Raw genomic sequence first — 115,343 nt, forward strand, 5'->3', positions numbered from 1 at the left:
CGCCCTGTCCCATTTCGAACCAGGAAGCTAAGCTCTTCATCGCCGATAATACTCTCCCTTACTGGGATGGAAACGTAGGTCGCCGCCAGTTCCTCGTGATTCCTTTTTACCCCTTATTTCGTCTTCTACAAAGGCGGTCTTTCTTGGAAAAAAATCAATCTAAAGCTTATCTATTCGCGTTATCTGCTATTATCTTATGGTCTACTGTTGCAAGTGCTTTTAAATTATCTCTACGTTATATGAATGCAACACAGCTACTTTTTTACGCTTCATTCTTTTCTTTATTACTATTATTGAGCGTTATAGTATGGCAAAAGAAGCTTTCTCTTTTACAATATTATCCAAAGATAACATATTTAAAATTGGCCGTACTTGGTTTAATTAATCCTTTTGCTTATTATTTGGTTCTTTTTCATGCATACGAGCTTTTACCTGCACAAGAAGCGCAGCCTATTAATTATACATGGGCATTAACTTTGACGTATCTATCTGTTTTTATTTTAAAGCAGAAATTGAGTCGATATGACTTTGCTGCTGGAATAATCTGTTATATTGGTGTATTGATTATCTCTACGCATGGTAAATTTTCAGCTTTTGCTTTTTCTAATTCTTTAGGAGTCTTTTTAGCTCTTTTTTCTACGCTCTTATGGTCACTCTATTGGCTTTACAATACGAAATTACATATTGATCCGCTTATTGGGCTTTTTATTAATTTTTTAGTAGGCGTTCCTGCCATTCTTATTTATATGTTTATAACAAAAACCTCTTTTACATGTAATGTATATGGGATTGCTGGTGCCTTTTATGTCGGACTTTTTGAAATGGGTATCACATTTATTTTATGGCTTCAGGCGATGCGGTACAGCATCAATACGTCCAAAATTGCTAATCTTATTTTTATTTCTCCTTTTTTGTCGCTCCTATTTATATCGTTTCTAGTGGGAGAAAAAATTCTTTTTTCAACATTTCTTGGCTTAATCTTTATTATACTTGGTCTTTTAGTTCAACAAAGAGATAAAAAGAGAGTTGTATCATGAAAATAATATTGATGTGGATGTTTACGGGTGCTTTACTGTTTGCGGTTACTTTTTCAGATGCGATACAAGAAGCAGAAAAAAATCATAAGTTGATTTTAGTTGAAATGGTGATGGAGTTCTGCCCTTATTGCCAACAAATGGATAGATATGTTCTCTCAAAAGAAGATGTTCAGATGGTCATCAATCATAAATATGTTTTTCTGAAACTGGATATTGAAAAAGATGAAATCCCCGCTCTTTTTACATCACGAATGACACCTACTTTTTACTTTGTAAATGCATCAGGTGAAGATATTTTGTATGAAATTAAAGGGGCACCCTCTAAGAGTGAATTTCTACGTATTTTAAAATCTATCAATCAATAAAGAGTTATCCATGAAAAGAATTGTACATATTTTTATCGTGTTGTGTATCTGTATGTTAGGGTTAAAGGCAGAGTTCTTGCCCGAACAACGCGCTCAAGCGTTACATGAAAAAAAACTTATTTTACTGAGTGTTACCAAGGAGAATTGCCCGTATTGTATTCAAATGGAGCATGATGTTTTTGATGTTACACAGTATGTTCAAAAAATCAATCAACATTATGTTCGTGCGGAAGTTAAAAAAGGTGATGCGTCCTTGCCTGAGTTTTTACATGTAAAATACTATCCGACAAATATAATCCTTAATCCACAGGATTTAAAAGTAATTGACGAATTTATAGGCTATACAAAGCCTGATATTTTTATAGAACTTTTAGAAGAGGTTTATGAACAAGAAATTACTTCTTTTTCCAATAACGGACAACACAATAAGAAATAAACGTTGCAAAACTAAGTCGTAATCCGACAATGATCCAAGGATTGGCGCCGAAAATAACGAAAAGCAGCGTATCTTCAATAATGGCATGACAGATCATTAAGTAAGTGCCTATGAAAAGGATTTCGTCTTTTTTTAAGACGCCTTTTTCATATTCAGCAATTAAAAGTCCTGCACCATAAGTAATACCTAAAATGACACCCACTAAAATAGAAAAACCACTGTTTACTTTTTGCGAATGCTTTTCGATCCATGAAAGTGATTTAATGGCATCAAGAAAGAAAATCAGGGATGAAACCAATGCAATAATTTTTAAGGATAAAGAGAAAGCTTCATAGAGTGAATTTTTTATTAAATCAAATGCGGTTGCGTAGTGTGTATGTTCAGGAATCGTCGCTAAGCTATTTTGTGCAGAGCCAAACCAACTTTCTGGAAATAGTGTAACAAATAATCCTACGAGTAATCCTGCACTGAGGCGCAAAAGAATAGAATAGATACGTGCAATCCCTAAACGTTTCATGATTTCTGTCTCAACTAACAATGCATGTGCTATACCTAAAAAAACGGCTAAAACAGTCCAACTTTTTGCACTTAAGCCTAATGGCGCAGCAAAAGCGATTGCTGCATAGAGATTGAGAAAAAGTCCACTGACGATAGAGAGTGCAGCTTCTTGCGGTAATCCAAGGAGCGAAACCAATGGTTTAAAGATAAATGTAATGTGTGACAAAATATCATAATAAAAAAGAATATCAGCCAAAATGTAGATAGGTACAATCAGCTTTAGAATCGTCCATGAACTTTTCAAGGATGTTTTTAGTGATTTATGGATACTAAATGTCATTTTGGCTCTTTTTTTAATACTCAATTTATATTAGCTAAGCTATAATACCGACCTCAAACAAAAATGTGCGCTCGTAGCTCAGCTGGATAGAGCATCGGTTTGCGGTACCGGAGGTCAGGGATTCGAATTCCTTCGGGCGCACCACTTTCGTTTAAAATGTTTCTTCAAACACTCTGTATTTTGTTTTTTGTAATCCTAACTCTTCATATGCTTTTTGTGTTGCCTTGTCATCTTTATGAACGTAAAGTCTAACTCCACATACATCATAATGCTCTTTTGCAAGTGTTTTGGCTTTTTCAAGAAGTGCATCATGAATCTCTTTTTCGTGTTCATGATCTGTGACGAAAATACTTTGAATACAATAAAAGGCTCCATTATTCCAATCGCTCCATTCACGCGTAATCATGGTTAATCCTACGATAACATTATCCACCATTGCAATGAGATAAAAACCATTATGGAATTTTGAAAAAACCTGATGAACACCTTCTGTTGTGAGTGCCAATGAAATATTTTTATCGACTGTCTCTTTCGCAAATAGTACATTAAATGCTGCAATCTCTTTAGCATCATCTCTGGTGGCAATCCGTACAATAAGATCCTTTAACATAGACTCTCCTTCTTTAATGATTTTGTAGCATTATATCAACAATCTCTTTAGCTCCACCGCGTTGCATAGTCATTTTTAAACGTGAAGAAATTTCAAAAAGATTAGTTTGAAACAGTTGTTCAAGAACTTTTTGAGGATCAACATCTTTTTGCTCTATCATTAAAGCAGCGCCTTGTTCAACCAGTACTTTTGCGTTGAAATACTGATGATTGGCTGCCGCATGTGGAAAAGGGATAAACAGTGAAGGCAGACACGCCGCTGTTAATTCCCAAAGGGTACTCGCTCCTGAACGGCTAATTGCAAAATCGGCAGATGCAAGTTTTTGAGCGATGTCTTTTGAAAAATCAAAGACATCCGCAGGGATAAGCGCCTCTTCATAAAAGTGTTGAAGACTCTCTAAATCTTTTTTCCCTGTTTGGTGAATGATAGCGATGCCTTTATCATGTAAAAACGGAGCAAGCGTACGCGCTAATTGATTGATAAAGGTTGCACCTTGACTTCCTCCTAGGAAGATGACTGTTTGGAGTTTTTCACGGATTCTTTGCGTATCAAAAAAAGCTTCACTAACAGGATAACTGGTCTGAATTGCATTGGGATTATGGTAAGAGCTAAAAAAAGCTTTCGAGAAGGGCTTGAGCATCGTATTTAGTTTGCCTTCAATCGCATTTTGTTCGTGAATATATAAGGGCAAACGCGATAAAAATGCCCCAAAAGAAGCAGGTGCAGCAGAATACCCTCCCACAGAGAATACAGAGTCTACATGATGGTGCTTGAAAAGCTTTTTACATGTAAAAGCAAGACGAAGGATAGTGAGTAACGAAAAAAGCTTTTGAAGTCCTTTTTTATTGACAACTCCTTTGCTTTCTAAAAAATATGTTTGTTCAAATCCTGTATCGTGTTCAAACCACGCTTGATCTTGTCCGGCTGTGGAGCCAATATAAATGGGCTTAATTCCTCGCGCATTCAACTCTTCTTTGATCGCTTTTGCGATGACAAGATGTCCGCCTGTTCCTCCACCAGTAATTGCAATCATAATTTAGCCTTTTTACTAATCATCAATACCATGCCAATGCCGACGGATAATGCCAATATTGAACTACCTCCATAGCTAATAAAGGGAACAGAAATACCTTTAATCGGTGTGATAGACGTAATACCGTATGCGTTCATCAAAAATGAAAAAACAATCAAAAGGCCTATGCCAAGTGAAAAAAGATAATAGACCTTATTGTGGCTTCGGCTGGCTATTTTAAAAATGCGATACACAATTGTAATAATCACAAGTGTCAAAACGGTTACGCCGATTGCGCCAATTTCTTCAGCAATCCCCGCAAGTGCAAAGTCTGTGTGTACTTCACTTAAATAACCTAGTTTAAAAAGACCATTGCCAATGCCTTCACCAAAAAGCCCACCGTGTTTAATGGCATTAAGAGAGTGTGAAATTTGATACGGTTCAGGGGCATCTTCAACACGTAAGACGGAGGCTATTTTTTCAGGGAAGAGAGAAAGCACCATATTTTGAATGGTCGCCCACCAGGTCTTAATTCTTAATATACGGTGTGTTGAGCTAAAAATCGCAATGAGAAAAACAAAGATAGAGCCTAAAATCGCGAGCATAAAGAGTTGAAGACTTGTACCCGCAAAAAATGCCATAACGGCAAAAGTAAGGGCTAAAACAACCACTTGACCCAAGTCATTTTGCATAACCGCAATCAGATAAATGACTAAGATAAACATGGCAATATAAGGCAAAATGAGTAGCATCTCTTCTTTCAGTGATTTTTTTTCATTATTGAGTTTGCGTGCAAAACTCCATGCTAAGAAATAGACAAAGCCCACTTTAAAAAACTCAACGGGAGCCAGTGAAAAACCAGGCAGCCTAATCCATCGTTTCGCTCCACCTGCAGATGTGACGAGGGATTCGGGTAAATAGTGCATTACGCCCATCAGAAAAAGACAACTGAGAAAAATAGTAAAGCCGATATAGATTAAGAATTTATCGGGATCTACTTGTGAGAGTGACCACATAATAAAAATACAGAGCATTCCTACGGCAAATTGTCGAATGAAAAAATGGTACTCTGAATAGTCAAAAAAAAGTGTTGTAAACACTGGCAGAGACAATGAAAAAGTCATGCCTACAAACAGCGTAAACGCACAAAGTGAAAAAAGTATTTTATCTGTTTCCATGGTTTCTTAGTGTATAGTTAGATTTATTGTGATTTTACATTAAAATAGTTTAAACCACGATTGGGGAACTATTTGGAATACTATTTGCTTACATAAAGGCAAGAATAACGAAAGGAATCAAATGGGTTTTGAAATTAGCAAAGCAAACAAGTTGATGGTGGAAGGCTTAAACGCAAGAGCAATGCGCCAAGACCTCATTTCTAGCAATATTGCTAATATTGACACTCCTTTTTACAAAGCACGTGACGTTGATTTTGAGAGTGCGCTGATTCAAGAAACAAAAGAGATATACGGCAGCAACACTACAACAACGCCTAAGCTTGAAATGGCACAAACGAATAGTGCACATTTAGATGGAACGACTGATTTTGACAGTTCAAAATCGACACTTTATCTTCGTGATGGCCATATGGCACGAAATGATGGTAATACCGTGGATTTAGACGTTGAAACATCGGAACTTGGTAAAAATGCCATGATGTTCAATGCTTTAAGCTCTGCATTACAAAAAGATGGTTTGATTTTTAAAAGCGTTATAGAATATTCGGCGAAATTGTAAGGATAAAAAATGGCATATTTAAGTAGCTTTGATATCAGCAGTTATGGACTTTCAGCACAACGTTTTCGTATGGATATTATCAGCTCTAATATTGCGAACGCCAATACGACACGAACAAGCGAAGGTGGTCCATATCAACGTAAAGATGTTGTTTTCAAAGCCATTGATTTTAATAAAACACTCAATAAGCAAATTGCGAGTCAAAATAACTTATTAGACTATGAAAATCCCTTGGATGACCCATTCTTGCAAGAAAATGCCAATCCTGCTATAATGACCGTAGCAGTCGATAAAGTGGTGCGTGATGAGAGCGAATTTCGCTACAAATACGACCCATCTCATCCTGATGCCAATGAAGAAGGGTATGTTGCCTATCCTAATGTCAATCCAGTGATAGAGATGTCAAATTTAATTGAAGCAACAAGAGCCTATCAGGCAAATGTTTCAGCATTTCAAAGTGCAAAATCTATTGCTCAAAGTGCAATAGACATTTTAAAAGGATAATGTAAATGCCTAGTAGCATTGATACCATTTCATCATTAACCAATAAATCAAATTCTACTGTTAATAAAGCTGATTCTACGAATGGCGATTTTTCTAAGATTTTGCAACAATCCATTGAAGAAATTAACGATAGCCAAGTGAAGGGAGATCGTGCAATGGCAGATATAGCAACCGGCGAAGTAAAAGATTTACACCAAGCGGCCATTGCTATTAATAAAGCAGAGACCAGTATGAAAATGATGCTAGAGATTCGTAATAAAGCTTTAAGTGCTTATAAAGAGATCTCTAAAACTCAAATCTAAATTTTTGCCTTTACATGGAACACTCTGATACCAAAAAAATTAAAATCCTCTTTTTATTCGTTGTTGTACTCTTAGGTTTCCTCATTTTCCTTGGAACGCTTTTTTATTGGGCAACCATTGATCGAAGGCTCCCTCGTCTAGAACACAGCGAAGTAAACCATGCGCTTCGCGGTAACATTATCAGTGCCGACGGGTTTAAAATTGCAACCAGCCAAAAACTCTACAAAGCAATTGTCGATACGCGCAATATTGACCCCAATAAATTTGATCTTTTTGTAAAACTCTATACGCTTTACAGTGGGGATGACCCAAAAGCTGTCGCAGCGACACTGAACTCAAATTCAGGCAGTACTGTTTTATCGTATCGTATTGATTCCAAAAGTGCAAAATACCTTCAAGAGCTTTCACGAAAACTCTATAAATTAGGCGTGTTTAAAAGCTATGAAGACCCAAAAACAGGTGTTGCTTTTTTACATGGACTCAGTGTGATTGAAAGTGGTGAAGACAGGCTCTATCCTGCGGTGGATTCTGTGACTCCTATTATTGGGTATGTGCGTAAGGTAGAACAAAAGAACATCACCAAAACCACAGGTGTCAAAGGCATTGAGCGTTATTATGAAGATAAACTCGCTTCGGTTCAAGACTCTTTAGTCATTGGTTCACGCGATATTTCGAATGCTATTATTTTAGATGGCAATAGCGTCTCTTCTCGACGTTTTGATGGGTATGATGTGCATTTAACCATCTCTTTGAAAATGCAAAAAATTATTGAAAACGTTTTGGATAAGCACCAAAAAAACCTTGATTCTAAAGAAATTGTTGTCGGTGTTCTCAATAGCGAAACCAGTGAATTTGTTGCCTTGGCATCGAGCAACCGTTTTAATCCTGATTTGATTGAGAAAAAGGATTATGGCGCATTAAATGTTTCTGCCATTGAATATATTTATGAGCCAGGTTCTGTCATGAAGCCGATCACGTTTGCCTTACTGTTTAAAGCCAATAAAATTAATCCGTATGACCTTGTTAATGTATATGGTGGTAGTTATAAATTGGGTTCAAAAGTGATTAAAGATGAGCATAAAGCCGATAAACTCAGTATGGAAGATGTCATTGTCTATTCAAGCAATATCGGCACGGCGCAAGTAGCGCAAAAGCTGGATGCTGTTGAATTTTATCAAGGATTAAAAGATTTTGGATTTTCAGTACGAAGCGGTGTCGATTTGCCATTTGAAAACCCTGGTATTATTCCCCAAGTCAATCGGTTTAATTCGCCCATCTACAAAGCGACAGTGGGGTATGGATACGGCATGAACGCTACTTTTATGCAAATTTTGCGTGCGTATAATGTCTTTAACAATAATGGACGCATTACCACCCTTTCACTTGTCAAAAAGCTTGTCTCCCCAATAGGTCAAGAGCTTTTCCCTGACAAAAATCCAGACGTTCAAGTTATTCCCGTTTCTGTGGCCAAGCGAATTCAAAAAATTCTCATTAAGGTTGTCCAACAAGGTACGGGTACAGGTACTAAAATGGAAGGTTTAGAAATCGGTGGTAAAACAGGAACCGCACATATTGCAGAAGATGGCGAGTATGTGAGAAGTTATAACAGTTCATTTTTTGGATTTGCCAACGACAAAAAGAACCACTATACTATTGGCGTACTTGTACGTGAAGCAAAGAAAAGATATGCGTATTTTGCGGCACAAAGTGCTGTACCCGTGTTTAAAGAAGTTGTGGAAAAACTAGTAGAAAATGGTTATCTTACGCCTTCGTCGGACATTCAACCCAACCAATAATCGCATTGACAAAATCAGCATCATCATTAGGGCATTTCGCAACGAGATAGTTTTTAAAGTTTAATGTGTGCGCAACCTCTGCATACTCTTGGCTTAGTTCAAACTCTGTTTCAGAATTATCAATTGTAAATGAGATAGGCACAATTAAAGCATTTTTATTCTCAAGCGTATGCAAAGTCTCTTCTAATGAAGGCTCCAGCCATTTAATAGGTCCTAATTTAGATTGATACGCTAAATGTATATTTTTAAAATGCATCTTTTCTGCTTCTAAAAGAGCTTCAATGCGTTTTACATGTAAAATAATTTCCTGTTGATACGGATCACCTTTTTCGATAATCTTTTGAGGCAATGAGTGCGCTGAAAAAATGAGTTCAAACTCTGAAGGATGATGCTCCCCTAATGTCTCTTTAATCCTTTTTACTATCAGATTGTTATACGTTACATCTTCGTAAAAAGGCTCAATAATACTTATTTTACCGTTATATCCGAGTGTTTTTGCCACTTCTTGAAAATCCTCAATGGATGATTTAGTCGTGGTGGTCGAATAGTGAGGATACAGCGGCAATAAAATAACTTCATTAATCCCTTTATCTTGCAACTCTTGAATTAGCGTATCGCAAAAAGGTGGGGTATAACGCATAGCAAAATTTACATGTAAAGAGGGAAGGGCACGTTGAAGTTTATCAACCAAGCGTTTTGTATAACCCACTAAAGGTGATTTCCCTCCCAGTTTTGCATAATTGCTTTGGGCTTGTTTTGTGCGAGAAGTGGTAATCATGAAAGCGATAAAACGACGTAAAAGGTCACTTTTAACCGTGATGATATTTTTATCATTAAACATATTGTGCAAAAAGAGCTTGACTTCTTCAAGGTTATTGGGGCCTCCCATATTGAGAAGCACAAGCGCTTTTTGACTCATTTAGGACTTCCGTGAAGAGATATCTAGCGTAATCATACTGTCTTCAATGGTACTCAATCCGTGGCGTTCACCTGTTTCAATATACGCGGCAAAGGCTTTATGTTCGCGAATCAAAGGCTCTTCTTTTTTGACCATACATTTACGAATGACATAAGAGTTATTGCGTTGGTATTCGGAGTATTCTGTTAAATCTTGCGCCATCAAATCAGCTTCAAAATAACCTTCTTTGGTAGCCACTTCAATGGTTCGTTTACGAAAAGGCGTTAGCCAGTTAGTTGTAATGCTCGCAACAATCTCTCCGCTGAGTCTAAAGGAAAGAATGGCGTTGTCTTCGTGGTGGTTGTGTATTTTTTGAGATTTATAGATAGAGACTTGTTCGATTTCATGCTCTGTGATATAGCGAATCAGGTCAATATCGTGAACCGAAAGGTCCGTTAAAATGCCCACATCTGCAATGCGTGGTGGAAATGGACCTACACGAGTGATGCCGATACTGTAAATCTCTTTACCCTCTAACTCTTTTTTGAGTGCTTCAACGACAGGATTAAAGCGTTCGATGTATCCTACACACACTTTTGCTTGTGCTTTATTCGCGGCTGCTAAAATCTCTTTTGCTTCCTCACAATTGGATGCAACAGGTTTTTCGATGAAAAGATTTTTGCCTTTTGCTAAACATTTAAGCGCAACGCTTTTATGTAAAAAAGTTGGCACAACAATGACAGCTGCTTCAAAATCCGCTTTTTCTAACATTTCGTCAATGTCCGTATAAAAAGGTTCATCGTATTCTCTGGTTTGCTGAATATCGCATAGCGCTGTTAGTTCAAATTCAGGTAAACTTTTTAAAACTCTGTAGTGGTTTTGACCCATAGAGCCAAGACCGATTAGTGCTACTTTTACCATAGTTATGCCTTAATTGTTTTGACGATAAAATCTTGTTGGGTTTCTGTTAAAAATGGGCTCATTGGAAGACTCATGATTTCATTACCTACTTGTTCGCTGAGTGGAAAATCACCTTTTTTATACCCAAGATACGCCATTGCTTCTTGAAGATGTAAAGGAATTGGGTAGTGAACCGCTGTTGGAATACCCGCATCATTTAATTTTTGCATCACGCTTTCACGGTTTTTGACACGAATGGAGTATTGCGCGTACATGGAGTTTCGGTCACTCATGATTTTGGGGGTGATGACGTCCGCTTCTTCTAAAAGCTTTGAGTAACGTGTTCCGACTTCAATGCGTTTTTTACATTCTGCTTCAAAGTGGTTCATCTTTACATTTAATACGGCAGCTTGAATCGCATCTAAACGACCATTAATACCGATGTACTTGTGTTCATAACGTTTGCCTTGTCCATGATTAAGCAGTGATTTAAGTTTTGCAGCGAGGACGTCATCGTTACAAAAAACGGCTCCGCCATCACCGTAGCAACCTAGTGGTTTTGAAGGGAAAAAGCTGGTACAACCGATGGTAGAAAGGTTACATGATTTTTTGCCTTTGTACTCAGCTCCAAAACTTTGGCATGCATCTTCAATGACGACTAAATTATGTTTTTTTGCGATAGCATTGATGGCATCCATGTCTGCTGTTTGACCGTAAAGTGATACGGGCATAATGGCTTTGGTCTTTGGGGTGATTTTAGCTTCAATAAGCTTTGGATCGATGTTATATGTTGCTTCATCAATATCAACAAAAACAGGTTTTGCTTTTAAAAGTGCAATGGTCTCTGCCGTAGCAATAAACGTAAACGGTGTGGTAATGATTTCATCATCCGGTTGAACATCAATCGCCATTAATGCGAGTAACAATGCATCGGTTCCGCTAGAGCATGCATAAGCGTATTTAGCTCCTGTGTATTTTGCGAGGTTTTCTTCAAGTTTAGTGACTTCTGGTCCCATGATAAATTGCGTAGAACTTAAAACATTTAAAACAGCTTGGTTGATCTCTTCTTTGTAAGTTTCATACTGTGATTTGAGGTCGATAAAAGGGATTTGCATCGTGATACCTTTAGATTAAAAATAGCCAATATTTTACTCCAAACATTCTTTTGCGAGGATAAAGTGCCTGTATGCTATTGTTTCACTATCGTCATGGAGGTATGAAATGAGAACGGTTTTAATCACAGGTGTTGCTCAAGGAATTGGAAAAGCACTTGCTGAGAGTTTATCGCATCATTATTCTATTATTGGAATTGACTGTATTGCTCCAAAACATACGTATTGTGAGCGTTTTTATTCGTGCGATTTAAGCCAGCTTACAAAGCTTCAAGAAACAATAGCGCAGATTAAAAAAGAGACGAGTACTTTATATGGGCTTGTCAATAACGCGGCTATTTTTAGTCATATTCCTTTAGCAAAGCAGTCTTTAGAAGCTTGGGAAAAGACATTGGCCGTTAATTTAAGCGCACCGTATCTGCTTTCACAATCTTTTGCTCCTTTATTAAGTGAAAGTCATGGGCATATTATTAACATTGCTTCAACAAGAGCAGGGATGTCAGAAGCGGGAACGGAGCCGTATTCTGCTTCTAAAGGAGGTCTTATTGCTTTAACGCATGCGCTTTGCATCTCTTTATCAGGACAGGTGAGTGTCAATGCGATTAGCCCTGGCTGGATTAACACCGATGAAAACTATACGCCAACAAAAGAAGAAAACGCATGGCATGCGAGCGGCAGGGTCGGAAAACCAAAAGACATTGTTGAAGTGGTGACTTTTTTATTGGAGCGAAGTGATGGGTTTATCACGGGAAGTAATTTTGTCATTGACGGTGGCGTGACGCGAAAAATGGTCTATCCATGAAAAAATATAGCATTATTTTTTTAATGACGGCTTTAGGTTTAATGGCAGATTGTTCAATGCCCTCTCGTACATTGATTGCAAAAGGAAATGAGGTCACTGACACCAAAACAGGGCTAGTATGGAGCCGATGTACGTTGGGACAAGTCTGGAAAAAAGGCAAAGGATGTGTCGGTGAAATAGAATTTCTCAAACGAAAAGAGGCAGAAGCACTGGCACGTTCGTTGGGCAATGGATGGCGGTTACCCCGCATTGATGAATTGCAAACATTGGTCGAAAAAAGATGTAAAAGCCCGATGCTTAATGCTAAGTTCTTTGGCAAAGTCCAAGATGTGACACATGAAGGAGCGAATTATCTTAGTGCTTCTATTTACTTAGAAGGTGATGAGGTGATACCAACACTCTTTTATACGATTGATTTTATGAACGGGAGTGTTGATGCGCATACGAAAGGATTTATAGGAGCCGTACGGTTAGTACGTTAGCTTTTTTTAAGGGCTGAGGGATGGCATAAATGCTTTTCATCTTTAGCAACTCTGGCGCATTTTTCACAAATAAACTTTGGTTTTGAAACAATTTTTATAATTTTTTTGGCACTCTTTTCGATGTCGTCTTTTTTTAAAGCACACAGTTTTTTAATTTTTGACATCATTTTTTCCTTTTTAATACGATGAAATAGTATAACACGATTTTTTACATGTAATCCCTTAAACCCTTTTTCTGTATAATCGCGTATTCTTTTTGGGAGTCAATGTGCATGAAGCATAGTCTTAAACTTGTTCTATTTTACAGTGCGATGTTTGTCGCCTTAGGTGTTTTTTGGTTTTGGATGGCAAAACCTTCGAGTGATTTGATAACATTAGAACCCAATGTTAAACTTCAGTGTCTCTCTTATGCTCCTTTTGGAAAAGATGATTCTCCGTTTGATATTGTCAAAGGATTTCGTCCTTCTCATGAGCGAATGGACCAAGACTTAGCTCTTTTGTCTAACATTACCCATTGTATTCGTACTTATTCAAGTGTAGGGTTAGAAGACTTACCTGCGATTGCCCGAAAACATGGTCTAAAAATGTGGCTTGGCGCATGGGTGAGTAGTGATGCCAAATTAACACAAAAAGAGATTAGTACGGCCATCACATTGGCAAAAGCAAACAAAGATATTGTCGAGACCGTTGTCGTTGGCAATGAAGCACTACTTCGAAGCGATGTGAGTGCAGGGCAACTCAAAGCATACATTGAAGAGGTGAAAACAGCATTGCCCGATATGATTATTACGTATGCAGATGTATGGGAGTTTTGGAATAAAAATCCAGAGATTGCACCATTGGTGGATCGTGTGACGATTCACATCTTGCCATACTGGGAAGATAAGCCTATTAGCGTAGATCAAGCACTTTTACATGTAAAAAATATTCGTGATGAAATGATGCAAAAAATTCCAAATAAAGAGATTGTCATTGGAGAGACGGGTTGGCCAAGTTTTGGACGAATGCGAGAAGGGGCAAATCCGAGTGCAGTCAATCAAGCTATCTTTACACGGGGCTTTGTCAAAATGGCAGAAGAGAATGGTTGGAAATACAATTTTATCGAAGCGTTCGACCAACCATGGAAACGTAACAGTGAAGGTGCAGTTGGCGGGTATTGGGGATTGTTTGATGCCAACAGAGTGGACAAACACATTTTACACGGTTTTGTCTCCAACTATCCTCATGCACAATGGCTGTTTGTTGGCAGTTTTCTTCTAAGTCTTTTTGGATTGATTTGGCTTACACGTGTTCAGAGTTGTGCCTGTAAAAAAGCCCCTTATTGGTTTTTATCACTTTTTGGCGGTTCTGTTGCACTTGCCTGGCAAGCCAATATGTATTGGATGGTGTCGCGCAACGTGTTGGAGTATGGCTGGGCAATTTTGTGTTTGGGCGTAGCGTTTCTTTGGTGGCTTAAATTAATACGTTATCAAGTCGCTGAGGCTGTAAGTTCACCGGGTTCTATGCACAATACCTTAGCCGTTTTTACGCTTCAAGCACCTTTGAAAGCACACTTTTTAGAGGATTTTCTCCATTTAATGACCGTAAGTATTGTTCTGATTATGGCATTGGCATTGGCTTTTGATGGGCGGTATCTTAATTTTGAGATGGGAACCGTTGGTATTATTGCGATTACTTACTTGGTGCTCTTTTTTGCCACTGAACGAAAAGATCAGAATGGCTTGTTGGAAAAGATCAGCGGTCTAGCCCTTTTTATTTCGGCATTTGCAGTGTTATTGCATGAGACAGCTCGCAATGATTTTGCGCTTAATTGGGTTGTTTTAGTCATTATGTTTGCTTCAACGCTGTGGATATCACCGGCTAAACTGTGTGGCATCAGCAAATCGTTTCTAATTCTTATCGTAGCGGCACTTTCAATTTTAGTCATGAAAAATAGCGTGTATGTCAATACCTCATTGATTGATGTGTGTGCGGCAGACCCATTGCTTCCCATCTGTCAATTGCGTGCTATTTTGGGAAAAGTGATTTATATGAATTATGTCGGTTTAAGTGGAATCGTTGTCGCCTTAGTCAGTGTTTTTAGCGGAAGTTATTTTCTTGGAATGGTTGCTATTATTTTAGGACTTTTTTGTCTTTTAACTTTCAATGGCTTTTTAGGTGCGATAATTGTTGTGCTTGGTTGGTGGATTGTTGGGCATCGTTTGAGCGACAAATGTTCGCTTGCATAAGCCTTTTAATAAAAGCCTTTAGATAGTTTCGTTAAAATAAAAGAATTTTTCATAACAGATAGGATAAACGTATGGATGTAAGAGCTGAATTTTTAGCGTTTTTCGAGCGAAAAGGTCACAAGATTATCGAGAGTTCTCCCCTTGTGCCAGATGATGCAACATTGCTATTTACCAATGCAGGTATGGTTCCTTTTAAGAGTGTGTTCACAGGCGAAGTGCCTAGACCTAATCCCCCACGGGCAACAACATGTCAAACATGTATTCGTGCGGGTGGTAAACACAATGACCTTGATAATGTTGGCTATACAGCGCGTCATCACACCTTTTTTGAGATGCTAGGAAACTTCTCTTTTGGTGATTATTTTAAAGAAGATGCTATCTCACATGCTTGGGAATTCGTCACAGAAGTCTTGAAATTACCAAAAGATAAACTTTGGGTAACGGTTCATGAGAGTGATGATGAGGCAGAAGCAATTTGGAAAAAACATATTGATGCCAGTCGTATTATGCGCTTTGGCGACAAAGACAACTTCTGGCAAATGGGCGATACAGGTCCTTGTGGACCGTGCAGTGAAATTTTCATTGACCAAGGTGCGGAAAATTTTAATACATCTGAAGACTATATGGGCGGCGATGGTGATCGTTTCCTTGAAATTTGGAACCTTGTCTTTATGCAATATGAGCGCGATAAAGAGGGTGTATTGCATCCACTTCCAAAACCTTCTATTGACACAGGTATGGGCTTAGAGCGTGTAACGGCAGTCAAAGAGGGTGTGTTTAGTAATTATGACTCTTCGTTATTTATTCCTTTGACCAATAAAGTAGCAGAGCTTTGTGGAAAAGCGTATGTGTATAAAACGGGCGCGAGTTATCGCGTTATTGCTGATCATATTCGTGCCGTTTCCTTTCTGGTAGCACAAGGCACAACGTTTGGACGCGTAGGACGTGGTTATGTCTTAAGACGCATTTTACGCCGAGCGGTAAGACATGGTTATTTGTTGGGTCTTCGTGAGCCTTTTATGTATAAACTGCTGGATACGTTGTGTGAGCTTATGGGCAAACAGTATCCTTACCTTGTGACTAAAAAAGAGATTATTGCCGAGCAGATTAAAAACGAAGAAGAGAGCTTCTTCGCAACCATCGCTTCAGGGCTCGAACTTTTTGAAAAAGAGCTTCCCAATACCAAAGAGATGTTTAGTGGTGAAGTAGCGTTTAAACTCTACGATACCTACGGTTTTCCTCTTGATTTAACCGCAGATATGCTTCGTGAAAAAGGTTTAAGTGTGAATGAAGCGGAGTTTGAGGCTTTGATGGCAGAACAAAAAGCACGTTCAAAAGCTTCATGGAAAGGAAGCGGTGATAAAGCAACGCAAGGCGATTTCAAACCACTTTTGGAAAAATTTGGGCATAACACTTTTGTGGGTTACACACAAAAAGAGTGCCAAACCAAAGTCTTAGCACTGTTAGATGAAAACTTCAAAGAAGTACAAACCTTAGAAGAAAATGGTTGGGTTATGTTTGAACAAACACCATTTTACGCTATGAGCGGCGGTCAAAGCGGTGATGAAGGTAGTATTGAAGGTTATGGTAAAGTTTTGGATACGAAGAAATTTTTTGACCTAAATCTCTCTTTGGTAGAACTTGAAAAACCGTTACATGTTAATGATGCTGTTCATTTAAGTGTTGATGTCTCTCGTTTAGAGATTGAAAAGCATCACAGTGCAACCCATTTACTCCACAGTGCGTTACGTGCCGTTTTAGGTGAACATGTTTCCCAAGCGGGTAGTTTGGTCGAAAAAGACAGACTGCGCTTTGACTTTTCACATCCAAAAGCTCTCAGTGCCGAAGAACTGACTCAAATTGAAGCATTTGTTAATAACGTTATTGCCAGTGGTGTTGATGGTGTGACAAAACTTATGAACGTGGATGAAGCGAAAAAAAGCGGTGCTATGGCACTTTTTGGTGAAAAATATGGCTCTGAAGTCCGCGTGGTCAGCTTTGGTAATGCCAGCGTAGAGCTTTGTGGTGGAACGCATGTCAGCAACGTGGCTAAAATCGGAAGCTTTTTTATTCAAAAAGAGAGTGGCGTAAGTGCAGGTGTACGTCGTATCGAAGCGATATGCGGAGCAGCGGCACTTGTGTATGCTCAAAACCTACGCGCTGAGGTTGAAGCCATTAAAGAGAGCGTGAAACATAAAGAACCACTCATTGGTATTAACCGTCTGAAAGAAGAGATTAAAAGCCTTAAAAGCGAAGTAGAATCTTTAAATGCTAGTGCAGGAAAGGCTGTTGAGTCTTTACATGTCAATGGCGTGGAACTCATTGTCGATGTTTTAGGTGCAGGTGATATTAAAGCACGCATTGATGATCTAAAAAATGAAAAAGATGCTGTTGCTGTTTTACTACTTCAAGTGAAAGATGACAAAGTATTCATTGCTGCAGGTGTTAAAAATGCTAGCATTAAAGCGGGTGCTTGGATTAAAGAGATTGCTCCAATCGTCGGTGGTGGCGGTGGCGGTAGAGATGATTTCGCGCAAGCAGGCGGACGTGACGCAAGTAAAATTGATGAAGCAAAACAAGCAGCACTTGCTTATGCGAAGGCACAACTTCAAGGATAGGAAATGCGAGATTTTATCATAGAGGTGTTTGGAGATTTTAGTAGGATTATTGTTTTTTTACATATTGTCAGTGCGTCTTTACTCATTGGCAGTATGTTTGTGATGCGTTTTATCATTCAACCTGTGGAAGTAGATGTTCCTGATGTGAAAATCAAATTTACCAGTTGTATGAAAATGATGAGCCGATACATTTTCTTCTTAGTTCCTTTAATGTTGATTATTGCAGGTACATCGGTGTTTATGCATATAGGCCTTGGCTTTAGAAGTGGGAATCCTCTAAATTACATTATGGTGCATACAAAAGAAGCACTTTGGACATTTATATCGTTTAACTTTGTTTACATGTATTTAAAATACCTCAAAGCCAAAAAAGGTTTTGAGGAAGAGAATTATATTGAAGTGGAAGAAAATGTGATTTTGATGGTCAGATATTTAATTCCTCTGAACCTATTGCTTGCCATTATCTCTGTTTATTTTGGTGTTATTTTAAGAGGTTTTTAGAATGCAAACCATTGTATTAGGCTCCTCTTCCCTTACCAGAGCGCAGTTACTTGAAAAATTTGGCATTCCTTTTATTCAAAGGGATGCTGGTTTTGATGAAGAGACACTGGCTATTCGTGACCCTGCTCATTTTGTCTATCATGCAACGAAGGGGAAAATGCAAAGTTATCTTGAGCGTTGGGATTTGGAATTGCCTGTTTTATGTGCCGATACTGTAGTAACGGCACAAGGTGAAATTCTTCGCAAAGCCAAGGATAAAGCAGACGCCAGACGTATTTTAGAACTTCAAAGCGGTAATAAAGTCAGCATTATGACGTGTATGATTTATAAATCAAAATCTTATGAACTGATTGATTTGGCATCGACTGACTATCTTTTTGCACCTTTTAGCTCAGATGCATTAGATGCGTATCTGCAAAGTGATGAATGGATGGGAAAAGCTGGAGCGTGCATGGTTGAGGGATTTTGTAAATCCTACATTCAAGACGTTGTTGGACTCGAAAGCACTGCCATGGGGCTCAGTGTTGAGCGATTAATCCCCTTTTTGAGTTAAACGTATGTATCAAAATGAACTTTTAGCACTGAGTAAATCCAATCGCTATCGCCAGCGAAAAATATTTGATGAGAACGTGTGTGACTTTAGCTCTAATGATTATCTAGGGCTTGCAGAGCACAAAAACTTGTTTGAGCGAGCTGTGGCGCAAGTTTCGATGTATAAAAGTCATGCGCCAAAAGCATCCATCTTAGTCAATGGATACCATCCTATACATGAAGAATTTGAAGCGTTATTAATCCGTCAAAACAATTTTGAAGCTGCACTTGTTTGTGGTAGTGGTTTTTTAGCAAATTTTTCATTGATTGAAGCATTACCGCGAAAACGTGATTTGTTGATATTGGACGAGGAGTATCATGCCAGTGGCATGATAGCTTCTAAAACAGTCGATGCCGAAGTGGTTTTGTTTCATCATAATGATGCCAATCATCTTGAAAGCATTATTAACACACACAACCATAACCGCATTATTATCGCGGTTGAGGGTATTTACTCGATGAGTGGCGATTTACTCAATCGAGACATTTTTGATGTCGCTGATAGATACAATGCGCTTTTAATTGTCGATGAAGCCCATAGTGTTGGTGTTGTGGGTGAACATTTACGCGGAGTCTTTGATCTTTTTGGCATTACGCCAGGTCCAAATCATATCAAAATGGGAACGCTTGGAAAAGCACTTGGCAGTTATGGCGCTTATATTTTATGCAGTGCTCATATTGCAGAATTTTTGCAAAATCGTGCTAAAGCCATCATCTATACGACAGCCCCTTCTTTATTCGATATCGCGCTTGGGCATCAGAGTCTCTTGTATATTTTAAAGCATCATCATGAACTTAAAATAGCGATTCAAGAGCGCCAAGCATTGGTTCAAAACTCTTTAGGAATTTTGATGGATGGATTGATTTGTGCTTATACGCTTCATGAAAATTCAGATGCTCTGGACGTGCAAAATACCTTGCTTGAAAAAGGATTTATTGTCGGAGCCATCCGTCCTCCTACGGTTGTTAAGCCCATCTTACGCCTTATTCCTCGTTTGGCTGAACCGTTGGAAAAGCTTGAAATCTTATGCCAAGAGATTCAAAAGGGTCATTTTTGAGTTTTACATGTAAACATCTTGTGATCCAAAATCAATCCAAAACACTGGTTGATATTGCCTTCTCGTTTCAACACTCTTTTGCCTTAATTGGAGAGAGCGGTAGTGGAAAAAGCTTAACCTTGAAAGCTCTTTTAGGAATGCTGCCACAGGAGTTGGATGTTACGCTTGAATATGATGCTTCCTATCAACTCAAACGAGGTGAGTCTATTGCCTTTGTCCCTCAAAATCCTTTTACGGCGCTTTCTCCTTTAACAAAGATAAAGAGGCAATTTATGGCACCAGAAGAGATTGCTCAGAAGTATTTGCAGATGGTTGAATTGGAGAGCGATTTTTTAGAGCGTTTTCCTTCAGAGCTTAGTGGAGGGCAGTTGCAACGGATTATTATTGCTATGGCGTTGGCATTGGAACCTAAATTGCTACTTTTGGATGAACCCACAACGGCTTTGGATGAAGAGAGCAAAGCTAACGTACTGGCGTTAATTCGCACTTTACAACAACAATGTGCATTTGATTTGCTTTTTGTAACGCATGATATTGCTACCATTGAGCATCTTTGCGATGAAGTAGGCATTATCAAACAAGGAACGATTTTAGAAAGTGGTGCCACAGCAGATGTGCTCCACGCCCCTAAAGAGATTTATACACAACATTTATTATCGTCTGGATTTAGACAAAGGAGTTTTAGAGCGTGAAATACATCGTCACAACATTTTTCATGGTTGTTTTTGCAGCCATCATGGCACTTATTTTTCTTTATGCTCAAATTAGATTTGATGCGGATAAAATTATCAATTATAATCCAAAACTTACAACACAAATTTTTGATCGTAACGGCGAGTTGATCGCCAATATATTTGATGAAGAAAATCGATTGTATGTGGATTATAAAAATATACCTGCACGTGTGATTGAAGCATTAATTGCAACAGAAGACACTTCTTTTTTTGAGCACAGCGGTATTAATATTGAAGCGATTTTTAGAGCGCTGGTTAAAGATATTCAAGCCATGAAATTGGTTGAAGGTGCGAGTACCATTACTCAGCAACTTATTAAAAACACCGTTTTAACCAGACAAAAAACACTTTCACGAAAAGTCAATGAAGCTATTCTTGCGTATATGATTGAATCATCTTTAACCAAAGAGCAGATTTTAGAGCGCTATTTTAACCAAGTCTATTTCGGACACGGATATTATGGCATCAAAACGGCGGCGCTAGGTTATTTTAAAAAGCCCTTAGATGGGTTGAGTTTAAAAGAGATAGCCATGCTTATTGGTCTTCCAAAAGCACCAAGTTCGTATGACCCAACGCGTCACATGGACCTCTCTCTTAGTCGTGCCAATCAAGTGGTCAATCGTATGTACACATTAGGCTGGATTAGCGAAGGTGAATATACCAAAGCAACTTTAGAGCATCCTATCGTTTATGATGAAACATTAACCCGCAATCGTGCCCCTTATGTGGTCGATGAAGTGATTAAAAATGTCAGCGCAGAATACGATGACCTAAAACAAGGGGGTTATCAAATTTACACCAGTATTGACATCAAGCTCCAGCATCTTGCAAAAGAGTCACTCAAAGTAGGCTACAACGGTATGCTTGCACGTGCAAAAGATATGAATACTTCTGAACTCAATGGCGCTATGGTTGTTATGGAAAACAATACGGGTAATGTTTTAGCGTTAGTTGGCGGTCTTGATTATGCAAAAAGCAGTTTCAATCGTGCAACCCAAAGCAGACGCCAACCAGGGTCAAGTTTCAAACCGTTCTTATACCAAAAAGCACTGGATTGGGGGTACTCACCTCTTTCTGAAATTCCTGATATTTCCCGAACATATGTAAACAGTGAAACCGATGAAGAGTGGAAACCTAAAAATTATGAAAATGATTTTGAAGGGCTGATTACACTAAAAGAAGCGCTGGTGCATTCGCGCAACCTCGCAACCATTAACTTGCTTTCTACATTAGGACTTGATAGTGTCTATAAAGAGTTGAAAAAAGACGGGTTTAAAAACTTATCAATGGACCTTTCTCTTGCACTAGGTAGCTTTGGAATTTCTCCACTTGAATTTAGTAGTTTTTACTCTATGTTTCCAAATTACGGTGTTAAAGTTGAGCCATTACTTGTTAAAAAAGTGATTAATCGAGCTGGGGTTGAAAAAGTTTATGAAACAAAATCGCAAGTTATTACATCTCCTGCCCAAAGTTTTTTAATGATTGATATTCTTCGTGAAGTTGTAAAACGAGGAACAGGTCGTAATGCACAAGTTCCTAATATTGAAGTGGCTGGAAAAACAGGAACTACCAATAGCAGCGTCGATGCATGGTTCTGTGGTTTTTCTCCTGACATTGAAGTCATTACATGGTTTGGCAATGACAACAACTCCCCTCTGAAAAAAGGTGAAACTGGCGGACGTTCAGCGGCACCTGCTTTTAAATATTTTATGACAAAATACCTTGAGATGCATCCTGAAACGACACGTGAGTTTAAAATCCCTGAAGGGGTTGGGTCTCGTAAGATTAACGGTGTAACCGAATATTTTACCGATACATCGCCATTCCCAAAAGCCAATATTAAACAGCAACAAGACGAAGGTGGATTGATTTTCTAAGCAGAAATGCGAGGGAGAAACAAGCGTGAGAGGAAGCTTTTTAGAAGCTTCCTCTCATCGTACTAGCAAGAGAATACAGTTTTAAATTCGAATGCGGTTGGTCTAGCCTCATCTGGCCAAACTTGTGTTTCAAATTTGTAGTGTTGGTAGGTATCTAAAAAGTCTGCAGTCATAACAGGTTTCAAGTATTCATTGTCACGAATTAACGCTTCAAGAGAACCTCTGAGTGTATGAGGCATTTGATTGATACCTTTTTCTCTAATTTCATCCAATGAAAGTTCAAACAAGTCTTCATCCATTGGTCCAACAGGCTCAGCTTTTGTTTTGATACCATCAATACCAGCAAGTAGCATTGCAGAGAATGCAAGATATGGGCATGAAGTTGAATCTGGGAAACGCATCTCAACACGAACAGATTTTTCACCTGCACCGTAAGGGATACGGCATGAAGCAGAACGGTTTTGCATAGAGTATGTCAAAATTGAAGGAGCTTCAAATCCTGGGATAAGACGTTTATAAGAGTTCGTTGATGGGTTTGTAAACGCAGCAACGCTTCGTGCATGTTTCAAGACACCACCGATGTACCAGCGTGCCATGTCGCTAAGGTTTGCATATTCGCCTTCTTTAAAGAACATGTTTTTACCATTTTTCCAGATAGATTGGTGAACGTGCATACCGTTACCATTGTCACCATAGAGTGGTTTTGGCATAAAAGTTGCTGTTTTACCGTTAAGGTGCGCTACCATTTTAACAACATATTTGTATTTTTGAACGTTATCAGCTGCTTCGATGAGTGAACCAAATTTAACACCAATCTCACCTTGTGCTTGTGCAACTTCGTGGTGAACAACGAAGACTTCGAGGCCTACTTGTTTAAGTGTTTGTACCATTTCAGCACGTAAATCTACCATTGAGTCGATTGGTTGAACTGGAAAATATCCACCTTTTGTGCCTGGGCGGTGACCTGTGTTATAGCCATCGGTATAACTTTTTGCGCTATTCCAAGTACCTTCTTCAGAATCTACTTCATAGTATGAGCAGTTAATTTCATCTCTGATTTTAACATCGTCAAATACGAAGAATTCATTTTCTGGTCCAAAATAAGCAACATCACCAAGACCACTCTCTGAAAGGTATTGAAGAGCTTTTTTCGCAATACTTCTTGGGCATTTTTCGTAAAGTTCGCCTTTATAGATATCAAATACATCACAGAAAACAACGATAGTTGAGTCAGCAGTAAATGGATCTAAAAATGCAGTTTCTGCTTCTGGTTTAAGAAGCATATCTGATTTATTGATTGGTTGCCATGCTTCAATAGATGAACCATCAAAAGGGATACCGTTTTTAAAAGAGTCTGCACTAATAGCTTCAATAGTATATGTAAGGTGATGCCATGTTCCTTTCATATCAGTGAAACGGAAATCGACAAATTCAACTTCATTGTCAGTACAGTATTTGAAAAATTCTTCAACACTGTTTACGAATTTACCCATGTATTACTCCTAAACTTTAAATTTTAGTAATTTTATCAAATTGAACTAAAAAAAATACTGAGAAGCATGCTTAAAAATTAACCAATAATCGCTCTCTGTTTTCAAATGTTGCACATTTTTTATACCCAAAATTTTTTGCCATTGCGCGTAATTCATCTTGGCAAAATCCAATGTGGTCGATGGCATGGGCATCTGAGCCAAATGTAATGGGAATGTCATGCTCTGCTAGTAATTCCATCAATGGATTGCTCGGGTATTGTTCATTTACAGGTTTTCTTAGACCCGCCGCGTTGATTTCAACAGCCATATTGGCTTTTTTGATGGCTTTAATTGCGTTTTGTGCGATGAGCCTGACATCTGTTTTGGGAAGATAATTGAAAACTTTAATTAAATCAATGTGCCCAACGATATCAAATAGATTACTTTTTGCCATCATCTCAATCGCTTCAAAGTAGCGCTTCCAAATTTCATCAATGTCATGGTGCTTGTACTCTCCAATAAATTCTGGATTATCAAACCCCCATGTTCCTAAATAGTGCACAGACCCGATGAAATAATCCACACCTCTGCTGAGCACACTTTCATCAATGTAACCGTTTAAAAAATCAACTTCATAGGCGAGTAAAATTTTGATTTGGTGTTGGTATTTCTCTTTTACATGTAAAACCTCTTCCTCATAGGAAGGCATCTCATGAAAGCGCATACGCCACTCTTCATCAAAATGCATGGGCGCATGGTCTGAAAAACCAAACGTGTCAATTTTTTTAATAATCGCTTGTTGCACATACTCTTCAATACTGCCTTCTGCGTGATTGCATAAGGGCGTGTGGTTATGTAGATCAATGATCATTGTGATGACCTCCATCTCTTAGGGTCTTTAAAGTTAAATTATATAAAAACTTCACTATAATAGACCATAATTTGTCATTTTTAGGAGAAAACTTATGACACAAGAAGAACTTGATGCTTTGATGGCAGGTGATTTGGACGATGCTGAAGATGAAGGCACACCTGCACCATTACACGAAGAAGAATTTGTTGAAGATGAAGTAGAAGAAGAGCCGGCAAGCGATTCTGAAAAATCGCATGAACAAATTATGCATGAGTACAGACCGTCTTCTACAATGTCTTGGCCACCACCACCGCCAACAGACGATCATAAAATGGTACATCAATTGGATGATGTTACTAAAGATTCAGAGATCAAAGCAACTCAAGTATTTGATAAGCTTGAAACGGTTAATAATTTTATGCTCAGTACGGAAGATAATGCCAAAGAGGTGATAAAACTTATCGAATCTAATATTGCATTATTTGACACATTGGTCGCAAAGTTTCCTAAAATTGAGCAATTTCAAAAAGCACTTGATGACAATAAAGGTATGAAAGTTCGTGTAGAAGATTTGTTGATGAATGCACAAATGGCAGAAGATGAAATTATGATGACCATGGACATTATGCAATACCAAGATATTCATCGCCAAAAAATTGAACGCGTCATCAATGTCATGCGCGCCCTTTCAAAATACATGAGTGCTTTATTTGAAGGTGCAAAAGACGATACAAAACGCGTCAGTTCTGCAGTGCATATTCATGGCGATGAAACAACAGAAGATGTTGTGAGTAATGAAGATATCGAAGCATTGATTGCTAGTTTAGGAAAGAAATAGGTGTCAAACGTCGAACTGCTTTCTCCTGCTGGAAATTTTGAAAAATTAAAAATAGCGCTTGCTTATGGCGCAGATGCTGTGTATGCTGGGGTGAGCCATTTCTCCCTGCGCATACGCTCAGGCAAAGAGTTTACGTATGAGAGTTTTGAAGAGGCTATCAATTATACCCATGCTCAAAATAAAGAGCTGTATGTTACTATTAATGGATTTCCATTTAACGCCCAAATCGCACTCTTAGAAAAACATATTGAACGCGTAGCGGCTATGAAACCAGATGCCTTTATCGTTGCGGCTCCTGGTGTTATAAAATTGGCCCAAAAAATTGCGCCACACATTCCCGTTCACCTTTCAACGCAAGCGAATGTTCTGAGCTACCTCGATGCAGAAGTGTATTACGATATGGGTGTGAAACGAATTATTGCTGCTCGTGAAGTGAGTCTTAAAGACTTAGAGCAAATTAAAACCAGATTACCCAATCTTGAATTAGAAGTATTTGTGCACGGTTCTATGTGCTTTGCGTACAGTGGTCGTTGCCTTATTAGCTCGGTTCAAAGCGGGCGTGTGTCCAATCGAGGAAGCTGTGCCAACGATTGTCGCTTCCCTTACACGCTTTATGCGCATAATGAAGAGAGCGGTACGCTTTTTCGCTTAGAAGAGAGCGAGCAGGGTACACACATTATGAACGCGAAAGATTTGAATTTGAGCGCGTATGTCAAAGAAATCCTAGATTCTGGTGTGATTGATTCGCTTAAAATAGAAGGGCGAACCAAAAGCGCTTACTATGTCGGTATTACGACAAAAACATATCGCCAAGCCATTGATGATTATTATGCGGGCTGTTTTGATGCGAGCAAGTACACGAAAGAGTTAGACACTACGAAAAATAGAGGGTTTAGCGATGGCTATTTGGTTAATCGCCCATTTGAAAAAAATGATACACAAAATTTAGCCCATTCTATCAGTGAAGGAACACATCAAGTAGTTGCACAAGTGAGTGAAGATGGCAAAACATGTCTTTGTAAAGATGTGTTGTCTTTACATATAAAGTATGAACTTGTGATGCCTGCGCATACAACCATAGAGAGTATCAGTAATGAATTAGGTGATATCTTTTGTGAAGAGGGTGTGTGGTATGTTCGTTTTAATCAATTACAAAGCGAATCGGGCAAAGTGTTTGATGAAATTCACAGCGGCAATGTTCACGCCATTGTTTTACCTGCTCCATTGGCAGGATACACATTTTTAAGAATAAAAACCAAAGAGGAATAACAATGAAATTTGTTTCTATATTAATGGGAAGTAAGAGTGATTATACGGTTATGGAAGAGTGTGCAAAAACACTTGAAAAATTTGGTGTTATGTATGAAGTCATTGTTTCTTCAGCGCACCGAAGTCCAGACCGAACCCATCAATATGTTAAGAATGCTGAAGCCAAAGGGGCGAAAGTTTTTATAGCAGCTGCTGGTATGGCGGCACATTTAGCAGGTGTTGTTGCATCGCTTACGACCAAACCCGTCATTGGAGTACCGATGAAAGGTGGCGTTATGGAAGGAATGGATGCATTGCTTAGTACCGTTCAGATGCCAGGAGGTATGCCAGTAGGCACTGTGGCAATTGGTTCAGCAGGCGCAGTAAATAGCGCGTACCTTGCCATGCAAATTTTAGCGATTGAAGATGAAGAACTGAGCTCAAAACTCAAAGAAGATCGTATTTTAAAAGCAAAAAAAGTTGAAACGGATTCAATGGGTATTGAAGTTATCTTATAGATAAGGTAGTGTCATGAACAGTTGGTTAGAGATTGAAGAGTTTAGTGCTTTAGTGAATTTAGATGTTTCTGCTATTAAAGCATTAATCGATGAGGGTAAACTCATTGCCAAAGAAGAAAATGGACGTTGTTTTGTTGAAGTGAGCCGAAGTGCACAAGCACTTATCCCTGCAACACAAGGCGTTGTTCTTGAAGAAGGCTTTGGCGGTTCTAATCAAAATCTAACGATGAGTTCCGAGTTTGTTGAAAAAACCGTAGGTGCTATTTTAAGCTTGCATGAAAAAGTCCTTGATGCGAAAGAAGAGACGCTTGATGCACTCAAAAGTGAAAACCACTTTTTAAAAGAGGCGCTATTTTCAATGCAGGAGTTATACGATGAAGATCGTAAAACCATAGAAACACTTACGAAGCAAATAGAGCTTCTCCAAGATGAGCTTGAATTTACCAAACGTAAATATAAAATGATGTGGAACAAAGCTGTTGAAAGTTATACCCCACAAACTAAATAATGTTTTACATGTAAAAGGAAGAAATAGTGTTAACCTTTAGTCAAATGCTTTTAAATCTACAAACTTTTTGGCAAGATCAAGGATGTACGATTGTGCAACCTTATGATATGCCAGCGGGTGCTGGAACATTTCACAATGCAACGTTTTTACGAAGTTTAAGCAGTAAACCGTGGGCAACAGCCTATGTCGCACCAAGCCGTAGACCTACTGATGGCCGTTATGGTGAGAACCCTAATCGTTTAGGAAGTTACTATCAGTTCCAAGTGCTCATTAAACCAAGTCCTGACAATATTCAAGAGCTTTATCTAAAAAGTTTAGAGATGCTCGGACTTGACATCAAAAAACATGACATTCGTTTTGTTGAAGATAACTGGGAATCTCCAACCTTGGGCGCATGGGGTCTGGGTTGGGAAGTGTGGCTAGATGGTATGGAAGTAACACAATTTACCTATTTTCAACAAGTCGGTGGTATTGCGTGTAACCCAGTTTCGGTTGAAATTACTTATGGTGTTGAGCGCCTTGCGATGTATTTACAAGAAAAAGAGTCTGTTTTTGATTTGGTATGGAATGAAAATCAATTTGGTGTAACGACCTATGGTGATGTTCATAAGCAAAGCGAATATGAATTTAGTAAATACAATTTTGAAATCGCCAATGTTGCTATGTTATTTGAACACTTTGAAAATGCACAGGTTGAATGCAAACGCTGTTTGGAAGAGAACTTACCGTTGCCTGCGTATGACTACTGTTTGATGGCATCGCATACATTTAACGTGCTTGATGCACGCAAAGCTATTTCCGTTACACAACGTCAAAATTATATTTTAAAAATTCGCGAGCTTGCTAAAGGGTGTGCTGTGAAATATAAAGAAGTGGTTGGTTAATGCGCTTAGGCGAAATTTACGACTACTTAGATGCCCTCAGTCCTTTTGCCACGCAAGCAAGTTGGGATAACAGTGGATTGCTGATTGGTCGGAGTGAGGATGAGGTAGAACACATCTACCTTAGCCTCGATGTGGACAGTGCTCTTTTACAAGAAGTGCTTCCTTGTTCACTTATTATTGCCCATCATCCGCTTATTTTTAGTGGATTAAAACAGCTAAATTTTGCACAGTATCCCTCTTCTTTGATTCAAACGATGATTCAAAAAAATATCAGTTTGATAGCGATGCATACCAATTTTGATGTGTCGCATTTGAATCGTTACGTTGCGAATAAATTAGGCTTTACTGTCATAGAAAGTAGAGAATTTGTAGCATATTTTGATGCCAATCAATCTTTAGATGCATTACTTTTACATGTAAAAGAGGTTTTAGGGCTTGAACATGTGCATTGTGTCAATGCAAAACAATGGATTGGAAGATGTGCTATTACCACTGGAGCCGGTGGTGATTTGATTTCAAAAATAGATGCCGATTGTTTCTTAAGTGGTGATTTCAAATACCATCAAGCATTAGAAGCAAAGGAAAATAACCTTTCATTAATCGACATAGGTCACTTTGAGTCCGAGCGCTATTTCCCAGAGTGTTTGGCTCAATATTTGAAAAATTTGCCATTAAAGGCTATAATGTCAAATTCTAAAAATCCGTTTGAGTATAAATAGAGGACATAAAAGATATGAATAAGTATTTAGAGCAGTTAATTGAGCTTTCCAAGTTAGACAAAGAGATCGATGATTTTGGTCCACGTATTGCCAAAGTAGAGAAGACATTGAAACTCTCTATGGATAAAGAAAAAGAGTTGAAGCACCAAGCAGAGGCATTTCAATCAGACATCGCAGATGCAAAACTCAAAAAAGGTAAAAACGAAGCACATTTAGCTGAATTGTCTTCCAAATTAAAAGATTTTGCTAAAAAGAGCGCTATTGTTAAAACCGCAAAAGAGATCAAAGCGTTACAACTTGAAGAAGAAATTGCAAAAGAACAATGTGATTTTGCCAATGAAGAGATCGCACGTTTAGAGAAAATCATTGATTTAAAACAAGCAAACATTGCTACATTGCAAGAAAAAATTGCAGAATCAGCCGCAGAAGCTGAGAGTATTAAAGCTTCTATTGATTCACAAATAGCACAAATTGATGAAGAACGTAAAAATGTTTATCAAGCAAAAGATGAACTCATTTCCGCGATGAGCCAAAAAATCTTGACGTTTTATCAAAAAATTAGAAAATGGGCACAAAACTCAACCGTTGTTCCTGTGAAAAAGCAAGCATGCTATGGCTGTTTTATGAGAATTAACGATAAAACATATGCCAGTGTATTAAAACAAGACGATATTATCACATGCCCACATTGTGGCCGTATTTTATATAAAGAGATTGAGGAAGTAGAGGCATAAGCATTGCGCTTTGTCTATTTTACTCTGGCAGTGCTATTGTATATCGTAGCATTGCCTTTTTTAGTGTATCTTCGTTCTAAACCAAAATATCACGATTCGATTCCCGCACGTTTTTTTTTAAAAGATAACCCGCGTTTTGATGTTCAAGGCATATGGTTTCATGCATGCTCTTTGGGCGAAGTACGCTCATTAAGTCCTTTTATCGAGAAATTAGCACATGAGACTGTGTGCATCAGTGTGATTACGCAAACAGGGTTTAAAGAGGCAAAGAAACACGCTTTTGCGCATGTGCGCTATTTGCCGTTTGAGATTTTTTTACCTTTTTGGATGAATAAGCACAAGGTTTTAGTGGTGATGGAAGCAGAACTGTGGCCACTGCTTTTTATAGTTGCAAAAGCAAAAGGCATTAAAACAGTGCTTTTAAATGCGCGAATATCAGATCATTCATACCGTTCGTATGCCAAATGGGGCTGGTTCTATCGTTGGATATTTAAGCATATTGATTTAGTATTAGCACAAAGTGACGAAGATAAAACTCGGTTAATGCAGTTAGGTGCAAAAGAGATTGATGTGTGCGGCAATATCAAACAGTTTCAGCGTTATGAAGTGACAAAGTCTTATCCTAAAAATAGGGCGAAACGACTCATCATTCTTGCAAGTACGCATGAAAAAGAAGAGGCACTTATTCTCGATACTATTGGGTTGAAACCAAATGATCAAGTGGTTGTTGTTCCAAGGCATCCTGAGCGTTTTGAAAAAGTTGATGCATGGCTTCATGATTATGCTAGAACACAGCAGCGAAGTTATACACGATTCTCTGAGTATGGCTCGCTAGAGTCTGATGTGATATTGTGTGATACAATGGGCGAACTCATTAATCTGTATGCCATTGCAGATATCGTGATTTTAGGAGGCTCGTTTGTAGAAGGTGTTGGTGGACATAATCCACTAGAACCTGCATTTTTTGGCGTTAAATTAATCAGTGGAGAGTCTATTTTTAATCAAAAAGTTCTGTTTGCTTCAGTTGAAAACAGTATTACATGTAATAGCAATACATTAGGGCACATTTTTGAAACCATAGAGCAGTATCCTGCCAGTTCAATTAGCCACGGTGGTGATGTCACGCCACTTTTAGAAAAAATTTTAGGATAAAATGATGGAAAAAGCATACAAATTATTAGCCCTTCAAGAGGGCATTTCAAATCGCGCAGCAAAAGATTTAATCGACCGTGGCGTTGTGTATTCTGCCGGCAAAAAAATTAGTGTCGCACGTGGGGAATTAAGCCCGAGTACGAAATTTAAAATTGAAAAAATAGCGCCTATTAAAGTGTTGTTTGAAGATGAATTTATTATGGCAGTCGATAAGCCTGCCTTTATGACATCCGAAGAAGTAGCTGAAATAAAAAAGCTCCCTCTTTTACATCGCCTTGATCGTGAAACCAGTGGAGTCTTACTTTTAACTAAAGATGATGAGTTTAGAAAAAAAGCAGTCAATGCGTTTAAGCGAAGAGAAGTTCAAAAAGAGTATATCGCTATTGTTGAAGGTAAAGTCGTTGAAGCCATGACTATTAATGCACCGATTCTTACCATCAAAAAAGGCAATACCGCTTACAGTAAAATAAGCGATGATGGGAAAGAGGCAATCAGCCATATCGAACCTTTAATGATTGAAGGTAAGCGCTCTAAAATTAAAGTATCTATTGAAACAGGACGAACCCATCAAATTAGGGTACATCTTAAAAGTATCGGTGCTTCCATCTTAGGCGATACCGAGTACGGTGGCCGTCCCTACAAACGCTTGATGCTCCATGCATCAAAAATTATGCTTTTAGGGTATATTTTTCAGACAAAAGAACCTGAAGATTTTCTGAAATTTAGTCTTTGATGAAAAATAATTTCAAAATGAATGAATTCCCTTTGTGTAGGCTTTACAGCTCTTTATATGGCAAAAAAATCGCTATAAAAAGTGTGTTCACTTTAAGGATTTATTTAGTTTAAAGTATTTATTTTGTATTATTACATCCTTTTGCCAACAGCAAAATAGATTTGATTAGATTTTAAGAAGGATAGTTTGTGTTTGAGGTTTTAACCGATTCGTTTCGTTCAGCCATCAATAAAATTCGTTTCAGTGATGATGAAAAATCGTTAAAAAGTGCATTAGAAAATTTAAAAAAAGCACTTTTAAAAGCCGATGTTCACCATAAAATTGTACGCGATCTTGTGCGCCAAGTCGAGCTTGATACGAAAGCTAAAGGCATTGGGCAAGTCAATTTTTTACGTTCTCTTAAAACAAATCTAACGCAAATTTTAACGGTACCTGGGAAGCAAGGATTTGTATTTGCTCCAAAACCGCCAACAACGGTTTTAATGGTAGGATTACAAGGTAGTGGTAAAACAACCACAACCGTTAAATTAGCCAATTATCTTAAATTAAAACAAAAAAAAGTATTAGTTGTTGCATGTGATTTACAACGTTTAGCTGCGGTTGAACAGTTAAAACAACTGTGTTTGGCCAATGAAATCGATCTCTATTTTGAAGAGGCAAGCGCTAATCCTGTCTCCATTGCTAAAAATGCAATGAAAAAGGCTAAAGAGGGTTTATACGATGTCGTATTAATCGACACAGCCGGTCGTTTAGCGATTGATGCTGAATTGATGGATCAGCTTGAAGCCATTAAAAAAGAAGTCACTCCTGATGAAGTTTTCTATGTCGCAGATTCTATGACGGGACAGGATGCTGTTCGCAGTGCGGTGATGTTCCACGAAAAAATTACATTAAGCGGCGTTATTTTAAGTAAATTTGACGGCGATGGAAAAGGTGGTGTCGCACTTGGTATTGCAGAGCAGACCAATGTACCACTTCGTTTTATCGGTGTGGGTGAGAAAGTTGCAGATTTAGAGCACTTCATTCCAGATCGAATCGTAAGTCGTTTGATGGGCGAGGGCGATCTTGAAACCTTGGCTGAAAAAACAAGTTCTATTATCGATGAGAAACAAGCAAAAGCACTGACTAAAAAGATTAAAAAAGGTGAATTTAACTTCAACGACTTTTTAGAGCAAATGGAGCAGATGAAAAAACTAGGAAGCATGAAGTCCTTGATTGGCATGATTCCAGGTCTCTCCTCTATGGCGGGGAAATTGCAAGATGTCGATATGGAAAATTCCGTGGAGATGAAGCGAATCCGTGCGATGATTGGCTCTATGACCAAAAAAGAGCGTGAAGACCCAGAATTACTCAATAACAGTCGAAAAAGAAGAATTGCGGAAGGTTCAGGTCTTTCACAAGTGGAAGTCAATCGCTTTTTAAAACAGTTTGCCAATGCTGCGAAGATGGCAAAAAAGTTTTCAGGCAAAAAGGGAATGCAAGACCTTCAAAACATGCTTGCTCAAAGTAAACACGCACACCTTCGTTAAGGTGTGACGGTTTATATCTACATGTAAGCTTTACATGTAAATCTAAGTCGTTTAAAAACAGACAAGAAAACTTAAGGAGACCATAAAAATGGCAACAGTTGTAAGATTAACACGAATGGGTAGAAATAAAACTCCATTTTACAGAATTGTCGTAACAGACAGCAGAAAAAAACGTGACGGTGGTTCAATCGAGACAATCGGTTACTATAACCCACTTAGCAATCCACAAACTGTAAAGTTTGATGCAGAGAGACTTGCATACTGGAAAAGCGTTGGCGCAAAGCTTAGTGACAGGGTTGCTAAAATCACTGGTAAATAATCATGATTGACAAATTTCTCGAAGAGTTTGCCAAGCTTTTGGTAGACAATCCAGCAGGTGTACGCGTTGAGCGAAGCGATGTTGATGGAACATTTTGCGAAGTTGTCATCTATGCAGATAAAATTGATACTGGTAAGTTGATTGGTAAAGATGGCAAAATGATCAATTCACTCAAGACACTTATCTCTGGATGTAAAGCAAAAGACGGGAAATCTTACAGAGTTACTGTCAAAGCTAACGATGAATAATCAATCTTCTCTCATTGAAGTCGCTCAAATTGGGCGACTCGTGGGCTTAAAAGGTGAGCTAAAACTTCACCTGCAATGTGACTTTCCCGAACAGTTTAAAAAAGGCAAAACGTTTACGACCCAAAAAGGTGAAACGCTGGAAGTCTTTTCGTACAACCCTTCTCGTGAATTGATCTCCTTTGTGGGTTACCAAGACAGAGAAGTGGCGGCAAAACTTGTCAATACACTTCTGTTTACCACGCAAGAAAATTCGATTCAAGAATGCGCTTTAAAAGAGGGTGAATTTTTTTGGTTTGATTTGATTGACGCACGTGTGATAGACGAAGATGGCACACTTTTAGGTGTTGTCGATGAGATCGAGCGTATTGCCGTGAACGATTATTTGGTGATTAAAACCGATGAAGCGTTGGTTAAAAAAGGGCTGGCTAAAACGTTTTATATGCCTTATATTGATCGGTATATCATTACGTTTGATAAAGTAAAAAAAGAGGTGCTTTGTAAAGACGGTTTGGGTATTCTGGAGAATTCCTAAATGCGCTTGACCTATGTGACCCTTTTTGAAGGATTGATCGCTTCGTATTTTGAAGATTCTATTCTCAAACGGGCTATTGCAAAAAATCTCCTGAGCGTTGATTTTCAAAATCCAAGAGAATTTACAAACAATAAGCACGGTAAGGTAGATGACTATCAAGCCAGTGGTGGTGCAGGATTGGTTTTATTCCCACAACCTCTTTTTGATCTATTGCGTCATATTAAAAAAGACTCTCATGATGCGTATATTATTTTTCCGACACCTTCTGGAAAATTGTTTACGCAAAGCGATGCTAAACGGCTAGCTGGCAAGAAACATTTAGTTTTTGTGAGTGGTCGGTATGAAGGAATAGATGAGAGAGTGATTGAAACATTTGCCGATGAAGTGTTTTGCATTGGTGATTATGTTTTGACAGGTGGAGAATTGCCAAGTTTGGTGATGAGTGATGCGATAAGTCGCAATATTGAAGGCGTTTTGGGTAATAGTGATTCGTTAAGTGTTGAAAGTTTTGAACAGCCTCTTTTAGAAGCACCGTGCTTTTCAAAACCGCCGATTTATGAAAATAAATCTTTGCCCTCAGAGTTTTTAAAGGGAAATCACGCTAAAATCACAAGCTTAAAAAATAAAATGTCTGAATCTAAAACAAAATATTTCAGACCAGATCTGTTTTCTCGCTTTAGCGTGAAGCATTAGACATGACATAAAGGATCATAAAATGAGAAATAAATATATCGAAGCTTTTGAAGCAGGACAGATTTCTGCGAAGAATGTTCCTGAATTTAGAGCAGGTGACACATTAAGAGTTGCCGTTAAAATTAAAGAAGGCGACAAACAACGTGTTCAAAATTTTGAAGGTATTTGTATCGCTAGACGCGGAACAGGTACTGGTGAAACATTTATGGTAAGAAAAATTGGCGCTAACGGTATTGGCGTTGAGAGAATCTTCCCAATTTTTTCTGATAGTATTGAAGAGATTGTTGTTTTAAGACGTGGTATTGTAAGACGTTCAAAACTCTTCTATCTTAGAGATAGACGCGGTAAAGCTGCAAAAATTAAAGAACTTAGAAAATAATTTTTATCAGGTGGTAACGGTCTTGGTGTTGCCACCTTCTTCTCTTTCCTCCTTTAAATCTTTAATCTTGAAAGTTTTTTATGCATCTTGACGAGCGCTGTATTCATTGTATTTATGACCAGACAAAACGAGTTTGTGAGCTTTTACATCTCAATGAAACTCAGTCAAAAAAAATTGATTCATTGGCTCATCAACATATAGCCTCTTTTGATATGAATCTTACACCCCCTCACAATGCGGCTCCGCTATACGAAGCGATAGCTGAATCTTTAGGTGTGGAAGATTTATATGCTGCTTTCAAAGCAGAATCTTCTCAAAAAGCAAAAGCCTTTATTCCATTATGCGAAGAGCACCTTTTTTGTAGCAACGATAAATTATTGACCGCTACTAAGACAGCTGTTGCCGGGAATGTCATTGATTTAGCTGCTGTCATGCTTTATGACTTAAGAGAAGAATTAGAAAAAATTTATCATACGCCCTTTGCAATTGATGATGTAAACGCATTAGAAGCACAATTACGTATAACACACACCTTAGTCTATTTGGCCGATAATGCCGGCGAAGAAATTTTTGATAAACTTTATATTAAAACCTTAAAAACGCTTTTCCCACAACTTGATATTTACTATTTTGTACGAGGACGTCCTATCATCAATGATCTTACATGTAAAGATGCTTTGGCTTCAGGAATGAATGAAGTTGCAACGATTGTAGACAGTGGTGTTCCAACCCCTGGTTTAGTGCTAGAATTCATGCATCAAGAGGCTCGTACTCTTTTTGACAAGGCAGAGTGCATTATTGCTAAAGGTATGGGGAACTATGAATGTCTCGGCGAAATGAAAACACATCCCATTTTCTTCTTATTCAAAGTAAAATGTGCGGTTGTTGCCAAGGCTGTTGGTGCTAGCCTTGGCGATATTATTTGTAAAAAAGGGTTTTAGTTACTCCACTTCTTGGTAGGCTTCATATAACTTCTGAACACCACTTTGAATTTGCTCTAGCGTTGAGTTGGTATAGTTGAGTCTGCCAAAAGAGCTGACACGTTTATCCGCAAAGAAGACGCTACCGGGTACAAAAGCGACCCCTTTTTTAATTGCACTATCAAAGAGTTTCATGCTATCTGCACATTTTTTAAAATTGACCCAAATGAACATACCTCCTTCTGGCACAACAAATTCGATGCTGTCTCCAAAATAGTGATGCAAGGCATTAACCATGGCATCTCTTTTGGGACGATAATAATCCACTAAGCGTGTAATATGTGCATTTAATTCACCATTTTTCATCATATACGCACAGATAAATTGAAAAAATTTAGAGTTCTGAAGGTCTGTACTTTCTTTACTAAGTGTTAATGCACTGATAATATCACTCGGTGCTTTTATCCAGCCAATGCGAAAATCAGGGGCTAATGTTTTTGAAAATGTCCCCAAAGCAATTGTCAATTCAGGTAATAAATCAGCAAATGCAGTGGTTTGTTTTCCATCATAACGCAGTGCTTCGTACGGACTATCTTCGAGCAAAATAACCTGATATTTTTTAGCAAGGCGTACCACTTCTTCTCGATTTGCTAGGGTATAGGAATATCCTGTTGGGTTTTGAAAAATAGGAATGGTATAGAAAAATTTTGGTTTATTCTCTTTAAATAGTTTTTCTAAAGCAATGGTATCGACCCCTGTTGAATGTAGTGGAGCCGCTTTAATATCGGCATCATACATATGAAACAGACCTAATGCCGCTAGATAGCTTGGGTCTTCAACCACAATACAATCTTTCGCATCTAAAAATGTTTTACACACTAAATCCAGTCCTTGTTGTGAACCATTAGTGAGCATAATCTCTTTTGACGTTGTATGTTGATATTTTTTAGCAATTTCAACTTTAAGTGCTTCGACACCGGAAGCGTTACTGTATTGAAAAAGACGGTTGTCTTGTGTTGCAAAAAGCTCCTTAGCGTATTTTTCAATATGCTCTCTTGGAAACAAAGCCGCATCAGGAAGTCCACCTGCAAAGGAGATAATGGTATTTTGTGCCGTTAAATCCAAAATGGTACGTGTGAACGACCTTGATGCGGTGGTGATGCGTTGTGCAAATTTGGTTTGCATTGTTAAACCTTTAACGTTAATATGAGTGTGTTATTATAAGTTATAATGAATAGTTGTGCTACCAATAAAAAGAGATTATCTTTGTCCATTTGTGCTATAATTTTTTTATGAAACATAAGCACAGCACAAAAAATGACTATATTGAACGCGTGAACGAAGTTTTATGCTATATTCACGGCGATTTGCAAAAGAACTTTAGCGTCGAAGAATTGGCTTTATTTGTCGCTATGTCGGTCTTTCATTTTAATCGTATTTTCAAAGAAATTGTCGGTGAGAGTGTTCATGCGTATATTAAACGCGTTAAACTAGAATATGCCGCAAATCTCTTGCTCTTTAACCCTGATGCCACGGTTACTCATATTATGCATGAAGTGGGGTTTTGTTCGAATGCCTCTTTTACACAAGCGTTCAAAGAGAATTTTGGCGTAACACCTACAAAGTGGCGTGAAGTGGATAGAGCGAATGAACATCGCGATTTTTCGTTCATCGACAAACCTTTACATGTAAAAATAGCAATGATGCCTAGTTTCGAAGTCGCTTATGTAAGACATAAAGGGTATGACCGTAGTATTAAAATGGCATGGCTAAAATTACAAGAGTGGGCATTGCGCCATCAGGTTCATTTTGACGAACACGTGATGATTGGCTTGCACCATAGCAATCCACGCTTCGTCGAATCTTCAAAATGCCACTATGTTGCCTGTTTAGAGCTACCAAAAGAGCGTAAATTTTATCGCAATGCTGAAGTAGGCGTGATGAAAATTCCCCAAACATTTTGTGCTATTTTTTCATTGCAAGGCGTTTATGGAGATTTGAAAAAATATATGGACGTCATTTACCATGAATGGTTTCCCAAAAGCGACTATGAAAAGGCCTCTTTACCTTCTTTTGCCCTGTATCGACAAAACCATTTTATTGACCCTTCTGAAACATTTGATTTGGATTTTTGTATTCCTGTACGATTTAAATAGATTTTTTTATGATTAATTACTCATCTTAAGCTGTGCGCAAACAAACCAAAGTTACAATCGTCTTAATATCACAAAAATGACACAAGGAGATTGTCCCATGAATACTTTACTACTGATTGTTCCGCTAGGCGTTGTATTTACGGTAGGTGCTTTTCTTATCTTTGAGCACAGAGCTATTAGTGCGAAAAAACGTAAAGAGGCTGAGGGATTGCCGCCACCAAGTGTTGAAGATTTTTATGAGAAATTTAAACGCTATGATACGCTCTCAAATATGATTGGTTTTTTTGTGAGTAGCTACGTGATATCTTTAGCATTAGCAACCGTTCACTATGACCCAAGTTATGGGGTGTTGCATGCGCTCTCTTACATTTTTGCGACAACGTTTATTGGTACATTAATCATTTTTGGAATGAAATTAAAAAGAAGCATTTTAGTGCAAGTGTTTGCTTCATTTTTGTATGGTGCGCCTCACATTTTAGCAGCTGCTCTTGCTTTTTTAACACGTTATCTTATCGCATAATCAAAGGGTGCTTTTTGCACCCTTTTAGTCTTTTTGGGTTATAATTTGTCAAAAAGAGTACTCCATGAAATACCCTCCTATATTTATTACTGCCACGAATACGGATGTCGGTAAGACCTATACAACCCTTAAATTGCTTGAAACACTTTCTAAACAAGGTCTTAAAGTAGGGGTGATGAAGCCAATCGAAACAGGTGTGATCACACAACCTGAAGATGGCACCAAGCTTTTTGAAATGGCAAAACAGTATCATCCCTCTCTTGAAACATTGACTATCAAGGACATCGTTCCTTACCAATTTGAACTTCCTGCTGCACCGTATGTTGCTAAAGGAAGGAAAAAAATAGATTTAAATATCCTTCAAAATGCCTATGAAAAGATAGAAGCGTTGTGTGATATCGTTTTAATAGAAGGCGCAGGAGGGCTCTTAGTGCCGATTGAAGAAGATTTTTACATGTATGATTTTATTAGACTTTTTCAGGCAAAAACATTGCTTGTTGGGCATGACCAATTAGGTTGTATTAACGATATTTTACTGAATTTGCATCTCTTAGATAGTTTAGGCGTTGATGATTATGAGTGGTGTATCAATAGTAAAAGTGAAGCAAGTAAAGAGGCTTTCCAAAAAATTACTCTGCCATTTTTAAAGAAACTATTTGGCAGAGTACTTTTTGTTCAAGAAAATATGAAAACTATCGCTGAGAGCTTAGTAGCTAACCGAAACATTGATTCTGATAAACTCTAAAGGTTTGTCAGAGTATTTCACTATAGTTTGGTTTTTATAGGTGGCAATATTGCGGTACCCCATAAATTTTTCAGAGCTTTTCTCTTCATAACGCGTGGTACAACGTCTCTCGGTTCTATACCCTGGAGGCGGTGTTTCATGTGAGTTTTGTTCTGCTAAATTTTTACCAACCAATGTACCGACGATAGCACCACCGACAGTTGCGGCTGTTTTGCCACTGCCTCCACCGACTTGATGTCCCAAAATACCACCTGCAACACCACCAATAACAGCCCCTACGGTTCCACTGCCGTCATTCGAAGAAGATTGCGGGGCGTAATGTGTTTCAATTTGTTCATCCCAACACTCTTGATACGGCGTTCTGGTTGTGACCATTCGGTATTCTGGTTTGCTACTGATGACGCGCACATCCTCTTGAAAGCTCATTGTCTCCGCATAGAGGAGAGAACCTAAAAGTAGAAGGGAACCAGCAAAGATTTGTTTCATGTTATCTCCTTTTTTGGAAGAATTTTAACACAGAGATATCAACGAAGTGTTAATGAAACTTACAGTCATCTTTTGTTAAAATTTTAATAGAATTATCAAGGAGCATTGCGTGAAGCATTTGATTAATACACGGGACTTTTCACTGGAAGAAGTAGAGCAAATCCTCGCACGAGCAAGTGAGTTTTTAGACGAAAAACCACGAGATATTTTGAAAAATAAAACTGTGATTACGATTTTTTTTGAAAATTCGACCCGAACACGTAGTAGCTTTGAAATCGCGGCAAAACGTCTTGGTGCGATGGTCGTAAGCCTTGATGTTTCTCGTAGTTCTTCCAGCAAAGGTGAGACGCTCTTTGATACTGCTGCCAACCTTGATGCAATGGGCCCTGATGCGATTGTTGTGCGTCATAAAAGTTCAGGCGTTCCGCATATCTTAGCCAATTACGTTAATTGTCCTATCGTCAATGGCGGCGATGGTAGCCATGCCCATCCTACGCAAGCTCTTTTAGATTTATTTACGATGAAGCGACATTTTGGTGATGTCAGAGGCAAAAAAGTTGCTATTGTCGGCGATATCAAAAATTCACGTGTAGCAAATAGCAATATTGAACTGCTCGCACGCATGGGTGTAGAAGTCATCCTTGTGGCACCACCTCATTTCTTGCCGCAGACTACTTTAAGAACGTATCATCGTATTGAAGATGTTATCGATGAGGTCAATGTGATTATGAGCCTTCGTACCCAAACTGAACGCCACGCCAATCAGATTTATGCTTCGTTAAAAGATTATGCCAATGATTTTTGTATTACGTCCAAACTGATGAAAGACCGCGACATCATCGTCTTACATCCAGGTCCCGTACATCGTAATGTTGATGTAGATGACTTTATGATGAAAGATCCTCGCTCAAAAATATTGGAACAAGTTAAAAACGGCGTAGCTGTGAGAATGGCTGTTTTGGAGAAGTTGATTGAACATTGAGTTTGCACAAAAACTCAATCAATTCGGTTGCACAAAAACACCGTTCTTTTTCGTCATTGATTATGCGGCAAAGCATTTTTATGTCAGCGAACTTGATGCTTTAGATGATGATATTTTCTTCTCTTTTGAACGTGATAGCAACGTTCAAGACCCTTTTACATGTAAAAACTTTTCATGGCATAAAACGTATCCTGATTATGCGTTGTATCAACAAAAAATCAATGCCATTCAGCGCGAAATTGAAGCGGGCAATACGTACGTATTAAATTTAACGGCTCAAACACACGTTGTGCCTAACGAGACGATGCTGACTCTTTTTCATGCAGCAAAAGCACCGTTTAAACTCTATTTTAAAGATCAATTCGTCTGTTTTTCGCCCGAGCGGTTTGTCAAAATTGAACAAAATACCATCAGTACGTTTCCTATGAAAGGCACGATTGACGCGAATCTTCCGCATGCAACCAAATGCATTTTAGAGGATGAAAAAGAAAAAGCAGAGCATGTGATGGTGGTTGATCTTTTACGTAATGATTTGTCAATGGTGGCAAAAAACGTTTGTGTGGAGCAGTTTCGCTATATTGATAAAATTCAAGCAGGTGAGAAAGAGTTGTTGCAGGTGAGTTCTAAAATCACAGGAAAATTAGACAGTAATTGGCATGAAAAGGTTGGCGATATTCTTGCGACGTTACTGCCCGCAGGCTCTATCAGTGGTACGCCTAAAAAGAGCAGTGTCGCGATAATCGAAAAGATTGAAGGCTATGAGCGAGGTTTCTTTACGGGCGTCTTTGGTGTCTATGATGGCGTGTGTTTGGACAGTGCTGTGATGATTCGTTTTTTAGAAAAGACAGATGAAGGATTTGTCTTTAAAAGTGGTGGAGGCATTACGGCACTCAGTGATGCGCAAAAAGAGTATGAGGAGTTGTGCGATAAAGTCTATATCCCGTTGCTTTGAGACACTCAAAGCCGTTGATGGCACGGTTCAGTACATGACTTATCATCAAGCTCGTTTTGAAAAAACGAGACATCAGCTTTACCAAGCCCATGATACGCTTGTATTAAGCGAATACCTTCAACCGCCTTCTGTGGGAACCTACAGAGTGCGGGTTGAATACGATACAACGATACAAAAAATTGAATATTTACCGTATATTCCACGTGAAATACAGCATTTTGCGTGTGTGGAGTCTTCTTTCTCGTATGCGTATAAATCGTGTAACCGAGAAGAACTTCATGCGGCGATAGTACCGAATGTGGATGATGTTATTTTTACATGTAAAGGGTTGTTGCAAGACACGTCCATTGCCAATATTGCTTTATGCATTGATGGACACTGGTACACACCCAAAAAGCCACTCTTGGAAGGCACAACGCGGGCTAGATTATTGGAAAATGGTATGTTGAAGGCTGAAAGTTTAGACATGAAAAGCCTTCAAAAAGCGCAGAAATTTGCTATAATGAATGCTCTTATAGGATTTAGAATTATTGAAAATGTATTAATTAAGGAATAAGTTTTGAATTGGGATTTATCAGCACTGTATGAAAATGAAAATGCACTTGAAACCGATTTGCTGGATGCAAAAAACCGCGCAATCAGCTTTGAAAATGTGTGCAAAGGCAAGCTCAAAGAGTTACATGTCAATGAGTTTTTAGAATCGATTCGAGAATATGAGTCGATTAATGAAAAGCTTGGTCGCATTATGACATATGCTTTTTTGAAATTTGCCACCAACAGTGACAACGGTAGTTTCTATGCCAGATACCAACAAGAGCACAGTTCTATTGCTGAACATTTGCTCTTTTTTGAATTGGAATTTAACAAACTTACAAAACCAAAACAAGAAGAGTTGATTGCTTCATCACCGCATTATAAATTTTATTTAGAATCGTTAATGGAAGAAAAACCCTACCAACTGTCACAAAAAGAAGAACGCATTCTTCTCAAAAAAGAGATGACATCAGGTTCTGCCTTTAGCCGTTTATTTGATGAACATTTTAGCCGCCTCACATTCAGCTATGAGGGGAAAAAACTCTCCGAAGAAGAGATACTTAGTAAACTGCAAGATACAAATCGAGAGGTTCGTAAAAATGCTGCCAATGCGTTTACGAAAGGGCTTAAGCCTCACCAACCTCTTTTGGGGTATATCTTCAATATGATTAAAACAGATTTGTCCAACGAGTGTGAGCTTCGAGGCTATAAAAATGCTGAACAACCGCGCCATCTTGACAATAAAATTACCCAAAAAAGCGTTGATGCCCTCATCAAAAGCGCGGAAGACAGTTTTCATTTGGTGCATGAATATTATGCCCTCAAAGCTAAATTGCTAGGGTTTGATACCTTGTATGAGTATGACCGTTATGCGCCACTTGAAGATAAAGCATCTGAATATGATTTTGAAGCTTCAAAGAAAATTGTTTTAGAAGCGTTTAACCAGTTTAATCCTAAATTTTTTGAAATCGCTTCGATGGCATTTGAGCAAGGTTGGATTGATGTGTTTCCCAAAAACAAAAAACGAGGGGGCGCTTTTTCGCATCCTGCCACTCCTTCAACACATCCCTACGTACTTTTGAATCATACCAATACCAGACGCGACCTATTTACATTAGCGCATGAGCTAGGACACGCCATTCACCAATACCTCTCCCGTGATGTGGGTTATCTTGCCAGTGATACCCCTCTGACAACTTCCGAAACGGCTTCTGTATTTGCTGAAATGTTGGCGTTTGATGCTATCAAAGAAAATTTGACGTTGGATGAAAAACGTTCTTTATATGCCAGTAAAATTGAAGATATTTTCTCCACATTATATCGCCAAATCAATTTTACGACATTCGAGCGAAAAGTACATGCACATGAAGGGGAACTAGACCTTCCTACGTTTAATCGTTATTGGATGGAAGAGAGCCAAAAAATGTTTGGTAAGAGTATAGAGCTTAGTTCTAATTATCATTTATGGTGGAGTTATATTCCACATTTTATTCATTCACCTTTTTATTGTTACGCGTACAGTTATGGTCAATTACTTGTTTTAGCCCTTTATGGACTGTATAAGAAGAGCGATAAAACACTGTTTGTTCAAAATTATACAAGTTTCCTAGCTGCGGGCGGTAGCCAAAGCCCTAAAGAGCTGATTAAAAAATTTGGCTTTGACATTGAAGATGAGCAGTTTTGGCAACTGGGTATTGGCGAGATTGAAATTCTCTTACAAGAGTTTAAAGGAATGTGTGATGCTTGAAACATTGTTGGGTAGTGAAGAGTTCCATGGGTTAATGAAACAACATATCAAAGAGGTACTTGAGTTATTACTGAAACGCGGTGTGAATTTTTCTATTTTGACCAATATCTCCGATGTGAACTTTGACCCTATTTTGCCTGTTGAAATTAGTCAAAATTTCAAACCTATTACCATGTTCTTTTTAGCAGGATATACCTTTGAAAGTACGCAAATTTATAATAATACGTTGAGTTTTGAAGCAGGCTTTGGAAATGATAATTTTGGCTCACTCGTTAGTTTCCCATTAGAAGCCATCTTGCAGATTATTGTTGAAGAGATTCCTGTCTTTATTAATCTCAGCACACCACCGCCAAAAGCTGCAGTAAAAGAGCCACAAGAAAATGGACTCAAACGCTCTATGAATGCGTTTTTGTCCAATCCTCATAATCAAAAATTGATGAAAAAGTAGCCTTAAGAAGGTTTAATGTCTTGTTTGCTCATCATGTAGTTAATTACATTATCGATTAGTGCATCGTGTTTGCGATCTTTAATGTAGCAAAGATAGAGCATACGTGTTAATTTCAAGCCTTTCATCTTGGTCGTAAAGAGTTCACCTTTTTCAACTTCATCCGCAACGATGTGTTTGGAAAGAATCGACACGGTAGGGGTTTCTTCAATACTTGCTTTCATCAGTGTATTTTTTACAGCGGTTGAACTTGTGACAATACTTTTGACTTTAAAACTTTTACAATCAATGTCCATTTTTTCAAATGTTTCATGGATGATTTTACGCGTGTTAGACTCTTCTTCTCTGCATATCCAGTTGTACGAGAGTAAATCTTCTTTTTTAACCAATTTTGGAAGCGGCGAACGACTGGTAATGACAAGCTCATCTTCAAGCCACTCACGGTAGATGATGCCCTCTTGGAAAATAGGTGCTTCAATCAACGCTAAATCTACTTTTTTGTCCAGTAGTTTTTCTGTAATTTCTGCGGCATCTTCTACTTTAAGCATGACGTTGTTTTTTATAGCTTCTTGAATGTCATTTAAAAAGTTTGGTAGGATGTAATTGCCAATAACAGGCGACGCTCCTAATACAAAAATGACTTCTTTATTCACAAGACGTAACATTTCTCTCTCAGCAGCTAAAAGATGCTTTTCGAGTTTTACGGCCATTTTAAAAAGCTCTTCCCCCGCGGTTGTGAGCTTAATACCATTTTTTTTACGATCAACAATCTGAATATCCAAATACTCTTCAAGTAATTTGATTTGTTGTGTGACCGCAGGTTGGCTAATGCCTAATTTTTTGGATGCTTTAGAAAAACTTTTTTCTCGCACAACGGTTAAAAAGGTTTCTACTTTAGAGAAATCTTTAAGCATAAAAAATCCTTCAGTATATTATAAATTTCTGTTACAACTTTTACTCATTATAACTAAAAATAATGGCAAAAACAATGACATTTTAGATTAGTTTTAAGTCTACATGTTTAGTGCCTTTTGGGGCACACAGAGTTTGGCTTAAACTTTTTTCGCTATAATAAATAGAATTTATATCATCACAAAGTAGATAAACGATGCAAGATTTAGAGATGCTCAATGAATCACAACAAGATGCCGTCAAATGTGTCGATGGACCTGTTCTTATCTTAGCAGGTGCTGGCAGTGGTAAAACCAAAACGATTACATCAAGACTAGCGTATTTACTTTCACTAGGAATCCCGCCTGCCAATACGCTTACACTGACATTTACCAATAAAGCAGCGAGTGAAATGCGTGAACGTGCGATGGCGATGATTGAAGAGCATACTTATCCTCCCTTACTCTGCACATTCCATAAATTTGGACTCCTTTTTTTAAAATTCCATATTGAAAAAATAGGGCGTAAAAATAGTTTTGTTGTGATTGATACCGATGATAAAAAACGTATTTTAAAGAGTTTTAATACCAGTACGGAACTTCCAACTGGAATGATAGCCAGTGAGATTTCACGCTATAAAACTTCTTTGCTTGATCCTAAAACGGCCTGGGAAAAAGCAGAACAAAAAAGCTATCAAATAATCGCAAAATTGTATGAACAGTATGAAAATTACTTGCAAGAAAACAACCTTGTCGATTTTGATGATTTATTGGTATTGCCTTATAAAATTTTAGAATCCGATGAAGCATTGTGCGAACAAGTGTCTCAAAGGTATCAGTATATTATGGTTGATGAGTACCAAGATACCAACGAACTTCAGTATAAACTCCTTCGAAAATTGTGCCATAACCACAATAATCTATGCGTGGTCGGTGATGATGACCAAAGCATTTACGGGTGGCGTGGTGCGAACATCAAAAATATTTTAGAGTTTCATGAGTCATTTGAAAATGTCAAAATTGTCAAATTGGAAAAAAACTACCGTTCAACATCTCAAATTTTAAAAGCCGCCAATGATTTAATCGAGCATAACAGAGGACGCATCGGAAAAATCTTGGAGAGCACTAAAGGCGATGGCAAAGCGATTGAAGTCATGGACTCACACGACGAAAATCAAGAGGCTTCAACGATTGCGAAACGCATCAAGAAGCTGATTCAAAGTGGTGTAAATCCAAAAGATATTGCTGTGTTATACCGTATCAATGCGCTGAGTCGTTCCCTTGAAGAAGGACTCAATAAAGAGCAAATTCCTTACAATATGGTCGGTGGCGTGAAATTTTACGAAAGGGCTGAGGTGAAAGATGTCATTAGTTATTTAAGAATGATAGCAAATCCTCATGATGATTTTTCTATTAAGCGCATTATAAACCGCCCGAAACGTGGTCTTGGAAAGGTGACGATTGAGCGTATCTTTAAAGCAGCCTACGATAGCAGGCAATCCGTTTACGAGTATATTACATGTAATGAAGCTACGATTGAAAAAGAAGCGACTAAAAAAGCCGCATTAGCGCTTAAAGAGTTTGTCCAAAATATCGCACATATGCAAAGTATTCAACAAAATTCGACCTACGATATGATTGATGCCATTGAAGAAGCATTTGCGATTAAAGAGTACTATAACAACCAGCCAGACTCGATTGAACGTCTTTCGAACATTGATGAGTTTTATGGTCTTTTTAGAGATTATGTCAAACAAAACCCACAAATGGGTGTCGATGATTTTCTCAATGAACTTGCTCTTCAAAGCGACCAAGACCAAATTGACAGTGAAAATATCTCGATTATGAGTATCCATGCGAGTAAAGGTTTGGAATTTGAATATCTCTTTGTTATTGGCTTAGAAGAGGGATTTTTTCCTCTTATTGGCGATGGAAGTGATATTGAAGAGGAGCGCCGTTTAGGGTATGTCGCCATTACGCGTGCGAAGAAAGAATTGACGCTTAGTTTTTCTGGCAGTCGCTTCTACAAAGGACGTAGAACGGAACTGACCAAAAGTCGCTTTTTAAAAGAAGCCGGTGTGTGTGAGGGCAGTCTCATTTTGGAAAAAACCACTTCGTTTAAAAAAGGCGATTTAGTCAAACATAAAATTTTTGGGATAGGGCGTGTCACGGAAGTGAGTAAAGTGGGGCGAGAGTTTAAATTACAGATTAATTTTAGCGGTACACGAAGGGATATCTTGGCTTCATTTGTGGAGAAAATCTAGTGGATAACCGCCTTTTTGTTGCCTATAAGCCAGCAGGCATGGTCTCCAACCACTTTTTAAGCCGTATTAAAAGACGCTATAACATTAAAAAAGCGGGTTTTTCTGGAACACTTGACCCTTTTGCAGAAGGTGTGCTTATCATCGCTTTTGGGCAGTTTACAAAATTGTTTCGATTTTTAAAAAAAGCGCCAAAAACGTATCGTGCGACGCTTTGGATTGGGGCGAAGAGTCCGACACTGGATAGTGAACAAATACAAAGCGTTCAAGAGATGATGCCTTTTCATCCTGATTCGATTCATTTTATTCTCAACAGTTTAGTAGGCGAACTGACCTATCTTCCACCAAAATATTCTGCCAAAAAGATTGAAGGGCAACGTGCGTATGATTTGGCCCGTAAAGAACAAGATTTTGAACTTCATGCAATAACGAGCAGGGTGTATGATTGCCACTTGGTGCATTATGCACACCCTTTTTTAACCTTTGAAATTACTATTTCTGAGGGTGGTTATATCCGAAGTATTGGCGAAATGATTGCCCAAAAATTAGGATTTGACGGTTGCTTAAGTGCGTTAAATCGCCTCAATGAAGGGAAGTTTGTTTACCAAGACGAGCTAGAATTAGACCCATTGGCGTACCTAGATGTTGAAAAAAATGAGTATTTAGGCGATAAAAACGATATATTATTGGGCAGAAAGCTTTTGGTTGAGCATTTTGCAAATCAAACGGAGGGCATCTATCAATTAGTCATTGATGAAATGCTAAGTATTGTGCAAATCAGCGCAAATGGAGTAGAATATTTACTCAATTTACTATCGCTTAAAAAGGCGTCATCATGTTAATACTTACACGAAAAATTGGCGAGGGTGTTGTTTTGAATGAAAACATCACTGTCAAAGTCATTGAAATATCAAAAGGTGTTGTAAAATTGGGCTTTGAGGCACCCAAAGATATGTTGATTTTGCGCGAAGAATTGGCACATGCCATTAAACAAACAAATATTGAAGCTAGTAAAAGCATTAGCTCAGATGCACTATTAAGTTTGAGCCAAAAGTTAAAATAATGCAGTATCAAGCCTTTGCTAAAGTCAATATCTTTCTAAAAGTTATAGGAACCCGTGGTCATTACCATGCGTTAAATTCGCGCTTTATGCGTGTGCATTCATTGTACGATACCTTAGAATTTGTACCTAAACGCACACAAGAGCCTTTTGAGCTGCGTGGAGATTTTAATTGTGCCTTAGAGCACAACACCGTGTATAAGATTTTTTTAGCGTTACAAAAAGCAGGCTTTGCCAAAGAGGTAACCTCTGTCATGCAAGAATACGCTTTACATGTAAAAAAAGTGATTCCAACAGGAGCGGGGCTTGGCGGCGGTAGTAGTGACGCGGCCACCTTTTTAAAGATGCTCAGTGATGTCGGTGGCTTAAAGCTTGGTATTCGCGAAAAAATGGAAATAGGCTCATCCGTAGGAGCCGATGTTGCTTTCTTTGCCTCTGAGTATGTGAGTGCAAATGTACGTGGCGTTGGTGAGATTGTTGAGAAGTTCGATGAAGAAGCATTGCCGATTGAGGTCTTCACACCGCCAATTGCTTGCAATACAGCACATGTTTATCAAACATTTCGGGAATATTTTTTGCAATCTATTCAACCAGAATTAGCTCAAGAGATGATGCATCTTAAGAGTATTGATATATTAAAATCTTATACCAAAGAAGCACTGAACGACCTTTTTGCCGCTTCTTTGAAAGCTTACCCTGCGCTTCAAGCTTTTGCCAAAGATGGTTGGTTTTTCAGCGGTAGCGGAAGCAGTTTTTTTAGAATAGTGGAGAGATAAAGATGGGCGAACCTGTTGCACGCAATAAAAAAGCGTTTCACGATTATGAAATTTTAGAAAAGTTAGAAGCGGGAATGGTTCTTCAAGGCAGCGAAGTCAAAGCCCTCAGGCAAGGTAGGGTAAATCTCAAAGATTCGTTTGTCAAAATTATCAAAGGTGAAGCCTTTTTACTCAATGCGCATATTTCACATTTATCGACGGCAAATCTAAATTATGCACCTAATGAAAGGGCTCCTCGAAAGCTCTTGTTGCATATGAAACAGTTACGTAAGTGGGACATGAAAGTCGCTAAAGACGGTCTAACGATAGTGCCATTAGCCATTTATTTCAATGCCAAAAATCTTGCTAAAATTGAGATTGCTTTGGCTCGAGGAAAGAATGAGCACGACAAACGAGAGAGTCTTAAAGAGAAAGATGCCGCACGCGAAGCTAAAACGGCAATCAAAAATCATCTTTATAAAGAGTAATTTACAAATCATTTATGCAAAACTTGTAAAATTAAGTCTGAAGAAACAGAGGATAGGAACATGAAACAACTCAAAACCATAATAATAGCCTTAATGGCACTTCTTTTTTTAGTCGGATGTGGCTCAGAACCTACTAAAAATGTTACAAATGTTATTGAGACATATAAAGATGGCGATAAAGTAGAGTTAAAAAGCGTTTCAGGAGCAAAAATAACACTTTTGCGTAAAAATGGCGGCTTTGTCATTGAAGATGATGAAGAAAAAATTATCATGTTTGATATTTTTGGTACGTTTTGTGCACCTTGTCAAGAAGAAGCACCTTCTTTGATGGACTTTCAGTTGCAAAATAGTGATGATGTGATGCTGATTGGGCTGAACTTTTTTGAAGAGGTGAGTGATGAGTATGTTGTCGAAAATTTTGCGGCAAAGTATAACGCTTATTATTTTATCAGTAATGCACCGACAAATAAAAAGCTTGTTCAGACGATATTAAGCGATATAAAATACAAAGAGACGCTTCAAGTTCCTTTTAAAGTGATTTTAAAAGATGGGGCATATCAAAAAATAACCGATATCTATAATAACAATCCTGAGAATAAATTTTATCTTGGGAAAGTTGGTTTGGATATCATTCAAAAAGATATTGATAAATTAACAGCAAAATAGAGGTCAATAGATGCCCAAACAGCAAAGCGAGTTTCAAAACGAAGTCATCGAAGAGAGTGAGATAAAAGAGCCTCGTTTGTATAAAGTGTTACTTCTCAACGATGATTATAGCAGTATGGATTTTGTCATTAAAGTGTTAATGCAAATCTTCCATCACAGTTTTGAGAAAGCGACGGAGATTATGCTGAGTGTCCATGAACAAGGCAAGGGGTTGTGCGGGGTCTATGTGCATGAGATAGCTGAAACAAAAGTGGAATGTGTACGTAAAATGGCAAAAGAGGAAAAATTTCCACTTCGTGCCATCATGGAAGAGGAGTAAAAGTACCAAATATGAGGCTAGCGCTTTGGGTGAGCTTTGACAAAAAAGCGTGTAAAAGAAAAATTTTCTGCTTCGGAAGAGGCAAGCTTTAGCGCCACAGCGGTTAGCGCAACCTAGTGGGCTTCGCTCAGAAGGCGTGTAAAAATAAAATCCAAAGGAGTCGATTATGGTTAGCCAAGAACTCAATTTCGTTTTTAACGATGCGATAGCGTTTGTGCGCAAACATCGCTATGAATATATTACCGTTGATCATCTCTTTTTTGCGATGCTAAGTAACGAGCATATCGTAGAACTTTTGATTCGTTGTGGACTTAGTATCACATTCTTGCAACGCTCTATGGAAAAATATTTTATTGCAAATCCGCAGGTCGTTCCTAGCGAAGAGAGCTATGAACCTGTCGAAACAGTCGCTCTTACCCGTGTTATCGAATCCATGATGTTACATGTAAAAAGTGCTGGTAAGACAGAAGCCAATGTGTATGACCTTTTAATCTCCATTATGGATGAAAATAATGCCTTTTGCGTCTCTTTGTTATTGCAACACGGTGTCGATAAGCTTCTGATTATTGAAGAAGTCACGGCTTTAACATCGCCTCAACATAAAGAAGATAGCAATGGCGATGAAAAAGAGAGCGCTTTAGGAAAATACACACTGGATTTAATCGCTCTTTCTAAACAGAACCAAATAGACCCTCTCATTGGTCGAATTGATGAAGTAGGGCGCGTGATGCAAGTCTTGTGTCGCAGAAAGAAAAACAACCCTCTTTTGGTGGGTGAGCCAGGCGTGGGTAAAACAGCCATTGTTGAAGGACTTGCAAAAAAAATCAGCGAAGGCAGTGTGCCTGACATTCTTAAAAATACCGCTGTCTATGCCCTTGATATGGGTGCATTACTTTCAGGGACAAAATACCGAGGAGACTTTGAAAAACGTCTCAAAGAGATTTTAAATGAGTTAGAAAACCTCAAAGGTTCCATCTTATTTATTGATGAAATTCATACGATTGTAGGTGCAGGAGCGACAGGTGGCGGCTCTATGGATTTGTCCAATTTACTTAAACCGGCTCTTGCTTCTGGAAAAATTCGCTGTATCGGAGCGACGACGTATGGTGAATTTAGAAACTTTTTCGATAAAGATAAAGCACTAAGCCGTCGTTTTGCAAAAATAGATGTTTTAGAGCCTAGCATTGAAGATTCATTTTTGATTCTCAAAGGGCTTAAAGGCAGTTATGAAAAACACCATGGTGTTAAATACCCGACTGAAGTCATCAGAGCTTCGGTTGAGTTAGCGAAAAAATATATCCACGATAAATTTTTACCTGATTCTGCCATTGATTTGATTGATGAAGTGGGTGCATCTTTTCATTTGGCGAAAAAACGTAAAAAAGTTGTTGAACTGAGTGATCTTGAAGGGGTGCTCTCTAAAATCGCCAATATCCCAAGTAGAAGCGTGACCAAAGATGAAGGCGAGGTGATGCAGCATTTAGAAGCAAACCTCAAAGCAAAAATCTTTGGACAAGATAAAGCGATTGAAACCCTTGCTAAGGCGATTAAACGAAGCCGTGCAGGTCTTGGCAATCCCACATCACCGATTGGTGCATTTTTATTTGCAGGTCCAACGGGTGTGGGTAAAACGGAAGTGGCTAAACAACTCGCTTTTGAATTAGGTGTTCATTTTGAACGCTACGATATGAGCGAATATATGGAAAAACATACCGTAAGCAGACTTATTGGTGCGCCTCCTGGGTATGTAGGCTACGATGAGGGTGGACAGCTCAGTGAAGCGATTAAAAAACACCCTTATACGGTTTTGTTGTTGGATGAGATTGAAAAAGCGCATCCGGATATGCTCAATATCTTATTGCAGATTTTTGATAGTGCGACTTTGACCGATAACAATGGTACGAAGATTGATTTTCGCAATGTCATTATTATTATGACGTCCAATCTTGGAACAAAAGAAGCGCCAACGCTTGGCTTTACGAAGAGTGAAAGCTCACGCACCGACCATGCCATTAAAGATTTCTTCTCTCCTGAGTTTAGAAACCGCTTGGATGATGTCATTCATTTTGCACCGCTTAGCGAAGAGATTATGATTCATATTGTTGAAAAAATGCTCTATGAACTTACTGAACAGCTTAAGTCAAAACATGTGGAAATTGTAGCGACCTTAGCGGCTAAAAAATACCTCGCCAATGAAGGATATAGTAAAGAGATGGGTGCGCGTGTGATGCGCCGTGTCATTCAAGAGATGATTAAAACACCGCTTTCAGAAGAGGTTCTCTTTGGTAAACTCAAAGAGGGTGGTGTGTGTAAAATTGACTATAAGTCAAAAAAATTGGTTTTCGAATACAGCGGTGGCAAATAAGATTCTGATTCCTCAACTGCACCCGCTTGATTTCACATTTCCAAATCCCTCGGACGCTAGTTCTGAGGGACTTTTGGCATGGGGTGGAGATTTAAAGCCTGAACGACTGCTTCGTGCCTATTCTAAGGGAATTTTTCCTTGGTTTAACGAAGGCGACCCTATTTTGTGGTGGTCTCCTAATCCTAGACTTCTTTTGTATCCCACATCCATTAAAATCTCTAAAAGTCTTATGAAAAGTATGAAACATTTCGAGATACGTTATGACACATGCTTTGAGACGGTGATGCGTCAATGCCTTGAAACGAGACTTGAAAAAGGGCAAAAAAGTTGGATAAGTGAAAGGCTGATTGAGGCATTTTGCTTTTTACATGTAAAAGGGTTTGCCCATTCGGTGGAGACGTTTTTTGAAGGGAAATTAGTCGGTGGACTTTATGGTCTATATCTTGGTGGCATGTTCTGCGGTGAGTCGATGTTCTCTATCAAAAGCGATGCGTCTAAAGCTGCAATGGTAGGGCTGTGTCAAAAAATAGAACAACTCGGTGGTGATTTTATTGACTGCCAACTACCAACGGAGCATTTAAAATCCATGGGCGCAATAGAAATAGCGCGCGAAGATTTTTTAGAACGCATTGAAAAAGTACTTGAAAAAAAACAGATCAATGAGTGGAAATGATAGAACACATCGCACCGATATTTTTATTTGTTGCGCTTGGCTATGCTTTTAAACGCATCAAGCATGATATCTCCGAGTCATTAACTGAATTTGTAATTTATTTTTCTTTACCTGCCTTAGCACTTGCCAAGATTCGTACTTTAACGTTTAATCAAGAGATTATTGAGCTGATTGTAATTGCGTATGTTGCCATGGGAATTTCTTTAGTTTTGTCTTATGGCGCAGGGCGCTACATGAAGCTTTCAAAAAAAGATACGGCAACCTTGATGGTCGTCGCAACTTTTGGAAATACGGCGTTTGTTGGATTTTCATACATTGAGTCGCTCTATTCGTTAGACCATGTTGTGTATGCTTTGGTGTATGATCAGATTGGCAGTTTCATTGCACTTTTAACCGTAGGCGTTCTTATTATTGCATGGGGTGGCGAACACGAACGAAGTGTAAAAGCAATCGCCAAGCACGTTTTTTTCTCCCCACCCTTATTAGCCATCATTGCAGCATTGTATTTTCATGGAACCGTGTTTCCTTCTTTTATTGAGATGATGCTCGATAAATTTCAAGCGACCCTCATCCCTTTGGTCACGACTATTGTGGGTATGAAGCTTGATTTTCGCTCTTTAGGGCTTTATATGAAAGAAAATCTTGTAGCGCTTTTAATTAAAATGGTTTTAACGCCTTTGGTGATATTGGTTCTCCTGAGATTATTTTCAGATATATCGTTGCCTTGGGTTCGCGTAACGTTTTTAGAGACAGCGATGCCACCTATGACCATGGCAGTTGTGTTTGCTGTAAGGGGAGGGCTTAATAAAGATTTGGCTATTAATGCGCTCGCATTAGGTATTTTAGTCTCATTTGTGAGTATTGGGCTTTGGAATAGCATTATCTCTTAGCTTAGGCGCTTTATATAAGGTTGATTTATACAAAAGAGGGTATGATACTCCTTGGAATATATGCGGTGGGTTTGCAAAAACCTTGGTTCAATCTTTTACTTTTATTTTATGTTTCATATCTTCTAGAAACCATAAATGGAAAACAAAAGGATGGAAAACAAGTTTTCAGACTTTATGCTTGAGATGCTTTGCATGAAAGCATAAAATTTTTCAAAAACAAGCGTTTTTGAAAAGTGTGTTTGAAAACAGGAAAACAAAGAAATGGAAAACAAAAATGGAACACACAAAACACTACCTTTTTACTTCAGAAGTCGTTAGTCCAGGTCACCCTGACAAATGTGCGGATATTATCGCAGACAGTATTGTAGATGCATTGTTAATTGCTGATAGCAATTCACGTGTTGCTAGCGAAGTATTCGTCGCAGGCAAACATGTCATTATTGGTGGCGAAGTTGCAACCAAAAGTATTCTTTCGTTTCAAGATTATGAGGCGATTGTTAAAAATGCGTTGGCAAAAATTGGTTACGATGGAAAATCAGCCTTTACAAAAGAGCAATGCCTTCATCCTGATGAATTGAAAGTGCAAGTTCTTCTAAACCAACAAAGCAGCGATATCAATCAAGGTGTCGATCAAGAAAGTGGTGAGATAGGCGCAGGCGATCAAGGCATTATGTTTGGATTTGCCTCTTCTGAAACAGCTGATTTTATGCCAGCCGCCATTTCGTATGCCAGAATGCTATGCGATAAAGTTTATAATTATGCATTGACGCATAACCACAAATTGGGCGTTGATATTAAAACCCAAGTTACGGTTGATTACGGTACAAAACAAAATTTTGAAGAGTGTAAACCTCAAAAAATTCATACCATTGTTGTTTCTGCGCCTTCAAATGAAAATATACCTATAGAAGAGGTGCGTACACTGATTAAAGGGTTAATTGACGATACGGGATTACCACCTGAATTATACGACCCAAATGATACGATTATCCATATTAATCCAACAGGTCGTTATGTCAATCACAGCTCACTTCACGATTCAGGTTTGACAGGCCGTAAACTCATTGTCGATAGTTTTGGCGGATATGCTCCTATTGGCGGTGGTGCACAATCCAGTAAAGATTATACAAAAGTAGATCGTAGCGGACTGTATGCCGGACGTTGGATTGCTAAACATATCGTTGCCGCTGGCCTTGCTAAAAAATGCTCCGTGCAACTCTCTTATGCTATTGGTGTAGCAAAACCTGTTTCGGTCTCGGTGGATACTTTTGGGACATACACCAGTATCAGTGACGATGAACTTTCAAATTTTGTTCTTGAAACATTTAGTCTCACCCCACGTTGGATTACCAATAAATTTAGCCTCGATAAACCAAGTACGGATACCTTCTTATACGCAGACGTTGCGGCACGCGGACAAGTCGGTCAAAGTGATTATCCTTGGGAACAATTAGACGCTTTAGAGCTTTTTAAAGCCCTTAAAAAATAAGAATTTCTTTTTACATGTAAAGAGGGTGAAAACACCTTCTTTACGGTAAAATGACTCCGCTTTTGCCACTGTTGGCACTGTGATAAATCACGGTATTGTATTTTCTTGCATAGTAGCGAAGCAGTAGATGTTGGAGCGTTTGCTCAATGGACGGACTAAACCATGCGTTATTGCTAATCGCAATCATCTGTTTTGGATGCCCCTCATAGAGTTCATCTTTGGTCGCTTCAAAACAGATTGCACTGCGAAATGCCATCCCTTTGAGTTCAAAATCTTGTGGTGCTTTTGCTTTTTGATAATCTTTTGCCCCGTCAAAAAAGAGTTTATTGATAATTTCTACAACAAATGAAGGAAAAGGTACCTCTTCACCAAAAGGGACAAGAATAATTTTATGAGCAATTTGCATTTTACCGTTGTGAAAAAAATATGAAGAGTTAAAAAATCCTTTGTCTTCTTCGTACGTTAAAGCTCCCGTAACAATGCTAATGTGTTTTGAATACGCTTTTAAGTGTTCAATTAAACGAGGTGCTTTGTTAAGGTAAAGAGGAAAAGCACTCTCTGGTAGAACAATAAGCTCTTTGCCTTGCACAATTGCTTGGTCAATAAGTTCAAAATTAAGATCAATAGCGTTTTGTTGATATTTTGCATCCCAGCGTTCAGATTGAGGGATGTGAATTTGGGGTAATGCAACATTGATTTGAGGCACTTCAACATGCGGCGTTGAATAAGAGAGTGAACCAAGCAGTGGAATAAGAGCAACACTTTTAGACCATTTTGGCAATGTTTTTAGCGTTGCGATTGCCACTAAGAAAAGAGCCAATGCCCACCATGTTGGAACCATATAGCTGTCTATGAAGAGAAGCTCTAGCTTAAACCAGTTGAATCCAAAAGGGTCAATAAAACTGATACCAGCGAGTAAGATTGCTTGAAGATAGGTAAATGTAGTGATTCGTGCTATCACCCAAAATAAAAATCCATAACATACGGCAACACCGATAATAATCAAAGGGATTAAAAAAGCAAGGTTATAATAGACAAAGCTAAAGCTAATCCAATAGAACCATAAAAGTCCTGTGAAAAAACCGCTCCAAAACCAAATAACGCGATTTTCCCCTAGAAGCACGTAAAATCCAAGAGCCGCAAAGAGGGAATTTACGATGAGGATACTGAGGTTAAAATAACTAAGATAGATAAATGCTGAGAGACAAAGTGCTATGACAAAGGCTTTTATTATATAAATGCGTGTAAAATAAGTATCTAAAATTTTTTTCACAAAGGATTTCCATGCAAGGTTCTGCAAATTTAGTCTCTTCTTTACTTCCACTCGTCGTTCTTTTCGCGATTTTTTATTTTCTTGTGATTAGGCCTCAACAAAAACAGGTTAAAAAACACAAAGAGATGTTAGATACTCTCAAAAAAGGCGACAAAGTTGTTACCAATGGTGGTTTGATCTGTGAAGTTGTAAAACCTGATGAAGATTCTATCAAAGTTAAGCTTAATGATGAAGGCGTGACTGTCAAGATTGCAAGAGATTATATCGCAAAGAGAATCGATGAGTAGTGGCAAATTTAACTACCGTTTAGTCATTTTTTTAATAGCGGTAATTCTAGGAGTAGGCATGTCAATGCCTACTTTTTTACAGACGCAAAAAGGTGCTAAAGTTTCGCTAGGTCTTGATTTACAAGGCGGCCTTCATATGCTTTTAGGCGTTAAAACCGATGAAGCGATAAAATCTAAAGTAAAATCGATTGCCTCTAGTATTAAATTCTTTTCGCAAAGCAATGACATTATCATTGATGACTTTCGTCTTGATGAAGAGGTGCTCTCGTTTACACTTCTTGACAAAGATGAAGAGAAAAAACTCGATGGTATGCTTAAAACAGTTAGTGGTTTGCAAATCAATAAAGAGGCTTTACACTATACCCTCTCTTTAAGTGACAAAGAGAAAGAATTGATTAAAGAGTATGCCATTACCCAAGCGGTAGAGACGATTCGTAATCGTTTGGACCAATTTGGTTTGGCGGAACCCAATGTCGCTAAACAGGGTACGGATAAAATCTTAGTCGAACTTCCAGGCGTCAAAAATGCTGAAGATGAACAACGTGCACGTGAATTGATTGCTAAGGCCGCTCATTTACAATTGATGGCAGTGGATGAAAAACGTAAAGACCGTGCTAATACCATGAGTCCAACCGAAGCAGCACAATATGGCGATGTCATTTTAGGCGATGCTCGAGGTGATTCTATCCGTCATATCTTAAAAGAGATTCCTATTTTAGATGGTAGTATGCTTACCGACGCTAAAGTTGGTTTCAGCCAAATGCAACAACCTGTTATCAATTTTACCCTGAATTCAGAAGGTGCAAAAATCTTTGGTGATTTCACAGCCAATAACATTGGAAATCGTCTTGCCATTGTTTTGGATAATAAAGTCTATTCAGACCCAGTAATTCGTGAACGTATCGGCGGCGGTAGTGGTCAAATTAGCGGTGGATTTAGCGTTAAAGAAGCACATGACGTGGCGATTGCGCTTCGCAGTGGCGCTCTTTTAGCCCCGGTGACACTATTAGAAAAACGCAGTGTTGGCCCTTCTTTGGGTGCTGATAGTATTAAAGCAAGTCTTCTTGCATTAATCTCTGGTTTTATGTTGGTTTCTATTTTTATGTTATTTTATTACCGTTTGGCAGGTGTTATTGCGAATATTGCGTTAATTGTCAATCTCTTTTTATTGATTGCTATTATGGCTCTTTTTGGCGCAACGCTTACACTTCCTGGTATGGCGGGTATCGTCTTGACCATTGGTATGGCCGTTGATGCCAACGTTATTATTAACGAGCGTATCAGAGAGCTGTTACGGCAGGGTATTCCTATGAAGCAAGCTATTGAACATGGTTATGAAAATGCAATGAGCGCTATTTTGGACAGTAATATTACATCTATCATTACATCTGTTTTATTGTATGTGTACGGCACAGGCCCCATTAAAGGCTTTGCAATCAGTACGGCGATAGGTATTAGTGTGTCAATGCTAACAGCTATTTTAGGCACACATGGAATATACGACTACTTTATGCCGCGTATTGAAAAAAGTAAAAACCTCTCCTTGTGGTTTGGTATGAAGAGGAGTCATTAATGGAGTTTTTTTCACATCATAAAATTTACAATTTTATGAAATTAAGCCGTTTTTTCCTGGTGACAACATTGAGTTTAGCAATCTTGTCTATTGCTGTTTTTTTTACAAAAGGTTTAACCTACGGTATTGATTTTTCTGGTGGTACGATTGTTCAATTAAAATATGAGCATAAAGCCCCCATTGACCAAATTAGAACGGATTTAGCAAAAGATAAAATGTTCTCCGATGCGCTGATTACGGAATTTGGCTCCCCTGAAGAGGTTCAAATTCGTTTTGCAACCACCACAGGTGGAGTTAGTGAAGATGTGGGTGATCATGTCCGAACACTGTTGAAAGAAACTGGAACCTTTGATGTCCGTAAAGTTGATATCGTAGGTCCAAAAGTGGGTGGTGAGCTAAGACAAAAAGGTATTATGGCTGCTGTTTTAAGTATGCTAGGAATCATGGTGTATGTTGCCGTTCGTTTTGAATGGACCTTTGCGGTTGCTTCTATTATTACTTTGGTGCACGATGTCGCTATTACTGTGGGTGTATTAATCCTTTGCCATATTGAAATGAGCTTGGATGTTTTAGCTGCTATTTTGACACTGATTGGTTATTCGATTAATGATACCATTATTATTTATGACCGTATCCGTGAAGAACTTAAAACCACCAAAGAGACGGATTTGATGAATGTCATTAATACCTCCGTTTCTAAAACACTATCACGAACCGTTTTAACTGTATTGACTGTTTTCTTCGTTGTTTTTACCTTGTATGTGTTTGGTGGAAAAATTATCCACGGATTTAGCTTTACGATGTTAATAGGTTTGATTATCGGTAGTTATAGTTCAATTTTTATTTCAGCTCCTTTTATTAGTGTTTTAGGTTTTAGTATTGAAAAATATAAAAATAAACTTGCACTCAAAGAGAAAAATAGAGTTGAAAAAGAGAAAATGCGTTCAATGTATGAAAAAGGTACCGTTTAATTCGGGATGGAGTAGAGATGTTATATAACCCTTTAGAACTTGAAAATAAATGGCAGAAGCGATGGCATGAGACCAATGCGTTTGAGCCACAAAATGATTTTACAAAAAAGAAAAAATATATTTTAAGTATGTTTCCGTACCCAAGCGGACGTATTCATATGGGGCATGTTCGTAACTATACGATTGGTGATGCGATTGCTAGGCATCACCGTAAAAATGGCTTCAATGTGTTGCATCCAATTGGTTGGGACAGCTTTGGTATGCCTGCTGAAAATGCAGCGATTAAGCATGGGGTTCATCCTAAAAAATGGACATATGAAAATATTGATTATATGCGTAAAGAGCTCTCTTCATTAGGTTTGTCTTTTTCAACAACCAGAGAATTTGCCGCAAGCGATACGCTTTATACGAAGCATGAACAACGCATTTTTATTGAAATGTTTCATAAAGGCTTGGTCTATCAAAAAAGTGCGACGCTAAATTGGTGCAATACATGTCAAACGGTTCTTGCAAATGAACAAGTTGAAGAGGGATGTTGTTGGAGATGTGATAACCCTGTAGAACAGCGACTACTTCCTGGTTATTACCTGAAAATTACTCAGTATGCACAAGAGTTGCTGGATGATTGTGAAAAGCTACGAGCGGGTTGGCCAAGTCAAGTTCTTACCATGCAAGAGAATTGGATTGGACGAAGTGAAGGTTTAGAATTTACTTTTTCTTTATCTCCTGAGTCAAAGGCAAAATTAAACGGTCAATTTGAAGGGTATAATGTTTTTACAACGCGCCCTGATACCATTTATGGCGTCAGTTATTCTGCGTTAGCTCCTGAACATCCCATTGTGAATTATCTCATTGAACACAAACTTTTAAGTGAAGCAAAAATTGCACAGATAAAAGAGATGCAACGTGTGGGTGCACGTGAACGTGCGCAAGCTCAAAAAGAGGGTGTGAGTTTAGAGATTGATGTCATTCATCCTTTAACCGGACGCGCCGTGCCTGTTTGGGTAGCAAATTTTGTTTTAATTGAGTATGGCGGAGGCGCTGTTATGGCCGTTCCTGCTCACGACGAACGAGATTTTGAATTTGCCCAAAAATACAATTTGCCGATTATTCAAAGCATTGAAAATGCAACACCATTTGATGGAACCTCTGCAACAATGGAGTATGGTACGCTTGTTAATTCAGGAGAATTTAGCGGCCTTGATTCCAAAAGTGCTCAAAAGAAGATTATTGCTCATTTTGAAGCGCAAAAAAGAGGTACAAAAGTTATCAACTATAAACTTCGTGATTGGGGAATTAGCCGCCAACGCTATTGGGGCGCTCCGATTCCAATGATACATTGTCCTAAATGTGGGTTGGTACCTGAAAAATTTGAAAATTTACCAGTAGCCCTTCCTGATGATGTTGAGATTAAAGGTGAAGGCAATCCTTTAGACAAACACCCTACATGGAAATTTACAAAATGCCCTTGTTGTGGCGAAGATGCAATTCGCGAAACCGATACTATGGACACTTTTTTCCAATCCAGTTGGTACTTCCTTCGCTATACCACTGACCCTTCGTTTTGGAACGATGTCCCTTTTGATCAAGCCAGTGCAAACTACTGGATGAACGTCGATCAATACATCGGCGGTATTGAACATGCGATTTTACACCTGTTATATTCACGTTTTTTTACGAAAGTATTGCGTGATTTGGGGTATGTCAATTGTGATGAACCGTTTGCCAATTTATTGACACAAGGTATGGTGCTTAAAGACGGTTCAAAAATGAGCAAAAGTAAAGGCAATACGGTTGATCCTGATGCGATTATTAAGACCTATGGAGCCGATACGGCACGCCTTTTTATTCTGTTCGCCGCTCCCCCTCAAAAAGAACTTGAGTGGAATGATAGTGCGGTTGAAGGTGCCTTTAGATTCATTAAACGGTTTGTCCAAAAAAGCGAAAATGTTTTTACATGTAAAAGCATTCCAACTATCGTTCATCACAGTCTTTCTAAAGAATCAAAGTACGCACGTAAAAAGGTCTATGAAGCCGTCAAAAAATCCAATGAGATTTTTGAAGGTAGTTATACGTTTAATACATTAATCGCTGCTTGTATGGAAGCGTTAAATGCTTTAAGTGACCAAGAGAGTAAAGAGGTCTGGACGGAAGGGTATTTTATTCTTCTTAATCTTTTAGAGCCAGTCATTCCTCATATTTGTTGGGAAATGAGTGAGTCACTTTTTGGGTGTGCAAACTTTTCGCCTATTGTGATGAAAGAAGAAGTTTTTGTAACAGATAGTATGATTTTGGCTGTAACCGTTAATGGTAAAAAACGTTCAGAAATAGAAGTCCCAACATCTATTGGCAAAGATGAAGCTTTGAAACTCGGAAAAGAGAGTGTTTCAAAATGGCTTGATGGTGCTGAACTTATTAAAGAGATTTATGTTCCTAACAAATTGATTAATCTGGTGGTAAAGTAATATGAAACAGCTTTTTCTTGGATTTTTAATGCTGATACTCATAAGTGGATGTGGCTATAAACCCACTGCTTATTATGCAAAACAAGCACTGGGCTCTAAAATTTATGCCGAAGTTACCATATCGCGCCAAGATCCAAGAAACAGCGTTATTATTAAAGATGCTGTGAATGAAGCTGTCGTAAGCCGTTTTAGTGCAAAACTTGTTTCAAAAGAAGATGCTGATACAATCTTAAAAGTGCGTATTAATAAAACGTCTTTTTCACCGACCATTTATGACTTATACGGATATGTTATTGCCTATAAAGCAACCGTTGAGCTAGCCTTTGAGTATGAAAACACCAATGGTAAAGTTGAAAAATTACGAGCAACTGGTGAATACGATTTTACGATTGATTCTAACAGTGTTATCTCTGATACCAATCGCTTTGAAGCGATTAAGTCCGCTGCAAATGATGCTTTAGACGAGTTTGTTTCTAAAATTGCGATCAAAGGACTCCGCAATGGCAACAACAATCAATGAAATTATCAAAGAGACATTAGAGCTTATTAAAGCGGAGCATCTTAATCTCACACCCGATAATTACGCCAAAATGTTTTGCAAAGTGGCCAAGCAAAAAGGCGTTATTGTCGAAGATTGCCAAAAAGTAGATAAATATACTAAAAAACTGGACGCAAGTATCGTAACCGATATGAAGCGTTTTAATATCAGTTCAGTCGATGAATTGCTCTCCTTTTTAGTTGCAAAATTAAACCGTGCGAATGAGGGCGATACCCTTAAAATGATTAATGCCTTATCGGTTTTAAGTAAAAGGGTCTTGCAAGCGATTACTCTGTTGCACGATGCAAAAGCAACGAATTTGGCAAATGCTTCACTGGAGCGTTTGGATTTTCATCAAAATGTGCAATCCATCGAACTGGTAAAAGAAAAATGGTTTGATTTTATTTCCAATTATGATGACAGTTATCTCAAAAAATTGGATGCTTTTGGGCATGTTAGCAGAGATGATCTTGAAGCAATGGTTCGTGATATTATTAAAATTTTGAGTAAAGACAGCAGTACGGAAATCTATAAAAGCCTTATACCGTTGATTATCGCTTCTCTTTCGCCTTCTATCGCTTCTGGCATGAATGATGAGTTAGCCAACATAAACCATGAATTACGTCAATCTCCTGATGCCCTAGGAACGCCTGCGCTTCAAAAAGAGATTAAACAGCTCATTGTGAAACGAATAGAACTTGATAAATCAGAAGTGCAAAAGAAAGTTTCAACACTGGATAAAATTTTAGATGAAATCAATAAAAAAATTGTCGAACTCATCAAAAGCAGCAACTTAAGTCATGAACAAGTCAAAACGATTCGAGCGGATTTACAACGAATAGATTTTTCACACGATGGTTTTGAAACCGTTCATACAAAACTTCTGCATATCGCATCTTCACTGGAAAACGAGACAAAATCGCTCAGCGAAAAGATGATGAGCAATCAAGAAACCATTACGAAACTTCAAAGTCGTGTTTCTAAATTAGAATCAGCGTTATTAATTGCAAAGCAAGAGGTGAAGGAAGATTATTTAACTCATGTGGCAACAAAACGTGCTCTTTCGCTTGAATTAGGACGTGTTGAAGATGCTTTTATGCGCTATAAAATAGATTATACACTCTGTTTTATCGACATCGATCATTTTAAAAAAGTCAATGATACCTATGGGCATGAAGCGGGCGATGTCATATTATCGACCATTGGAAAGATTTTGCGCAAGTATATTCGACAAGTTGATTTTGTTGGAAGGTATGGTGGTGAGGAGTTTTTGGTTATTTTACCCAGTACGGACCTTGCACATGCCCTGCATTTTGCAGGAAAAATCCGTGCGATTGTTGAGCAATTTAAATTTCTTTATAAGAATGAACGTATTGATGTTACGGTGAGTTGTGGCGTATCTCAACGTTCTCATTATACTTCAAAAGACGAAACCGTCAATGCCGCAGACTCTTTACTTTATAAAGCAAAAGATGCAGGACGCAATCAGGTTATGCCAATATTATAAATGCAATTAGAACATTTTTTAGAACAAAAGCCTCTTTTTTATGATGAAATTGATTATGAACGCATGCCAAAAATTTATGCGAGCATCCAATCTCATTTCACATTACCCAAAATCATTCATGTTATAGGCACCAACGGGAAAGGAACTACAGGACGCTTTTTAGCGCAAATGCTTCACGCTAACGCATTACGTGTCGGGCACTATACTTCTCCGCATATTCTTCGTTTTAACGAGCGCATATGGATCAATGGCGCTGACGTAGATGATGAGGTCTTAGACGTGTATCATCTACGCCTTTTAACATGGCTGGAGCCAAGCATGGCAGATTCATTGTCGTATTTTGAGTACACAACGCTTCTTGCTATGGCTATTTTTTGCGATTATTGCGACTATGTTGTTCTTGAAGCAGGGCTTGGTGGAGAGCATGATGCTACTGCTATCTTCCCAAAAATTCTCTCTGTCGTTACGCCTATCGGTTTGGATCATCAAGCTTTTTTGGGGAATAGCATTGAAGAAATTGCACATACAAAACTCAATAGTTTGACGACACAGTGTGTGTTATCAAAACAGTATAGCGATGCAGTCTATCCTATCGCATTGGAAAAAACAGAAGCATTACATGTAAAGCTTTACCGAGTAGAAAACTATTTTGATGCTTGTTGGAGCGAAAAAATTGACCAATTTGTAGCACAATTTAAATTTTCATCTTTTTTGAAAGAAAATTTTACAACAGCACTTTGCGCATTAAAAGTACTTGGGTATGATATCTCTTTAGAGTTTTTTTCGCCAACTGTTCTACGTGGACGATGCCAAAAAATATTACCCAACGTTACTATGGATGTTGGGCATAATGAGATGGCAGCCGATGCGTTGTGTAAAGCATTTGATGGAAAAAAAGTTGTTTTAATTTATAATAGTTATAAAGATAAAGATTATCCAACTATTTTGAAACGATTAAAACCGATTATTGAAGAGATTTTAGTGATAGCCATCCAAAGCCCGCGTGCTGTTGAAGAAGCTGCCCTTTATAACGTTGCTCATGAGCTTAATCTTCCTATCTCTTCTTTTACAACTCTACAAGACGATAAAGAGTATTTGGTTTTTGGCTCTTTTTCTGTGGTAGAGGCTTTTCTAAAGGTATTAGGTGAAAGATAAATTTACAGTAACCATCTCCGATGTCAATGGTTCAAGGCATTTTTTACTGCATCAGCTGATTAAGAAATTTTTGCTCTATTTTACGCTCTTTGTTGCTCTCGTGATTTTAGTGGGGAGTTTTGTCATCTTATTTTTGGTTAAAGAGGTATCGCATTTAGAGACAAAAAGAGACAGAGCGATTCAAGAGCGAAATGTTTTAGTAACGCAAAATGAAGAATTACAGTCAAAAATATCTGAAAAAGCGCAAGAATATGAGAATATTCGCGATAAAATTAGCTCGATTGAAGAGATGATTGGATTGACGGTTAATGAAGATGAAAAAGATAATCTAGATGTCCGTTTAGACGAACTTGATATTAATATTATGCAACAAAAAACATTTTTCGACAATATTCCAAGTGGTGATGTAATGGCATACAGCGATTATTCTTCTAAGTTTGGTTGGCGCGAAAACCCCATTTTAAAACGTAAAGAATTTCATCCGGGCCTTGATTTAAGGGCATCTCCGGGCACTCCTGTCTTAGCGCCCGCGGATGGTGTTGTCAAATTTGCAAAGTATGGGCAAAATAGCGGGTATGGAAATATTATTTGTCTCAGTCATAATTATGGATTTGAGAGTTATTATGCTCATTTACTAAATAAACCTGTTGTGAAAGAAGGACAATTTGTCAAAAAAGGCGATTTGATTGCATATTCTGGAAACAGTGGAATGTCCACCGGTCCCCATTTGCACTATGAAATCAAATTTATCGGGCGCTTGTTAGACCCTGAGCCATTTGTAAAGTGGCGTGGTTCTAACTTCACGGAAATCTTTAAAAAGGAGAAAAGAGTCTCATGGGAATCTTTAATAAAGTTGATCAATGCTCAGTCCCCGCTTCCGAAACAACCATCATAGCAAGTGGTGCAAAAGTAGAAGGTATTTTTCATTGTCAAACACGGTTACATGTTGATGGTGAAATTATCGGTAAAATTATTTCTGAAAGCATTGTTATTATTGGCAAACAAGGGAAAATTAGCGGTGAAATTCATGCTAGCAGACTCATTATTAATGGCTTATTTGAAGGCAATGCAGAGTGTGATAATGTTGAAGTGCTAGAGGGTGGCAAATTTATCGGTAAAGTGATTTCAAAAGAACTGATTATCGAAGCCAAAGCTATTTTTGAAGGCGAAAGTAAGATTAAAGCGCAAAGCGAGACAACGCCTACATTGTCTTACGAAGGATAAAGGAAGTATTTGTTACAAGCGGCGTGTTATGAGTTCTTACAGACAAAAACAGATGTTCAACTTTTAGGTGTACAAGGTGAAAAAGAGGCATTTTTAGCTTCAGAAGTAGCCCTATACTGTGGTAAAAAAAGCTATGTTTTGCCAGATTTACGTGCAAATCATGGGGATGATTTACTCTCATTTCATGAAGAGATGTTCTCTCTTTTACGAACATTGCATGCTTTTTACCAAGACGCTTCTACGAAAAAGATTTTAATTGTTCCTGTTCGTACCTTGCTGACACCTCTGCCAAAAGCGGAACTTTTTTCCATTTTAAATCTTGAGTTTGGTTCACGAGTACATCTTGAACGCTTCAAAGAGCAGATGTATTATTGGGGCTATCGCAATGTTGATGTAGTCCAAGGTAAAGGTGAAATCTCTGTTCGCGGCGATATTATCGATATTTTCCCACCCGATAGCGAACAAGCCATTCGCATTGGATTATTTGATGATGAGATTGAAAGTATCCGTTTCTTTGATTGCGAGACACAAAAAAGTGCCAAAGACGAGCATGAAAGTATTGCGATTATTCCTGCACTTTTTGCGTTAGAGCAAGATCAATTTGAGGCGATGGAAAAACGTATAGCGCATCTTAAAAGTGATAGCTTTACGAAAGATGTTCACTCCTTAGGACTTTGGGTTCTTATGGAACATGGCGCCAATTACCTTGAGACATTTAAATGCTATTTAACCCCTTCTTTAGATGAAGAAATTACAGAAATTGCCCTCTTTAACGAAGAAGGCGCAAAAGCACTTCTTGCATTACCCACACTACCAGAAGCAAAAGCATTTCGTGAAATCGCACCCAGTAACATCAAAACGTTTTTAGAGTTACACCAAGCTAAAAAAATAACACTTCTTGCGAAGAATGAAATTTTAGTGCGTATGGCTGAGCTTGATCCTTTACATGTAAAATTTAAAGAGAGCGAACGCATCGTGAATATCATGAGTGCGGATGAGGTCATTCTCTCTTTAAATAAACCTTCGACTAAAATTAAACGTAAGCGTGTGAGCATTGTTTTAGATGAACTCAAAGCAGGGGATTATGTCGTCCATGAACATTATGGTATCGGTATTTTTAGGGGACTCACCAATACCACGGTTTTAGGGGCTACCAAAGATTTCGTTCTCATCGAATATCTAGGCGATGATAAGCTTTTATTGCCCGTTGAGAATTTACATGTAATCGACAGATACATTGGTGAAAGTGGTGGTTTAGTCAGTGTGGACCGTCTTGGAAAAGGTAGTTTCCAAAAACTAAAAGCCAAGACAAAAGAGCGTCTTTTAGAGATAGCCAGTGAAATTATTGCTATTGCAGCCAAACGAGAAATGGTGGAGGCACTTGAAATCCATGCAACACCTGATGATTTAGCACTCTTTCAAGCGGACGCAGGGTTTAGTTACACAGAAGATCAAAAGCGCGTTATCAACGAGATTCTTGTTGATTTAAACAGCGGAAAAATGATGGATAGGCTCTTAAGTGGCGATGTTGGATTTGGTAAAACAGAAGTAGCTATGAATGCTATCTTTGCAACGGTCCAAAAAGGCTATCAAGCGCTTTTAATTGCCCCCACCACGCTTTTATGCTCCCAACACTTTAAAAGCCTCTCTTCGCGGTTTGCGAAGTACAACATCAAAGTGGCACAGCTGGATCGCTTTACGACAGCGGCACAAAAACAGGTTATTTTAAAAGAACTCAAAAGTGGTGCTCTACACGTGTGTGTAGGAACACACTCCTTGTTTGACGTAGAATTGTTTAATCCGGCACTGATTGTAGTGGATGAAGAGCATAAATTTGGTGTCAAGCAGAAAGAGAAATTGAAAAATTTTCGAGAAAATGTGCATATCCTCTCTATGAGTGCAACGCCAATTCCTAGAAGCCTCAATATGGCGTTAAGCTCCATTAAACAGTACTCCCAGCTCTTAACCCCTCCAAGTGACCGTGAAGACGTACGTACGTTTGTTAAAGAGTATGATGAGAAAGTGATTAAAGAGGCAATTTTACGAGAACTCAGACGTGGAGGACAAGTCTTTTTTGTTCATAATCGAATTGCGACTATCGAAGATAAACGTAAAGAGTTACAAACGATGATGCCCCATCTTCGTATCTTAACATTACACTCGGAAATCAGCGCTACGGTCACGGAAAAAGAGATGCTTCATTTTGAAGAGAAGGCCTATGATGTACTTTTAAGTACATCGATTATTGAGTCTGGTATTCATATCCCCAATGTCAATACGATTATCATTGATTCAGCGGATCATTTTGGTATGGCAGATTTGCATCAACTTCGTGGTCGCGTGGGGCGAAGTAAACGCCAAGGCTTTTGTTATTTCTTAGTAAAAGAGAAAGACGCTCTCTCTGAGTCTGCAAAAAAACGCCTGATTGCCTTAGAATCCAATTCCTATCTTGGCAGTGGCTCTATCCTTGCGTACCATGACCTTGAAATTCGAGGCGGCGGTAATTTAGTAGGCGAAGCACAAAGCGGGCATCTTAAAAATATTGGGTATGCGTTGTATTTGAAAATGTTAGAAGATGCTATTAATGCACTTTTGGGTAAAACACCTATTGCCACCAAAGAGGTGGATATCAAACTTTCCATCAGTGCTTTTATCAGCGATACTTATATCTTAGAAGACCGTGTGCGTTTGGAGCTTTATCGTAGGCTTAGTCGTGCTAAAGTTCTGCACGATGTGTTGGAAATTGAAGAAGAAATGGTGGACCGTTTTGGAAAGCTTGATGTTCCAACAAAACAGTTTTTACAATTGATTGAGATTAAAATTTTAGCAACTCAAAAAGCCGTGAGTTTGATTTCAAATTATGGACAGAATATTACGATTAAATATGACAATGAGCAAAAAATAACCCTACAATCACGCAGTCGCGATGATGACGATGTTATCGCTACGGTGTTAATGCATTTAAGGAAAGAAGCATGAAAATAGGCTTTATTGGTGATGTGGTAGGAAAGCCAGGGCGAAGTATGCTTGAGATGCATCTTAAAAAGTTACGTCAAGAATTTGCTTTGGATGTTATTGTTGCCAATGGAGAAAATGCAAGTCATGGCTTTGGACTAGGTGCGCAACATGCTAAAGAGCTTTTTTCATATGGTGTGGATGTTTTAACAGGCGGAAACCACTCTTGGGACAAAAAAGAGATTCTCTCTTTGTTTGATGTAATGCCCATCCTTAGACCGCATAATTACCCTTCCAGCGTACCGGGCAGTGGTGTGCGCATTTTACATGTAAACGATGAACGCTTGGCGGTTGTGAATATTATGGGTCATTATACGATGCCAATGGTTGAGAATCCTTTTTTGTGTGCTCAAAAAGTGGTTGAACAGTTACAAGAGGAAGGACTTAAGACAATTTTGGTTGATTTTCATGCCGAAGCGACTTCTGAAAAACGAGCAATGCATCATCTCTTAAAAGGCAAGGTCAGTGCCATTTTAGGAACACATACACATGTAGGAACCGATGACCTTCTGATAGAAGAGGGCACATGTTATGTCAGCGATGTGGGGCTAAGTGGTTGTCGAGATGGGGTGATTGGCATGGATAAAGAGGCACCCCTCAAACGATTTTTGACAGGACTCCCTGCGACACTTGAAATCCCAAAAAAATGTAAAAAGATTCTTCAAATGATTATTCTGGATATCAATGAGGGAAAATGTATCGACGCGCAAAAAATAAGAGTCTTTGATGATCAAGAACGTCTTCTTGCAAGAGCGCTGTATGAATAGTAGTTTTGAGCTTTTGGTTGCTCTTAAAAAAGCGGGCTATCCTAGGCGTGAACGAGATAGGCTATGGTGGCCAAAATCAAAGACGTTTTGGGTCATTGTCGGGGCAATTTTAACCCAACAAACCAAGTGGGAAAACGTCGAAAAAAGTATGGCAAATTTAGAAAGTGCGGGGATTGCTTCGCTTGATGCTTTGGCAAAACTGGACGTGCAGTCTTTAGCTGATTTGATTAAACCCAGTGGTTTTTACAATACGAAAGCGAAAAATTTACATCTCCTTTCACATGCAATTAACAATGTGTTTGGCGATTTTGAATCATTTTGTTTTAATGTTGATAGAGAGTGGCTTCTTTCACAAAAAGGAATAGGCGAAGAGAGCGCAGATTCTATTTTATGTTATGCCTGTGCCAAAGAGGTTCTGGTTGTTGATGCCTATACTTCAAGACTTTTAGAAGCCTTCGGGTATGAGTTTGATTCGTACGGCGCTTTACAAGAGTGGATGATTGGTGGCCTGAGTGAAGCTTCTTCACAGATAGAAACGTTGTATGGAAGAGCAATCAGTATCAATGAACTGTATGCGAGGTTTCATGGAAAAATTGTGGAGTTTTGTAAAGAAAATAGTAGTGGGAAAAAAGTGAATATAGAAAGTTTGGGCTTATAGCCCAAACGATATTTAGATATTTTTCTCTTTTTTATAAGCAACAATCATTGCGTATGCTTCATCTTTGAGTTTTAATTTTTCTTTTTTAAGGCTATCAAGCTCTGCATCACTTATATGTTCTCTGCCTTCATCAGCATCCGTAATTTTCTGATCAAGTTCATTGTGTTTTTCAAAAATTTTTGCAAAGTGTGCATTCTCAATTTTTAATTGTGAGATAACCTCTCTGTATTCGTGTAACATACATTCTCCTTTAGTATTTGTTTTATTTTATCAAAAAGTACATTATTTTGAAATTAGGTACGATAATCCGCATTGATCTTGACGTATTCATGTCCTAAATCACAACCATACGCCGTAAACGAACTCTCGCCGATTCCGAGTTCACAGTGAATGCGAAATGACTCTTTTTTCATAACCGCAGCAGCTTTGTTTTCTGTTTCATTGTCTAAAGAGCGTTGATCTTTTGAGTAAATCAGAACATCATCATAGTGAATCACAAGGCTTTCTTCATTACATGTAATGCCACTAGCGCCAATAGTCGAAGCGATACGTCCCCAGTTTGGGTCTTCTCCAAAAAGAGCTGTTTTGACAAGCAGTGAATTACTAAGTGCCTTAGCCGCTTTTTCTGCTTCTGCCACGCTTTTAGCGCCGCTGACTTCAAACGCAACCACTTTGCTTGAGCCTTCGCCATCACGTACAAGCATCAAACTTAGCTCTTTGGTAATGCGTTTTAACGCTTCCTCAAATGCCTCTTTATCGTATGCATTGCTTTTACGAGATGCAACAAGCATGACGGTATCATTGGTGGATGTATCTCCATCAACGCTAACAGCATTAAAAGAGGATTCGATACTTGGTAATAAAAGAGCATCCATATCCGTTTTTGGAATCGAAGCATCGGTTAAAATGAAACACAACATGGTTGCCATAGCAGGATTAATCATTCCTGCACCTTTGCAAATCGCTGCGATATGAAAAAAGCTGCCATCTTCTAAAATAACTTTTAAGCAAAGTTCTTTTTTAAAGCGGTCTGTTGTCATAATCGCTGATGCTGTTGAATGAGAATCTTTGGCATTAAAATCAAATGTGTCAAAAGCAGATGAAAGTTTCTCAACATTAAGACGATACCCAATAACGCCGGTTGAGCTCATAACAGGATTATGCAGTGTTGGAAATTTTGTTTTCAGTTGTTCAAACAGTGTGTTAATATCTTCAATACCTTTTTCGCCCGTCATAGCATTGGCATTTTTGGCATTCATCAAAATGAAATTGGTTTGAAAGCCTTTTGGGTAGCGCAAAAAATGTTTAATAGGTGCCGCTTGAAAGACGTTGGTTGTAAAAACTGCTGAAATGTCATAGGGTTCATTAGATCGAATAAACGCGACATCTTCTTTGCCATTGGGTTTAAAGCCTGCCGATACGCCTTGGCAGAAAAAACCTGCAACATTGTCCAGACCATTTTTAAGTGGAAGAAGTGTAAACATCGTTATAAATCCTTTTGGATTTGGTTAATTGTGAAGAGAAAGTATTTTTAATTAAAGCGTGTATGAAAACAGTAAAATTTCCCCAAGTTATGGAGAAATTTTAGCCGTTTTTCTTCATAGTGCGAAGTGTCGAAGCAGCAATTCTAATTTTTTGAGTTGTTCCATCTTCAAGTGTCACACGGACAGTTCTTAAGTTTGGAAGGAATCTTCTTTTAGTTTTGTTGTTCGCATGGCTTACGTTGTTTCCAACCATTGGACCTTTTCCAGTAATAGCACATTTTCTTGCCATATCGATATCCTTGTAATTTTTTACCTCGAATTGTACACTAAAGAAGCAAAAGTTATACTTAATTTAGTGAGCCGATGATTATATCGAAATTTTTATAAATTTTGATACAATTTCATTAAATTTATATATGAGATGCCTTAAGTTGTCTCATGTAATGTGTAAAGGTGAACTATGTTAGTGGCTCCAAGTATCTTATCTTGCGATTTTGGAAAATTAAAAGAAGAGATTGAATCAATTTGTAAAGCAGGGTGCGATCTTGTGCATGTGGACGTTATGGATGGTCATTTCGTTCCTAATCTAACTATTGGACCTGTGGTTGTTAAGTCTGTGGCACAAGCGGCTACTAAACCTCTTGATATTCATTTGATGGTCGAAAACAATACTTTTTTTGTTGAACTTTTTGCACCTTTAAAACCCAAATACCTCTCTTTTCATATTGAAGAAGAGAAACATCCGCACCGTTTAATTCAAAGAATTCGTGATTTAGGTATCTCTCCAGCCATTGTTCTTAACCCGCATACGCCACCTTCTGCGATTGAATATTTACTGGAAGATTTGGACATGGTTCTTTTAATGAGTGTTAATCCAGGATTTGGCGGTCAAAAGTTTATCCCCAATGTTTTAGAAAAAGCGCCACTGCTAAAAGAGATGATTCTTAAGCGCAACGCTAAAACACTCATTGAAGTGGATGGTGGCGTTAATAATCAGAATATTCACGCTTTAGCCAATGCTGGGGTTGATATTGTGGTGGCTGGCAATTATGTGTTTGGGGCGAGTGATTATAAACACGCTATTGATTCGCTTAAAGTTTAAACCATGTGGGTTAAAATCTGTGGTATTACGAACCTTGAAGATGCTTTGTGTGCGATAGAAGCGGGAGCAGATGCGCTGGGATTTGTTTTTTATCCAAAGTCGCCTCGTTATATCACGCCAAACGATGCTAAAGCCATTGCGGAAAAATTACCATTACATGTAAAAAAAATCGGGCTTTTTGTGGATGTCTCGCCAGAAGAGGTGAGTTTTACATGTAAAGAGGCGCACATGGATATGGCTCAAATTCAGTTTGACGTCGATGAAGCCTTTTTCAATGCACTCAAAGTACCTTATGTCCGTGTCGTACGTGCGCGTGAAGCAGACGATGTTCGCCAACAGTATAAAGGCTTAATTAGGTTGGTTGATGCCTATGTTGAGGGCTATGGCGGTGCTGGTAAGCGGATTGACCTTTCATGGTTTGAAAATGCAGATTGTGACAATATTATCCTTGCGGGCGGGTTGAGTCCTGAAAACATCGAGCAAATCAAGCCTATGGGATTTTATGGCGTGGATGTCAGCAGTGGCGTTGAGCGAGCCAAAGGCCTAAAAGATCATGCTAAAGTGAGAGCATTTATTCAAAAGGCGAAGGCGTGAGAGCCATCGATAGCTTTATTTACAAAATAACTCAAAAGCCTATTTTCCACAAAGAGTTTTTTGCGAAGATGCGAACATTTAAAGAGCTAGAGCATGTGGATGTGGAAGATTTATCGATGTTAAAGCTTTTGGGACTTCCCATTGCAAAGTACAATAATTATGCGTTTACCATTGAAACCGTCACGACAAAAATCGAAGATGGAAGATTTTGTATTGTCGATATTGAAACGAATGGTTCTAAGCCTAGTGAATATCAGATTATTGAAATCGGTGCTGTGATGATAGAACATGGAAAAACAGTAGCAGAGTTCTCCTCTTTAGCCAAGGCGGATATTTTGCCTGATAGTATTGAACAACTGACGGGCATTACACTAGCTGATCTTCAAAAAGCACCTTCACTCACCTCTGTGTTAGAGGCTTTTCGACTCTTTATCAAAGACGCCGTTTTTGTAGCACACAATGTGAATTTTGACTACTATTTTATTTCTTATGCCTTGGAGCAAGCGGGGTTTGGACCTCTCTTAAACCGAAGGCTCGATACGATTGACTTGGCTAAAAAATGCATCGAAGCTCCTAAATATGGACTCAGCGCTCTCATGCAACACTTAGGCATTGTATTTGAAAATCACCACCGCGCTTTATTTGATGCCAAAGCCACTGCAATTGTTCTGGCAAAAGCGTTAGAAAATTTGCCTGAAGATGTGCGAAGTGTTGAGGATTTGATTGCGTTTACCAAACCCCAACAGCAACGTAAAAAGAAAAAAGAGAAACCTACTGGTACTTCGCTTTAAACGAAATATAGTTTGACGCCGACACGTAAAGCGAAGCTACTTCTTCATCATTTAATTCTCGTATCCATTTGGCGGGATTGCCCATAATAAGCGAACGTGGGGGAAATTTTTTATTTTTTGTGACTAAAGAATTGGCTCCTACAATAGATTCTTTGCCAATGACAGCGCCATCTAAAATGGTAGAACTCATACCAATGAGACACGCATCTTCAATCACACAACCGTGCAACATGACACGATGACCAATCGTGACATTATCGCCTATAAGCGTTGTAAAACCATCACTATGATCTTCTTTTGTATAATGAGTAACATGAATCATGCTGAGGTCTTGCACATTAGTGTTTTGACCGATTTTAATGCTATTGACATCGCCTCTGATGACACAGCCAAACCAAATGGAGCTATTGTCTCCTATGCAGACATCCCCAATGATATCTGCGCTAGGAGCAACAAAGACGCTGTTTCCAACGGTTGGCATAATGCCTTGAAATGCCATCAGCATCCTTAGCTCTCTTTAAAAAGTCTCTTAACGAGCTTTTCGGCTTTATGCGTGCTGTCTTTTTTCTGTGCTTTATAGATTTTGTTCATATAGTCTTCTAAAATCGTATGGTTATTGATAGGTTTATCATCACCGCATACCACTTCAGTATAGTCTCCATCATTGCCTAATATCCAACTAAGAGAGTTGTCACTCAGTTGAAGTTGTAAAATCTCAAAAAGTTTTTGTTGCAACGCTTTGTCAAAAATCGGCGTCATCAGCTCAAGTCTTCGTTCAAGATTACGTGGCATCCAATCGGCGCTTGAGATAAATGTTGTGGTTGGCTCCGCATTTTTAAAGTAAAAAATACGAGCATGTTCTAAGTATTTACCTACAATCGATTTAACGCGAATGTTTTCGCTAACACCTTCAACACCTGGACGCAAGCAGCAGATACCTCGTGCGATAATATCAATCTGTACGCCTTTAATAGACGCTTCATAGAGGGCTTGAATGACATCTGGATCGACTAGTGAGTTCATCTTAACAATAATGCGTCCTTCATTTCCAAATCGTGCTTCATTCTCAATCAGACTAATAACTTTAGGTTTGATTTGCGTTGGCGACATCGAGAGAGTTTCTAGTTTTTTGTGTTTGGAAAACCCTGAGAGAATATGAAAAAATGTGGTACTGTCTTTTGCAAATTCCTCTTTACATGTAAAAAAGCTGGTATCGGTATAAACCTTCGCCGTAGCGCCGTTGTAATTGCCGGTACTAAAGTGCATGTAAAATTTTAATTTTCCATCCTCTTCTTGGCGAATGACTTGTGCGATTTTGGCATGAACTTTAAAGCCCGTAATACCATAAACAACATGTGCTCCAGCTTGTTCTAACGCTTTTGCCCAATGCAAGTTGTTTTCTTCATCAAAACGTGCTTTTAATTCAACCACCGCGGTGACTTGCTTCCCTTCGTTAGCCGCGTCAATTAAGGCTTGGACAATTTGTGAGTTTTTTTCAACACGATACAGTGTCATACGAATAGAGATAACTTTAGGGTCTTTAGAAGCTTCTCGAATCATTCTTAAAACAGGGTCGAAGCTTTCATAAGGGTGAAATAAGATGACATCATTTTTGTCAATCACTTTAAACACAGACTCATTGTTGTCAAAGGGAGGCAAGACTTTTGAGTTGTACGGTGGCAAGGTCAAATGTGAAAAATCTTTATTGCCCACAATTTGCCATAAAGCACCCAAATTGAGCGGAATTTTATAGGTGTATATATCTTTAGAAAAAATTTGCATGTGAGAGTTTAAAAATTCTAAGATATCGCCATCGGCATTGTCTTGAATGTTAAGGCGCACAAACGCACCTTTTCGTCTTAGTTTGAGCCCTTGTTCCATAATCATCATAAAATCATCGGCTTCTTCCTCTTCGATGACCATGTCAGCATTTCGGGTCACTCTAAATGCCGCAGAAGCGATAAGCTTATAACCAGGAAAAATCTCTTCCACATGTTTTTTGACAATCGTCTCAATTGGCACATAGATGTTATCCCCTGCTTGAAAAAAGCGTGGTAATACGCGAGGAATGCGAATCATGCCGTATTTATAATTGCTTTCATCTTCGCTTTCGCTATCTTGCAATTTGACAGCAAGCGAAAAGCTAAGATTGTTAAGATGAGGAAAAGGATGGGTTGCATTGACGGCGATAGGAACAATCACAGGCAAAATATTTGAAAAGAAATACTCATCTGCCAAACGTGCAAGTACGGGACCTAATTCATCGTATGCTTTAATAAAAAGGTTCTCTTTCTCTAAATCAGCAACAATTTCTTCATAACTGTTTTGAATGACCTCTTTTTCACTCGCAAGATAGGCTCTGATTTCACGAAGTTGATCGAGAGGTGTTTTTTGATCGGCTCCTGTCTCAATAACGCCCGCGCTAAAAAGTTGTTTAAGACCTGCCACACGAATCATATAAAATTCATCCAGGTTGGTAGCATAGATGGCTAAAAATTTGAGTCGCTCAAAAAGGGGTAACTCTTTTTTCATGGATTGAGCAAGGACTCTGGTGTTAAACTTGAGCCATGAAAGCTCGCGGTTAAGGTACAGACTAGAGTCGTTTAAATCAGGCACGTTTTATCCTTCATCACAAAATAATTCTAATTATTTTATCAGAAAAATGTTATAAAAAGGTAACGACTTACAATGGTTTAGGCGTAGTTTGAAAAAAGCGGCTCACTTTGGGTGTTATTAGCGGCGTAGCTCTCTTGAGGCTTGGCGAGCAGTTCAGCTTGTTTGGCACGTGCTACTTCAAGTCTTGCTTGCATTTGTAGCATAGAAGCGGTGGATGCGACTTGGTAGTCTGCAGGACTTGGATCAGAAGGTGCAAGAGCGGCAGCTCGAACGGTTTGCATCTTTGCAATCGTCTCTTCAGGCGTGCTGCCTGTTGATGTATCAATACCCACTTCACCTGCGATGGCATAGAGGTTGTTATCGGCTGCTTTTTCATACGTGAAAACGGCACCGCCTCGAATAACACCAGCACCAGCGGCAATATGTGCACGCTCATGCGCATGTACGGCAGTGTCGATAGCACGGAGTTCTGCAATTTGTGCTTCTTGAGCCGCAGTTAGTTTAGGCGTAATAGAAGAATGCTCTTTTTTTTGAGACGACGAATCCGTCTTTGTGGTCGATGAGGTATTGTTGATGCGTAAATATGAGCTATTCAGAAAACTGCCAATTTCCATCGAAAATCTCCTAAGTTGATTTATTATACAACTTTTTGGAGATTACATGTAAAAAAAATTATGCTTTTTTGAGTTTTTCAATTTGGTCGCGTAATTTTGCTGCTTTTTCAAACTCCAAAATTTTTGCGGCTTCATGCATTGCTTTTGTCAGCTCTGCGATAATTTTCTTTTTCTCACTTGGCGGAATTTTATCTTTTTTGTCATACGTGTTATAAATATCTGCATGCTCTTCAAGCTTAAGATTTTCATCCATTTTACGTTTTGTACTGGAAGGCGTAATACCATGTTCTTTATTGTATGCCTCTTGCAAAGCACGCCTTCGCATGGTCGTCTCGATAGCTTTTTGCATCGAATCGGTGATTTTTTCTGCAAACATAAGTACTTTTCCATTGAGATTTCGAGCAGCGCGTCCCATAGTTTGTATGAGGCTCGTCTCAGAGCGCAAAAAGCCTTCTTTGTCGGCATCTAAAATAGCGACCAGTGAGACTTCTGGTAAGTCAAGTCCCTCACGAAGAAGGTTGATTCCCACAAGCACGTCAAATTCTCCCACGCGTAATGAACGAATAATCTGATTGCGCTCGATGGCATCAATATCTGAGTGCATGTATTTGATTTTAATCCCAAGGTCAGCGTAATAACGCGTAAGCTCTTCTGCCATTTTTTTGGTCAATACCGTGACGAGCACTTTCTCATCTTTTGCTATGACTTCTTTGATTTTGTCAAAGAGCATTTCAACTTGGTTTTTACTGCTTAAAATTTCCACTTCGGGGTCTAAAAGTCCTGTCGGACGAATAATTTGTTCCGCAGTATTTTCCCCGCTCAGTTCTAATTCTAACTCTTTGGGTGTGGCACTGACAAAAAGATAACGGGGCGCTTTATGAATAAATTCATCAAACATCAAAGGTCGGTTATCAAGGGCACTAGGAAGTCTAAAACCGTACTCGACGAGGACTTCTTTACGGCTTCTATCGCCTGCGAACATGCCGCGAAATTGCGGAAGGCTGACATGCGATTCATCGACAATGACCAGATACTCTTTATTCATCGCTTCAAAGTAATCAAACAGCGAGTAGGGTGTACCGCCAGGTTCTATTCCTGTCAAATATCGTGCATAGTTTTCGACGCCTTTGCACGCACCTGTACTTTGAAGCATTTCTAAATCAAACTCAACACGCTGTTTAAGGCGTTGGTACTCGACCAGTTTATCTTCTTTCTTGAAATACTCTAAACGTTCATCTAACTCTTGCTCAATGGATTTAATGGCTTTTTGAAGTCTTTCGTGTCCAACGATGAACTGGTTTGCGGCGTAGATAACGACTTTGTTTAAGTTTTGCAATTTTTTATTGAGAAAGACTTCAAAATAGTTGATGCTCTCTACTTCGTCCCCAAAAAATTCGACTCTGATGGCTTCTTCTTCGCTGTAAGCGGGGTAAATGTCAATCACATCCCCACTGACCCTAAAACACCCTCGATCAAAAAAGGTATCGTTACGTTTATAGCCCATATCGACAAGGCGCAACAACAGCTTTTTTTGATTGATGCTCTCGCCCTTTTCGATGACTTGAACCATCTCTTTGTATTCGCTAGGATCACCCAATCCGTAGTTGGCAGAAACCGAAGCAACACAGATAACATCATTAAAGCTGAGTAGTGAAGCCGTGGCACTTAGACGCAAACGCTCTAACTCTTCATTAATGGAGCTGTCTTTTTCGATAAATAAGTCACTTCTAGGAATATAAGCTTCAGGCTGATAATAATCGTAGTAGCTGATAAAATACTCCACATGGTTATTGGGAAAAAAGCCTTTAAATTCACTATAAAGCTGCGCAGCAAGTGTTTTATTATGCGTCATAATGAGGGTGGGCATTTGAAGCTTTTGAATGATTTGAGCCATCGTATAAGTTTTTCCACTACCCGTAACGCCAATCAAGGTTTGATACCGATTGCCTTTTTTGATAGATGCCGTTAGTTTATCAATCGCTTGCGGTTGATCGCCTGAGGGTTGATAAGGACTTTGCAGTTTAAGATTGCTCATAGACACCTTTTTAAGAGATATTGATACTTTTTATTTTTTTTTGTTACAATTATACCAAACAACGCTAATGGAGCCATGAATGTTTGAAGAAGAACGATCAATTAACACACTTAGCCAAAAAATTACTGAATTAGTTGAAAAATATAAAGATCTTTTGGCACAAAATGAAGCGCTTCGTCAAGAAGTTGTTAAAGCTAAAGCACTCAATGAGGCTAAAAGTGTGCAAATAGCCAAACTTGAACAAGATTTGATTAACAAAGATGTGAATGCCGATGATTTACTCAGTAAAATTGAAGCAGTTTTAGGCAAATGAATAAGATAACAATCAGTCTTGGTGGCAAAGATTTTGACATCAAACTAGAGGGCGATTTTGCTTTGAAATTTGAAGCGGATTTCAAAGAACAATTCAAAGGTCGAAGTTCCATCGACCCTAAAGATTTGCTCATGGCATACGTGGGAAAGTGTTATGATAATTTTGTGTTAGAACAAGAGATTACAGCGCTTGTTACCAAAATAGAAGAGGTTTAAGTCGGGCTTTAAAAACATTGTTATAAAATGATTTCTAAATGCTCAATAAGTGTATTGAACATACATACAATTCAAGGAGAAAACATGAAAAAAGGTTTCACGATGATCGAGTTGATCTTCGTTATTGTTATTTTAGGTATCTTGGCAGCAGTGGCATTACCAAGACTTACATCAACTGCAACCGATGCAAAAATTGGTGCAGCAGAAGCATTTATTGGCACACTTAATCGTTCTGTCGCTCCAGCAATGTGGTCTCGTTCAATGAGAGATAGTAATGGTTCAATTAAGACAAACTTTACTTTAGCTGATTATACAGATATCCCTAAAGGTTTTGCTTTAACTGGGAATGGATTGGGTGATTGCCGTAATACTGGTGATGGTAATGGTTCTAAAGTAGCTACTTTTGGATCTCCTGGCTTACCAGCATCAGAAGATGTTTATTGTCGCGATGGCAACTCAACTTCTGCTCCAATGTTTGGTTTTTCTGCTGACTTAAACGTTTCTGTTCAAACTAATAAAACAAATTAATAATATCTATAAAGAGAGGAGAGTGATAGACTTTCCTCTCTTTTATAACGTAATTTTTTGATATCAAAGGATAGTATTGAAAAAAGCTTTCACAATGGTAGAATTAATTTTTGTATTGGTTATTATCGGTATTCTCTCTGCTATTGCCATTCCTAGACTTGGTGGGGTACGTGAAGATGCTATTATTTCAAAAGGTAGAGCAGAAGTCTCTTCTATTCGTGCTGGTATAGCACTTTTGAGATCACAAAGATTATTAGAAAGCAATACTACGCGACCACAAAAACTTGATGATACTACTGACCATACACATGAAACACCATTATTTAATGGGGGCTCTCAAGGAAATATTCTCTCCTCTCCTATTTATGCCATGAAAGAAAATGGCAGTGATGGTTGGTATAAAATGAGTGATACGAGATATGATTATTATATCAGTGGTACGGCTGTTGAATTTACATATACGCCTAATAGTGGTACATTTGATTGTAATGCTACCAATGCCACAACTGGTAAAAATTGTAAGCTTTTAACGCGATAAAATGTGTTTTACTACCATATCTCTCTTTTAAAATCCCCGCTTTCTTTTTTAACCTATCAGTCGGAGCAATCTTACAGCATTGGGAGTGTTGTGGATGTGACACTTTCAAAGCGAACGACACAAGGTGTTGTGATAGCTGAAGTTGAAAAGCCAAGCTTTGAATGCGAGAGCATCTCTTTTACATGTAAAACATTTTACAGTGATAAAACGATAGAGCTTGCTCGTTTTATCGCCGAGTATTATGTCTGTTCTTTGGGGGAAGCATTGGCGCTGTTTATTCCTCAAAAACGTGAAAATGTTTTACATGTAAAAGAGTTACTGCATACCACTATTGTGTTATCTTTAGAACAACAAAACGCTTATGATTTTGTGCAACACCATGCTTCTTCTCTTCTTTTTGGTGATACAGGAAGTGGTAAAACTGAAATTTATATGAAGCTGTTTGAACAATGCATTAATGAAGGCAAACAAGCCATTTTTTTACTGCCAGAGATTGGACTAACGCCTCAAATGCGTCATCGTTTAAAAGAGCATTTTGGGAGTCGTGTTGGTATTTGGCACTCAAAAATCAGTGCGAAGAGAAAAGAAAAAATTCTTGAAGAGCTCGAAGAGGGTACTATCAACATTATAGCAGGTACGCGTTCGGCACTTTTTTTACCGATGCAACGCCTTGGATTAATTGTGGTGGATGAAGAACACGATGAAAGTTATAAATCAGGCTCAAGGCCTCGTTATAATGCCAAAGATTTGAGTTTACTGTTTGGTCAGAAATTAGGCTGTAAGGTTCTTTTAGGCAGTGCAACGCCTACACTTGCAAGTTTTTATAAACTTCCTTCGTTTAGGCTTCAAGGAACTTTTTTTGATTCTTCTAGCCATATACTGTATGATGAAGGTGAACACGGTATTAGTGCTATGATGCTTCAATCCATTCAAAAAGCGCTTGATGCTCAAAAGCAAGTGGTGGTTTTTCTTCCCACACGTGCTAATTTTAAATACATTACATGTAAAGCATGCGGCGCGCACGTTGAGTGTCCTTATTGTAGTGTTGGTATGAGTTTGCATCAGCATATGAATGCCCTAAAATGTCACTACTGCAACTACACCGAAATCATTCCTACGGTTTGCCCCAAATGCGGACATGAAGAGATTGTGGCGCAACGTCTTGGTACAGCCGAAGTGGCCCAAAAACTTCAAGCGTATTTTAATCACTCTGTTGTTCAGCAGTTTGATAGAGATATTGTGCGAACGGAAAAACAGTTGAGTGAAATTTTGGAACGTTTTAATGAGCATAAGATAGACATCATGGTTGGGACACAAATGCTCTCAAAAGGGCATGATTATCACGATGTCAGTCTTGCCGTTGTTTTAGGGGTAGATGCACTTTTAGGCATGAGTGATTTTAGAGCACGTGAAAAAACGTTAGCTTTGGTCAAACAAATTGCAGGAAGAAGCGGTAGAAAAGGCTATGGTGAAGTGTTGATTCAAACGCAAAACCGTGATTTTTTTGAAAAATATATGCGCGATTTTGATCTGTTTTTGCATGATGAACTTGTCTTTCGTAAAACGCTTTATCCTCCTTTTAAAAAAATGCTTCGACTTATGAGCGCGCATAGCAAAGAGGAAAAAGCTGAAGCGTTAATCAAAGAGGCTTCTATCATTGCCCAAAAATTTCCTTTGGTTGAAATTGTCGGATTTGGCAAAGCGACCATTGGTAAAATCGCAGGAAAATACCGTTTTGAACTTTTAGCCAGAAGTGATTCGAGTAAAGCGTTACTCTCTTTCGCACATAGCCTCAAACACTTAAAAATTGAAGCAGATATGGATCCTCTTTCGTTTTCTTAATTCCAAAAAAGATATAATCCTTCTAATTTTAAACAGCTAAAGCCATGGATACGCAGACGCGTTGGCTTATAAATGAAAGCGATATAACATGATAAAACGATACCCCACCAAACAAATTTTTGTTGGCAAAGTGCCTATTGGAGGCGATGCCAAAATCCCTGTACAGTCGATGACGTTCTCAAAGACACATGATGTAAAAGCCACTTTGGAGCAAATCAGGCGATTGCATTTTGCCGGATGCGATATTGTGCGACTGGCTGTGCCTGATTATGACGATGCGCATGCGCTTAAAGCCATCAAAAAAGAAGCAACACTTCCCATTGTCGCGGACATTCATTTCAATTACCGTTTAGCACTTATTGCGGCTGAAGTTGTAGATTGTATTCGCATTAATCCTGGCAATATTGGCAATAAAGAGCGTGTTAAAGAGGTCGTAAAAGCCTGCAATGAGCGCAATATTCCTATTCGCATTGGTGTCAATAGTGGCAGTTTGGAACGTGAATTTGATGAAAAATACGGTCCCACAGCCAAAGGTATGGTAGAGTCTGCTCTTTATAACATCAAATACCTTGAAGACTTAGGCTTTACCAATATGAAAGTCTCTCTTAAAGCCAGTGATGTGGAACGTACCGTTGAGGCGTATCGTATGTTAAGACCTCTTGTGGAGTATCCGTTTCATTTAGGCGTCACAGAGGCAGGAACGTTATTTCACTCAACGATTAAATCTTCGATTGCGTTGGGTTCACTTCTTTTGGATGGTATTGGCGATACGCTTCGTGTTTCTATCACAGGAGAGCTTGAAGAAGAGATTAAAGTCGGGCGCGCTATTTTAAAAGACAGTGGCGTTGAGGCTGAAGGCTTAAACATCATCTCGTGTCCTACTTGCGGACGATTGGAAGCCAATCTTGTCAATGCGGTTGCAGAAGTAGAGCGTCGTACAAAACACATTAAAGCGCCTCTTAATATCTCTGTCATGGGATGCGTGGTCAATGCTATCGGTGAAGCAAAACACGCGGATGTCGCCATTGCATTTGGTAAAGGACAAGGACTGGTGATGGTTAAAGGTGAAGTGGTTGCAAAGCTCAAAGAAGATGATTTGGTCGATAAATTTTTAGAAGCAGTTGAGCTGGCCGCCAAGGAGTATAAAGCATGAGTAATTTGCACAATGTCAATATCGAACGTTCCGTTTTAAGCTCAGTTTTATTTAATCCTGCGACGTTTGAAGATGTTGCCGCAATGCTTAATGCCAAAGATTTCTATTTACCGAGCCATCGTTATATCTTTGAGGCGATGGAAGCGTGCGAGAGAGAAGATTTGCCGATTGATGAAGAGTTTATCAAGAAAAAGCTCAATCAACAAGGACGTTTTGATGAAGATGCGATGCTGGAAATTCTCTCAACCAATCCTCTTCCAGCAACCAAAGCCTATGTAGAAGAGATCAAAGAAAAAGCGATTAAGCGAGAACTTGTTCAGCTGACAAGTGATATTAAAGAGATTGCCGTCGAAAAAGATTTACCTTCCACCGATGTTGTGGACTTGGTGCAACAAAAACTCTACCAGATTACGCAAGAAAATGGAAGTCGCGAATTTCGTGAATCACCTGAAATGACACATGCCACCATCGCACATATCCATGAGATGAAAAAACGTGGCAATTCAGGGGTTGTGGGTGTCGATACAGGATTTGTGGAAATCAATAAACTTACAACCGGTTTTGGTGAAGGTGACTTAATTATTGTAGCGGCACGTCCTGCTATGGGTAAAACAGCGTTTTGTCTTAACCTTGCTCAAAATGCATTGGACCGCAGTCGTGGTGTGGCTATCTTCTCGCTTGAGATGCCTGCTGAACAGTTGATGCTCAGGATGCTCAGTGCAAAAACCTCTATACCCCTTCAAAAGCTTAAAGTGGGCGATATGAGTGATGAGCAGTGGGGGCATTTAACCAGAGCGGCAGATGAGATGAGTAAACGCAAGTTCTTCGTGGATGATAATGGCTCTGTTGATATTCACCAAGTGCGTGCAAAACTGAGAAAACTAAAAAGCCAGCATCCTGAAATTTCATTGGCGATTATCGATTATTTACAGTTAATGACCTCTGGTGGAAATAAAGATCGTCACTTAGAAGTCAGTGACATTAGTCGTGGCTTGAAACTACTTGCTAGAGAGCTACATATACCAATTATTGCGCTTTCACAGCTCAATCGTGGACTAGAGGGTCGTAGTGATAAACGCCCAATGCTTAGTGACCTTAGGGAATCGGGTGCCATTGAGCAAGATGCCGATATGATTTTATTTGTGTATCGTGATGATGTGTATAAAATCCGCGAAGAAAAAGAAAAAGAGCAAAAAGCCAGAGCTGAAGGCAAAGAGTATAAAAGCAACTTTTTTGAAAAACCAGAAGAGCATGCGGAAGTCATCGTAGGAAAAAATAGAAATGGACCTGTAGGTGTTGCAAACTTAATGTTCCAAAAAGCGTGTACGCGCTTTGTCGATGGCGGAGCAAAAGTGCCGATAGAAATTGTATATAACGATGCTAATTTAGACGTTAAAGAGGCGAAGATTAGCTTGCCTCCTCTCTAACAGATGCTTAGTGTTCCACTCCTTAGCAACAAAAAAGAGTTTTTTGTTCTTTTAGGGGTGGTCATTAGCATTGCTCTTTTTTCACTCATTTTTGAATTTTACCGCTATACAAGACTCACACAAGAACCTTTACATGTCAGCAAAGCTACTGTTTTAAACCATTATGAAAAAACAAATGTTCAAGGGCGAAGTTACGATGTTTTGAAATTGAAATTAGATGACAGTGGCGCACAGATGTATACGACTTCATGGAAGCAAATCAATGTTTCATTTCAAGACCGTGTTAAAGTTAAATTTAAAACAGATAAACTCACGTTTATTGATTTTTTAAAAGGTTTTTACGCACCTTCGCTTTCGTTGTATCCTATCTATGAAGACCATCCACCTTTTAATGGCAAAAAATTGTACGCATGGATAGATGAACAACATGAGAGTGAAGTCATGGCAGAAGTGTATAAAACACTTTTTTTTGCAACGCCTCTTTCAAAAGAATTGCGAGACGATGTCCAAAAGTGGGGCATTTCACATTTGGTGGCAATCAGCGGATTTCATTTAGGGGTACTTAGTTTTATTCTTTTTACGCTTCTAAATCCACTCTATCGTTTTTTCCAAAACAGATATTTTCCTTACCGTAATGCAATGGCGGATGTTGGTATCATCGTCTTTATTTTGCTGTACGGTTATATGGAATTGATACAATTTACCCCTTCTTTCATGCGCTCTTTTGTGATGAGTGTTGTTGGATTTTTTCTGTTTTCACGAGGTATAAAAATACTTTCTTTTGGGACATTGGGGCTGAGTGCGATGTTTTTATTGGCATTTATCCCGTCGCTCCTTTTTTCACTCTCTTTTTGGTTTTCGGTTGCAGGTGTTTTTTATCTCTTTTTATTTTTGCATCATTTCTCTCATCTCAATCGTTTTATGTTACTGGCTGTGATGGATTTAGGTATATTTTTCTTAATGGTTCCTATTGTGCATACTTTTTTCCCTGTTTTTACCTTTTTACAGCTGACGTCACCTTTTAGCAGTTTAGTGTTTATCGTTTTTTATCCCTTGTCACTTTTTTTACATGTCATTCATTGTGGTGGCATTTTAGATGGGTATTTGCTAGCGTTTTTACATGTAAAAACGCTCAGCTATACTTTAATTTTTCCTGTGTGGTTTTTGGGAGGATATATTGGATTGTCGCTGTTAGCTATTCGGTTTCGATTCGGTGTTTTCCTCTGCTTGGGCATCAGTTTTTTGAGTCTCTTTTTCATTCAGTAAAAAACAGAATTTAAGACCATAAAGATAGATAAACCATGAAAAATAAATCCATAAAAAGAAGAAAAGTAAAATACTAAATGAGCCATAAATACTAAGATAGGTTTTGTTGTAACTAACATAATAGACAAAAAGTATTTTAGAAATATACCAACAAAGTGACGCTACAAATGAGGCAATAAGAGCGCTTTTTAAGTGAATTTTTGTTTTGGCAGAAACGCTGTACATGATGAGAAAAAGTAACCAAATAATAAAATACGGTGTAAAGCGTACCAAGTTTATCGAGCTTGTCATCGCATTTTTATCAAGAAATTCCTGCACCAATGAAGAGCTATAAAAAAAGATAATGAGTCCTAAAGGCATCAGGGTAACCATCGTCCAATATGTTGAAAGCGCTTCCCAAAAACTGCGTCTGGGTATCTCAAAAATTTTACTTACAATTTTTTCATAATCTAAAAAGAACATGATGGAGATGTATAACACAAAAATCATTCCGACAACACCCATATTGCTTGTGTTGGCAATAAAATCACGCAAGTACTGAATCATAATGTCTTGTTGCGTTGGAATAAGTGAGCTAAAGATAAAACCTTGCAGTCTTTCATAATAGACTTCAAAAAGAGGCATTTTAGTAAAAAGGCTAAACGTAATCAGAAGAATAGGGATGAGGGATAAAATCGTATGAAAGCTAAGAGAAGAGGCGTAGTGCGCTAGCTCTACGTCTCTTAATTTTTTGAAAAATTGGACACAATTTTGAGTGCTGAACACATCAAAGTCCCATTTTGGCTGGGTTTAAGATATTATTGGGGTCAAACGCTTTTTTAATGGAGCGGAAAAGTTCCATTTCACCTTCGCTAAATGCTAGATGCATAAAAGGCGCTTTACTAAGCCCAATACCATGCTCACCACTCAGCGTTCCACCCAAAGCAACGGTTGCTTTAAATATCTCTTCAATGGCAAGATGTCCGATTTCTAATTGTTTTGGGTCACTGCCATCGACCATAACATTGGTGTGAACGTTGCCATCACCCGTATGCCCAAAACAAGGAACGGTTACATTGTATTTTTCAGCAATCATCTTAATGTCACGAAGAAGGGCTGGGAGCTTACTACGTGGCACAGTGATGTCCTCATTGAGTTTCTTACTGCCGTAAATTGTGATAGATTGACTGGCATTACGTCTAGCGAACCAAAGATTTTTGGACTCTTCTGGTGTGCTTGCTCTTTTAAAGCCACTACATCCATTTTCATGAAACGCTTTTTCAATGACATCTAATTGTTGGGTCAGTTCATCTGGTGAATTACCATCAACATCGGTGATGAGAATAGCACCCGCGTCTTTTGGTAAGCCTTTGTTAAATTTTTGCTCAACAGCATTGATGGAGAGATTATCTAAAAACTCCATAGCCACAGGCGTAACACCTGCTGCCATCGTTTTATAAACAGCATTCATGGCATCTTCAACGCTTGGAAAAATCCCCATAGCTGTTTGAGACATTTTAGGTTTTGCAATGAGTTTGAGTGTGATTTCCGTAATAACGGCTAAGGTTCCCTCACTGGCAATAATAATACCAGCGATGTTATAACCTGCTACATCTTTAATGGTACGTTTTCCCGCACGGATGATTTCACCATTGGGTAAAACAGCGCGAAGCGCCATCACGTAGTCTTTGGTAATGCCATACTTTGCCGCACGCATACCACCGGCATTTTCACTGACATTGCCACCCAGTGTTGAATACTCTTCACTGGCAGGATCTGGCGGATAAAAAAGTCCCTTAGCTTCAACGGCACGTTGCAATGCCATGTTAATGACACCTGGTTGAACAACAGCAACCATGTTTTCCATATCAATTTCAAGGATTTTATTCATATGCTTTTCAAATGCCAAGATGATGCCGCCATTTGCGGGCAATGCACCCCCTGTAAAGCCGCTTCCGGCTCCACGAGGAGTGATAATAATGCGATGTTCATTGCAATACTTTAAAATTTCACTGACATCTTTCTCATCACGAGGAAACAAAACAGCGTCAGGCTCATAACGTGTACGTGTCGCATCATAACAATAGGCAATCAAATGTGCTTTGTCATCATAAACATTTTCATTGCCAAGAAGGCTTTTAAAATAAGTAATGTGTTTTATTTCCATAATGTATCTTTTTTCTCTACAACCGTAAACGGTAATTTTAAAATAACGCCATCAATACCTTGACCTTTGAGTGAATCGGCTTGTCCTAAAAGATATTCATAGTAGTTGTTGTAATCTACGATAGTGGAACTATCCCAGCTAAACCATGATGATTCAATATTGTTGATACGTGTATAAAAAGGGAGTTGGATTTCTCCAGAGTTTTTAATAGAAATCGTTTGAAGTGTATTAAAGTTATTACAATCTACAAAGTATCCTTTGTCTTTAATTGCAAATAAAATCAATGAAGCGGCATTTTGATAACACGCTTGTTGAAAGATTTTTTTATCTGGATTTGGGCGATACAATTTTGTTAAATAAGCCGCAACAACATCCGGGTGAATCCATGTAATATCGCTGTATTGTTTTGTAAGTTCACGGTAAACGTCGTAATTTGGTGCAACAATGAGTGCTCTATCGTACAAATAATTAATGACGACATCATCGCCAACCGCAGGTTTAAGGCCTGTATCTGGGAAAGCGCCTTGAGAAAGCATGTCAAATTTTTCAACTTTTAAAACAGCTTTAGTTCCATCTTTTTGAATAACATCTGCACGAGCAATAATCGTTTTTGTTTTAGCATCAAATGTATGGCTGATAATACCACTAGCTCCGACAACAATGTCGGGTGAGTCAGCGATGATGACTTGATTGTTTGATGTTTCCAAAACTTTTGTTTTATACTCTTTAAAAAGCGATTGCGCTTGAGCAAAAGTTCCTAATACACATAACGTTAAGACCAAAAACAGCTTATTCAATACGAACTCCTTGAAGGGTGATAGACCCTTTTTATTTTTCTAGAGCAGATTATACAATAAGTGTTTTAAAAAAACTTCTTTTTCGTTAAATGGTCTATTTTAGGCATTTTGTAAGATTTGTTCCGCTAAAATCTGCCAATATGAGGAGGGATAAATGATCAGACTAACGTTGCTATGGATGCTTTTTTTGTCTTTTTCCTGCTCCGCATACCTCGATGAATCAAAATGGCCAAAAGGTGAAACATTTTTAACCTTTTTGGAAAAGAATCAATTACCACAAGATATTTATTACTCCCTCGACAAAGAAGAACAAGAGCTTGCCGCTGAAATTATGGCAGGCGTTAAATACCAAGTTTTACGCAATGACAACAAAGAGTTAGAACAAGTACTGATTCCCATTGGAGAAGAAGTACAAATGCATATTAAGAAAGTGAATGATAAGTTTATTATGGAAATTGAACCCATAAAGCTACAAGAAGAAGAGCATGAATTGGTCATTAATATTCAACGCTCGCCCTATCTTGATATTGTCAATGCTACCAATAACTATCTTTTAGCCAATGAATTTGCACAATCGTTTAAAGGTGGCGTCAATCTACGCAATCTTCAAAAAGGCGATAAACTCGTTTTATATTATCAACAAAAAAGACGGCTTGGTAAGCAGTTTGGTTCCGTGAAAATTGAAGTCTCTATGGTCGAAACAGGTAAAAAAGAGCATTACATTTTTTATTATAAAGAGAACTACTACGATGAAAAGGGACAAGAACTCGACAATTTTTTACTTAGCACACCTGTCAATTATACGCGCATTTCATCTCCATTTACACAGATGCGATGGCACCCTGTTTTGCAAAAATATCGAGCGCATTTAGGGATTGATTATGCTGCTCCCGTGGGTACGCCTGTTCGTTCTGCCGGCAATGGTAAAGTAACGTTTGCAGGTCAAAAAGGTGGTTATGGAAATGTGGTAGAAATTAGCCATGATAGCAGTTATAAGACATTGTACGGGCATCTCAATCGCTTTGCAAAAGGGCTTCGCAGTGGACAACGTGTCAAACAAGGCCAAGTCATCGCTTATGTTGGAAATACGGGACTTAGTACAGGACCACATCTACATTTTGGACTTTATCGTAGCAATGTTGCTATCAATCCAGCCAGTGTTGTCAAAATTGCGAAAAGTGCTTTAAGCGGTAAAGATTTGAAAATTTTTACGGAGTACACCAAAGAGTTAAAAGAGAAAATTCAAAATGCGTTTGATAACAATCTTCCTCCTGTAAAAGAAGATAATTTTGACTATATCTATCCTCTTGAAAAAAGTTAATGTTACATGTAAACAAAATATAACCGATTTGCGATAGAATTCTAAAAAAAAAGAGCGTAGCATGGTAAGATGTTTTTTAAGAAATAATAATAAGCTCGAAGTCATCACGGATTTGAGCGAATTCGATAATGATTCAGACAAACAGAGCAAAGTCGTATGGCTTGACATGCTTATGCCAACATCAGATGAAATCACATTTGTTGAAACAACGTTTGGGATTGATTTTCCAACCAAACAAGAATCGGAAGAGATTGAGATCAGTTCACGTTATTGGGAAGAAGATAAAAAAATAGAAATCAATAGTTTCTTTTTGATTACCAATGAAGACAGTGCTCATAACGAAACCGTTTCTTTCATCTTGCAAGGTAACGTGCTTATTTCGATTCGTTATAAAGAACTCAAAACGTTTGAAGAGTTTAGCAAACGGTTCTACTATGCACCGCGTGAATTCAAAAACGGCTACTATATTTTTTCACAACTGCTTGATATCAGGGTCGATGCGGATGCCGATATTATTGAAAAACTTTCAAAAGACATCACCCGTCTTCGCAAACATGTTTTTACCGACTATACAAATGATGATGAAGAGATGTTGGAGAAAATCTCATCTTTTGAAGATTTGAACATGAATATTCGTGAAAACTTGATGGATAAACAGCGCATTTTAACCTCGTTTTTAAAATCAACAAAGCTTGATACAACGCTACGCAACGACGTTGTGATTATGCTTAAGGATATTAAGTCGCTGATTGATTATACGGAATTTAATTTTGAGCGTCTGGATTACTTACAAAATATCTTCTTAGGTGTCTTGAACATCGAACAAAATAAAGTCATTAAAATTTTTACGATTATGAACGTTATTTTTCTTCCACCGACATTGATAGCAAGTATTTATGGTATGAACTTTAAAGTTTTACCTGAGCTTGACTGGCAATACGGTTACGCTTTTTCGCTTGTACTCATGGTCATCTCTGCAATTTCGCCATTGGTGATTTTTAGAAAAAAAGGGTGGATTTAAGCTATGAAACACACGATTGAAGTTCTTAAAATTGAAGAGTGTGTGAGTTCTGAGTATATCAAACCCAAAAGCATGTACTATTTGCACAATAGTGTTGAAAAACGTTGGGACATCGTCGATACCCACAACAGTGTTGCTATTTTACTTTACCACAAAGACTTAGACTCGTTTGTCTTTGTCAAACAGTTTCGCCCGTCCATTTATGTGAAAAATAAAGATGGTTTTACGTATGAACTTTGTGCTGGCATCGTCGATAAAGACAAAAGCCTAATCGAAATCGCTAAAGAAGAAGTCTTAGAAGAGACAGGCTACGATGTACCGCTTGATAAACTGCAAAAAATATCGTCTTTTTACACCGCCGTTGGTTTTGCAGGTGGACGCCAAACGCTTTACTATGCCATACTCGATGATAGTATGAAAGTCGATGAAGGCGGCGGCATCGAAAATGAAAACATCGAAGTCATCTACCTTAAACGCGAAGAGACCATTGAATTTATGTTCGACGAAAGCATCGCCACCACCTCAGGCTTAATGTTTGCGTTGATGTGGTACTTTAAAAACTTCGAAAAATAGTCATTTTGAAAAAAAAGGACAATAAATGGAAATTATGACATATTCTCAAGATTTGATTGCCATCACAATTATTGCAATTTTGATGGCAATAAGCCCTGGCGCTGATTTTGTAATGGTAACACGAAATAGCTTGAGTTATGGAAAATCATCTGGTATTTTTTCCGCACTTGGTATTAGTGTGGCACTTTGGATTCATGTTTTCTATTCTATTGCTGGTTTAGCGCTTATTATCTCCCAATCTATTATTTTATTTTCTATTATTAAGTATTTAGGTGCAACTTATTTACTTTATATTGGATGGAAATCGCTTCGTTCTAAATCACATCTGAACATTACAACAAAAGCAAGTGTCGTAAAAGGGATTTCTCGTTTGCAATCATTTAAAATAGGGTTTATTACCAATGCCTTAAATCCAAAGGCAACGCTATTCTTTTTAAGTATCTTTACCCAATTTGTCAATCAACAAACACCATTATGGTTACAAATCATGTTTGGGGCGATTATATTGGTAGCGCATTTTATCTGGTTTGCTTTTGTTGCAAGTTTCTTTAGTCATCCTGTGTTGTTGCAAAAATTTACACAGTACAAGCGCGGCATCGAAAAAACAATCGGATGTGTTTTGATAGGATTGGGACTCAAAGTCGCTACGATGAGCCAAAAATAAGGCGAGAAATCTTTTACATGTAAAAATATTTAGATGATTTCGAGTTGTTCAATTAATAGAGACCATATGGCTTCATACCGTTTATTCCCACATCGGTTTTTGATAAATCATGCCATTGCAGTTCAGCTAATAAAACTCTTTCAATCAGTATTTGCCATTTTTCAACCATGTCAAATAATTTTTCGGGCTTATTATCGTCACCGTGAGCAATATCATTTCTAATATCAATCAAGTTTTGTATAGGAACTAAATCAGATATATCAATAATTCGTTTCAATAAATCTTCTTTTTGCTTATCATTCTTTTTTTCAAATTTACGTTTCAATACTTTTTCAAGTAAAGAGTTCCATAAAATTATTTTGGCATTGACAGAGTATTCCATCCCTGAGAGATAAGAGCGTAAGAGTTTTGTAATATAGTCTATATTTTCAAATTTTATTTTTTGTAATGAACTTTTTAAAAAATTTTCAAATTCAAAGCGGCTGATTAAGAGAGTTGCCTCTTTGTCTTGGTAAAACAAAGTTCGTGTGTTATATGTTTCAATATAATTATCTCCGACAAAGCCATCGCATTTGCTCCAGTTTAATCTACGCCTTTCTGCAAATGATGTTAATAAAAGTACAAGATTGACAATGGGTGTGACACGTTTATAAAATGCAAGCATAGTATCAATCGAAACATCAGGCGTGATTTCTAAGATATTTGCTTTTTGCTTGCCGATGTATCTGTCTGTTTCAATGGTTTGTATCCCTAAATGTTTTACTTCTTTTTCAATCAAAATTTTTGAGGAAATATCACGTGAGATTTCACCTGTATAGTGTTCTGTGGTTGAAAGAGTTGTTGTTAATAATCTGCTTTCTAATATAAAAAAACGAAATTTATTACTTTCTTTTTTTGCTATTTGAGTTGTAATAACATACTTTGGGAAATGGCATTTTATAAAACATTCATGCCAATTTTTTGAAATTAGTCTTGCTTCTGATGATGAAAAATAAGCTTTTTTAATAATGTGTTTTTTGTTGATTGTTCCATCTATAAACGTAACATCAATTTTCACATTAATCAAATGAATAGTATTTTCTATTAATATTTTAAAATGTTTATATTCCTCAAAGTTTTCTAAAAAGAAATAAAAATGAGGTTCTTCCATCGTATTCTTTGGTAACCATAACAAACATTTTATTTTTGTCGTTTTTAAAGGTTTTGTGCCTACAAATATTTCTGCTTCATATTTTGAATATTCTTCGTAAGGTTTTTCAAAATTCATAATGAGCACTCCAAAGGTTTACATGTAAAGCCTAAAAACTTTACATGTAAAAAGGTTTTAGTCGATAAAGCGTTTCGTCAAATCCCCATACGTCTCGATTCTACGGTCACGTAAGAATGGCCAGATGCGTCTGACGTGTTCGCCTCTTTTTAAGTCTACATCGACGATGAGGACTTCTTCTTGGTCGTGGCTGGCGCGTGCGATGATCTCGCCTTGGGGACCTGCGACAAAGGAGTTGCCCCAAAAGCGGATGCCGTCCAGTACGCCGTGGTTGTCTTCTTCTTTGCCGATGCGATTGACGCTGATGACGGGTAAGCCATTTGCAATGGCGTGACCTCGTTGGATGGTTTCCCATGCGTCGCATTGTCTTCGTTTTTCATCTTCCATGTCTTCGTCAAACCAACCAATTGCTGTGGGGTAGATGAGCATTTCTGCACCCTTAAGCGCCATTAACCTAGCGGCTTCGGGGTACCATTGATCCCAACAGACTAAAAGACCTAGTTTGCCCACACTGGTTTGGATGGGGTTGTAGCCCATGTCGCCTGGGGTAAAGTAGAATTTCTCGTAAAAGCCTGGGTCATCGGGGATGTGCATTTTGCGGTATTTGCCTGCGACGCTTCCGTCTTTTTCAAAGACGACGGCGGTGTTATGGTAGAGACCTGCCGAGCGTTTTTCAAAGAGTGAGGTGATTAAAACGACGTTGTTTTCTTTGGCGATGCCTGACCAAAAAGCGATGTCTTGCTCCCAGTTACTTGCGAGGTCAAAACACGCGACATCTTCGTTGATGCAGAAGTAGCGGTCTTGGTGAAGTTCTTGTAACACGACAAGCTCTGCACCCTCATGAGCGGCTTTTTGGATGAGTGAAACGGTTTTGGCTATGGTTTTTTCTTGGGTAGTTTCAATGGCGTGTTGGATGAGTCCGACTTTCATAAAATTCACCTCTATAAAGACTTAATTTTGTTGTATTTATTATACATTAATGAGCTTTTAATCCGTTTTAACTTACAATCTTGATGAGCATTATCAATTAAGGATTTTAATGAGAGCACTCTCAGATATGAATGCAGGCGAACAAGGAATTGTAAAACGAATTGATGCGGATGGCGAGTTAAAACAGAGACTTTTTTCATTTGGTCTTCGCAAGGGAAGCGTTTTGCAAGTCAAAGCCACAAGTATGGCAAAAAGTACGATTGAAATCGAAGTCGGTACCACGCTTTTAGCGCTTCGTTTTGAAGAGGCAAAGCGTATTGAGGTTGAAGGACTATGAAAGAGCTGATTATCGCCCTTGTCGGGCAACCTAATGTGGGCAAAAGTATGCTCATTAACTCCATTGCCGATGCAAGGCTAAAAGTCGGTAACTTCTCAGGCGTGACGGTTGAAAAAGCCGAAGTGCGTTTTAATGCGCAAAACCATGCTATCAAAATCGTCGATCTTCCGGGAACATACTCGCTCAATGACTACACGCAAGACGAACGTGTTACCAAAGATTTTCTAGAAAATGAGCATTACGACCTTATCATCAATGTTGTGGACTCTACCAATTTAGAACGCAATCTTTATCTCACCACACAACTTTTAGAACTCGACAAAAAGATGATTGTAGCACTTAACATGATGGATGAGGCGCATAAAGAAGGCTTGTGTATCGACCATGAACAGCTCAGTTCTATCTTAGGCGTGCCGTGTGTTAAGGTTTCAGCTGCTACGAAAAGAGGCATTGGAAAATTACTCAATCGTGCGATTGATGTTTCGTTGTTTCCGTTTGAAAAATCCAAACTAATTTACAGCGATGTCGTTGAAGAAGAGATTTTAAATCTATCGACTTTTTTGAGCGAAAAACGGTATAAAACGGCTTTGTCGTATCGTGATGTGGCGCTTAAGTTGTTGCAAGAAGATTCGATGACGTACCAACAAATGCATGAAGAGCCGATTTGGGTCGAACTGTCGGGACGATTGAAAGAGGCGCTGGAGCATCTGTATTTGCATTATGAGACAAAAGATATTGGTGAGATTTTTGCAGAAGAGAGAGCTTCATTTGCGAAAGGCGCAGTGTTTGAAACTCTTACATGTAAAAAGCATTTATCACGCAGTGTGACCGAAAAAATCGACGCGCTTTTGATTCATAAAGTCTATGGTATTCCCATTTTTATCTTTCTTATGTGGGGGTTATTTCAACTCACCTTTACCTTAGGTTCGATTCCCATGGATTGGATTGATGCGTTTTTTGTAGCACTTGGAAATTATGCTAAAACGATTTTTGGAACAGGTGAACTTGGCTCTATTATTGCCGATGGCGCAATATCGGGTGTTGGGTCTGTGGTGATGTTTTTGCCCAACATCGTCATTTTATTTTTAGGCATAGCGCTGTTAGAAACGACAGGGTACATGGCAAGAGTGGCGTTTTTGCTCGATGGCTTTTTCCACCGTTTTGGATTGCACGGTAAAAGTTTTATACCGCTCGTTACAGGGTTTGGGTGTTCTGTACCTGCGTATATGAGCGCACGAACGCTTAAAAACGATAAAGACAGACTCATAACATTGTTTATCATCGGGTTTATGAGCTGTGGGGCTAAACTGCCTGTGTATGTCCTTTTTTCAGGTGCATTTTTTTCTAAAGAACATGCGGGTAATGTGTTGTTTATTATCTATATCGCAGGTGCGCTTGTTGGTCTTTTGTCGGCTAAATTTTTAAAACTTTTTGTATTTAAAGGAGTAGATGAGCCGTTTGTTATGGAGATGCCAAAGTATCGTTTGCCTTCTTTTAAACTCATTTGGCATACGGTTATTACAAAAGCGATTATGTATCTTAAAAAAGCGGGAACGTTCATTTTAAGTGCGTCATTGCTGATTTGGTTTGCGAGTAATTACCCTAAATATCCTGAAATAGAAGCTTCTTACACTCAAAAAATCGAACAAACGAATGATGCGGCGATGAAAGTTACGTTGGAAAATGAAAAAGCACAACACCTTTTGGAAAAAAGTTTCTTGGGAAAAATCGGCAAATCAACGGATTGGTTGTTTGAGCCGATTGGGTTTGACTGGAAAATGACCATTGCGCTTGAGTCTGGTTTGGCAGCGAAAGAGGTGGTCGTTTCGACGTTAGGGGTTTTATACGCACTTGGCTCTGACGTGGATGAGGGCAATGACAGCCTTATCGGAGAACTTCAAAAACAAATTTCCGTTGCGTCGGCTGTTTCGTTTATCATCTTCGTGATGTTTTATCTACCGTGTATGGCGGCGTCCATTGTCTTTGTGAAAGAGAGTGGTGGGTATAAATACCTGTTTTATCTGTTCGTTTTCACCACTATCATTGCTTGGGGATTGGCGTTTATAGGCTATCGCTTGACGTTATTTTTCGGCTAAGAATAAGGATAAAAAGCGTAAAGTGTCAAAAGCACCGAAGGTATTTAAACGTTCTTGCAACATTGCAAGAACGCTTATGACTTAGTCCATCTTTACCAAACGCATGTCATTGATTTCTGAGTCATCATACGGGTCAAGATGTGCGTTAATAACCCATTCACCATCTGGAATCAACTCTTTAATCTTCTCTTCAATTCTATCGCCTGCGTGGTGTGCGCGTAAGAGTGAAATGCCCGGGCTAAAGACAAAGTGAACATCGACAAAGTTAGTATTGGCAGATTTTCTGGTTTTGAGGTAGTGAAAATCGCTAATCTCTTTTTCTTCTAAAATAATGCTTTTAATCTTCTCGACAATAGCTTCATCTAAAGAGGCATCTAGCAAAATATAAACACCATCGCGGATAATTTCATACGCTGAATGAATAATATAAATCGAGATAATCACACCCATGATGGAGTCGATGAGTTCAAAATGCGTGACTTGAATCAGAATCAGTGAGACTAAAATAGCGCCATTACTTAACACGTCCGTTTTATAATGTAAGGCGTCTGATTTGACGACCATACTACGCGTTTTCTTGGCGACATAGTTCAAAAAAGTAACCAAAGCGATGGTAATGACCAAAGAGATAATCATCACAATGATAGAGTGTTGTAAAAATTCAACAGGTTCTTGGTAAATGGCTTTTTTAATGGCAGTATAAAAGATGAAAATACCCGAAACCGTAATGACGGTGCCTTCAATGACACCTGCAAGCGCTTCAATTTTCCCTTTGCCATAGTTAAAGGTTTTATTAGCAGGTTGCTCGGATTTTAAAATCGCAAAATAATTAAATGCTGAAACAATGAGGTCTAAAACCGAATCAATAGCCGAAGCCAAAACGGCAACAGAACCACTCATAATGCCGATGAAAAGTTTAATAATAATCAATAAAGTAGCAGTAGCACTCGAAACTACGGTAGCCTTTTTCTGAAGCGTCATTTGTTGTCATCCCTCTCTTTATATACATTCATAGAAGCACAGTGTAAACTACCGTGTTCACGGATGAGAACAGAAGCTTCTATGCCTACAATCTCTCTTTCGGGGAAATAATGTGCAAAGGTTTTGAGTACCTGTGCATCATAAGCATCGCTGTACGTAGGAACTAAGACCGCATTGTTAATCAATACAAAATTCATATACGTCGCAGGAATGCGGTGGTTATTAAAATATTTTGCAGAGGGAAGCGGCAACGGAACCAACTTAAATGAAGTTTTCTCAAGCTCTTTTTCCATTTTTTTAAGCTCTTGGTAGTGCTCATCGTTTTTGTCATAACATTTGACATACGCAATCGTATCTTTATTGATAAAACGTGCCAAAGTGTCGATGTGCGAATCGGTGTCATCACCCATCAATGCGCCGTGTTTTAAGACAATCAACTCTTTTAACCCAAAAAGCTCTACCAAGGTTTGCTTGATTTTCTTTTTGGAAAGATGCGAATTGCGGTTTTGTTCATACAAACAATACGCCGTACTCAGCATCACGCCGTGTCCATTGGCATCAATACTTCCGCCTTCGAGCACAAAGTCGAAGCTTTTGAGTTTTCCTTGCAAATGCCCTTCTTCAAAGAGGCGTTTGGTAATGGTATTGTCCATACTGGCATCAAATTTATTGCCCCATGCGTTAAAAATAAAATCGTAGGTTCTTCGTTTATGATTTTTATAGACATTGATGCCACCAAAATCTCTGACCCATGTGTCATTGGTGAGCATCTCAATCAATTCTATATTTTGTAAATGAGGTAAAAGATTGGCAAGTGCTTGTTTGTCTTCACAGATGACAATGCATTTTTGAAAACGAGCAATCGCATTGATAAACGTGAGATACGTCTGGTGAATTGCTTCAATGGAGTGTGCCCAGTCACTTTTTTTCGGTGGAAAAACGACAATTAAAGCCTCTTGTTCTTCCCATTCGGCGGGTATTCTTAGTTTCATTTGTAACTCCATGTAGCTCTATTTTAGGATAAATTATACCAAAATTGCTTTTGCATCTTCTTTTGATTGGGAACAAGGTAAAATATCTCCTAATTATTTTACATGTAAAAAGGAAATCAGTGTTACTCAAACGCAAAGATACCAAAAGCATCAATCAAATCAACTTTACAGCGATTTTGTTTGCAGGATTTTTCGCGTTTATTTTTGCGTGTTTGATTATTGTCAATGAGTACCTTGAATTTAAAAAAGAAGTTCAAAAAATCGAAAATAATTACATTCAAATGCAAAAGAAGAATGTTGAGTTTCAGATGAATCAGCTGTGGCGCATTGTTGAGTACCGTTTTATGCAAAGTGGGTCACTTCCCAAAGAGGTGATGTATAACAAACTCAAAGAGGATTTGCATGCGCTGATTACACCGCTGGATGAGACGCATTATATTTTTTTAGAAAAAGCAGGCGGAGAGATGTTCTTTCGTTCTTCTCCCATGAATGATGATGAAACGACCAAAGACATCATTATCACCAAAGAGTATGCGCCTTTAGGCTTGATTCTTGGAAGTGGGGTTAAAACAAGCAGTATTGAAGATGTTTTAGCGCAAAAAAACAAAGAATATGAAGATAAAATCATTAACTTTATCATCAAAACCTATATGCTAACCCTTGTTTTATATATGATTAGTACGATTGAGTATCGTTATGTCAGTGATATTATGACGCGTGAAATCCGTTTTATCGTTGATTCGTTTAAAAAAGCTTCACAAAATTATCAGTTTATTGATATGCAAAAGATTAAATTTAAAGAGTTTCAAGAAATTGTGAGTCATGCCAATACCATGATAGAAGAGATACGCGATAAAAATGGCGCGCTGTTGAAGCTCAATAGCAACCTTGAAGCGATTGTTGAGCAAAAGACGGAAGAGTTAAAGCGCTCCGTTGCTTTTACGCAAGAACTTCTTGAAAAACAAGACCGCTTTGTTAAAAATGCCATTCACGAAATTAATACGCCTTTGTCGATTATTTTGATGAATATTGATTTGTACAATCTCAAATTTGATAAAAACCCTTATCTCATTAAAATTGAGGCCGCGGTTAAAGTATTGGATAATATCTATGAAGATTTAGCCTATGTGGTCAAAAAAGACCGCGTGGTGTACGAGAAGTCGATGATTGATTTATCGGCATTTGTGAAAGAGCGCGTGGAGTATTTTGAAGATGTCGCAGAAGGCAATAAGCTTGTTATTGAAACACACATTGAACCTGATCTGTTTATCTTTTTTAATGAGATAGAGTTGCAACGCATCTGCGATAATAATATCTCCAACGCCATTAAGTATAGTTATGAAAAACAGCCTTTACATGTAAATGTTTATGCCCAAAAACAATACGTGATGTTTGAAGTTGAAAACAGTGGCGAGAGGATAAAATCACCTGAGAAACTCTTTGATCGCTATTATAGAGAAGATGAAGCAAGGGGTGGTTTTGGGCTAGGACTGAATATCGTCAAAGAGATATGCGACCATAATGAAATCAACATTGAAGTGACGTCCAATGAAAGTACAACACGTTTTTCTTACCGATTTTTAAAAGGGTAGTGGATGAAAATAGTTTTATTAGAAGATGAATTGATGTTACGAAGCTCTATCGAAGAGTATTTAGAAGCGCTAGGGCATAAAGTGATTGCGTTTGGTAATGGGGAAGAGGCGTACGAAGCGATACAAAATGATGTCTATGACCTGTTAATCTTAGATATCAATACACCCAAACTAAATGGTCTTAATCTTCTTAAATCCCTCAATGAGATAGAACATACCTTTCCAACGATTTTTATTAGTGCCAATGTGGATATTGATGATATTTCTAAGGCGTTTGAATTAGGAGCGTCTGATTATCTTAAAAAGCCATTTCACCTTAAAGAACTCGGCCTTCGCATTGATAAAATCAAAAAAGAGTATGAGATTAAAAATCTACAACATATCATTTTAAGTCCCAAATACGTCTTCTCCAAACAAGAGCAGATGCTCTTTTATAATAACAATGTCCAAGTGCTCACAAAGAAACAGTTACAAATAGTTACATTATTGTGTGAGAACATGGGCGTGGTCGTTGATTTCGAAAAATTCCGCAGTTATGTCTGGAACGATGAACCCGTCGATAACGCCACAATTAGAGCTGAAATCAGCCGTTTTCGCAAGCTTCTTAAGGAAGATTTTATCATCAATCTTAAAGGTGTTGGCTATAAGATTGAGAAGTATTTCCCCGAACAAAAACGCTAAAAGTTACATTTTTACTCACTTTTTTTCAAAATAATCTTACTTATTCTCACTTTTCGCAAATGCTACGATAATGCTACGTTACTTCTTTACAATGTCATCGTGTACCTAATCAAAAAGAAGGAGCATTTATGAGTCAGCATGTCTATGACAGAGTCAAAGCTAATCCGAAATTTGCAGAACTTGTGCAAAAAAGAAGTAGTTTCGCGTGGGGACTATCCATCATTATCTTGGTTGTTTATTACGCGTTTATCCTTGTAATTGCTTTTTCACCTGCCACCTTTGGGCAGAAAATTGGAAGTGGGGTAACAACTGTTGGTATTCCTGTGGGATTTGGCGTTATTGTTTTATCCTTCATCTTAACAGGTATTTATACTAAACGTGCTAATGGTGAGTTTGACGACCTTACCAATCAAATTAAAGAAGAAGCAAGGGGTGAAAAATGAGATGGGGATTGTTGCTTTTAGCATTAACCAACGTGCTCTTTGCATCAGGAGCGGCAGAAGTTTCAGGAAAAAGTGAAGTCAATATGTCCGCAATTGTTATGTTCTTAGTCTTCGTTGCTGGAACACTAGGCATTACCTATTGGGCGGCGAAGCGTACAAAAACGGCAAAAGATTTTTACACCGCAGGCGGAGGCATTACAGGCTTTCAAAATGGTTTAGCCATTGCAGGCGATTATATGTCCGCAGCATCTTTTCTTGGTATTTCAGGGTTGGTTTATACTAAAGGTTTTGATGGACTTATCTATTCTATCGGTTTCTTAGTCGGTTGGCCAATCATCCTTTTCTTAGTCGCTGAACAACTTAGAAATCTTGGAAAATATACCTTTTCAGACGTTGCATCGTATCGTTTACGACAAACGCCGATTCGCACCCTTGCCGCATTTGGCTCACTTGCAACCGTAGCTCTTTATTTGATTGCTCAAATGGTAGGTGCGGGTCAGTTGATTCAAATTTTATTTGGTCTTAATTATGAATACGCCGTTGTTATGGTTGGTATTTTAATGATTTTATATGTTACGTTTGGTGGCATGTTGGCAACAACATGGGTACAAATTATTAAAGCATGTTTGTTACTCTCCGGTGCAACATTCATGGCCGTGATGATTATGTATCAAATGAATTTTAGTGTTGAAACACTTTTTTCACAAGCCGTTGCTGTTAAAAATAGCGATGCGATTATGAGCCCCGGCGGTCTGGTAAGTGACCCGATATCGGCTATTAGTTTAGGTATCGCCTTGATGTTTGGAACGGCAGGTCTTCCACACATTTTGATGCGATTTTTTACGGTAAGCGATGCGAAAGAAGCTCGAAAATCCGTCTTTTTTGCAACTGGATTTATAGGTTATTTTTATATTTTAACCTTCATTATAGGTTTTGGTGCTATCGTTTTATTGACAGGTCATCCTCAATATTTTGATTCTGTAAAGAATACATTAATTGGTGGCGGCAATATGGCAGCGATTCACTCTGCGCATGCTATTGGTGGTAATATGTTCTTAGGATTTATTTCAGCCGTAGCATTTGCAACGATTCTAGCCGTTGTTTCTGGCTTGACATTAGCAGGTGCTAGTGCGGTAAGTCATGACCTTTATGCAAATGTTTTTGCAAGAGGCAGAGCGGATGAAATGACAGAAATGCGCGTTTCAAAATATGCAACGATTGCGCTTGGCATTATTGCGATTTTCTTGGGAATTGCATTTGAAAAGCAAAACATTGCGTTTATGGTTGGTTTAGCCTTCGCTATTGCGGCAAGTGCGAACTTCCCAATTCTGTTCTTATCAATGTTTTGGAGTAAATTGACAACCAAAGGTGCTGTAAGAGGCGGAACATTAGGTCTTTTAACAGCGATTATCTTGGTTATTTTAAGTAAAGCAGTTTGGGTTGATGTATTGCACAATGCAGCACCGCTTTACAAATACGGTAACCCAGCGATTTTCTCAGTTGCGATTGCGTTTATTGGTATTTGGTTCTTCTCCCTTATCGATAATTCACAAGACGCTGAAACTGAGAGAGCAGCGTACGAGCATCAGTTCATCAGAAGCCAAACAGGTATTGGCGCTGAGGGTGCTTCAAGTCACTAAAAAACATCTATAGGTTTGCCTCGAAAGAGGCAAATTTTGCCTTAAGATTTCGATGAGGCGTTATAAAATTTATAGCAAAGGATAGTAACGATGTCACAACTTTTTGAACCAAGTAGAGCGCTTAGCAGAGAAGCCAGAATTAAGAACATGTGTGAGTATAAGGAGCTTTGTATCCAAGCTGATGAGGATTTTGAGGGATATTGGGATAAGCTAGCACGTGAAAAAATTGAGTGGTTTAAGCCTTATGATAGAGTGTTAAACGAAGATAACGCTCCGTTCTACAAATGGTTTGAAGGTGGCAAATTAAACGTTACACACCAATGCTTAGGGCGTCACTTAAAGAGCCGCAAAAATAAAGCGGCCATTATTTGGGAAGGTGAGGACGGTAAACGCCGTATTATCACCTATTTACAACTTTTTTATCGTGTTAATCGTCTCGCAAACTTGATGAAAAATCGTTTTGGCATCAAAAAAGGAGACCGTGTTGTTCTTTATATGCCAATGATTCCTGAAGCGGCATTTGCAATGCTTGCATGTGCAAAAATTGGTGCGATTCACTCTGTTGTGTTCGGTGGATTTTCCGCAGACGCATTAAGAGACCGTGTCCAAGATGCACAAGCAAGACTTGTGATTACTGCCGATGGTGCTTTTAGACGTGGTAAACCGTATATGCTAAAACCCGTCGTTGATGAAGCTTTAAAAGAAGGCTGTGAATGCTGTGAAAAAGTTTTGATTGTTCAGAGAAACTTTGAAGACATTGAGTACGTTCCGGGGCGTGATTACGTTTACAATGAAATTATTATGAACGAATCACAATACTGCGACCCTGAGTGGATGGACGCTGAAGACCCTCTTTTCTTGTTATATACTTCAGGCAGTACAGGCAAACCAAAAGGTGTACAACACAGCAGTGCAGGTTACATCCTTTGGGCGCAATATACCATGGAACATGTTTTTGACGTAAAAGAGAACGATACGTTCTGGTGTACGGCGGACGTGGGCTGGATTACGGGACATACGTATATTGTTTATGGACCACTCGCGATGGGTGCAACGACCATTATGTATGAAGGTGTTCCAACCTTCCCCGATGTAGGTAGATGGTGGAGCATGATTGAAGAGCATCGTGTCAATCAGTTCTATACCGCACCAACAGCCATTCGTTTGTTACATAAAGAGGGTGCTGACGCGCCATCTCGTTATGATTTAAGTTCACTTAAAGTGCTAGGAACCGTTGGAGAGCCTATTAACCCCGATGCGTGGATGTGGTATTACAATGAAATTGGTGGTGGTAACTGTCCGATTGTCGATACATGGTGGCAAACCGAAACGGGTGGTCATATGATTACACCACTTCCTGGCGCAACACCGATTAAACCAGGCAGTGCGACATTCCCGCTTCCAGGCATTAAAGCGGAGATTATTGATGAGCACGGCAATCCAACGCCAAAAGGCGAAAAAGGATTTTTATGCATCACCAAACCTTGGCCTTCCATGATTCGCAATATCTGGGGCGATAGTGACCGTTTTGTGAAGTCTTATTTTGGTGATTGTAAGAAAGATGGTAAGCCTGTTTACTTCTCAGGTGATGGCGCGATGTACGATGATGACGGCTATATCGTCATTACAGGACGTACGGATGACGTTATCAATGTTTCAGGACATAGAATTGGAACGGCTGAGATTGAAGCTGTACTTGGGCATCATGAAAACGTGGCAGAGGTGGCTGTTGTTGGCAGACCTGATCCGATTAAAGGGGAAGGTATTTTTGCTTACATTGTCATCAAAGGTGCCGATAGTCTCAGCGAAGAGGTTTACATGATTCAAGAGCTTAACAAGCTCATCGTCAAAGAAATCGGTAATATTGCAAAACTCGATGCCATTCGTTTCGTTCCGGGGCTTCCAAAAACGAGAAGCGGTAAGATTATGCGAAGAATCTTACGTGCGATTGCTAAGAAAGAGCCCATTACACAAGATATCTCAACCTTGGAAGACCCAAGCATCGTTGAGAAAATCCAAAACCTCGTTCAGTTTTAATCTTCCACAGCGGTTACATGTAACGTGTAACCGCTACCTTTTTTTCACATACTCCATCTACATTTTGTTACAATATCTTATTGATAAATATTTACATGTAAAACTAAAAAAGAGAAATGATGAAGATAGCCATCCTTGTTTTTTCGGGAACGGGAAATACACTGTATGTCTCACAGCTTTTATCAAAAGCGCTTCAAACATTAGGGGCAACGGTTGATATTCTAACGTTGAGTGTCAAACAAAAAGAGGTGGAAGCGCTGCAAAAATTGAGAGATACTCTTGCAACATATGATCGCTTCGGTATTGCTTTTCCTATACTTGGCTTAGGTGCACCTACGAATGTTTTAGACGTTGCATTGTCCCTTCCTCGTGGAAAGGCTAAAGTATTTCTTTTCAAATCAGCCGCAGATAATCATCAAATCAATAACGCCGCCTCAGAAGAATTAGAACGTATTTTGGGCGAAAAAGGGTATGATGTTTTTCATGATTTTCTCTATCTGATGCCATGTAATTTTATAGTGAGCTATCCAAATGCTTTAAATCTTCAAATGATAGATACGGTAAATATAAAAGTTTCCCTTCATGCTAAAGAGTTGATGGAAGGTAAACGCTCGAAACTCTTTATTTCCCCGTTATGGCATTTCATCGCAAAATGGGTTCATATTCTTGAAAGTCGTTATGGTCGCCAACATTTTGGGATGGCATTGCATGCAACATCGTCGTGTAAGCTCTGCCTGACGTGTCTTAAAAATTGTCCTGTCGGAAATATTACACAGGAGGGAAATGTTCTGGTCTTTCATAATCAATGCCTCTTTTGTATGCGGTGCATTTACCAGTGTCCCGCACATGCAATCCATGCTCAAAAGTACCATGGATTTGTCATCAAAGAGGGGTATCATCTTCAAGACTATCTAAGCTCAAAAGAGCGCAATAGAGTTTTTATAACCCCAGAAAGCAGAGGTTTCTGGAAGCACTTTCGCGACTATTTTTGTGTATAGACATATTTACATGTAAAGATAAAATCTACCAAAGGAACGTGAATGTATCCCCAAGGATTAGAAGTAGCTTCGCCTTCTGTGTATCGTATTTGTTTAGCTACGGTTGAAGATGCAAAAGAGATTCTTGATTTACAAAAATTGGCTTATCAAAGTGAAGCTAGACTGTACGAGGATGAGAACATTCCTCCTTTAACGCAGACTCTTGGAGCAATAGAGAAAGAATTTTCAAGCCACGTTTTTTATAAAGCAGTTATTTCAAAGAAGATTATTGGTTCTATTAGAGCAAGGATTCACGATAATACCTGTTTTATCGGCAAATTGATCGCCCATCCTACCTTGCAAGGCAAAGGAATAGGAACAGCGTTAATGGATGCTATGGAAAGTTACTTTCTTGATGTCAAACGCTATGAGCTTTTTACGGGCACAAAAAGTTTAGGAAATATTCGTCTTTATAAACGCCTAGGATATCAGCCGTTCAAAGAAGAAAAAATCAATGATACGCTCTGTTTGCTCTACCTTGAAAAAGAAAGAAGTGAAATACACTGCTAACATGCCATTGTACACATTTACATGTAAAGCCAAACAACTTTACATGTAAAGAGGTGAGTGTTTAATGGGGTGCATTTTCACTTTCGTAAGTAGCAACAGCGCCTTGTGTGCAAAACCTAACTCCCATATCGTAGGCTTTTTCGCAATCTTGGGGGAACACTTCTTTGCGTCTTTTTGCTTTAAGTTCCTCACTAAAAGCGGTCACTTCGTATTTGGAATAGTCTTTAAATTGATACGTGTCGGTGACATACAGTGCTTCAGAGGAGCCAAAAATGCTTCCCAGCCTTTTTTCAAGACCACTGAGTGCTGCGACATATCCCCATTCGTGCATTCTCTTTTCATCCAAATTCATCGTATAAATAAACCCAATGGGTATTTTTCTGGGAAATAATGAAGAGTAATTGGCATCGTAAAGGGTGTATTGAAACGCAAAGCGTTCGATGAAAGAGCGCATCATACCCGTGATATTACCAAAGTAAATGGGAGAGCCTAAAAGAATGGCATCCGCATCTCGTAGTTTTTCTAAAAGAGGTTTGAGTTCATCTTTGTGCGCGCATTTTCCATACGATTTCCCTCCGATAAGCTTACAGGCAAAACAGCTCACGCATCCTGTGTAATTGAAATCGTATAGATGTACGAGTTCTGTGTGAGCACCGTTTTTTTCTGCACCTGCAAGAGCGTGTTTCAGTAAGGTTGCGGTGTTGGCATTTTTGCGAGGGCTTCCATTGATGGCGACAATGTTCATATCTTTTCCTTATGTCAGTTTGATACGTGAAAGTATAGTCCAATATATGACTTAAGTATAGAATGAACTTTTTAGTTATATACTAACCAAAAGGGAAGTAAAGGAAAAAGTGATGCAAAATTTTAGCGATAAATACGAGCAGTGTCCGATGTATTATGCGATGTCGGTGCTTGAGGGAAAATGGAAGTGGATAATTTTATGGAAGATTCATAATGAGGGCGTGATACGCTACAATCGCTTAAGAGAGATTTTAAAACCGATTGCCCATAAAACTTTAAGCCAGCAACTCAAGGAGCTTGAGAGTGACGCTATTGTTCACAGAGAACAGTACAACCAAGTGCCACCTAAAGTGGAATATTCCCTGACCGAAAAGGGTAAAACGCTCATTCCTATCCTGAGTTTGATGTATGAGTGGGGAAAGGAGCACAGGGTATCTGATAATAACCATGAAGCTTCGTGTACACTTTAGCGCTAAATCGTTTTTACATGTAAACATTTTCTACGATGCAAAAGCCACATAAATAAGATTTTTATAAGTTACTCTTAACTTCTTTGATGTTACGATAATACGTATTTTATATAAGTATTATTATTAATCTATAAAAATAACATCGGAGAAAATGATGCATAAGATCCTTTGGCTCGTGAGTGTAGTGGCGACATTGATATGGGCTCAGCCATATACCGATATGTTAGGGCGTGTTGTGGATATCAACGCAACATCCAAACTGGTCTTTTTAGGACCTGGCGCTTTGAGACTGGGTGTGTATCTTGGTTTGGAAGATCGTCTTATAGGCATTGAAAAGATTGAAAAAGAAGCCTCTATGCTTTCGCCATACCGTACATTTTTGGGCAAAGAGCGTATTGCAAAGCTTCCACTAGTTGGCACGGGAGGGCCTGGAAAAATGCCAGACCTTGAAGCGTTGGTGACCTTAAAGCCTGATGTGATTATCACCTCTTTCGTTGATAAAAATATGATTGATTTAATCATCGCCAAAACGGGCATCCCTGTTTTAGCACTGAGTTATGGCACGACGTATGGCGGCAATGCAAAACAGCTGCAAAGTATGAAAAATTCCTTGCTACTCCTAGGAAAAGTCACCCAAACTTCTTCCAGAGCAGAAAAATTGGTTGCCTTTTTAAATGAGCAAGAAAAAGCATTGGCCTCTTTAAAAATCACTCCCAAACGAATTTATATAGGAGGCATCGGATACAAAGGTGCCCAGGGCATAACCAGTACAGAAGCGACGTATCCTCCCTTTGAGATGTTAGGTTTAAAAAACTGTCTTTTTGAGGGAACTGAGACGATTGGGCATCAGTTTATTGATTTTGAAGCGCTTTTAAAAGCCAATCCTGAGATTATTTTTCTGGATATGTTTGGTAAGGCCAAAGTGAACGAAGAATATGAAACGAAAAAGGCTCTGTTTCATACGCTTAGTGCGTATCAAACAGCTCATGTCAAAGAGGTACTAGGGTATAACTTTTACAGTACCAACATTGAAAATCTTTTTGTGATTGCCTGGCAAATCGCTTCTATTATGGGCGCTGATATCAATGTCACGCAAAAGGCCAATGCGATTTATAACGCGTTTTACGCTGAAAAAGGAGAGGCACTTTTACGTACGCTTCCCTATGGATTTGGCTCTTTATGAGTATTGCCAAAGCGTATGCGCAAAGAGCTTTTAAACGCTCTTTAACCACACTGATTTTAGTAGGTCTAGGCATCGTGTTTTTATGGCTCAATGTGATCAGTGGTTCCAATGGTGTGGTGGTTTCAGACACCATGAAACTTTTTACATGTAACGAGCAATTGGGGATGATTATTGAATCGATTCGCTTACCAAGAGCCCTTGGCGCTTTACTCGTAGGCATGCTTTTAGGGCTTTCAGGTGTTGCGATGCAGGGTGTTCTGCGCAATCCTTTGGCTTCTCCGTTTACCCTTGGTATCTCCCAAGCGGCTGGGTTTGGTGCATCGCTAGCGATTATTTTGATTGAGCCTGAGATGGTGCTTCATCCTTTTATCTCCAAATTTAGTGTGGCACTCAGCGCTTTTGGTGCGAGCATGATATGCGTTGTCTTGATTATTTGGATTGGCAAAAAAGTGGGGATGAGTCCTACCAGTCTTATCTTAGCAGGAGTGGGGCTAGGCTCTTTATTTCATTCTGGAACTATGTTTTTACAGTACTTTACAACCGAAATCAATGCCGCGGCAACCTTGTTTTGGACATTTGGAGATTTAAGTAAAGCGACCTATCCCATGTTGGGACTTTTGTGTGCGACTTTATGCGTGTCACTGTGTATTTTAGGAGCATCGCATTGGAAGTTTGATGCCCTCGGCTTTGGCGATGAAAGCGCTTTTAACAAAGGAGTCAATGTCAAAACCTTTCGTATTATGACGCTACTGTTTGCTTCGTTTTGCTCAGCGATAGCCGTGGCTTTTTTTGGCATCATAGGATTTATTGGCTTGGTTGCACCCCACCTTGTTCGCTTAGCAATAGGAAGCTCCCATAGCGCATTGATTCCTCTCTCCGCACTGAGTGGGGGCGTTTTACTGCTAGGGGCAGATTGGTGTGCAAGAATGATGCTTTATCCCTCCATCTTGCCTGTGGGTATCTTGACCTCTTTTATTGGGGCACCCATGCTCTTGTATTTATTGGTGTTTGGAGGCAAAATTAAATGAAGCTTTGTATCAAGAATCTTAGCTATACGGTAGCGCGTAAAACACTTTTAGAGGAAATTTGCTTAGAGGCAAACGAGGGAGACGTGCTAGGTATTATTGGTCCTAATGGCGCAGGTAAAAGTACGTTCTTAAAGCATATTGCAGGTATTTTACCGTTAAAACCTTCCACTGTCACTTTAGATAGTACCGATTTTAGCCTCTTAGAGCCAAGAGCTTTGGCGAAAGAGGTGGCTTATCTTTCACAATTTGCCAACACGCCTCGTATCAGTGTTTTAGAAGCGCTAGAACTTGGCAGACGCGCTTACAGTGGAATGCAATTAACCCATACCGATAAGATGAAACTGGATGAGAGTGTGACGCACTTTGCACTAGGTGATTTGTTAAGTCGTCATTTGGAGAGCTTAAGTGGAGGCGAGCGGCAAAAAGTCTTGATAGCCAGTGCATTGCTTCAAGAGCCTAAAGTCCTTTTGCTTGATGAGCCCATATCGCACCTTGACCCTAAAAATCAACTAGAGATGTTATCTGCTATGCGTCATGTCACGCAGGAGAAAAAACTGATTACGTTCATTGTTTTGCACGATATTCAACATGCGATTCACTATACCTCGCGTTTAATAATGCTCAAACGTGGAAAAATTCTACACGACATCGCAACGAACACACTTAATCCTTCTATGCTAGAAGCCCTTTTTGAGGTAGAAGCAAGTTTACATGTAAGCCACGGACATACCTTTGTTTACTATGGGCACAGTCATGATGAACAGCATACACAGCATCAACATTTAGTATAAATAATATAACTTTGTCTTTTAAATATTACTAAAATTTAATTAGTATTACAGCTTTCCCTTGTTATAGTAACACCAAAATAAAATTAGTATTACTAATGTAAGGGAGAGGTCGGTGTTGCATATCAAATCAAGGAATCAATGGATTTTGATAAGTTCGTTCGTACTATATTCGGGTACAGTCCTAGCGGCAGATATTGAGAAAGTGACGATAGAAGCTGAAAAGCTAGTAACTCCCACAAAACAAGCCAATGAGAGTGTCTATACGGGAACGGAAGTGACCAGTAAAGGCATAGAACTTCAAGGCGCAAAAGCTTCCACAAGTGTGTATGAATCGCTAAGCGTTTTGCCTGGCGTTAATGTTGAAAATCCCGATAGCAGTGGCTTGGCGATTGAGCAAGCAAGTGTGCGTATGCGCGGTGTTAAAAGCTCTATGGGAGCTCTAACAGTAGAGGGTGTGCCAAATTATGGGGGCAATCCCATAGGACCACGTGATTATCTGTACGATATGGAAAATATGGACTCGTTATCGGTCTATAAAGGTGGTGTGCCAGCTGATATTGGAACAGGCGTAGGCTCACGTGGTGGTGCTATTACTTTACATCCTAAATGGGCTTCAAAAGAGTTTGGCATCGACATTGCTCAAACCATTGGCAGTAATGACTATACTAAAAGCTATTTTAGACTTGATAGTGGCATGCTCAATGAGAGCGGCACGCGTTTTTCGGGGGCAGTTTCGTATGCACAAGCGGATAAATGGCGAGGCGAGGGTGATTTGGGACCTAGAATCAATGGTAATTTTAGTGTGGTTCAACCCCTTGGTGAAGCGACGACACTAAAATTGTGGTACAACCATAATGACCAAGACCAATACCTTTATAAACCTCTGACGTATGCACAAATACAAAACTTAAAAAGCAATTACAAGCTGGATTATAACAGTGCTTTAACAGGCGTTGTGGCTACGGATATTA

121 protein-coding genes, 1 tRNA gene and 1 rRNA gene (1 of these 123 running past the window's edge) are annotated in these 115,343 nt (G+C 38.6%); 94 read left to right on the forward strand and 29 right to left on the reverse strand.

Features of this window, described 5'->3' with window-relative positions:
• The 4 genes from rrf to AC5SLP_RS05510 all read left to right on the forward strand — a co-directional run.
• Nucleotides 1-91 (forward strand): 5S ribosomal RNA (gene rrf, locus AC5SLP_RS05495); the annotation flags it as partial.
• 52 nt (nt 92-143) lie between these two features.
• On the forward strand, nt 144-1,037 hold the full coding sequence (locus tag AC5SLP_RS05500; protein WP_495254149.1) for a DMT family transporter: 894 nt from the start codon (nt 144-146) through the stop codon (nt 1,035-1,037).
• The gene (locus AC5SLP_RS05505) at nt 1,034-1,402 is read left to right on the forward strand and encodes a thioredoxin fold domain-containing protein (RefSeq protein WP_495254150.1); all 369 of its coding nucleotides are present in this window, start codon (nt 1,034-1,036) and stop codon (nt 1,400-1,402) included. Before AC5SLP_RS05500 ends, AC5SLP_RS05505 begins: the two co-directional genes overlap by 4 nt.
• A gap of 10 nt (nt 1,403-1,412) precedes the next feature.
• Nucleotides 1,413-1,838, forward strand: coding sequence for a thioredoxin fold domain-containing protein (locus AC5SLP_RS05510; protein WP_495254151.1), 426 nt, complete (start codon nt 1,413-1,415; stop codon nt 1,836-1,838).
• Here AC5SLP_RS05510 and AC5SLP_RS05515 read toward each other — a convergent pair.
• On the reverse strand, nt 1,798-2,676 hold the full coding sequence (locus AC5SLP_RS05515) for a nucleoside recognition protein (protein ID WP_495254152.1): 879 nt from the start codon (nt 2,674-2,676) through the stop codon (nt 1,798-1,800). The genes AC5SLP_RS05510 and AC5SLP_RS05515 overlap by 41 nt on opposite strands.
• Nucleotides 2,677-2,743: 67 nt before the next feature.
• Between AC5SLP_RS05515 and AC5SLP_RS05520 the strand changes: the two genes are divergently transcribed.
• Nucleotides 2,744-2,820, forward strand: a tRNA-Arg gene (locus tag AC5SLP_RS05520).
• 7 nt (nt 2,821-2,827) lie between these two features.
• Here the strand turns inward: AC5SLP_RS05520 and AC5SLP_RS05525 are convergent.
• Genes AC5SLP_RS05525 through AC5SLP_RS05535 form a run of 3 tightly spaced genes read right to left on the reverse strand, consistent with a single transcriptional unit; the run spans nt 2,828 to nt 5,476 of the window.
• On the reverse strand, nt 2,828-3,286 hold the full coding sequence (locus AC5SLP_RS05525) for a GNAT family N-acetyltransferase (RefSeq protein ID WP_495254153.1): 459 nt from the start codon (nt 3,284-3,286) through the stop codon (nt 2,828-2,830).
• A gap of 13 nt (nt 3,287-3,299) precedes the next feature.
• Nucleotides 3,300-4,319, reverse strand: a complete 1,020-nt coding sequence (gene murG / locus AC5SLP_RS05530) for an undecaprenyldiphospho-muramoylpentapeptide beta-N-acetylglucosaminyltransferase (RefSeq protein ID WP_495254154.1) — start codon at nt 4,317-4,319, stop codon at nt 3,300-3,302.
• Nucleotides 4,316-5,476, reverse strand: a complete 1,161-nt coding sequence (locus AC5SLP_RS05535) for an FtsW/RodA/SpoVE family cell cycle protein (RefSeq protein ID WP_495254155.1) — start codon at nt 5,474-5,476, stop codon at nt 4,316-4,318. The genes murG and AC5SLP_RS05535 overlap by 4 nt, the downstream gene beginning before the upstream one ends.
• Before the next feature lie 121 nt (nt 5,477-5,597).
• Between AC5SLP_RS05535 and flgB the strand changes: the two genes are divergently transcribed.
• Genes flgB through AC5SLP_RS05555 form a run of 4 tightly spaced genes read left to right on the forward strand, consistent with a single transcriptional unit; the run spans nt 5,598 to nt 8,637 of the window.
• Complete coding sequence (flgB, locus tag AC5SLP_RS05540) at nt 5,598-6,035, forward strand: flagellar basal body rod protein FlgB (RefSeq protein ID WP_495254156.1); 438 nt, start codon at nt 5,598-5,600, stop codon at nt 6,033-6,035.
• A 9-nt stretch (nt 6,036-6,044) separates the two neighbouring features.
• Nucleotides 6,045-6,539 (forward strand): flagellar basal body rod protein FlgC, encoded by a 495-nt coding sequence (gene flgC / locus AC5SLP_RS05545; protein WP_495254157.1) that lies wholly within the window; start codon nt 6,045-6,047, stop codon nt 6,537-6,539.
• Between the two features lie 5 nt (nt 6,540-6,544).
• On the forward strand, nt 6,545-6,841 hold the full coding sequence (gene fliE, locus AC5SLP_RS05550) for a flagellar hook-basal body complex protein FliE (RefSeq protein WP_495254158.1): 297 nt from the start codon (nt 6,545-6,547) through the stop codon (nt 6,839-6,841).
• A gap of 14 nt (nt 6,842-6,855) precedes the next feature.
• On the forward strand, nt 6,856-8,637 hold the full coding sequence (locus AC5SLP_RS05555) for a peptidoglycan D,D-transpeptidase FtsI family protein (protein WP_495254159.1): 1,782 nt from the start codon (nt 6,856-6,858) through the stop codon (nt 8,635-8,637).
• Here AC5SLP_RS05555 and hemH read toward each other — a convergent pair.
• From hemH to AC5SLP_RS05570, 3 genes are read right to left on the reverse strand one after another with little or no spacing between them, the layout of a single operon-like run.
• Complete coding sequence (gene hemH, locus AC5SLP_RS05560) at nt 8,603-9,556, reverse strand: ferrochelatase (RefSeq protein ID WP_495254160.1); 954 nt, start codon at nt 9,554-9,556, stop codon at nt 8,603-8,605. The two genes, AC5SLP_RS05555 and hemH, sit on opposite strands and share 35 nt — an antisense overlap.
• Nucleotides 9,557-10,456 carry a Gfo/Idh/MocA family protein gene (locus tag AC5SLP_RS05565; protein WP_495254161.1) on the reverse strand — a complete coding sequence of 300 codons (900 nt, stop codon included), beginning with the start codon at nt 10,454-10,456 and terminating at the stop codon, nt 9,557-9,559.
• Nucleotides 10,457-10,458: 2 nt separating this feature from the next.
• On the reverse strand, nt 10,459-11,550 hold the full coding sequence (locus AC5SLP_RS05570) for a DegT/DnrJ/EryC1/StrS family aminotransferase (RefSeq protein ID WP_495254162.1): 1,092 nt from the start codon (nt 11,548-11,550) through the stop codon (nt 10,459-10,461).
• 106 nt (nt 11,551-11,656) lie between these two features.
• Here AC5SLP_RS05570 and AC5SLP_RS05575 point away from each other — a divergent pair, with 106 nt between their 5' ends.
• Nucleotides 11,657-12,349: an SDR family oxidoreductase gene (locus AC5SLP_RS05575; protein ID WP_495254163.1), complete on the forward strand. Its 693-nt coding sequence runs from the start codon at nt 11,657-11,659 to the stop codon at nt 12,347-12,349.
• The gene (locus AC5SLP_RS05580) at nt 12,346-12,831 is read left to right on the forward strand and encodes an Lcl C-terminal domain-containing protein (protein WP_495254164.1); all 486 of its coding nucleotides are present in this window, start codon (nt 12,346-12,348) and stop codon (nt 12,829-12,831) included. The genes AC5SLP_RS05575 and AC5SLP_RS05580 overlap by 4 nt, the downstream gene beginning before the upstream one ends.
• Here the strand turns inward: AC5SLP_RS05580 and AC5SLP_RS05585 are convergent.
• Nucleotides 12,828-12,995, reverse strand: coding sequence for a hypothetical protein (locus tag AC5SLP_RS05585; protein ID WP_495254165.1), 168 nt, complete (start codon nt 12,993-12,995; stop codon nt 12,828-12,830). The two genes, AC5SLP_RS05580 and AC5SLP_RS05585, sit on opposite strands and share 4 nt — an antisense overlap.
• Before the next feature lie 108 nt (nt 12,996-13,103).
• Here AC5SLP_RS05585 and AC5SLP_RS05590 point away from each other — a divergent pair, with 108 nt between their 5' ends.
• From AC5SLP_RS05590 to AC5SLP_RS05620, 7 genes are all read left to right on the forward strand, one after another.
• The gene (locus AC5SLP_RS05590) at nt 13,104-15,059 is read left to right on the forward strand and encodes a glycoside hydrolase family 17 protein (RefSeq protein ID WP_495254166.1); all 1,956 of its coding nucleotides are present in this window, start codon (nt 13,104-13,106) and stop codon (nt 15,057-15,059) included.
• 71 nt (nt 15,060-15,130) lie between these two features.
• Entirely contained in the window at nt 15,131-17,677 is a 2,547-nt protein-coding gene (gene alaS / locus AC5SLP_RS05595; RefSeq protein WP_495254167.1) for an alanine--tRNA ligase, read from the forward strand.
• Between the two features lie 3 nt (nt 17,678-17,680).
• Nucleotides 17,681-18,178: a hypothetical protein gene (locus AC5SLP_RS05600; RefSeq protein ID WP_495254168.1), complete on the forward strand. Its 498-nt coding sequence runs from the start codon at nt 17,681-17,683 to the stop codon at nt 18,176-18,178.
• Between the two features lies 1 nt (nt 18,179).
• A complete protein-coding gene (maf, locus tag AC5SLP_RS05605) occupies nt 18,180-18,731 on the forward strand; it encodes a septum formation inhibitor Maf (RefSeq protein WP_495254169.1) in 552 nt (183 codons plus the stop codon).
• Between the two features lie 4 nt (nt 18,732-18,735).
• Entirely contained in the window at nt 18,736-19,827 is a 1,092-nt protein-coding gene (locus AC5SLP_RS05610) for an aminotransferase class I/II-fold pyridoxal phosphate-dependent enzyme (protein ID WP_495254170.1), read from the forward strand.
• A complete protein-coding gene (locus AC5SLP_RS05615) occupies nt 19,824-20,519 on the forward strand; it encodes an ATP-binding cassette domain-containing protein (RefSeq protein ID WP_495254171.1) in 696 nt (231 codons plus the stop codon). The genes AC5SLP_RS05610 and AC5SLP_RS05615 overlap by 4 nt, the downstream gene beginning before the upstream one ends.
• Complete coding sequence (locus tag AC5SLP_RS05620) at nt 20,516-22,438, forward strand: penicillin-binding protein 1A (protein ID WP_495254172.1); 1,923 nt, start codon at nt 20,516-20,518, stop codon at nt 22,436-22,438. Before AC5SLP_RS05615 ends, AC5SLP_RS05620 begins: the two co-directional genes overlap by 4 nt.
• 62 nt (nt 22,439-22,500) lie before the next feature.
• Here the strand turns inward: AC5SLP_RS05620 and glnA are convergent, their stop codons facing one another.
• Together glnA and AC5SLP_RS05630 are read right to left on the reverse strand one after the other, a co-directional pair.
• A complete protein-coding gene (gene glnA, locus AC5SLP_RS05625; protein ID WP_495254173.1) occupies nt 22,501-23,931 on the reverse strand; it encodes a type I glutamate--ammonia ligase in 1,431 nt (476 codons plus the stop codon).
• 70 nt (nt 23,932-24,001) lie between these two features.
• The gene (locus AC5SLP_RS05630) at nt 24,002-24,781 is read right to left on the reverse strand and encodes a histidinol-phosphatase (protein ID WP_495254174.1); all 780 of its coding nucleotides are present in this window, start codon (nt 24,779-24,781) and stop codon (nt 24,002-24,004) included.
• A gap of 94 nt (nt 24,782-24,875) precedes the next feature.
• Here AC5SLP_RS05630 and AC5SLP_RS05635 point away from each other — a divergent pair, with 94 nt between their 5' ends.
• The 16 genes from AC5SLP_RS05635 (at nt 24,876) to AC5SLP_RS05710 (ending at nt 36,738) form a co-directional block, all read left to right on the forward strand.
• A complete protein-coding gene (locus tag AC5SLP_RS05635) occupies nt 24,876-25,601 on the forward strand; it encodes a chemotaxis protein (protein ID WP_495254175.1) in 726 nt (241 codons plus the stop codon).
• A complete protein-coding gene (locus AC5SLP_RS05640) occupies nt 25,602-26,870 on the forward strand; it encodes a peptidase U32 family protein (protein WP_495254176.1) in 1,269 nt (422 codons plus the stop codon).
• 2 nt (nt 26,871-26,872) lie between these two features.
• Nucleotides 26,873-27,367 (forward strand): 5-(carboxyamino)imidazole ribonucleotide mutase, encoded by a 495-nt coding sequence (gene purE / locus AC5SLP_RS05645; protein WP_495254177.1) that lies wholly within the window; start codon nt 26,873-26,875, stop codon nt 27,365-27,367.
• A gap of 13 nt (nt 27,368-27,380) precedes the next feature.
• A complete protein-coding gene (locus AC5SLP_RS05650; RefSeq protein ID WP_495254178.1) occupies nt 27,381-27,875 on the forward strand; it encodes a DUF3972 domain-containing protein in 495 nt (164 codons plus the stop codon).
• Between the two features lie 26 nt (nt 27,876-27,901).
• The gene (gene glyQ / locus AC5SLP_RS05655; protein ID WP_263833292.1) at nt 27,902-28,759 is read left to right on the forward strand and encodes a glycine--tRNA ligase subunit alpha; all 858 of its coding nucleotides are present in this window, start codon (nt 27,902-27,904) and stop codon (nt 28,757-28,759) included.
• Nucleotides 28,759-29,478, forward strand: a complete 720-nt coding sequence (locus AC5SLP_RS05660; RefSeq protein WP_495254179.1) for a Nif3-like dinuclear metal center hexameric protein — start codon at nt 28,759-28,761, stop codon at nt 29,476-29,478. Before glyQ ends, AC5SLP_RS05660 begins: the two co-directional genes overlap by 1 nt.
• A gap of 14 nt (nt 29,479-29,492) precedes the next feature.
• Entirely contained in the window at nt 29,493-30,212 is a 720-nt protein-coding gene (locus AC5SLP_RS05665) for a zinc ribbon domain-containing protein (protein WP_495254180.1), read from the forward strand.
• A gap of 3 nt (nt 30,213-30,215) precedes the next feature.
• Entirely contained in the window at nt 30,216-31,364 is a 1,149-nt protein-coding gene (gene waaA, locus AC5SLP_RS05670; protein ID WP_495254181.1) for a lipid IV(A) 3-deoxy-D-manno-octulosonic acid transferase, read from the forward strand.
• A 4-nt stretch (nt 31,365-31,368) separates the two neighbouring features.
• Entirely contained in the window at nt 31,369-32,097 is a 729-nt protein-coding gene (locus tag AC5SLP_RS05675) for an RluA family pseudouridine synthase (RefSeq protein ID WP_495254182.1), read from the forward strand.
• A 188-nt stretch (nt 32,098-32,285) separates the two neighbouring features.
• Nucleotides 32,286-33,626, forward strand: coding sequence for a signal recognition particle protein (gene ffh, locus AC5SLP_RS05680; RefSeq protein ID WP_495254183.1), 1,341 nt, complete (start codon nt 32,286-32,288; stop codon nt 33,624-33,626).
• An 88-nt stretch (nt 33,627-33,714) separates the two neighbouring features.
• Complete coding sequence (gene rpsP / locus AC5SLP_RS05685; protein ID WP_067177161.1) at nt 33,715-33,945, forward strand: 30S ribosomal protein S16; 231 nt, start codon at nt 33,715-33,717, stop codon at nt 33,943-33,945.
• A gap of 2 nt (nt 33,946-33,947) precedes the next feature.
• The gene (locus tag AC5SLP_RS05690) at nt 33,948-34,193 is read left to right on the forward strand and encodes a KH domain-containing protein (protein WP_067177159.1); all 246 of its coding nucleotides are present in this window, start codon (nt 33,948-33,950) and stop codon (nt 34,191-34,193) included.
• Nucleotides 34,186-34,725 (forward strand): ribosome maturation factor RimM, encoded by a 540-nt coding sequence (gene rimM / locus AC5SLP_RS05695; protein WP_495254184.1) that lies wholly within the window; start codon nt 34,186-34,188, stop codon nt 34,723-34,725. Before AC5SLP_RS05690 ends, rimM begins: the two co-directional genes overlap by 8 nt.
• Nucleotides 34,726-35,418, forward strand: coding sequence for a tRNA (guanosine(37)-N1)-methyltransferase TrmD (trmD, locus tag AC5SLP_RS05700; RefSeq protein ID WP_495254185.1), 693 nt, complete (start codon nt 34,726-34,728; stop codon nt 35,416-35,418).
• A 22-nt stretch (nt 35,419-35,440) separates the two neighbouring features.
• A complete protein-coding gene (gene rplS, locus AC5SLP_RS05705) occupies nt 35,441-35,797 on the forward strand; it encodes a 50S ribosomal protein L19 (RefSeq protein WP_495254186.1) in 357 nt (118 codons plus the stop codon).
• A gap of 80 nt (nt 35,798-35,877) precedes the next feature.
• On the forward strand, nt 35,878-36,738 hold the full coding sequence (locus AC5SLP_RS05710) for a damage-control phosphatase ARMT1 family protein (RefSeq protein WP_495254187.1): 861 nt from the start codon (nt 35,878-35,880) through the stop codon (nt 36,736-36,738).
• Here AC5SLP_RS05710 and AC5SLP_RS05715 read toward each other — a convergent pair whose 3' ends face one another.
• The gene (locus AC5SLP_RS05715; protein ID WP_495254188.1) at nt 36,739-37,902 is read right to left on the reverse strand and encodes an aminotransferase-like domain-containing protein; all 1,164 of its coding nucleotides are present in this window, start codon (nt 37,900-37,902) and stop codon (nt 36,739-36,741) included. It lies immediately after the preceding gene.
• Nucleotides 37,903-38,051: 149 nt separating this feature from the next.
• On the opposite strand from AC5SLP_RS05715, the gene AC5SLP_RS05720 reads away from it, so the two are divergent.
• The 3 genes from AC5SLP_RS05720 (at nt 38,052) to bioD (ending at nt 40,138) form a co-directional block, all read left to right on the forward strand.
• Nucleotides 38,052-38,873 carry an AraC family transcriptional regulator gene (locus AC5SLP_RS05720; RefSeq protein ID WP_495254189.1) on the forward strand — a complete coding sequence of 274 codons (822 nt, stop codon included), beginning with the start codon at nt 38,052-38,054 and terminating at the stop codon, nt 38,871-38,873.
• Between the two features lie 97 nt (nt 38,874-38,970).
• A complete protein-coding gene (locus AC5SLP_RS05725) occupies nt 38,971-39,393 on the forward strand; it encodes a hypothetical protein (protein ID WP_495254190.1) in 423 nt (140 codons plus the stop codon).
• 64 nt (nt 39,394-39,457) lie between these two features.
• Nucleotides 39,458-40,138, forward strand: coding sequence for a dethiobiotin synthase (gene bioD / locus AC5SLP_RS05730; RefSeq protein ID WP_495254191.1), 681 nt, complete (start codon nt 39,458-39,460; stop codon nt 40,136-40,138).
• On the opposite strand, the gene AC5SLP_RS05735 is transcribed toward bioD, so the two are convergent.
• Nucleotides 40,100-40,624 (reverse strand): glycine zipper 2TM domain-containing protein, encoded by a 525-nt coding sequence (locus tag AC5SLP_RS05735; RefSeq protein WP_495254192.1) that lies wholly within the window; start codon nt 40,622-40,624, stop codon nt 40,100-40,102. The two genes, bioD and AC5SLP_RS05735, sit on opposite strands and share 39 nt — an antisense overlap.
• Nucleotides 40,625-40,733: 109 nt before the next feature.
• Between AC5SLP_RS05735 and AC5SLP_RS05740 the strand changes: the two genes are divergently transcribed.
• Genes AC5SLP_RS05740 through AC5SLP_RS05760 form a run of 5 tightly spaced genes read left to right on the forward strand, consistent with a single transcriptional unit; the run spans nt 40,734 to nt 45,287 of the window.
• On the forward strand, nt 40,734-41,606 hold the full coding sequence (locus AC5SLP_RS05740) for an aspartate carbamoyltransferase catalytic subunit (protein WP_495254193.1): 873 nt from the start codon (nt 40,734-40,736) through the stop codon (nt 41,604-41,606).
• The gene (locus tag AC5SLP_RS05745) at nt 41,596-42,558 is read left to right on the forward strand and encodes an aminodeoxychorismate synthase component I (protein ID WP_495254194.1); all 963 of its coding nucleotides are present in this window, start codon (nt 41,596-41,598) and stop codon (nt 42,556-42,558) included. Before AC5SLP_RS05740 ends, AC5SLP_RS05745 begins: the two co-directional genes overlap by 11 nt.
• Nucleotides 42,559-42,592: 34 nt before the next feature.
• The gene (locus AC5SLP_RS05750) at nt 42,593-43,114 is read left to right on the forward strand and encodes an aminotransferase class IV (protein ID WP_495254195.1); all 522 of its coding nucleotides are present in this window, start codon (nt 42,593-42,595) and stop codon (nt 43,112-43,114) included.
• Nucleotides 43,115-43,117: 3 nt separating this feature from the next.
• Entirely contained in the window at nt 43,118-44,839 is a 1,722-nt protein-coding gene (locus AC5SLP_RS05755) for a M3 family oligoendopeptidase (protein WP_495254196.1), read from the forward strand.
• On the forward strand, nt 44,832-45,287 hold the full coding sequence (locus tag AC5SLP_RS05760) for a hypothetical protein (protein ID WP_495254197.1): 456 nt from the start codon (nt 44,832-44,834) through the stop codon (nt 45,285-45,287). The genes AC5SLP_RS05755 and AC5SLP_RS05760 overlap by 8 nt, the downstream gene beginning before the upstream one ends.
• A gap of 2 nt (nt 45,288-45,289) precedes the next feature.
• Here AC5SLP_RS05760 and AC5SLP_RS05765 read toward each other — a convergent pair whose 3' ends face one another.
• On the reverse strand, nt 45,290-46,198 hold the full coding sequence (locus AC5SLP_RS05765) for a LysR substrate-binding domain-containing protein (RefSeq protein WP_495254198.1): 909 nt from the start codon (nt 46,196-46,198) through the stop codon (nt 45,290-45,292).
• A gap of 194 nt (nt 46,199-46,392) precedes the next feature.
• Here AC5SLP_RS05765 and AC5SLP_RS05770 point away from each other — a divergent pair, with 194 nt between their 5' ends.
• The 11 genes from AC5SLP_RS05770 to metK all read left to right on the forward strand — a co-directional run bounded on the left by AC5SLP_RS05770 (nt 46,393) and on the right by metK (nt 57,140).
• Complete coding sequence (locus AC5SLP_RS05770) at nt 46,393-48,438, forward strand: ATP-dependent helicase (RefSeq protein WP_495254199.1); 2,046 nt, start codon at nt 46,393-46,395, stop codon at nt 48,436-48,438.
• Nucleotides 48,438-49,277, forward strand: coding sequence for a tRNA pseudouridine(55) synthase TruB (truB, locus tag AC5SLP_RS05775; protein WP_495254200.1), 840 nt, complete (start codon nt 48,438-48,440; stop codon nt 49,275-49,277). Before AC5SLP_RS05770 ends, truB begins: the two co-directional genes overlap by 1 nt.
• On the forward strand, nt 49,271-49,498 hold the full coding sequence (gene csrA, locus AC5SLP_RS05780; protein ID WP_495254201.1) for a carbon storage regulator CsrA: 228 nt from the start codon (nt 49,271-49,273) through the stop codon (nt 49,496-49,498). The genes truB and csrA overlap by 7 nt, the downstream gene beginning before the upstream one ends.
• The gene (locus tag AC5SLP_RS05785) at nt 49,498-50,271 is read left to right on the forward strand and encodes a 4-(cytidine 5'-diphospho)-2-C-methyl-D-erythritol kinase (protein WP_495254202.1); all 774 of its coding nucleotides are present in this window, start codon (nt 49,498-49,500) and stop codon (nt 50,269-50,271) included. The genes csrA and AC5SLP_RS05785 overlap by 1 nt, the downstream gene beginning before the upstream one ends.
• A 2-nt stretch (nt 50,272-50,273) precedes the next feature.
• On the forward strand, nt 50,274-50,738 hold the full coding sequence (smpB, locus tag AC5SLP_RS05790) for an SsrA-binding protein SmpB (RefSeq protein WP_495254203.1): 465 nt from the start codon (nt 50,274-50,276) through the stop codon (nt 50,736-50,738).
• 60 nt (nt 50,739-50,798) lie between these two features.
• Entirely contained in the window at nt 50,799-51,404 is a 606-nt protein-coding gene (locus AC5SLP_RS05795) for a thioredoxin domain-containing protein (RefSeq protein ID WP_495254204.1), read from the forward strand.
• Nucleotides 51,405-51,414: 10 nt separating this feature from the next.
• Entirely contained in the window at nt 51,415-51,723 is a 309-nt protein-coding gene (gene clpS / locus AC5SLP_RS05800) for an ATP-dependent Clp protease adapter ClpS (protein ID WP_495254205.1), read from the forward strand.
• Nucleotides 51,724-51,889: 166 nt separating this feature from the next.
• Nucleotides 51,890-54,088 carry an ATP-dependent Clp protease ATP-binding subunit ClpA gene (clpA, locus tag AC5SLP_RS05805; protein ID WP_495254206.1) on the forward strand — a complete coding sequence of 733 codons (2,199 nt, stop codon included), beginning with the start codon at nt 51,890-51,892 and terminating at the stop codon, nt 54,086-54,088.
• Nucleotides 54,078-54,761 carry a leucyl/phenylalanyl-tRNA--protein transferase gene (gene aat, locus AC5SLP_RS05810; RefSeq protein ID WP_495254207.1) on the forward strand — a complete coding sequence of 228 codons (684 nt, stop codon included), beginning with the start codon at nt 54,078-54,080 and terminating at the stop codon, nt 54,759-54,761. The genes clpA and aat overlap by 11 nt, the downstream gene beginning before the upstream one ends.
• Nucleotides 54,758-55,651, forward strand: coding sequence for an AEC family transporter (locus AC5SLP_RS05815; protein ID WP_495254208.1), 894 nt, complete (start codon nt 54,758-54,760; stop codon nt 55,649-55,651). Before aat ends, AC5SLP_RS05815 begins: the two co-directional genes overlap by 4 nt.
• Nucleotides 55,652-55,925: 274 nt before the next feature.
• Nucleotides 55,926-57,140, forward strand: coding sequence for a methionine adenosyltransferase (metK, locus tag AC5SLP_RS05820; RefSeq protein WP_495254209.1), 1,215 nt, complete (start codon nt 55,926-55,928; stop codon nt 57,138-57,140).
• 40 nt (nt 57,141-57,180) lie between these two features.
• On the opposite strand, the gene AC5SLP_RS05825 is transcribed toward metK, so the two are convergent.
• The gene (locus AC5SLP_RS05825; protein ID WP_495254210.1) at nt 57,181-58,413 is read right to left on the reverse strand and encodes an apolipoprotein N-acyltransferase; all 1,233 of its coding nucleotides are present in this window, start codon (nt 58,411-58,413) and stop codon (nt 57,181-57,183) included.
• Between the two features lie 11 nt (nt 58,414-58,424).
• Here AC5SLP_RS05825 and yajC point away from each other — a divergent pair, with 11 nt between their 5' ends.
• From yajC to AC5SLP_RS05885, 12 genes are read left to right on the forward strand one after another with little or no spacing between them, the layout of a single operon-like run.
• Nucleotides 58,425-58,700, forward strand: a complete 276-nt coding sequence (yajC, locus tag AC5SLP_RS05830; RefSeq protein ID WP_495254211.1) for a preprotein translocase subunit YajC — start codon at nt 58,425-58,427, stop codon at nt 58,698-58,700.
• On the forward strand, nt 58,693-60,273 hold the full coding sequence (gene secD, locus AC5SLP_RS05835) for a protein translocase subunit SecD (protein ID WP_495254212.1): 1,581 nt from the start codon (nt 58,693-58,695) through the stop codon (nt 60,271-60,273). The genes yajC and secD overlap by 8 nt, the downstream gene beginning before the upstream one ends.
• A complete protein-coding gene (gene secF / locus AC5SLP_RS05840; protein ID WP_495254213.1) occupies nt 60,273-61,244 on the forward strand; it encodes a protein translocase subunit SecF in 972 nt (323 codons plus the stop codon). The genes secD and secF overlap by 1 nt, the downstream gene beginning before the upstream one ends.
• A 17-nt stretch (nt 61,245-61,261) precedes the next feature.
• Entirely contained in the window at nt 61,262-63,709 is a 2,448-nt protein-coding gene (gene leuS / locus AC5SLP_RS05845) for a leucine--tRNA ligase (RefSeq protein ID WP_495254214.1), read from the forward strand.
• Nucleotide 63,710: 1 nt separating this feature from the next.
• The gene (gene lptE, locus AC5SLP_RS05850) at nt 63,711-64,229 is read left to right on the forward strand and encodes an LPS assembly lipoprotein LptE (protein ID WP_495254215.1); all 519 of its coding nucleotides are present in this window, start codon (nt 63,711-63,713) and stop codon (nt 64,227-64,229) included.
• Nucleotides 64,210-65,754, forward strand: a complete 1,545-nt coding sequence (locus AC5SLP_RS05855) for a GGDEF domain-containing protein (protein WP_495254216.1) — start codon at nt 64,210-64,212, stop codon at nt 65,752-65,754. Before lptE ends, AC5SLP_RS05855 begins: the two co-directional genes overlap by 20 nt.
• Nucleotides 65,755-66,909: a bifunctional folylpolyglutamate synthase/dihydrofolate synthase gene (locus tag AC5SLP_RS05860; protein WP_495254217.1), complete on the forward strand. Its 1,155-nt coding sequence runs from the start codon at nt 65,755-65,757 to the stop codon at nt 66,907-66,909.
• Nucleotides 66,899-67,804, forward strand: coding sequence for a peptidoglycan DD-metalloendopeptidase family protein (locus AC5SLP_RS05865; protein WP_495254218.1), 906 nt, complete (start codon nt 66,899-66,901; stop codon nt 67,802-67,804). Before AC5SLP_RS05860 ends, AC5SLP_RS05865 begins: the two co-directional genes overlap by 11 nt.
• Nucleotides 67,744-68,133: a bactofilin family protein gene (locus tag AC5SLP_RS05870; protein ID WP_495254219.1), complete on the forward strand. Its 390-nt coding sequence runs from the start codon at nt 67,744-67,746 to the stop codon at nt 68,131-68,133. The genes AC5SLP_RS05865 and AC5SLP_RS05870 overlap by 61 nt, the downstream gene beginning before the upstream one ends.
• Nucleotides 68,134-68,142: 9 nt before the next feature.
• Nucleotides 68,143-71,112, forward strand: a complete 2,970-nt coding sequence (mfd, locus tag AC5SLP_RS05875) for a transcription-repair coupling factor (RefSeq protein ID WP_495254220.1) — start codon at nt 68,143-68,145, stop codon at nt 71,110-71,112.
• Nucleotides 71,109-71,915 (forward strand): TIGR00282 family metallophosphoesterase, encoded by an 807-nt coding sequence (locus AC5SLP_RS05880; protein ID WP_495254221.1) that lies wholly within the window; start codon nt 71,109-71,111, stop codon nt 71,913-71,915. The genes mfd and AC5SLP_RS05880 overlap by 4 nt, the downstream gene beginning before the upstream one ends.
• A complete protein-coding gene (locus tag AC5SLP_RS05885) occupies nt 71,908-72,573 on the forward strand; it encodes a 3-methyladenine DNA glycosylase (protein ID WP_495254222.1) in 666 nt (221 codons plus the stop codon). Before AC5SLP_RS05880 ends, AC5SLP_RS05885 begins: the two co-directional genes overlap by 8 nt.
• A gap of 12 nt (nt 72,574-72,585) precedes the next feature.
• Here AC5SLP_RS05885 and AC5SLP_RS05890 read toward each other — a convergent pair whose 3' ends face one another.
• From AC5SLP_RS05890 to rpmB, 3 genes are all read right to left on the reverse strand, one after another.
• Complete coding sequence (locus AC5SLP_RS05890) at nt 72,586-72,813, reverse strand: HP1242/YdcH family protein (protein WP_495254223.1); 228 nt, start codon at nt 72,811-72,813, stop codon at nt 72,586-72,588.
• A gap of 53 nt (nt 72,814-72,866) precedes the next feature.
• Nucleotides 72,867-74,057 carry a bifunctional glutamate N-acetyltransferase/amino-acid acetyltransferase ArgJ gene (gene argJ / locus AC5SLP_RS05895; protein WP_495254224.1) on the reverse strand — a complete coding sequence of 397 codons (1,191 nt, stop codon included), beginning with the start codon at nt 74,055-74,057 and terminating at the stop codon, nt 72,867-72,869.
• A 100-nt stretch (nt 74,058-74,157) separates the two neighbouring features.
• Nucleotides 74,158-74,346 carry a 50S ribosomal protein L28 gene (gene rpmB / locus AC5SLP_RS05900; RefSeq protein WP_495254225.1) on the reverse strand — a complete coding sequence of 63 codons (189 nt, stop codon included), beginning with the start codon at nt 74,344-74,346 and terminating at the stop codon, nt 74,158-74,160.
• A gap of 171 nt (nt 74,347-74,517) precedes the next feature.
• On the opposite strand from rpmB, the gene rpe reads away from it, so the two are divergent.
• Genes rpe through AC5SLP_RS05915 form a run of 3 tightly spaced genes read left to right on the forward strand, consistent with a single transcriptional unit; the run spans nt 74,518 to nt 76,544 of the window.
• Nucleotides 74,518-75,159 (forward strand): ribulose-phosphate 3-epimerase, encoded by a 642-nt coding sequence (rpe, locus tag AC5SLP_RS05905; RefSeq protein ID WP_495254226.1) that lies wholly within the window; start codon nt 74,518-74,520, stop codon nt 75,157-75,159.
• A 3-nt stretch (nt 75,160-75,162) separates the two neighbouring features.
• Nucleotides 75,163-75,753, forward strand: coding sequence for a phosphoribosylanthranilate isomerase (locus AC5SLP_RS05910; protein WP_495254227.1), 591 nt, complete (start codon nt 75,163-75,165; stop codon nt 75,751-75,753).
• The gene (locus tag AC5SLP_RS05915; RefSeq protein WP_495254228.1) at nt 75,750-76,544 is read left to right on the forward strand and encodes a 3'-5' exonuclease; all 795 of its coding nucleotides are present in this window, start codon (nt 75,750-75,752) and stop codon (nt 76,542-76,544) included. Before AC5SLP_RS05910 ends, AC5SLP_RS05915 begins: the two co-directional genes overlap by 4 nt.
• On the opposite strand, the gene AC5SLP_RS05920 is transcribed toward AC5SLP_RS05915, so the two are convergent.
• From AC5SLP_RS05920 to uvrB, 4 genes are all read right to left on the reverse strand, one after another.
• Nucleotides 76,525-77,049: a gamma carbonic anhydrase family protein gene (locus AC5SLP_RS05920; protein WP_495254229.1), complete on the reverse strand. Its 525-nt coding sequence runs from the start codon at nt 77,047-77,049 to the stop codon at nt 76,525-76,527. The two genes, AC5SLP_RS05915 and AC5SLP_RS05920, sit on opposite strands and share 20 nt — an antisense overlap.
• Before the next feature lie 2 nt (nt 77,050-77,051).
• The gene (locus tag AC5SLP_RS05925) at nt 77,052-79,160 is read right to left on the reverse strand and encodes an RNA degradosome polyphosphate kinase (protein WP_495254230.1); all 2,109 of its coding nucleotides are present in this window, start codon (nt 79,158-79,160) and stop codon (nt 77,052-77,054) included.
• 77 nt (nt 79,161-79,237) lie between these two features.
• Nucleotides 79,238-79,774 carry a putative metalloprotease CJM1_0395 family protein gene (locus tag AC5SLP_RS05930; protein WP_495254231.1) on the reverse strand — a complete coding sequence of 179 codons (537 nt, stop codon included), beginning with the start codon at nt 79,772-79,774 and terminating at the stop codon, nt 79,238-79,240.
• A 58-nt stretch (nt 79,775-79,832) separates the two neighbouring features.
• Nucleotides 79,833-81,809, reverse strand: coding sequence for an excinuclease ABC subunit UvrB (gene uvrB / locus AC5SLP_RS05935; RefSeq protein WP_495254232.1), 1,977 nt, complete (start codon nt 81,807-81,809; stop codon nt 79,833-79,835).
• A 79-nt stretch (nt 81,810-81,888) separates the two neighbouring features.
• Between uvrB and AC5SLP_RS05940 the strand changes: the two genes are divergently transcribed.
• The 8 genes from AC5SLP_RS05940 (at nt 81,889) to AC5SLP_RS05975 (ending at nt 89,091) form a co-directional block, all read left to right on the forward strand.
• Complete coding sequence (locus AC5SLP_RS05940; RefSeq protein ID WP_495254233.1) at nt 81,889-82,122, forward strand: hypothetical protein; 234 nt, start codon at nt 81,889-81,891, stop codon at nt 82,120-82,122.
• Nucleotides 82,119-82,337 (forward strand): hypothetical protein, encoded by a 219-nt coding sequence (locus AC5SLP_RS05945; RefSeq protein WP_495254234.1) that lies wholly within the window; start codon nt 82,119-82,121, stop codon nt 82,335-82,337. The genes AC5SLP_RS05940 and AC5SLP_RS05945 overlap by 4 nt, the downstream gene beginning before the upstream one ends.
• An 84-nt stretch (nt 82,338-82,421) precedes the next feature.
• Nucleotides 82,422-82,865 carry a type IV pilin protein gene (locus AC5SLP_RS05950; RefSeq protein ID WP_495254235.1) on the forward strand — a complete coding sequence of 148 codons (444 nt, stop codon included), beginning with the start codon at nt 82,422-82,424 and terminating at the stop codon, nt 82,863-82,865.
• Nucleotides 82,866-82,941: 76 nt separating this feature from the next.
• Nucleotides 82,942-83,403 (forward strand): type II secretion system protein, encoded by a 462-nt coding sequence (locus tag AC5SLP_RS05955; protein WP_495254236.1) that lies wholly within the window; start codon nt 82,942-82,944, stop codon nt 83,401-83,403.
• Between the two features lie 3 nt (nt 83,404-83,406).
• Nucleotides 83,407-85,245 carry a primosomal protein N' gene (locus AC5SLP_RS05960; RefSeq protein ID WP_495254237.1) on the forward strand — a complete coding sequence of 613 codons (1,839 nt, stop codon included), beginning with the start codon at nt 83,407-83,409 and terminating at the stop codon, nt 85,243-85,245.
• 88 nt (nt 85,246-85,333) lie between these two features.
• Complete coding sequence (gene ispG, locus AC5SLP_RS05965; protein WP_495254238.1) at nt 85,334-86,398, forward strand: flavodoxin-dependent (E)-4-hydroxy-3-methylbut-2-enyl-diphosphate synthase; 1,065 nt, start codon at nt 85,334-85,336, stop codon at nt 86,396-86,398.
• Nucleotides 86,395-87,825, forward strand: a complete 1,431-nt coding sequence (locus AC5SLP_RS05970; RefSeq protein WP_495254239.1) for a replicative DNA helicase — start codon at nt 86,395-86,397, stop codon at nt 87,823-87,825. Before ispG ends, AC5SLP_RS05970 begins: the two co-directional genes overlap by 4 nt.
• Nucleotides 87,826-87,828: 3 nt before the next feature.
• Entirely contained in the window at nt 87,829-89,091 is a 1,263-nt protein-coding gene (locus tag AC5SLP_RS05975) for a ComEC/Rec2 family competence protein (RefSeq protein WP_495254240.1), read from the forward strand.
• On the opposite strand, the gene AC5SLP_RS05980 is transcribed toward AC5SLP_RS05975, so the two are convergent.
• Genes AC5SLP_RS05980 through AC5SLP_RS05990 form a run of 3 tightly spaced genes read right to left on the reverse strand, consistent with a single transcriptional unit; the run spans nt 89,017 to nt 92,034 of the window.
• Entirely contained in the window at nt 89,017-89,856 is an 840-nt protein-coding gene (locus AC5SLP_RS05980) for a YihY family inner membrane protein (RefSeq protein WP_495254241.1), read from the reverse strand. The two genes, AC5SLP_RS05975 and AC5SLP_RS05980, sit on opposite strands and share 75 nt — an antisense overlap.
• Nucleotide 89,857: 1 nt before the next feature.
• Nucleotides 89,858-91,237, reverse strand: coding sequence for an FAD-linked oxidase C-terminal domain-containing protein (locus tag AC5SLP_RS05985; RefSeq protein ID WP_495254242.1), 1,380 nt, complete (start codon nt 91,235-91,237; stop codon nt 89,858-89,860).
• Nucleotides 91,228-92,034, reverse strand: a complete 807-nt coding sequence (locus AC5SLP_RS05990) for a plasminogen-binding N-terminal domain-containing protein (protein ID WP_495254243.1) — start codon at nt 92,032-92,034, stop codon at nt 91,228-91,230. The genes AC5SLP_RS05985 and AC5SLP_RS05990 overlap by 10 nt, the downstream gene beginning before the upstream one ends.
• A gap of 154 nt (nt 92,035-92,188) precedes the next feature.
• On the opposite strand from AC5SLP_RS05990, the gene AC5SLP_RS05995 reads away from it, so the two are divergent.
• From AC5SLP_RS05995 to AC5SLP_RS06010, 4 genes are all read left to right on the forward strand, one after another.
• Nucleotides 92,189-93,355 (forward strand): peptidoglycan DD-metalloendopeptidase family protein, encoded by a 1,167-nt coding sequence (locus AC5SLP_RS05995; RefSeq protein WP_495254244.1) that lies wholly within the window; start codon nt 92,189-92,191, stop codon nt 93,353-93,355.
• 61 nt (nt 93,356-93,416) lie between these two features.
• Entirely contained in the window at nt 93,417-94,376 is a 960-nt protein-coding gene (gene corA / locus AC5SLP_RS06000) for a magnesium/cobalt transporter CorA (RefSeq protein WP_495254245.1), read from the forward strand.
• Between the two features lie 3 nt (nt 94,377-94,379).
• Nucleotides 94,380-94,949, forward strand: a complete 570-nt coding sequence (locus tag AC5SLP_RS06005) for an NUDIX hydrolase (protein ID WP_495254246.1) — start codon at nt 94,380-94,382, stop codon at nt 94,947-94,949.
• Nucleotides 94,950-94,974: 25 nt separating this feature from the next.
• The gene (locus tag AC5SLP_RS06010) at nt 94,975-95,613 is read left to right on the forward strand and encodes a LysE family transporter (RefSeq protein WP_495254247.1); all 639 of its coding nucleotides are present in this window, start codon (nt 94,975-94,977) and stop codon (nt 95,611-95,613) included.
• 52 nt (nt 95,614-95,665) lie between these two features.
• On the opposite strand, the gene AC5SLP_RS06015 is transcribed toward AC5SLP_RS06010, so the two are convergent.
• Nucleotides 95,666-96,880, reverse strand: coding sequence for a hypothetical protein (locus AC5SLP_RS06015; RefSeq protein WP_495254248.1), 1,215 nt, complete (start codon nt 96,878-96,880; stop codon nt 95,666-95,668).
• A gap of 57 nt (nt 96,881-96,937) precedes the next feature.
• Nucleotides 96,938-97,810 (reverse strand): carbon-nitrogen hydrolase, encoded by an 873-nt coding sequence (locus tag AC5SLP_RS06020; protein ID WP_495254249.1) that lies wholly within the window; start codon nt 97,808-97,810, stop codon nt 96,938-96,940.
• A gap of 109 nt (nt 97,811-97,919) precedes the next feature.
• Between AC5SLP_RS06020 and AC5SLP_RS06025 the strand changes: the two genes are divergently transcribed.
• Both AC5SLP_RS06025 and feoB read left to right on the forward strand, forming a co-directional pair.
• A complete protein-coding gene (locus tag AC5SLP_RS06025; RefSeq protein ID WP_495254250.1) occupies nt 97,920-98,147 on the forward strand; it encodes a FeoA family protein in 228 nt (75 codons plus the stop codon).
• On the forward strand, nt 98,144-100,243 hold the full coding sequence (gene feoB, locus AC5SLP_RS06030; RefSeq protein WP_495254251.1) for a ferrous iron transport protein B: 2,100 nt from the start codon (nt 98,144-98,146) through the stop codon (nt 100,241-100,243). Before AC5SLP_RS06025 ends, feoB begins: the two co-directional genes overlap by 4 nt.
• Nucleotides 100,244-100,324: 81 nt before the next feature.
• On the opposite strand, the gene AC5SLP_RS06035 is transcribed toward feoB, so the two are convergent.
• Nucleotides 100,325-101,224 carry a cation diffusion facilitator family transporter gene (locus tag AC5SLP_RS06035; protein ID WP_495254252.1) on the reverse strand — a complete coding sequence of 300 codons (900 nt, stop codon included), beginning with the start codon at nt 101,222-101,224 and terminating at the stop codon, nt 100,325-100,327.
• Complete coding sequence (locus AC5SLP_RS06040) at nt 101,221-102,216, reverse strand: agmatine deiminase family protein (RefSeq protein ID WP_495254253.1); 996 nt, start codon at nt 102,214-102,216, stop codon at nt 101,221-101,223. The genes AC5SLP_RS06035 and AC5SLP_RS06040 overlap by 4 nt, the downstream gene beginning before the upstream one ends.
• Nucleotides 102,217-102,335: 119 nt before the next feature.
• On the opposite strand from AC5SLP_RS06040, the gene AC5SLP_RS06045 reads away from it, so the two are divergent.
• From AC5SLP_RS06045 to AC5SLP_RS06075, 7 genes are all read left to right on the forward strand, one after another.
• Nucleotides 102,336-103,808, forward strand: coding sequence for a sensor histidine kinase (locus tag AC5SLP_RS06045; RefSeq protein WP_495254254.1), 1,473 nt, complete (start codon nt 102,336-102,338; stop codon nt 103,806-103,808).
• A 3-nt stretch (nt 103,809-103,811) separates the two neighbouring features.
• A complete protein-coding gene (locus AC5SLP_RS06050; protein ID WP_495254255.1) occupies nt 103,812-104,489 on the forward strand; it encodes a response regulator transcription factor in 678 nt (225 codons plus the stop codon).
• 128 nt (nt 104,490-104,617) lie between these two features.
• Complete coding sequence (locus AC5SLP_RS06055; RefSeq protein WP_495254256.1) at nt 104,618-104,932, forward strand: DUF485 domain-containing protein; 315 nt, start codon at nt 104,618-104,620, stop codon at nt 104,930-104,932.
• Complete coding sequence (locus AC5SLP_RS06060; protein WP_495254257.1) at nt 104,929-106,572, forward strand: cation acetate symporter; 1,644 nt, start codon at nt 104,929-104,931, stop codon at nt 106,570-106,572. Before AC5SLP_RS06055 ends, AC5SLP_RS06060 begins: the two co-directional genes overlap by 4 nt.
• 90 nt (nt 106,573-106,662) lie before the next feature.
• Complete coding sequence (acs, locus tag AC5SLP_RS06065) at nt 106,663-108,609, forward strand: acetate--CoA ligase (protein ID WP_495254258.1); 1,947 nt, start codon at nt 106,663-106,665, stop codon at nt 108,607-108,609.
• 119 nt (nt 108,610-108,728) lie between these two features.
• On the forward strand, nt 108,729-109,607 hold the full coding sequence (locus AC5SLP_RS06070; RefSeq protein ID WP_495254259.1) for an EFR1 family ferrodoxin: 879 nt from the start codon (nt 108,729-108,731) through the stop codon (nt 109,605-109,607).
• A gap of 42 nt (nt 109,608-109,649) precedes the next feature.
• The gene (locus AC5SLP_RS06075) at nt 109,650-110,156 is read left to right on the forward strand and encodes a GNAT family N-acetyltransferase (RefSeq protein WP_495254260.1); all 507 of its coding nucleotides are present in this window, start codon (nt 109,650-109,652) and stop codon (nt 110,154-110,156) included.
• 61 nt (nt 110,157-110,217) lie between these two features.
• Here AC5SLP_RS06075 and AC5SLP_RS06080 read toward each other — a convergent pair whose 3' ends face one another.
• Nucleotides 110,218-110,901 (reverse strand): flavodoxin family protein, encoded by a 684-nt coding sequence (locus AC5SLP_RS06080; RefSeq protein WP_495254261.1) that lies wholly within the window; start codon nt 110,899-110,901, stop codon nt 110,218-110,220.
• 112 nt (nt 110,902-111,013) lie between these two features.
• Here AC5SLP_RS06080 and AC5SLP_RS06085 point away from each other — a divergent pair, with 112 nt between their 5' ends.
• The 5 genes from AC5SLP_RS06085 to AC5SLP_RS06105 all read left to right on the forward strand — a co-directional run.
• Complete coding sequence (locus tag AC5SLP_RS06085) at nt 111,014-111,370, forward strand: winged helix-turn-helix transcriptional regulator (RefSeq protein ID WP_495254262.1); 357 nt, start codon at nt 111,014-111,016, stop codon at nt 111,368-111,370.
• Between the two features lie 154 nt (nt 111,371-111,524).
• On the forward strand, nt 111,525-112,553 hold the full coding sequence (locus AC5SLP_RS06090) for an ABC transporter substrate-binding protein (protein WP_495254263.1): 1,029 nt from the start codon (nt 111,525-111,527) through the stop codon (nt 112,551-112,553).
• Complete coding sequence (locus tag AC5SLP_RS06095; RefSeq protein WP_495254264.1) at nt 112,550-113,581, forward strand: FecCD family ABC transporter permease; 1,032 nt, start codon at nt 112,550-112,552, stop codon at nt 113,579-113,581. Before AC5SLP_RS06090 ends, AC5SLP_RS06095 begins: the two co-directional genes overlap by 4 nt.
• Nucleotides 113,578-114,372, forward strand: coding sequence for an ABC transporter ATP-binding protein (locus AC5SLP_RS06100; RefSeq protein ID WP_495254265.1), 795 nt, complete (start codon nt 113,578-113,580; stop codon nt 114,370-114,372). Before AC5SLP_RS06095 ends, AC5SLP_RS06100 begins: the two co-directional genes overlap by 4 nt.
• A 145-nt stretch (nt 114,373-114,517) precedes the next feature.
• Nucleotides 114,518-115,343, forward strand: partial view of a TonB-dependent receptor gene (locus tag AC5SLP_RS06105; RefSeq protein WP_495254266.1) — the 5' end (the start) only. Its footprint extends 1,334 nt past the window's final position; 826 of the gene's 2,160 nt are visible here — the first part of the coding sequence; it begins with the start codon at nt 114,518-114,520; the stop codon falls past the right edge of the window.

The sequence above is a fragment of the Sulfurospirillum sp. E15m genome (assembly GCF_059415145.1).

Coding starts and splice junctions, on each gene's coding strand:
- AC5SLP_RS05505 (WP_495254150.1), top strand. CDS start 1,034: ATGAAAATAATATTGATGTGGATGTTTACGGGTGCTTTACTGTTTGCG.
- AC5SLP_RS05510 (WP_495254151.1), top strand. CDS start 1,413: ATGAAAAGAATTGTACATATTTTTATCGTGTTGTGTATCTGTATGTTA.
- AC5SLP_RS05515 (WP_495254152.1), bottom strand. CDS start 2,676: ATGACATTTAGTATCCATAAATCACTAAAAACATCCTTGAAAAGTTCA.
- AC5SLP_RS05525 (WP_495254153.1), bottom strand. CDS start 3,286: ATGTTAAAGGATCTTATTGTACGGATTGCCACCAGAGATGATGCTAAA.
- murG (WP_495254154.1), bottom strand. CDS start 4,319: ATGATTGCAATTACTGGTGGAGGAACAGGCGGACATCTTGTCATCGCA.
- AC5SLP_RS05535 (WP_495254155.1), bottom strand. CDS start 5,476: ATGGAAACAGATAAAATACTTTTTTCACTTTGTGCGTTTACGCTGTTT.
- flgB (WP_495254156.1), top strand. CDS start 5,598: ATGGGTTTTGAAATTAGCAAAGCAAACAAGTTGATGGTGGAAGGCTTA.
- flgC (WP_495254157.1), top strand. CDS start 6,045: ATGGCATATTTAAGTAGCTTTGATATCAGCAGTTATGGACTTTCAGCA.
- fliE (WP_495254158.1), top strand. CDS start 6,545: ATGCCTAGTAGCATTGATACCATTTCATCATTAACCAATAAATCAAAT.
- AC5SLP_RS05555 (WP_495254159.1), top strand. CDS start 6,856: ATGGAACACTCTGATACCAAAAAAATTAAAATCCTCTTTTTATTCGTT.
- hemH (WP_495254160.1), bottom strand. CDS start 9,556: ATGAGTCAAAAAGCGCTTGTGCTTCTCAATATGGGAGGCCCCAATAAC.
- AC5SLP_RS05565 (WP_495254161.1), bottom strand. CDS start 10,456: ATGGTAAAAGTAGCACTAATCGGTCTTGGCTCTATGGGTCAAAACCAC.
- AC5SLP_RS05570 (WP_495254162.1), bottom strand. CDS start 11,550: ATGCAAATCCCTTTTATCGACCTCAAATCACAGTATGAAACTTACAAA.
- AC5SLP_RS05575 (WP_495254163.1), top strand. CDS start 11,657: ATGAGAACGGTTTTAATCACAGGTGTTGCTCAAGGAATTGGAAAAGCA.
- AC5SLP_RS05580 (WP_495254164.1), top strand. CDS start 12,346: ATGAAAAAATATAGCATTATTTTTTTAATGACGGCTTTAGGTTTAATG.
- AC5SLP_RS05585 (WP_495254165.1), bottom strand. CDS start 12,995: ATGTCAAAAATTAAAAAACTGTGTGCTTTAAAAAAAGACGACATCGAA.
- AC5SLP_RS05590 (WP_495254166.1), top strand. CDS start 13,104: ATGAAGCATAGTCTTAAACTTGTTCTATTTTACAGTGCGATGTTTGTC.
- alaS (WP_495254167.1), top strand. CDS start 15,131: ATGGATGTAAGAGCTGAATTTTTAGCGTTTTTCGAGCGAAAAGGTCAC.
- AC5SLP_RS05600 (WP_495254168.1), top strand. CDS start 17,681: ATGCGAGATTTTATCATAGAGGTGTTTGGAGATTTTAGTAGGATTATT.
- maf (WP_495254169.1), top strand. CDS start 18,180: ATGCAAACCATTGTATTAGGCTCCTCTTCCCTTACCAGAGCGCAGTTA.
- AC5SLP_RS05610 (WP_495254170.1), top strand. CDS start 18,736: ATGTATCAAAATGAACTTTTAGCACTGAGTAAATCCAATCGCTATCGC.
- glnA (WP_495254173.1), bottom strand. CDS start 23,931: ATGGGTAAATTCGTAAACAGTGTTGAAGAATTTTTCAAATACTGTACT.
- AC5SLP_RS05630 (WP_495254174.1), bottom strand. CDS start 24,781: ATGATCATTGATCTACATAACCACACGCCCTTATGCAATCACGCAGAA.
- AC5SLP_RS05635 (WP_495254175.1), top strand. CDS start 24,876: ATGACACAAGAAGAACTTGATGCTTTGATGGCAGGTGATTTGGACGAT.
- purE (WP_495254177.1), top strand. CDS start 26,873: ATGAAATTTGTTTCTATATTAATGGGAAGTAAGAGTGATTATACGGTT.
- AC5SLP_RS05650 (WP_495254178.1), top strand. CDS start 27,381: ATGAACAGTTGGTTAGAGATTGAAGAGTTTAGTGCTTTAGTGAATTTA.
- AC5SLP_RS05660 (WP_495254179.1), top strand. CDS start 28,759: ATGCGCTTAGGCGAAATTTACGACTACTTAGATGCCCTCAGTCCTTTT.
- AC5SLP_RS05665 (WP_495254180.1), top strand. CDS start 29,493: ATGAATAAGTATTTAGAGCAGTTAATTGAGCTTTCCAAGTTAGACAAA.
- AC5SLP_RS05675 (WP_495254182.1), top strand. CDS start 31,369: ATGGAAAAAGCATACAAATTATTAGCCCTTCAAGAGGGCATTTCAAAT.
- rpsP (WP_067177161.1), top strand. CDS start 33,715: ATGGCAACAGTTGTAAGATTAACACGAATGGGTAGAAATAAAACTCCA.
- AC5SLP_RS05690 (WP_067177159.1), top strand. CDS start 33,948: ATGATTGACAAATTTCTCGAAGAGTTTGCCAAGCTTTTGGTAGACAAT.
- rimM (WP_495254184.1), top strand. CDS start 34,186: ATGAATAATCAATCTTCTCTCATTGAAGTCGCTCAAATTGGGCGACTC.
- trmD (WP_495254185.1), top strand. CDS start 34,726: ATGCGCTTGACCTATGTGACCCTTTTTGAAGGATTGATCGCTTCGTAT.
- rplS (WP_495254186.1), top strand. CDS start 35,441: ATGAGAAATAAATATATCGAAGCTTTTGAAGCAGGACAGATTTCTGCG.
- AC5SLP_RS05710 (WP_495254187.1), top strand. CDS start 35,878: ATGCATCTTGACGAGCGCTGTATTCATTGTATTTATGACCAGACAAAA.
- AC5SLP_RS05715 (WP_495254188.1), bottom strand. CDS start 37,902: ATGCAAACCAAATTTGCACAACGCATCACCACCGCATCAAGGTCGTTC.
- AC5SLP_RS05725 (WP_495254190.1), top strand. CDS start 38,971: ATGAATACTTTACTACTGATTGTTCCGCTAGGCGTTGTATTTACGGTA.
- bioD (WP_495254191.1), top strand. CDS start 39,458: ATGAAATACCCTCCTATATTTATTACTGCCACGAATACGGATGTCGGT.
- AC5SLP_RS05735 (WP_495254192.1), bottom strand. CDS start 40,624: ATGAAACAAATCTTTGCTGGTTCCCTTCTACTTTTAGGTTCTCTCCTC.
- AC5SLP_RS05750 (WP_495254195.1), top strand. CDS start 42,593: ATGACTTATCATCAAGCTCGTTTTGAAAAAACGAGACATCAGCTTTAC.
- AC5SLP_RS05760 (WP_495254197.1), top strand. CDS start 44,832: ATGCTTGAAACATTGTTGGGTAGTGAAGAGTTCCATGGGTTAATGAAA.
- AC5SLP_RS05765 (WP_495254198.1), bottom strand. CDS start 46,198: ATGCTTAAAGATTTCTCTAAAGTAGAAACCTTTTTAACCGTTGTGCGA.
- AC5SLP_RS05770 (WP_495254199.1), top strand. CDS start 46,393: ATGCAAGATTTAGAGATGCTCAATGAATCACAACAAGATGCCGTCAAA.
- csrA (WP_495254201.1), top strand. CDS start 49,271: ATGTTAATACTTACACGAAAAATTGGCGAGGGTGTTGTTTTGAATGAA.
- AC5SLP_RS05785 (WP_495254202.1), top strand. CDS start 49,498: ATGCAGTATCAAGCCTTTGCTAAAGTCAATATCTTTCTAAAAGTTATA.
- smpB (WP_495254203.1), top strand. CDS start 50,274: ATGGGCGAACCTGTTGCACGCAATAAAAAAGCGTTTCACGATTATGAA.
- AC5SLP_RS05795 (WP_495254204.1), top strand. CDS start 50,799: ATGAAACAACTCAAAACCATAATAATAGCCTTAATGGCACTTCTTTTT.
- clpS (WP_495254205.1), top strand. CDS start 51,415: ATGCCCAAACAGCAAAGCGAGTTTCAAAACGAAGTCATCGAAGAGAGT.
- clpA (WP_495254206.1), top strand. CDS start 51,890: ATGGTTAGCCAAGAACTCAATTTCGTTTTTAACGATGCGATAGCGTTT.
- AC5SLP_RS05815 (WP_495254208.1), top strand. CDS start 54,758: ATGATAGAACACATCGCACCGATATTTTTATTTGTTGCGCTTGGCTAT.
- metK (WP_495254209.1), top strand. CDS start 55,926: ATGGAACACACAAAACACTACCTTTTTACTTCAGAAGTCGTTAGTCCA.
- yajC (WP_495254211.1), top strand. CDS start 58,425: ATGCAAGGTTCTGCAAATTTAGTCTCTTCTTTACTTCCACTCGTCGTT.
- secD (WP_495254212.1), top strand. CDS start 58,693: ATGAGTAGTGGCAAATTTAACTACCGTTTAGTCATTTTTTTAATAGCG.
- secF (WP_495254213.1), top strand. CDS start 60,273: ATGGAGTTTTTTTCACATCATAAAATTTACAATTTTATGAAATTAAGC.
- leuS (WP_495254214.1), top strand. CDS start 61,262: ATGTTATATAACCCTTTAGAACTTGAAAATAAATGGCAGAAGCGATGG.
- lptE (WP_495254215.1), top strand. CDS start 63,711: ATGAAACAGCTTTTTCTTGGATTTTTAATGCTGATACTCATAAGTGGA.
- AC5SLP_RS05855 (WP_495254216.1), top strand. CDS start 64,210: ATGGCAACAACAATCAATGAAATTATCAAAGAGACATTAGAGCTTATT.
- AC5SLP_RS05860 (WP_495254217.1), top strand. CDS start 65,755: ATGCAATTAGAACATTTTTTAGAACAAAAGCCTCTTTTTTATGATGAA.
- AC5SLP_RS05870 (WP_495254219.1), top strand. CDS start 67,744: ATGGGAATCTTTAATAAAGTTGATCAATGCTCAGTCCCCGCTTCCGAA.
- AC5SLP_RS05880 (WP_495254221.1), top strand. CDS start 71,109: ATGAAAATAGGCTTTATTGGTGATGTGGTAGGAAAGCCAGGGCGAAGT.
- AC5SLP_RS05885 (WP_495254222.1), top strand. CDS start 71,908: ATGAATAGTAGTTTTGAGCTTTTGGTTGCTCTTAAAAAAGCGGGCTAT.
- AC5SLP_RS05890 (WP_495254223.1), bottom strand. CDS start 72,813: ATGTTACACGAATACAGAGAGGTTATCTCACAATTAAAAATTGAGAAT.
- argJ (WP_495254224.1), bottom strand. CDS start 74,057: ATGTTTACACTTCTTCCACTTAAAAATGGTCTGGACAATGTTGCAGGT.
- rpmB (WP_495254225.1), bottom strand. CDS start 74,346: ATGGCAAGAAAATGTGCTATTACTGGAAAAGGTCCAATGGTTGGAAAC.
- rpe (WP_495254226.1), top strand. CDS start 74,518: ATGTTAGTGGCTCCAAGTATCTTATCTTGCGATTTTGGAAAATTAAAA.
- AC5SLP_RS05910 (WP_495254227.1), top strand. CDS start 75,163: ATGTGGGTTAAAATCTGTGGTATTACGAACCTTGAAGATGCTTTGTGT.
- AC5SLP_RS05920 (WP_495254229.1), bottom strand. CDS start 77,049: ATGCTGATGGCATTTCAAGGCATTATGCCAACCGTTGGAAACAGCGTC.
- AC5SLP_RS05930 (WP_495254231.1), bottom strand. CDS start 79,774: ATGGAAATTGGCAGTTTTCTGAATAGCTCATATTTACGCATCAACAAT.
- uvrB (WP_495254232.1), bottom strand. CDS start 81,809: ATGAGCAATCTTAAACTGCAAAGTCCTTATCAACCCTCAGGCGATCAA.
- AC5SLP_RS05940 (WP_495254233.1), top strand. CDS start 81,889: ATGTTTGAAGAAGAACGATCAATTAACACACTTAGCCAAAAAATTACT.
- AC5SLP_RS05945 (WP_495254234.1), top strand. CDS start 82,119: ATGAATAAGATAACAATCAGTCTTGGTGGCAAAGATTTTGACATCAAA.
- AC5SLP_RS05950 (WP_495254235.1), top strand. CDS start 82,422: ATGAAAAAAGGTTTCACGATGATCGAGTTGATCTTCGTTATTGTTATT.
- ispG (WP_495254238.1), top strand. CDS start 85,334: ATGATAAAACGATACCCCACCAAACAAATTTTTGTTGGCAAAGTGCCT.
- AC5SLP_RS05970 (WP_495254239.1), top strand. CDS start 86,395: ATGAGTAATTTGCACAATGTCAATATCGAACGTTCCGTTTTAAGCTCA.
- AC5SLP_RS05975 (WP_495254240.1), top strand. CDS start 87,829: ATGCTTAGTGTTCCACTCCTTAGCAACAAAAAAGAGTTTTTTGTTCTT.
- AC5SLP_RS05985 (WP_495254242.1), bottom strand. CDS start 91,237: ATGGAAATAAAACACATTACTTATTTTAAAAGCCTTCTTGGCAATGAA.
- AC5SLP_RS05995 (WP_495254244.1), top strand. CDS start 92,189: ATGATCAGACTAACGTTGCTATGGATGCTTTTTTTGTCTTTTTCCTGC.
- corA (WP_495254245.1), top strand. CDS start 93,417: ATGGTAAGATGTTTTTTAAGAAATAATAATAAGCTCGAAGTCATCACG.
- AC5SLP_RS06005 (WP_495254246.1), top strand. CDS start 94,380: ATGAAACACACGATTGAAGTTCTTAAAATTGAAGAGTGTGTGAGTTCT.
- AC5SLP_RS06010 (WP_495254247.1), top strand. CDS start 94,975: ATGGAAATTATGACATATTCTCAAGATTTGATTGCCATCACAATTATT.
- AC5SLP_RS06015 (WP_495254248.1), bottom strand. CDS start 96,880: ATGAATTTTGAAAAACCTTACGAAGAATATTCAAAATATGAAGCAGAA.
- AC5SLP_RS06020 (WP_495254249.1), bottom strand. CDS start 97,810: ATGAAAGTCGGACTCATCCAACACGCCATTGAAACTACCCAAGAAAAA.
- AC5SLP_RS06025 (WP_495254250.1), top strand. CDS start 97,920: ATGAGAGCACTCTCAGATATGAATGCAGGCGAACAAGGAATTGTAAAA.
- feoB (WP_495254251.1), top strand. CDS start 98,144: ATGAAAGAGCTGATTATCGCCCTTGTCGGGCAACCTAATGTGGGCAAA.
- AC5SLP_RS06035 (WP_495254252.1), bottom strand. CDS start 101,224: ATGACGCTTCAGAAAAAGGCTACCGTAGTTTCGAGTGCTACTGCTACT.
- AC5SLP_RS06040 (WP_495254253.1), bottom strand. CDS start 102,216: ATGAAACTAAGAATACCCGCCGAATGGGAAGAACAAGAGGCTTTAATT.
- AC5SLP_RS06050 (WP_495254255.1), top strand. CDS start 103,812: ATGAAAATAGTTTTATTAGAAGATGAATTGATGTTACGAAGCTCTATC.
- AC5SLP_RS06055 (WP_495254256.1), top strand. CDS start 104,618: ATGAGTCAGCATGTCTATGACAGAGTCAAAGCTAATCCGAAATTTGCA.
- AC5SLP_RS06060 (WP_495254257.1), top strand. CDS start 104,929: ATGAGATGGGGATTGTTGCTTTTAGCATTAACCAACGTGCTCTTTGCA.
- acs (WP_495254258.1), top strand. CDS start 106,663: ATGTCACAACTTTTTGAACCAAGTAGAGCGCTTAGCAGAGAAGCCAGA.
- AC5SLP_RS06070 (WP_495254259.1), top strand. CDS start 108,729: ATGAAGATAGCCATCCTTGTTTTTTCGGGAACGGGAAATACACTGTAT.
- AC5SLP_RS06075 (WP_495254260.1), top strand. CDS start 109,650: ATGTATCCCCAAGGATTAGAAGTAGCTTCGCCTTCTGTGTATCGTATT.
- AC5SLP_RS06080 (WP_495254261.1), bottom strand. CDS start 110,901: ATGAACATTGTCGCCATCAATGGAAGCCCTCGCAAAAATGCCAACACC.
- AC5SLP_RS06085 (WP_495254262.1), top strand. CDS start 111,014: ATGCAAAATTTTAGCGATAAATACGAGCAGTGTCCGATGTATTATGCG.
- AC5SLP_RS06090 (WP_495254263.1), top strand. CDS start 111,525: ATGCATAAGATCCTTTGGCTCGTGAGTGTAGTGGCGACATTGATATGG.
- AC5SLP_RS06095 (WP_495254264.1), top strand. CDS start 112,550: ATGAGTATTGCCAAAGCGTATGCGCAAAGAGCTTTTAAACGCTCTTTA.
- AC5SLP_RS06100 (WP_495254265.1), top strand. CDS start 113,578: ATGAAGCTTTGTATCAAGAATCTTAGCTATACGGTAGCGCGTAAAACA.